We start from the raw sequence: 115,343 nt of genomic DNA, 5'->3' as shown, positions 1-115,343 counted from the left end.
CCGGTCTCATCGCCGGCGGGAGACCCCGCCGACAGGCCGCCCTCGTCATGCAGACGGTCATGTTCGCCTCGCAGGCCCACGGCGTCCCCGCCGACAGCCACGCCCACCCGGTGACCTCCGAGGAGGTCTGGCAGTTCTGCCTGGGCGGCATCTCGGGCGTACCGGCCACGGCGGGCAGGTCCGCCTCCGCGTAGTACCGGCTGGAGCCCTCTGATCCCGTGCGCGGGGAGTCCCATTCTCCTCCTCGGAGAGTATGGTTCCCGTCATTGCGCCGGAGGATCAGAGGGGTTCCCGTGTCGATACGGTCGGGTGCCGGACCTCATTACCGGGTCGTCCAATGGGCCAGCGGCAATATCGGCTCCCGTGCGCTGCGGGCGGTCGTCGAGCACCCGGACCTGATGCCGGCCGGGCTGTACGTCCATACGCCGGACAAGGCGGGACGAGACGCCGGAGAGCTGTACGGCCTCGGCCCGACCGGTGTGATCGCGACCCACGACATCGACGAGATCGTGGCCCTCGGCGCCGACCGCGTCCTCTACATGCCCCGGGCCTGCGACATGGACGAGGTGTGCCGGTTGCCGGCCTCGGGCGCGAACATCGCGACGACCCGGGGCGAGTTCCATCGCGCCGCCGGCCTCGATACCGCGGTGCGCGAGCGAGTCGAGGCCGCGTGCGAGAGCGGCAAGTCCTCGATCCACAGCACCGGAAGCAGCCCCGGATTCATCACGGAGGCACTTCCCCTGGCCCTGAGCTCGATCCAACGGCGGCTCGACGGCCTTAGGACCTGTCCTGGCTCGGGTGCGGTCCTCGGCGTGCGCGGAGCGGACGTACGGCGGGTGACTCGTCGTACGCAGGGAGGACATACCGATCCTTTGGTACTGCGTTCTCAGTAGCCGGGACAGTCGACCGACACATGACGACGAAAGACCCCCTGCTCGTGGAAGCTGGGAAGGGTCCCGGGACCGGATGGGGAGACCTGCGCATCGTGACCACGGTGCCCCTCGTGAAGAACCCGGACCGCTCTCGTTCGCGGTTCGTACGCGATATCGCCCACCATGGTCACAGCACCCGACAGGAAACCCTCCCGATGATCACCAGCCGACAGCGGTTCGCCCAGGACCATCCCCGCGTCATCGACGCGACGGTAGTCCTGCTGCTGTTCGCGGCCGCCGCCCTCGGCAGCGCGTGGAGCAGCGACGAACCCACCGGCCAGCGGATCGCCTGGTGGCCCGGCATGCTTCTCGCGGGCGTCGGCGCCCTCGCCCTGGTGTGCCACCGCAGGTACCCCCGCACGGTGGTCGCGGTGACCGCGGCCGCAGCCAACGGCGCCAGCGCGCTGGGCTACCTGATCACCCCGCTGCTGCTGGCGCCGCTCATGGCCGCGCTGTACTGGCTGGCCGTTTACACCGACCGCAGGACCGCACGCATCGGTCTCTTCGGCACCGCCGCACTGCTGATCACCACCGCGCTGATCTCGGACCCGTACCACCATCCGTTCTCGCTCAAGACGGTCGGCCCCGCCTTCTGGGTGCTGATGCCCATCGCCTGGGGCACCGCGACCCGGCTGCGGAGCGCCTATCTGGAGGCCGTGCAGGCACGCGCCGAGTACGCCGAGCGCACCCGCGAGGAGGAGGCGCGGCAACGGGTCGCCGAGGAGCGGATGCGGATCGCCCGCGAGTTGCACGACGTCGTCGCCCACCACCTCGCGCTGGCCAACGCGCAGGCCGGGACCGCCGCGCACCTCGCGCGCACCCATCCCCAGCAGGTCCAGAAGATCCTCGACGACCTCGCCGGTACCACCGCCTCGGCGCTGCGCGAACTGAAGGCCACCGTCGGGCTGCTGCGCCAGGCCAACGACCCCGACGCACCCCTGGAACCCTCCCCGGGTCTGGACCAGCTCTCGGAACTCACGGCCGCGTTCGCGACCGCCGGACTCAAGGTCGACGTCATCGCCGAAGGCGAACCGTGTCCACTGTCACCGGGAGTGGACCTGACCGCCTTCCGCATCATTCAGGAGGCACTCACCAACGTCGCCAAGCACGCCGCCTCGGACACGGCCCACGTACGGCTCGTCTACTCCCACAACCGGCTGACCATCACGGTCACCGACGACGGAGCGAGCACGGTGCCCACCGCTCCGGCCCCGGGCCATGGTTTCGGTCTGATCGGGATGCGCGAGCGCGCCCTGTCCGTGGGCGGTCGGCTCAAGGCCGATCACCGGGCCGAGGGCGGCTTCGAGGTCACCACCGATCTGCCGCTGCACTCCCCCGCCCCGGAACAGGACCGCACCTCATGACCATCCGCGTGCTGCTCGCCGACGACCAGGCCCTCCTCCGGGCGACCTTCCGGATCCTCATCGACTCCTGCCCCGACCTCGAAGTCGTCGACGAAGCCACCAACGGCAAAGAAGCCATCGACCTCGCCCGCATCCACCAACCCGACATCGTCCTCATGGACATCCGCATGCCCGGCACCGACGGCCTCACCGCCACCGCCGCCATCTGCGCCGAACCCGACCTCGACACCACCCGCGTCCTCATCCTCACCACCTTCGAAATCGACGAATACGTCGCCCAGGCCCTCCGCGCAGGCGCCAGCGGCTTCCTCGGCAAAGACGTCGGCGCCGACGCCCTCCTCGACGCCATCCGCACCGTCGCCGCCGGCGACACCCTCCTCTCCCCCCAAGCCACCCGCGCCCTCATCACCCGCTTCCTCACCACCCCCACCCCCGGCACCCCCCTCGCACCCCCCGAAGCCCTCACCACCCTCACCGCCCGCGAACGCGAAGTCATGGCCCTCGCAGCCGAAGGCCACTCCAACCACGAAATCGCCGACCGACTCACCGTCAGCCCCCTCACCGTCCGCACCCACATCCACCGCGCCATGACCAAACTCGGCGCCCGCGACCGCGCCCAACTCGTCGTCATCGCCTACCAGACCGGCCTCGTCACCCCCACACCACCGGCTGACTGACCGCACGCGCTGCGCATGCCGACCCGCCCCGTGCTGTGATAACCCATGAGGATCACCATCTCTGGGAGAGATGAGCTGCGGCGTCGGGAGAGGACATGGATCTGCGGCAGATGGAGGTCGTGGTCGCGGTGGCAGAGGAGGGCGGGTTCACCGCGGCGGCGCAGCGGCTGCACGTGGTGCAGTCGGCCGTGTCGAGCACGGTACGGGCGCTGGAGCGGGAGCTCGGGACCCCGTTGTTCGACCGCACCACGCACCGAGTGTCGTTGACGACGGCCGGCGAGGCCTTCGTACCGGCCGCGCGGGCGACCTTGCGGGCCGCCGAACAGGCGCGGTCGGCGGTCGACGCCGTCCAGGGGCAGCTGCGGGGACGGGTGACGGTCGGCACGATGCAGGGAGTATGGGCCGATCTGCACCGCCCGCTGGCCGCGCTGCGCGCGGAGCACCCGGGAGTGGTGGTACGGCTGCGCCAGGCGGCGGTGACCGACATCCGGCAGGCGCTGCGCGAGGGCACGGTGGATCTGGCCGTGGTCGCTCTCGACCGTCAGCAGCAGCGCGGGCTGGTGGCCCGGCTGCTCTCCCAGGAGGAGATGGTGCTGGTGTCCGCGCCGGAGCGGGCCCTCTCCGTGTCCGGAGCCGACGGGACGGTCACGCTCGCCGAAGCGGCCCGGCTGCCGCTGGTGGACTTCACGCCCGGCTGGGCGATCCGTCTCGCCGTCGACCGGGCGTTCCGTGCCGCCGCCGTCGAGCGCGAGTCGACCTTCGAGGTCAACGACATCGTCGCGGCATCCGAACTCGTCCGCGCCGACCTGGGCGTCTGCGTCATGCCCACCTCGATCGCCACCCGCTTCCCCGACCTGACCAAACACCGTTTCGACCGGCACGCGCCGAACTGGAAGGTCATGGTGGTCCGACCACACGGCGAAGCACCTCCGGCCGTCGCCGCGCTCCTACGCCACATGACCTGACCAAGCGCGACGACCCCGGCCGCGAAACCGGGGGCCGGGAGGCCCGGAAGCGCGGGGCGGCCAGAGCAGGCCCAGCGCGGCCGGCGCGGGCCGCGGCGGGCCGCGGCGCCGGGGTGGGGCGCCGGGGTGGGGCGCCGGGGTGGGGCGCCGGGCCGGGGCGCCGGGGTGGGGCGGTCATCGTCTCTGGAGATGACTGACATCTCCTATCATCGCCACCACAGGGGAAGCGCGAGGGCTCTCCGGGCGCTGAGGAAACCGTGCGGGCGGCAAAGAGGCCGCTCGTCCACCACTCAGCGTTTCGCCGAACCGCTCAACCGGTTCCCTTCCCGAGAAGGTGCCCGTGTCCAAGTCCCCCGTCCTCAAGCCATCGCCGTCGGGTCAGGCCGCCACCGCCCAGGCCGCGCACGGCGTGCCGGGCTGGCTGGTCGCCCTCTTCGCCGTCGCCTCCGGCATGACGGTCGCCAACCTGTACTACGCCCAGCCCCTGCTGTCCTCGCTGCGTGACGTGTTCCATGTCGGCACGGCCGCCGCCGGCGGACTCATCACCCTCACCCAGGTCGGCTATGTCCTGGGCATGCTCTTCCTGGTCCCGCTCGGCGATCGCCTGGAGAAGCGCGGACTGATCAGCGTGCTCCTGACGGTCACCACGCTCGCCCTGGTCGCCGCAGGTCTCGCCACCAGCTTCCCCATGCTGCTGATCGCCTCCCTGATCAGCGGAGCCACCTCGGTCGTCGCCCAGATCCTGATCCCCTTCGCGGCGAGCCTCGCCCCCGACCACGCCCGTGGCCGGATCGTCGGACGGGTGATGAGCGGTCTGCTCACCGGCATCCTGCTCTCCCGCACCCTCAGCAGCCTGGTCTCCGACGTGGCGGGCTGGCGGGTCGTGTACCTGGGCTCCGCCGTCCTGATGGCGCTGCTGGCCCTGGCCCTGCGCGCGGCCCTGCCGCAGCACGCGCCGACCACGACGATCCCGTACGTCCATGTCCTGCGCTCCACGCTCCAGCTGGTGCGCACACACCCCGCGTTGCTGCGCCGGGGCCTCTACCAGGCCGCGATGTTCGGCGCGTTCAGCGCGTTCTGGACCACGGTGTCGTACGTCCTGACGGGCCCCCACTTCCACTACTCCCCTGTCGGAGTCGGCCTCTTCGCCCTCGTCGGCGCGGCCGGAGCGGCCGTCGCCCCGTTCGCCGGTCGCTGGGCCGACCGGGGGCTCGTCCGCCCCATGACCGGCGTCGCCTTCGCCGTCGCGGCCCTGGCCTTCGTGCTCGCGGGCTTCGGCCAGAACCACGTCACCCTGATCGCCCTCGCCGCGATCCTCGTCGACACGGCCGTACAGACCACCCTGATCCTCGGCCAGCACACCATCTACCAGCTCGACCCGAACGCCCGCGCCCGCCTCAACAGCGCGTTCATCGCGACCTTCTTCGTCGGCGGCGCGCTCGGCTCCCAGCTCGGCTCGATCGCCTACCACGCCGCCGGCTGGGCAGCGGTCAGCGTGCTCGGCGCCGCCCTGCCGGTGCCGGCCTTGCTCTACTGGGCGACGGAACGCCGCGCAGCCTGATCAATGCCCCCGGCCACGGGTCACGACCCCGCTTCCCTCCGCAGGAAGTTGCTCACCTGGCAGGCGAGACTGTCCCTCGCGGAGTCGGAGCGGGTACCGGCGTCGACCGAGCCTTCGTACAGGTCGATACCACCCACCCAGAGGTACCGGTCGGTCCACTCGTCGTCGACCTTCAGCTGGACCTGGATGTCCACCCGGGGCAGGGAGGCGTCCGGGCCCGCGGCGAAGAGGACCGCGGTGGCCCGGCGCAGGGGGTACACGTCGTAGCCCTCGATGAACTGGGAGTTGCGCCAGTCCAGGAAGGCGCTCTCGCCGTCGGCGCCGACACGGATGTCGATCTGGCCGTCCTCGAGGTGGATGCCGAAGTGTTCGCCACCGCGGTTCTCGACCGTCACGCGGCACCGGAAATAGGTCAGTCCCTCGGCGGCGTCGTCGCGTCCCCTCGGCGGCTCCGCCCGCTCCACTCCGTGGACGCGGACACGCAGGCCGGCATGCTCGTCGTACTCCTGCCAGTCCCCGACCACGTTCGGCTCGTGCACGGTCCACCTCTCCACCTCAGAGAGCTGTTTCCTATCTGTGCTCTCAACTGGGTGTCAAATGAGCGGCACGCACCGTGGCCAGGGATTTTGCCCTCCTTGATCGGCGATCAAGCCGTGCCCAGCCAGAACCCGTGTCCCCGCCGCCCGGGGGACATTTCCACGCGTGCTGCACATCACGTTCTCAGGTGCCGCGGCGCAGCGTCCGCATCTGTTCGTCGAGCGGGCCGAGTCCGACGTCGCGGCGCCGCTCGTCGAGGGTCTCGGGCCGGCGGATCGGATACGGACGGAAGGTCGCGGGGTCGACCCGGGTGCCGTAGAACTGCGGCTGGCCGAGTTCGACCGCGCAGTGGTCGGCGATGTAGGCGTGGTGCGGGGCGGGGCAGCGTCCGTCGGCGGTGGCCCGGGCGATCAGATCGCGGCAGCGGAGCTGGAAGTCGAGGTCCGGGGCGTGCAGCAGGATCATCAGGGCCGCGGTCGAGGCGGGCGCGCCGACCAGGTCCGCGGTCGGCCAGCCGTGCCGGCGGACGATCGCCGCGAGGGCGTCGGCGTTGGTCCTGCGGCACTCGACGAGGCCGCGCCGGATCTGTGGGGTGGGGTTCGTGCGCGCCTGCCGCATCAGGTGCCGTTCCTCGTCGGCCCTGCGCGAGAGTTCCCGGGCGATTGCGGCCGCGAGTGCCGGGAGGATGTGCGCCGGTGTGCCGTCCGGCTCCGTCGGCGTACCGTCCGGATCCCTCGGAGCGTCGAGAGCGAGGTGCGGTGGAGGACCCTTCATGGCATACCTCGCAGCGTCAGTGTGAACCACACCTTCTTGCCCGTGGTGCCTGGTTCGGGCGGTGCGATGCCCCAGTCGTCGGTCAGTGCGCCCACGATGGCCAGTCCGCGTCCCGACTCCTCGGCCGCGTCCATGGCCCGCGGCCGCGGCAGGGCGAGCGAGCGGTCGGCGACCGTCACGCGCAGCTGGTGCTCGGTGCACTCGAGGGTGACGGTGATCCAGTCGCCGGGGCCGGGGCTGCCGTGTCTCACCGCGTTGGCGAAGAGTTCGTCCGTCGCGAGGACAGCGTTGTCGAGGTGCTCGGGCAGCCGCAGGTGGGTGAGGCACTCGGCGACCATGGTCCGTACTCCGGCCGCGCGCGACGGGTGGGCGGGGACGGTGGTCCGCACCAGGCGGGGTCGGCGCACGGGCAGCACGGCGGCGTCACCGGGCCGGGTCCGGCCCGTGGGCACGTGGCCGTCCGTCGTGTGGGCGTCGTGCGGCGGTGAGGGCGACGGCCCGCGGCGATGTGCCCTGGATGCCGTCATCGGTCCTCCTTCGTGTGCAGCGCGGGTGGGGGACGTGCTCGGTGGCTGCCCATGCAGCCAACAGGGCCCGGCCATGGGTCGACCAGGGGGTATCGGGGTTGTCCGGTTGCGGGCGCGTAGTGGCATGGGATGTATGTTCGATCGGGTGAGCAACGTCAGCGGGATCCGGACGTCGGCGCCACCGGGCGAGCCCACCGGGTGGTCCGGCGTACGCGGCAAGCGCGTACTGGTCACCGGTGGCACCCGGGGTCTCGGCGAGCAGATCGTGCGGCTGCTCGCCGCCGAAGGGGCCCGGGTGGCGACCTGCGCGCGCACCGCGGGGGACCTGGAGGCGTTGGCGGAGTCGCTGGACGTCCCCTTGTTCACGCGGGCGCTCGATGTCACCGAGCCGGAGCACCTGGAAGACTTTGTCGCAGCCATGGCGAAACGTTTCGGCGGGCTCGATGGGGTGGTGGCCTGTACGGGGGGTTCTCGCGGAGGCCGCTTCGAGGAGGCCGACGCCGGGGACTGGGCGGCGACCTGGGAACTGAACGTCGGCCATACGGCGCGGCTGGTGCGGGCCGCGGTGCCGCATCTGCGGGCGGCGGGCGGCGGCTCGGTCGTGGTGATCTCGTCGATCTCCGGCTGGAAGCCCGGGTCGCCCGTCCAGTACGGGGTCGCCAAGTCCGCGCAGATCCAGCTGGCCGCCTCGCTCGCCCGCGAGCTCGGACCGGACGGGATCCGGGTGAACGCCGTCTCCCCCGGGTCGATGCTGATCCCGGGCAGGCGCTGGGACCGGATGCGCCGGGAGGACCCCGCGGCGTACGCCGACTTCGTGGCGACGGAACTTCCGAGCGGGGAGCCGGTTGCTCCACAGGAGGTCGCCCGGGTGGTGGCGTTCCTGCTGTCGGACTGGTCGAGCGGCATCTCCGGAGCCCATCTCCCCGTCGACCGTGCCCAGAACGCACCCTCCCCGGACGGCTATTGAGTCGCCGAACGGAACCGAGCCACCCCCGGGCGGACTCAGGCCACCGACCGGCGGACCTACGCCACCCCCGGACGGACTCAAGCCGTCCGGCGGAGCGGCCGCTCTTCCCCCGGTCACCTCAGGCTCCCCCGCAGCGCCCGGGACCCGCGCCCAGAACCCCGCCCCATCGGCTCGTACGGCAACCGAGCCGGCGGGCCGTCATGCCACCGCCCCCAGCACGCCCCGGGACCTGCGTTCGAACTCCTGGACCATCGGCTCGTGGCGGCGGGGTTCCAGGCGCCTGCGGAAGTCGCGCAGGGCCTGGATCGAACGTTCGCTGTGCACGGTGCTGAGCGTGTCCAGCGCCTCGGTGGCGGTACCGACGGCCTCGTCGAGGCGGTCCTGCTGGAGATGGGCGGTCGCGAGGACGGAGCGGCTGATGGCCTGGCGCCTGCGCCGGTCGGCGCCCGCGCTCAGCGACTCGCTCGCCGTGCGTTCGGCCTGCGCGGCGAGCCCGAGGTCACGGAAGCACAGGGCGGCCTCTGCCTGCAGATAGTGGTGGTCGAGGTAGCGCACCCAGAGGGACTCCTGCGCGGCTCCCCGACTCACGTCCAGCTGCTGTTCCGCCAGGCGCAGGGCCTCGGAGGCCTCGCCCGGGTGTCCCTGGGCCGCGTGGCCGCGTGCCGCCATGGCGTACAGACGCATGAGTCCGAGCGGGCTGCCCGCACCCTTCGCGGTGGCGACTCCCGCCCGGGCCAGCGCCACCCCCTCGTCGGGGCGGCCGAGGTTGGTGGCCAGATGGGAGAGTCCGGCCAGGATCTGCCCGCCCAGCACCCGGTCACGGCCCTCGGCGCACAGCCGTAACCCCTGGGTCATGTACCGCTGCGCGAGCCCGTACTCCCCCGCGTCGTACGAGCTCCAGCCGGCCATCGCGGCGAGGCGCGCGGCAGCCGCGTACAACTGGCGTTGCAGCTGCGGCGGCGTACCACGCCGCTGCAGCAGGGGGACGACCTCGGTGGACAGGTAGTGCACGATGCTGGTGCGCACCCCGCCGCCGCCGTAGTGGTTGTCCATCTGGTCGAACATGGCGATCATCGCGTGCACCTGCTCGACCGGCCCGCCGTCGGCCACCGGCGACGGACGGAAGCCGTCCTGCTGCTCCAACAGCCAGAGCAGCCATTCGCGTTGAGGGTTCGTCAGCGCGGCGGCGACGAAGGGCACCGAGCCGAGCAGGCTGCGGCGGGAGATGTCGGTGGACCCCAGCTCGGCCAGGGTGTGAAGGGTTTCTGCCACGTCTGCGCCATAGACGAGCGCCCGGACCGCGACCGGGCGCTGCTGATCGGAGTGGAAGCCGAGGTCCGCGGGCGACACCGCGCGGCCGAGCCGCTCGGACAGCACCGCCGCGATCAACTCCGGCGTGGCACCCCGCGGTTGCTGGCCCTGGAGCCAGCGGGTGACCGACGCCTTGTCGTAGTTGGAGTCCACACCCTGGCGGCGGCCCAGTTCGTTGACCCTGAGGGCGAGGGAGGCGTAGGAGCAGCCGGCGTCCTTGAGGGCGGCCGCCAGCGTCGTGTTGGCCCCGCCGGGGCCCTTGCCTGCGCTCCTTGATTGTCCGTCGGTCACGGTGGCCACCCAGGTCTCGCATCACGGTCGCGTACGGCTGCGCCCGTACCTGCCGGTACTTCAATCCCATTGCAGCAGAGCGCAGTTGAGCGTTCGTCGCCTCTGACTGTGCGACAGGTCACTCGATCACTATGGTCGCCGACAGGCTCAACACGCAACCGGCGTTCTGATAATTTCAGAACGATCCGCATCGCCCTGTCTCTGTCAACGACCGCGTGGCACACTGCACGCTGTGATACAGCCGTACCGGGAGGTAGGAAGTGAGTGACAACCGCTCGGGCGGCAGCGCACCCACGGTCCTGCGGATGGTTCTCGGCAAGCGGCTTCGACAACTGCGGGAACGGGCCGGAGTGTCGTTCGAGGACGCGGCACGGGCGATCGAGGTCACGCCCCTGACGGTCCGCCGGATCGAGAAGGCCGAGGTCGGCCTACGGATCCCCTACGTGAGGGAGTTGCTGCACGCCTATGGGGTCCCTGCGACGGAGATCGACGACTTCCTCACCCTGGCCCGCGAGGCCAACCAGCCCGGGTGGTGGTACAAGTACCGCGACGTGCTGCCCGAGTGGTTCAGCGCCTATGTGAGCCTGGAGAGCGAAGCCAGCGTCATCCGTCTCTACGAACCCCACTACGTCCCCGGCCTGTTGCAGACGAACGACTACGCCACCGCGCTCATGCGCGTGGGCTTCCCCAACGAGTCGAAGGAGGACATCGCCCGTCGCGTCGCCCTGCGGACCAAGCGGCAGGACCTGCTCGCCAAACCGGACGCGCCCGCCATCTGGGCCATCCTGGACGAGACGGTGCTGCGCCGCCCGGTGGGCGGGGCCGAGGTGATGCGGGCCCAGATCGACCGGCTGCACGAGGTCCTGGACATGCCGAAGGTCAGGATCCAGGTCATGCGCTTCGGAGTGGGGGCACACCCCGGCGCCTTCGGCCCGTTCCACCACTTCCGCTTCGGTTTCTCCGAACTGCCCGACGTCATCTACACCGAAAGCCTCGCCGGCGCGGTCTATGTCGACCGGCCCGCCGACGTCGTCACCTATCTCGAAGTACTGGACCGGATGTCCGTGCAGGCGGAGCCGGTCGCTCGGACCAGGGCCATCCTGGGTGAACTGCGTAAGGAGTTGTGATCCATGGGATCCAAGGGCCCCATCTACAGCGGCATGCCGGCCGTCGACCTGGGCACCGAGGGCTGGGAGAAACCCTGGAGCGGTACGAACGGCGGGAGTTGCGTCGAGGCCAAGCGACTGCCCGACGGCAGCGTGGCCTTCCGCCAGTCCAAGGACCCGGACGGGCCCGCGCTGGTCTACACCCGGGACGAAATGATCTCGTTCCTCGAAGGCGCCAAGTCGGGTCAGGCCGACTTCCTGATCGCCTGAGGCTCTCCAGCCTGGTGAGCGATACGTAACGAACCCGTAGCAGACCGTCACGCGTACGCCCGGCGCCCAGGCGCCGTCGGACACCCTCCTCGGCCCTGTAGCTGTGCGGGCTGGGCCGACCGGCGTCCGGAGGGACGTGCCACGCGGGCTGACGGCTCCTGCCGTCAGCACCAGGGCACGAAAGCGATGGGCTTGCGGCCGGCAACACATGGGATCACCAAGCCAATCCGAGACGCTCGGACAACCCGCCGCAAGCTCCCGAGCTCCCGAGAACCTCCAGACACTCGGGAGAACCTCCGAAGCCACACCACTACGCCCGCGCAACCGGACAACCCGCGCGCCCACTGCCGCTGTGCGGGTTGTCCGTCCACACTGAGGGAATCGGTCGTCCTGGAGGGAGCGGTATGCGCACCGGTCCTTGTTCCGAGGTGGGTCCGGGTCCTGAAGCGGGCCCTGGTGCCGAGGTGCGGGGATGATCCTCCGCCAGGCCCTCACCCAGTGCCGGACCCTGGTCGTCGAAGGCCCCGACGGGATCAGCAGAAGTGCCCTGATCGCCGAACTGGCCCACCACGGATTCACCGTCCGGCTCTGCCGCGGCCCCCTTCACCATGTGGACCCCACCCAGCCGTACCGCGAACTCCTCTCCGCACCGGGCCGGTTGGCCGTCGACGGCAGTCTCGTCCACGAACTGGTCTACGGACCACTGCGCCGCGGGCGCTCCCGGGTGACATGGATCCAGGCCCTCGACTTCGCCGAAGCGGTGGCGGAACGCGACGGCGCCCTGATCCATGTGACGGGCGAGACGGACGACACCGAGGCGGTCGACGCGTACGAACGGGCACTGCACACCCTCGCCCAGCACGTCCCCGTGGTGACCCTCGACGCCGAGGGCATCGGCCATCCGATCCGCGGCCCCGCCTGCACACACCATCAACTCGAGCAATACAAAGGGCAGTTGACGGTAGGTTACTGACAGACCGCGTGACGCAGGCAGGAGACAATCCCATGACAGACAGCCGGCCCACCCCCGACCAAGAGGCGCTGTCCAAGATCGACACCACGGTGCCGCACTCGGCCCGCATCTGGAACTACTGGATGGGCGGGAAGGACAACTACGAGGTCGACCGGATCGCGGGTGACGCCTATCGCGAGGTGGCGCCGAACATCGAGACGATGGCCCGGGCCTCCCGCGAGTACCTGATCCGGAGCGTTACCTTCGTGGCCGGCGAGCTGGGCATCCGCCAGTTCCTGGACATCGGCACCGGCCTGCCCTCGTACGACAACACCCACCAGGTCGCCCAGCGGGTGGCGCCCGAGTCACGCATCGTCTACGTCGACAACGACCCCCTGGTGCTCCGCCACGCCCAGGCACTGCTGACCAGCACTCCCGAGGGCGTCACCAACTACATCGACGCGGACCTGCACGAGCCCGAGAAGATCATCGAGTCGGCGAGCGGGATCCTGGACTTCGACCAGCCCGTCGCCCTGATGCTCATGGGCATCCTCGGTCACATCCAGGACTACGAGGAAGCCAAGTCGATCGTCCGCACCCTCCAGGCCGCCCTGCCCTCCGGCAGCTACTTCGTGCACTACGACAGCACCGACACCGACGCCGCGCTCAAGCAGGCCCAGCAGGGCTATGACGACACCGGCGCCATCCCGTACGTACTGCGCAGCCCCGAGCAGCTCACCGCGTACTACGAAGGCCTGGAGCTGATCGAACCCGGCATCGTGTCCTGCCCTCTGTGGCGCCCCGAGCCCGGCAGCTCTCCGGAGCCCACGGACGTCCACGGCGGCGTGGCCCTCAAGCCGTGATGCCACCCATCTGACCGGGGTTCGGCAAGGCGGGCGGGCCGGTGTCCCGGGCACGGCCGAGCAGCTTCGCCGGATTGCACCGGTGCCCGGCAGCCGGGTCCCATGGACCGTGGACCCGGTAGCCGTAACGCTGCCCCGGCCCGACACCGGGCAGATAGCAGTGCCACACGAAGCCGTCGGCCTCGGTCATCGTGACCGTGCGCGTGGTGCCGTCGTCATCGAGGAGGACGAGGTCGACGCGTTCGGCGACTTCGGTGAACAGGGCGAAGTCGGTGCCTTCGCCGTCGTATGCCGCGCCCGGTGGAGAGGGGCGCCGGTCCAGATGCGCACGTGATCACCGTACGGCGATCACGGCCTCGGTGTCGTCACGCAGTCCGGCGAAGGCCGGAACCGGCAGCGGTATCTGACGCGGCGTCCGCAGCGCCTCCCGCAGACTGGGCATGGGCCTGGTCGGGACCAACGGGGCGCGCTCGGCGGCACGGGCCCGCCAGGAGAACCAGATGATCTTGCCGCCGGAACCGGTGGCACAGCAGCCCCATCCGTCGCTCAGCGCGGCGATCTGCGCCAGGCAGCCCTGTGGGGCGTTGTGCGGGCGAAGATCCTGATCGTTGTCGGAGACGGCGGTGATGAGGTGCGAACCGTTCCACCACATCTCGATGGTCGTGTTCTTGTCCGCCGCGTGCTCGTCGATCGTATGAAGCAGCGCTTCGGCACAGTGGCAGACGGACTCGACAAGGGTCCCCAGGTTCCAGTACCGGAGGTGGGCCCCCAGAATGCGCCGGATCTGTCCGACCCGTTCCGGGGTGACCTCCACGTCGAGGTGGTAATAGCAGGGCACTGCAGTTTTCATCGTCGTTGGCTCCTCACGGCGAAGCTCCCGCTTTTCCTCGCCCTTGCCGGGCCGGCCCCGAACACGAAGCGTGAGCGCTGAACGCTTCTGAGTCAGTCCCAGAGTGAGAGCACTACTCCGTTCGTGCAACCCGAGAGCCGCCGCCCGCTGTAGTTGAAGACCCAACAAGACGCTTGGTGTCCGCACGGGCACCATGGGTGAGGGTGCCGACCGCTCGTAGCGGGGCGGTTTCCCTCCGCGCACGGCCGTCCGGCACCAGCCGGGTGCCCCGTGCGCGGCCGAGAAAGTGGGAAGGTGACCAGCGCCATGCTGCTGCCTGCCAAAGCCGAGGTCGCCAGGCACCTGGAGCAATACCGGGCCTGGGAACGGCGGCTGCTCTTGGCCCCGGCCGACCACGCGGTGCGGGGCAACTTCGAGAACACGGGGTACACCCTGTGCGTGCTGATGGGGAAGCGCTGCGCGCGGGAGGCGGTGGACGCCGCCGAGCACTATCTGCGGGGCGCTCAGCACTCCCAGGGGTCCCAGGCGTCCCAGGGTTCTCACAGTTCCCAGAGTTTCTGAACCGTAGGCAGGGCGCGAGGACGGCGGAGGCAAAACCCATGGAGGCACACCCGGCAGGCGGCCGTGACCCGATCGACCGCATCCCGATCGTGGACGTCCATCCGGTCGTCGAGTGCGGGCGACGCCCCGCGAAGGCGGTGTGCGGAGAGACCTTCCAGGTCACCGCCACCGTCTTCGGCGAGGGCCAGGACGCGGTCGGAGCGAATGTCGTTCTGCGCGACCCGAACGGCCGGCCCGGTCCCTGGACTCCGATGTGCGAACTCGCCCCCGGCACCGACCGCTGGGGTGCCGAGGTCACGCCGGGACCCGTGGGTCACTGGACGTACCTCGTGGAGGCGTGGAGCGACCCGGTCGCCGCATGGCGCCGCACCGCCGGAATCAAGGTTCCGGCCGGGATCGACACCGGGCTGATCCTGGAGGAGGGCGCCGCGCTGTACGAGCGCGCCGCGGCGGGGGTACCGGATGCGCCCGGCCGAGCGGCGGTGCTGGCCGCGGCGAACGCCCTGCGCGACCGTTCCCTGCCGCCCGCCGCCCGTCTCGCGGCCGCCCTGACCCCGGAAATGGCCGCCGTCCTCGCCGAACACCCGCTGCGCGAGCGGGTCTCCCGCTCGCTGCCGATGCCCCTGCTCGTGGAACGGGAACGGGCGTTGTACGGCGCGTGGTACGAGTTCTTCCCGCGCTCGGAGAGCGGACATCTCGACCCGCCGGTCCACGGCACGTTCCGCACCGCCGCCGAACGCCTCCCCGCCATCGCGGAGATGGGCTTCGACGTCGTGTACCTCCCGCCGATCCACCCCATCGGCACCACCTTCCGCAAGGGCCCCGACAACAGCCTGTCGGCGAGCCGCCGGGATGTCGGCGTGCCCTGGGCGATCGGCTCCCCGGAGGGCGGGCACGACGCCGTACACCCGGATCTCGGCATGATCGACGACTTCGACGCGTTCGTACGCAGAGCCGCTGAGCTGCGCCTCGAAGTCGCCCTCGACTTCGCGCTCCAGTGTTCCCCGGACCACCCGTGGGTGGACAAGCACCCCGAGTGGTTCCACCACCGCGCCGACGGCACGATCGCGTACGCGGAGAACCCGCCGAAAAAGTACCAGGACATCTACCCGATCGCCTTCGACCAGGACATGCCGGGGCTGATCGCCGAGTGCGTACGGTTGCTGCGGTACTGGATGGACCACGGCGTGCGGATCTTCCGGGTCGACAATCCGCACACCAAGCCGGTGGTCTTCTGGGAGCAGGTCATCGCGGAGATCAACCGCACCGACCCGGACGTGATCTTCCTGGCCGAGGCGTTCACGCGGCCCGCGATCATGCACAGGCTCGCGACGGTGGGTTTCCAGCAGTCCTACACGTATTTCACCTGGCGCAACACCAAGCGGGAGCTGACCGACTACCTCACCGAACTGTCGGGCGAGTCGGCCGCCTTCATGCGGCCCAACTTCTTCGTGAACACGCCGGACATCCTGCCCGGCTACCTCCAGCGGGGCGGCCGGCCCGCCTTCGAGGTGCGAGCCGTCCTGGCCGCCACCCTCTCACCGACGTGGGGGGTCTACGCCGGCTACGAGCTGTGCGAGAACACTCCGGTCGGGGTGGACAGCGAGGAGTACCGGAACTCGGAGAAGTACCAACTGCGTCCGCGCGACTGGGAGTCGGCCGCCCGGCAGGGCAGCACCATCGCACCGCTGATCACGCGACTGAACCGGATCAGACGGCGCCACAAGGCCCTGCACGCACTGCGGAACCTCCACTTCCACCAGGCCGACAACGACGCGCTGATCGCGTACGGCAAGTGCTCCGGCGACGACACGGTCCTGGTGGTGGCCAACCTCGACCCGCACCACACCCAGGAGGCGACGGTCTCGTTGGACATGCCGCAACTCGGCCTGGACCGGCACGAGTCCGTGTCCGTACGGGACGAGCTCACCGGCGAGACCTACCGCTGGGGCCAGGCCAACTTCGTGCGACTGGGGCCGGGCGGTGCGCATGTGCTCGCCGTCCTGCGACCGTCCTCACCGTAGATCGGAGGGTCACCCACCACATGATCGTCAACGAGCCCGTCCCGGACACCTTCGGGGACACCCCGGCCAGGGACCGCGATCCCGATTGGTTCAAACGCGCTGTCTTCTACGAAGTCCTGGTCCGCTCCTTCCAGGACAGCGACGGCGACGGCGTCGGCGACCTCAAGGGCCTCACCGCGAGACTCGACTACCTGCAATGGCTGGGCATCGACTGCCTGTGGCTGCCGCCGTTCTTCAAGTCCCCCCTGCGGGACGGCGGCTACGACGTCTCCGACTACACCGCCGTCCTCCCCGAGTTCGGTGACCTCGCCGACTTCGTCGAATTCGTCGACGCCGCCCACCAGCGCGGCATGCGCGTCATCATCGACTTCGTCATGAACCACACCAGCGACCAGCACCCGTGGTTCCAGGAATCCCGCGCCCACCCCGACGGGCCCTACGGCGACTACTACGTCTGGGCCGACGACGACAAACAGTACGAAGACGCGCGGATCATCTTCGTCGACACCGAAACCTCCAACTGGACCTTCGACCCGGTCCGCAAGCAGTACTACTGGCACCGCTTCTTCTCCCACCAACCGGACCTCAACTACGAGAACCCGCGGGTCCAGGAGGAGATCCTCGCGGCCCTCCGATTCTGGCTGGATCTCGGCATCGACGGTTTCCGCCTCGACGCGGTGCCCTACCTCTACCAGGTGGAGGGCACGAACTGCGAGAACCTCCCCGCCACCCATGAATTCCTCAAGCGGGTGCGTAAGGAGATCGACGCCCTGTATCCGGACACCGTCCTCCTCGCCGAGGCAAACCAGTGGCCGGAGGACGTGGTCGACTACTTCGGCGACTTCCCCTCCGGCGGCGACGAGTGTCACATGGCGTTCCATTTCCCGGTCATGCCGCGCATCTTCATGGCGGTGCGGCGGGAATCCCGCTACCCGGTCTCGGAAATCCTGTCCAAGACCCCGGCGATCCCGTCCGGCTGCCAGTGGGGCATCTTCCTGCGCAACCACGACGAGCTGACCCTCGAAATGGTCACCGACGAGGAACGCGACTACATGTACGCGGAGTACGCCAAGGACCCGCGGATGCGCGCCAACATCGGGATCCGCAGGCGGCTGGCGCCTCTCCTGGACAATGACCGCAATCAGATCGAACTGTTCACGGCGTTGCTGCTGTCGCTGCCGGGGTCGCCGATTCTGTACTACGGCGACGAGATCGGGATGGGCGACAACATCTGGCTCGGTGACCGCGACGCGGTGCGCACCCCGATGCAGTGGACGCCCGACCGCAACGCGGGCTTCTCGTCCTCCGACCCCGGCCGGCTGTTCCTGCCCACTATCATGGACCCGGTCTACGGCTATCAGGTGACGAACGTCGAGGCGTCGATGTCCTCGCCCTCGTCGCTGCTGCACTGGACCCGCCGCATGATCGAGATCCGCAAGCAGAACAAGGCCTTCGGCCTCGGCTCCTACACGGAACTCCAGTCCTCGAACCCGGCGGTCATCGCGTTCCTGCGCGAGGCCCCCTCGACCGAGGACGAAGGAGACGACCTGGTGCTCTGCGTCCACAACTTCTCCCGCTTCGCCCAGCCCACCGAACTGGACCTACGGGCCTTCAACGGCCGCCACCCGGTCGAACTCATCGGCGGGGTGCGATTCCCGGCCATCGGCGAACTGCCGTACCTGCTCACCCTCGCGGGCCATGGCTTCTACTGGTTCCGGCTGCGACGCGCTCTCACCCCCGGAGCCGCCAGGCGATCTTGACCGGCGCCCAACGAAGATCGTTCGCCTCGTGAAAGGACGTGTCGCCATGCCGAAGACCGCGTCGCACCGTCCGAGCAGCCACGCCCCCGCCGCGCTGCTCACCTCGCTCGCCGAACTGCTGCGGGAGTGGCTGCCCCGGCAGCGCTGGTTCGCGGGCAAGGGCCACCCCGTCACCGGTCTGAGCGTGGTGTCCTCGACCGAGCTGTACCCGGACTGCCTGCACCTCCTCATACGCACCGAACACCTCAACCACCCCGCCGCCCACGGCGGCCCCGGAACTCCCCCGCCCGAGGACTGCTACCAGCTCCTGATCGGCGCACGGGAGGTCCTGCCACCCCGTCTCGTCCCCGCCCTCATCGGCCGCGCGAACGCGGGCCCACTGGCCGATCTGACCGTGTACGACGCCTTCCACGACCCGAAGGCCGCGGGTCTGCTCCTGGAGCGGCTGCGCACTCCGGGAAGCGCGGGCCCCCTCCTCTTCGAGCGGGACTCCCGGGTGACGGTTCCCGGCGGCCTCCCCTCCCGTCTCCTCGACACCGAGCAGTCGAACTCCTCACTCGTGTACGGGGATTCCTTCATCCTGAAGGTCTTCCGCCGCGTCCAGCCGGGCATCAACCCGGACTTGGAGGTGCCTTGGGCGCTGGCCCGGCTGGGCTGCACCCGCGTACCCGCCCCCGCGGCGTGGTTCGGCACCTCGCAGCCGCGGGAGGCGACGCTCGGAGTGCTCCAGCCGTATCTCCGCGATGCCGCCGACGGCTGGACCCTGGCGCTCCAATCGCTCACCTCGGGGCGGGAGTTCGCCGAGGAGGCGTACGAACTGGGTCGGGCCACCGCCGAAATACATCTGGCGCTGGCGGAGGCGTTTCCCGTGAACGTGCCGAGTCCGGTCCAGCACAGGCGACTTGCGGCCACGATGAGCGAGCGGCTCGACGCCACGGCCCGCTCCGTGCCCGAACTGCGGCCGTACGTGCCCGGGCTGCGGACCGCCTTCGACGCGCTCGCGGCGCTCGATGCGGCGATTCGTCCGGCACAGCGGGTCCACGGCGACCTCCACCTCGGACAGGTGCTGCGGGCCGGGCGGCAGTGGTCCGTCATCGACTTCGAGGGCGAGCCGGCCCGTCCGCTCACCGAGCGCCGGCGCCTCCAGTCCCCCGTACGCGATGTCGCGGGCATGCTGCGCTCCTTCGACTACGCGGCGCGGTCCCGTCACCCATGGCGCCCGGAGTGGGCGCAGCGCTGCCGGGAGGCCTACTGCGCGGGCTACGCCGCCACGGCGGCGTGGGACCCGCGCGAAGAACCCGAACTGCTGCGCGCGTACGAGACGGACAGGGCCGTGTACGAAGTGCTGTACGAGGCAAGACACCGGCCCGACTGGCTGCCTGTTCCGATGGCGGCGGTCGGGCGCCTCGCCGAAGACCCTGTCGACGGCTCGGTCGAAGGCTCCGCCGAGGGCCCTGCCGGCGGCTCCGTCGGCGGGCTTGAGAACCCGTAGTCCGTGATCCGCCCCACCCCTTCCCCTCGAGGAGGCTGAAACCGTGGCAGTTCCCACCAGCGCCGTTGGCGCGAGGCCGGTAGCTCCGTTGGACGCGACGGACCGGGCGCGCCTGCTGTCGGGCGCCCACCACGATCCGCACGCACTCCTCGGTGCTCATCCGGTGCCGGACGGCATCGTGTTCCGCGTGCTGCGTCCGTACGCCGAGGCCGTCGCGGTAGTGGCCGACGGGCTCCACACGGAGCTGCGGGAGACGGATGGCGGCCTCTTCTCGGGGGTACTGCCGCTCGACACGATCCCCGAGTACATGGTGTCGGTGACGTACGCGGGAACCGAGTGCGAGGTGCAGGACCCGTATCGCTTCCTGCCCACGCTGGGCGAGCTCGATCTCCATCTGATCGGCGAGGGCCGCCACGAGGAGCTGTGGCGGGCACTCGGGGCGCACCCCATGACCCACCAGGGCGTGACCGGCACCCGTTTCACGGTCTGGGCGCCGAACGCACAAGGGGTCAGGGTGTGCGGGGACTTCTGCCGCTGGGACGGCACCGCGTACCCCATGCGCTCGCTCGGCTCGACGGGCGTCTGGGAGCTGTTTCTGCCCGGCGTCGGCGAGGGCGAGCTCTACAAGTTCGAGATCACCCGCCCGGACGGCTCCCGTACCCTGCGGGCCGACCCGATGGCCCGGCGCACCGAGGTACCGCCGCGCACGTCGTCCGTCGTGCACTCCTCGCACCACACATGGCGGGACGAGGAGTGGATGGCGCGGCGGGGGGACCGTCCGGTGCACGAGGCGCCGTTCTCGGTGTACGAGGTGCATCTGCCGTCCTGGCGCCCCGGGCTGACGTATCGGCAGTTGGCCGAGCAGCTTCCCGCCTACGTCTGTGACCTGGGCTTCACGCATGTGGAGCTGATGCCGGTGGCCGAGCATCCCTTCGGCGGGTCGTGGGGCTACCAGGTCACCGGCTTCTACGCCCCGACCGCGCGGCTGGGCACCCCCGACGACTTCAAATACCTCGTCGACGCCCTGCACCGGGCCGGGATCGGGGTCCTCATGGACTGGGTGCCGGCCCACTTCCCGCGCGACGACTGGGCGCTGGCGGAGTTCGACGGGCGTCCGCTGTACGAGCACGCCGACCCCCAGCGAGCCGCGCACCCCGACTGGGGCACGCTGGAATTCGACTTCGGGCGCCGCGAGGTACGCAACTTCCTGGTCGCCAACGCGGTGTACTGGTGCCAGGAGTTCCACATCGACGGGCTGCGCGTGGACGCCGTCGCCTCGATGCTCTACCTCGACTACTCACGCGAGCCGGGCCAGTGGACACCCAACGAACACGGCGGCCGGGAGAACCTCGACGCCGTCGCCTTCCTGCAGGAGATGAACGCCACCGTCTACCGCCGCGCGCCGGGTGTGGTGACCATCGCCGAGGAGTCGACGGCCTGGGACGGCGTCACCCGGGCCACCCACCACACCGGTCCCGGTGGCTTCGGCGGGCTGGGCTTCGGGCTGAAGTGGAACATGGGATGGATGCACGACTCGCTGGGATACGTGGCCCACGAGCCGATCCACCGCAAGTACCACCACAACGAGATGACGTTCTCGATGGTGTACGCCTACAGCGAGAACTACGTCCTGCCCATCTCCCACGACGAGGTCGTCCACGGCAAACGCTCCCTGGTGTCGAAAATGCCGGGCGACTGGTGGCAACAACGCGCCACCACCCGCGCCTACCTCGCCTTCATGTGGGCCCACCCCGGCAAACAACTCCTCTTCATGGGACAGGAATTCGCCCAGGGCGCCGAATGGTCCGAGACACACGGCCCGGACTGGTGGCTGCTGGACCCCGCCTACGCAGCCGAACCCGACCACCGGGGTGTACGCGACCTGGTCCGCGACCTCAACACCGTCTACCGCGACGAACCCGCCCTCTGGCAGCGCGACACCGACCCCGCCGGCTTCACCTGGACCGCCGGGGACGCCGCCGACGACAACGTCCTCGCCTTCCTCCGCCACGACGCCGACGGCACACCCCTCCTCGCCGTCTCGCACTTCTCACCCGTGGTCCGGCACGACTACCGGCTCGGTGTCCCCGAGGACATCCCCGCCTGGCACGAAATCCTCAACACCGACGCCGCGCGCTACGGCGGCAGCGACGTCCGCAACCCCCACCCCGTCAAACCCGAACCCCACCCCGCCCACGGCCGCCCCGCCAGCCTGCGGCTGACCCTGCCCCCACTCGCCACCATCTGGCTCCGCCCCGCCTGACCACGCGGCGGAGCCACACCATGCCACAGCCCCGCGCCCCTCGAGACTCCCGGCCCGTCCGGCGTTCGAGGGCGAGGCCGTTCAGGCCGAAGCGGGGTTGAAGGGGCGGAGCCCCCGGGGGATGGGCGTGGAAAGGGGGTCAGGGGGAGGACGGTTTGCCTGGTGTGGCGATCCAGGTGTGGAACAGCACGTCGAGATCCTTGCCGGACAGCTGCTCGGAGAGGCGGATGAACTGGGCGGTGGTGCCGTGGCCCCCACGGTGATCGGTGGCCCAGGTGCGCAGGATCCGGAAGAACGTCTTGTCACCGACGGCCGTACGCAGCTTGTGCAGCGCCATGGCACCACGCGCGTAGACGGGCGTGTCGAAGATGTGCGCTCCGCTCCCGGGATCGGCCGACGGGAACGCCCACAGGCCGTCGCCGGCCGGAGTGGCGTACAGGGAGTCGAAGGTCTGCTGCGCGGTCTTTCCGCCGTGCTGCTCGGCGTAGAGCCACTCGGCGTACGTCGCGAAGCCCTCGTTGAGCCAGATGTCCTTCCAGGCGGTGAGGGTGACGGAGTCGCCGAACCACTGGTGCGCGCTTTCGTGGACGAGGGTGCTCAGGTCCGGCGCCGAGTCGTAGACGGGACGGGTCTGGGTCTCCAGCGCGTATCCGACCTGCGGAGCCCGGTCGACGATGGACCCGGCGGCGCGGAAGGGGTAGGGGCCGAAGAGACCGCTCTCCCATGCCAGGACGGACGGCAGTTTCTTCAGGACGGGCGCCGCGGCGGTCGCCTCGCGGGGGTCGACGGCGTTGTAGACCTTCAGGCCGTCGGCGGTGGTGTACTGCTCGACCTTGAACTTACCGACCGTCGCCGTGGCGAGGTAGGCCGCCATCGGCTCGGACTGCCGCCAGCGGAACGTCGTACGGCCGTGGGTGGTCGTCTGCCCGCGGAGGACTCCGTTGGCCACGGCGGTGTGTCCCTTGGGGACGGTGATGGTGAAGTCGTACGAGGCCTTGTCCTTGGGGTGGCTGTTGGCGGGGAACCACGTCATGGCGCCCTGCGGCTCGCCGGCCACGAACGCGCCGTCGTCGGTGGGGATCCATCCGTCCAGGGAGCCGTCCGGGTCGGTGACCGGTTCGGGCTTGCCCGAGTAGGTGACAGTGACTCGGAATTCCTGATTCCGCTGGACGGCATGACGGGGGGTGATCACCAGTTCCTGGCCGTCGCGGCGGTAGGACGCCTTGACGTGATCGACGGTGACACCGCTGACCTTCAGCCCGCTGAAGTCGAGGTCGAAGCGGGTCAGTCGCTGGGTGGCCCGGGCGGTGATCACCGCCTTGCCGTCGAGATGGCGGCTCTGAGGGTCGTAGCCGAGGGTCAGGTCGTAGTGCCGGACGTCGTAGCCGCCGTTGCCCGAGAGCGGGAAGTACGGGTCCCCCGCGCCGGATGCGCCCACCGTTCCGGCCGCCGCCGGGCCCGCCGCGACGAGCAGGGCCGCGACGGCGACGGGAACCGCGGCGACAACGGCCTCTCGACTGAGGACAGTTGTGCGTCTGACGGCCTGATGCGGGCGTGGCCTCACGTTGACTCCTCCGGTGCGACGGTGATCGGGTGATCGCGCGATCTGATGATCAATGGCCCACAGCCTATGAGCCTGTGGGCCGGAGACCCTCTTGATCCGGTCAAGTCGTCGTCAGGCGCGGTGTGCCGTTCCGCCGGGCCCGGATCACGACCGTTCCCCAGGAGGCGTTGGTGCGATCGGTGGGCCGGAAGACGTAATCGGTGGCGAAGCCCGACTCGGCGAGGATGCGCAGCCATCCCGTGACGCTGTACATCCAGCGGACCGTCCACATCGACCGCGCCGGGCCGGTGCGGACGAGCAGGCGGCGCCGTCCCTCGGGCGTTCCGGCGGAGCGGGCGAGGCAGGACAGGACGAGCCGCCCGCCGGGCTTGAGCCGCTCCGCGATACGGGGCAGCAGCCGGTGCGGGTCGGAGAACCAGGCCGCACCGTAGTTGGAGAACGCGGCGTCGAGCGGTGGCAGGTGAGGGGCGATCGCTACGGCGTCACCGAGCCACCACTCCAGCGTCTCGACGTCGGAGAAGCCGGTGGTGGCGTGGTGGATGCGTACCGGGGAGACATCGATGCCGATACCGCGGGCGATGCCGTGCTTCGCCAGTCCGGCGAGCTGAGTCCCCTGCCCGCAGCCGAGTTCCGCGACGGTCGCGCCGCCGAGCGCACCGAGAAGTTCGGATCCGGGGCCCGGCGCGGTCCGGAACATCCAGTCCATCGCCTCCGGGCGTGCCCGTCGGGGTTGTCCGACGAGGTCCCAGGTGGCGGCGTTGAGCCTGGCGTCGTGGCTGTTCTGATCGAGGACGAGCGGGATGACGGACAAGGGGCTTGGCTCCTCTGCGGTCGGCCGGCGGCAAGTCGGCGGGGTCGCGCCCCGGCCCGTTCCTGTGGAACCGCCCCCGAGTGTCTCCCCGGGAGGACACTGCTCGGCCGGCTCGCCGGCTCGCGGGAGATCGCCGAGGTGATCCTCTTCCTCGGTGATCCTCTTCCTCGCCTCGGACCGCGTCGGTCACCTCACCGGCGCGACGCTCGCGGCGGACGCCGGGCGCACCGCCGTCCAGGTGGGGTCCGTCGAGGACGGGTCCGTCCGGGACGGTCGTCGAGCCGAAGTCAGCGGGCCAGGCGACCCAGCAGTGACGAGGCGGACAGGATGCCGAGGGCCGCGGCCAGGACGAGGACCCCGTAGTCGAGAGCCAGGTGAGCGGGCGTGCCGAGCAGGAGGCCGCGCAGCGCGTCCACCTGGTAGCTCAGCGGGTTGACCTTGCTGATCGCCTGGAGCCAGCCGGGCATGACGGCGACCGGATAGAGGGCGTTGGAGCCGAAGAACAGCGGCATCGTGATGGCCTGGCCGATGCCCATCAGTCGGTCGCGGGTGAGCACGATGCCCGCGATGGTCATGGAGAGACAGGAGAAGAAGGCCGAGCCGAGGACCACGGCCACCGCGACTCCGAGCAGCCGCAGGGGGTTCCAGGTCATCGCCACCCCGAGCAGCGCGGCGATGACGACGACCACGATCGCCTGGATCAGCGCCTTCACCCCGGCGGCGAAGGCCTTGCCGGTGATGAGCGCCGCGCGCGGGGTCGGGGTGACGAGGAGCTTGGTGAGGATCCCCGCGTCCCGCTCCCAGATGATCATGATGCCGTAGAAGATGGCGATGAACATCGCGGACTGGGCGATGATGCCGGGCGCGAGGTAGTCGAGGTAGGGGATGCCGCCGGTGGGTATCGCCCTGATCCGGGTGAAGGTCTCGCCGAAGATCAGCAGCCACAGTGCCGGCTGGACCGCCCGGGTGTACAGCTCGGTGCGGTCGTGGCGGAGCTTCTGCAGTTCGACCGCGCACATCGCGCCGACCCGGGCGGGCAGCACTCGCCAGCCGGTACGGGCGCGCGGCGGGACCACGAGAAGGTCGAGGCCGCCCGGGTGAACGCCGTCGGCCGGCTCAGCCGAGACGGGACGCGGTGCGGCGGGTGCTTCGGACATCGCTGAAGTCTCCTGACTGGTCGTCGAGGCCGCTGCCCGCGATGTCGCGGAAGACGTCCTCCAGCGTGGGCAGTTCACCGTTCTTCCCGGCGCCGCGCCGCTCGCCGAGACCCGTCCGCAGCTCGTCGGGGGTACCGAGGGCGCGAACGCGGCCGCGGTGCATCAGCGCGACCCGGTCGCAGTACTGGTCGGCCTCGTCCATGTAGTGGGTCGTCACGAGGACGGTCATGCCGGTGGCGGCGCGTACGGCGTTGATGCGCTCCCAGACGCTCGTCCGGGCGATCGGGTCGAGGCCGATGGTCGGCTCGTCGAGGATCAGCAGCCGGGGAGCGCTCACCAGTGCCTGGGCGAGTTCGAGTCGGCGGACCATGCCGCCGGAGTAGGTCTTGGCGAGCCGGTCGGCCGCGTCGGTGAGGTCGACCGCCGCGAGTGCCTGCTCGACACGTGCCGCGCGCTCCTTGCGGGAGACATCGAAGACGCGGGCGAAGAGGGCCACGTTCTCCCGGCCGGTGAGCCCGGAGTCGGCCGACAGCTGCTGCGGTACGTAGCCGAGCAGGCGGCGTACCGCCATGCGTTCGCGGGTGGCGTCGTGCCCGAAGACCTGGACCATGCCGGCGGGGACCGGCAGGAGCGTGGTGATGCAGCGGATCGCGGTGGTCTTGCCCGCGCCGTTGGGCCCGAGCAGTCCGAACACCTCGCCGTCGTGGACCGAGAGTTCGAGCCCGTCGACCGCGGTCGTGTCGCCGAAGGCGTATGCGAGCCCGGCGCAGGTGACGGCGTCCGGTCCGGCATCCGCCGCTGCCCTCTCCAAGGCGGGGTCTCCCCCACCGGTCGTGTTCCGCGTCATGTCTCCTCGGCCTCCTCGTGCAGGTTCACCGCCAGCTTGCGGAGGGCCGGTAGGGCCGCCTCCAGGGCCGCGCGGTCGGCCTCGTCCAGGCAGGCGACCTGGCGGCGTACGAGGGCAGCGCGCCGCTGCCGCCAGTCGATCAGCCGTGCCTGAGCGGCCGGCGTGGGCAGCAGGCGCGCGGCCCGCCGGTCGGCCGGGTCCGTCTCACGGATCAGATAGCCGTCTCGCGCCAGTTGGTTGACCAGCGTCGAGACCGAATTACCAGCCAGGTAGAGCTCTTTGGCGGCCTCCGACACACCGATGCCCGGACGCGCCACGACCAGCCGCAACAGCTCGACCTCGGCGCCGCGCAGCCGCGGGGCGGCCATACCGCTGCGCAGCCGCCGCCGGATCAGCCGCTGCACTCCGGCCAGGGTGTCGGCCAGTTCCTCGGGAAAGCTCTCCGACTCCACGTTTTCGAGAATAGCTCTGTAGCAGAGGTAATACGGGAAAGAGAGGGTCAAGGCCCGGCGAAGCCGCCACCACATGCCGCTCGAAGCCCGTACCCCCTGGTAGAGACCAGTGCCCTCGTGATGGAGTTGCCCCACCAGGCACCAGGCAAAAGGAGACCTCCGTGACCGCGACCGGCACCTCGCTTCCGTGGCACCGTTCCTGCGCGGCGCTCAGGAACGGACTGCATCTGCAGACGCTGATGGCTCAAGCCGTGGAGAGCTGACTCCTCCTCCCGCTGAACGCGTCAGGCCGTGTACCGCCGCAGGGCGGGCGTCGCCGTGGCCAGGGCCACCGTGGCGACGATCACCAGGAGGCCGCCGCCCACCACTGCGGTGCGGGCGCCCAGGACGGACCCGGCCGTTCCGTGCAGGACGTCGGCCAGTCGCGGGCCGCCCGCGACCACCACGGTGAACACGCCCTGCATCCGGCCGCGCATCTCGTCCGTGGCGGCCGACAGCAGGATCGCGCCGCGGAAGACCATGGAGACCATGTCGGCGAATCCGGCGGCGGCGAGGAACGCCACGGCCACCCAGAGGCTGCTGCTCAGGCCGAACCCGGTGATGGCCGCTCCCCAGGCCATGACCGCGGCGATCACCATGAGCCCGTGCCGGTGCGCGCGGGAGAACGTGCCCGACATCAGGCCGCCGATCACCGCGCCGATCGGAATCGCCGCGAACAGCAGACCGAGCGCGAGGCCTTCGCCGTAGGGCGCGTACGTCTGGGCGGCGAGCTGCGGGAACAGCGCCCGGGGCATGCCGAGGACCATGGCGATGATGTCGGCGAGGAAGGACAGCAGCAGCACCTTGTGCAGCGCGATGTAGCGGAATCCGGCGGCGACCTCGCGCCACCCCGCCCGTTTGGCCGACGGTCCCGTCAGCGGCGGCAGGGAGGGCAGCCGTACCACCGCCCACACGGTGACGCACAGCGCCAGGGCGTCGATCAGATAGAGCTCGCCCAGGCCGATGACGGGAATCAGGGCGCCGGCGAGCAGCGGTCCGGCCACCAGGCCGGTCTGCATGACGGTCGAGCCGAGCGCGTTCGCCGCGGGCAGTTCGTGCTCGGGGACGAGTCGGGCGATGGAGGCGTTGCGGGCCGGGGAGTTGAGGCCGAAGAAGGCCTGCTGGAGTGCGAGCAGGATCATCAGGACGAGTACGGAGTCGAGTCCGGTGACGGCCTGTATCCAGAAGAGCAGTGAGGTGACGGCTATGCCGGTGTTGGTGATGAGGAGCAGCTTGCGCCGGTCCATGCTGTCGGCGACCGCTCCGCCCCACAGCGCGAAGACGACGAGCGGCACCAGACCGGCGAGGCTCGCGTAGCCGACCCAGGCGGAGGACCCGGTGATGTCGTAGATCTGCTTGGGCACGGCGACGGCGGTGAGCTGACTGCCCACCGCAGTGACGATGGTCGAGGACCAGAGTCTGCGGTACGCGGGGCGCCGCAGCGGGCGGGTGTCCATCGTCCAGCGGCGCCAGCCGCGCCGGTCCGCCCGCCCCGGTCCCGCCGCCCGGTCGCGTTCCGCCGGCTCGGCCGCCGACCCGTTGTCCGTCCCGTCTGTACTGCTCTTGCTGGTGTCCACGACCGTCCTGGCTGCTCGATACATCTTTCGGTGTCAGGGTTCACTATCGCGGAACGGGGGCGCGGGGGAGCCCCGTGGACCCCGCTCGTCCGCCCTGACGCGCCAGGCGTACGCCGTCTAGAGACGCTGAGTGCGACTGCATACGGCTGTGTGAACCCGAGCACAACGGAGAGCGACCAAGGCGACTGAGGCGTCGAGGTGCGGGCGGGTACCGGTGAGGCGCATTCTTGCTGTGGTACCCCCTGACGGCGGGCGGACGAGGGCAGACCGATGACTGGGAGCGCCGAGTGTGAGGACCAGGCGCTGGACAGCCTGGCCGCCCTGCTCAGCGGGGCCGTGGCGGACGCGATCCGGGCCGCCCGCGGCTTCGCGGGCGGCGTGTATCTGCGTTCGAGCGCGCCCGGAGTGCTCCGGCTGGCCGTCCTCGCGGGGTTGCCCGGTCATCTGTTCCGTTTCTGGCGGCGCCTGCCCCTGGACCGGCCGTTCCCGGCCGCCGACTCGCACCGACTGGGCATGGAGGTGCTGCTCGCCGACGCCACGGAGACGATGCGCCGATATCCGCAGCTCGCGGCCGGGCTGCCGTTCCAGTTCGGTTCGTTGTACGTCCCCGTCGTGGGAGCCTCGACGTCCTTCGGGGTCCTGACCGTTCTGCGCCCTGCCGCCTCGGACGCCACCGAGGTGCTGCCGGACCGTGACCGGATGACTGCGGTGGCGGAGAATCTGGGGGCCGCGCTGTCGGCGCTGGAGAAGGACGGTGCCGATGTCGTCTGGGACGGGGAGCCGTTGTGTGTGCGGCCGCCCGCCGGCGGCCCGGCGCCGCGGTGTCTGGGGCGGTTCACCTGGGACCCGGCCGGGGGCGGGGTCACCGGGGACGACGCGCTGTGCGCCCTGCTCGGCACCGGCCCCCCGCCTTCCCCTGGACGCCGCAGGCGCTCACCCACGCGCTGGCCCTCGACGACCCGCACGTACTGCTGGCCGCGCTGCACGAGACCGCGGCCGGGCGACCGCCGGCCCATCCGCTGCCCGTGCACACGGTGCACGGTGGTGTACGGCTGCTGGAGTTGTGGACCTCGGGCAACGCGCTGGTCCCGCCGTACACGGTCAACGGCGCGGTCGTCGATCCGGGCCCGGCACCGGCCGCGGACAGTGCGGCGGACCTGCTCCCGGAGGGCGTGTTCGCGCTGGACCGGCTCGGGCTGATCACCTACGTGAATCCACGCGCCGCCGAGCTCCTCGGCCGGCCGCGGACGCAGCTGCTGGGGCGTTCGCTGTGGCAGGCCGTGCCCTGGCTGGACCAGCCGTCCTACGAGGATCATCTGCGGGGGGCGCTGCTGTCGCCGGAGCCGGTGCACTTCCAGGTCGCGCGCCCGCGCGGGAACCGCCGGGTACCGGCGCCGGGCGAGGGCGACACCTGGCTGACGCTGTCCGTCTACCCCGGCCCCAACAGTCTGACGTGCAAGCTGATCCCGATGGGGCGGGTCGCGGACACCACGGAGGCCCCGGAGCTGGCGGAGGCCCCAAAGACGGCGGAGTTCGCGGAGGCCGCGCCGGTCGCCGCGCGGTCGGCGCAGGCCGGGCCGTCCGGCCTCGCCGAGCCCGCGGCCGGGGTCACCACGATCGCGCTGTACCGGCCCATAGTCCTCGCCATCGCGCTGACCGAGGCCGTGACGGCCCGGCAGGTGTCCGAGGTGGTGATGCGGGAGCTGCTGCCCGCGTTCGGCGGACGGCGGCTCGCGATCTATCTGTTGCAGGACCGGCGCCTGTACCTGGCCTGGGAGACCGGCTTCCCGCAGGGATTCCTCGCCCCCTTCGACGGGGTCGGACTGGACGCCAAGCTGCCCGGCGTCGAGACGCTCACCAGCGGCCGCCCCCTGTTCTTCGAGTCGATGCCCCAACTGTCGGCCGCCTATCCCGGCCTCGCGCTCGACTCCAAGCACGGAGCCCGGGCCTTCCTGCCGCTGATCGCCTCGGGACGCCCGGTCGGTTCCTGCATCCTCGGCTTCGACCGTCCGCACAGCTTCACCACCGAGGAACGCTCCGTACTGACGGCGCTCGCCGGACTCATCGCGCAGGCCCTGGAGCGGGCGCGGCGCTACGACTCCGAGGCCGCCCTCGCCCGTGGCCTGCAGGAGGCGCTGCTCCCGCACCGGCTGTCGGCGCACCCGCAGGTGGAGACCGCCGGGCGCTATCTGTCCGGCACCAAGGGCTTGGACGTGGGCGGCGACTGGTACGACGTCGTGGAGGCCGGCGACGGACTGGCCCTGGTCATCGGCGACGTCCAGGGCCACGGGGTCCAGGCCGCGGCCACCATGGGCCAACTGCGCAGCGCGGTCAGGGCGTTCGCACTCGGCGATCACACTCCCGACGAGGTGATGAGCCACACCAACCGGCTGCTCATCGACCTTGACCCGGGTCAGTTCGCGAGTTGCTGCTACATCAGGCTGGACCCGGTGACCGGCGTCGCCCGGGCCGCGCGCGCCGGGCATCCGCAGCCCCTATTGCGCCACCCCGACGGCCGCGCCGAGGTCCTGAACCTGCCCGGCGGGGTGGTGCTCGGCGTGGACCCGCAGGCCCACTACCCGGTGGCGGACCTGCTGCTGGAACCCGACGCCGTGCTGGCCCTCTACACGGACGGCCTGGTCGAGTGCCCCGGGGCCGACATCGACGACGGGATCGAGAGACTCCGCGCGACACTGGCCCGCGCGGGCACCCCGCACGCCCGGCCCGGCGCCTCCTCCCTGTCCCGCGCGGCCGACCTGCTGACCGAGGAGGCCCGGCAGGCCACCGAGCGCCCCGACGACATCGCGCTCCTGCTCACCACCCGCCGGTCCACGCGCGAGGGCCGCCACTGACGCGACGGCCCTCGCCCGCGAACCCCCTCAGTGGGCCGCGTCCAGGCGTTCCCGCTGCTCCGGCGTCAGCTCCAGGTCCACGGCCGCCAGGTTCTCCTCCAACTGCGCCACGGACGACATGCCGACCAAGGGGATCACCGGCAGCGCGCCGCCCAGTTGCCAGGCGAGCACCACCTGGTTCGGGCTCGCTCCCGTCTCCCGCGCCACCGCCCGCAGCGCGGCGAGCCGGGGCGGGGTGCCCGGGTGGTCGTAGTCCGCGGACAGCGGCTTGTCCTCCCGTACGTAGGCGCCGCGCAGCAGCGGCGAGTACGCGACCAGGGTCAGGGCGGGCTCGGCACGGAGATAACTGAGGAGTTCCGCGGTCGTGCCGCCGAGGCTGCCGTCCGGGAAGAGCGCGTCGGGTATGTCGGTGCGGGGCCGCAGCAGACTGTGCTGGTACTGCAGGACCTCGTAGCCGGGCAGTCCGGCCGCCGCGGCGAGGGCGCGGGCCCGCTCCACCCGCCAGATGGCGTGGTTGCTCGCCCCGAGCAGTCCGACGGTCCCCTCCGCCACGAGTTCCCCGAACCCCTCCATGGTTTCCCGTGGGTCGACGGTGCGGTCCTCGATGTGGGCGTACAGCAGGTCGATCCGGTCCAGGCCGAGGCGTTCCCGGCTGCGCTCGGCCGCCTCACGTATGACCTTCGCCGACAGTCCTTCCGGGTTGTCGGTGTAGCCGGTGCCGGGGGCCAGCGGGCGGGCGCCGAGCTTGGTCGCGAAGACGATCTCGTCGCCGATTCCCCGGCTGCGCCGCCACCGGCCGAGCAGTTCCTCGCTCTGCCCGCCCTGGCTGCCGTCGGTCCAGAAGGCGTAGTTGTCGGACGTGTCGACGAAGTTCCCGCCCGCCTCGACATAGCGGTCCAGTACGGCGAAGGAGGTCTTCTCGTCCGTCACCGAGCCGAACAGCATCGCGCCGAGAGCGAGCACGCTCACCTCACGGCGGGCCTTCGGATCGGTGCCGATGGTCCGGTACTTCATGGTGGTCCCTCCTGTTCGGGCCCGACCGTCCGGGGGGCCTGAACAGGAGTCTGGAACTTGAAGAGCACTTCAACGCAAGGCCTTGAACGGTCCTTCCAGAGCCGCCCACTGCAACAGCATGATCGTCTTGGCGTCAGCGATCTCCCCGGAGCGGATCATGGCCAGGGCCCTGCGGAAGGGCAGTTCGACGGTCTCGATGTCCTCACCCTCCTCGTCCAGGCCGCCGCCCTCGTGGGTCCGGGTGGAGGGGCCGTAGGAGGCGGCGTAGAAGCTCACCCGCTCGGTGACCGAACCGGGGCTCATGTAGACGTCGAAGACGTGCTGGACCTCGCCGACGGTGTGCCCGGTCTCCTCGATGACCTCACGCCGTACAGCGACTTCGGGGTGCTCGTCCGCCTCGTCGAGCAGCCCGCCCGGTGTCTCGACCAGCATGCCGGACGGATGGCCGTTGGTGTACACGGGGTAGCGGAACTGCCTGGTCAGGAGCACGGTTTCGCGCTCGGCGTCGTACAGCAGGAGGGTGGCTCCGTTGCCGCGGTCGTGCGTCTCGCGCTCCTGGGTGCTCCAGGTGCCGTCGGCGTGCTGGAAGTCGAAGGTGGTGGTGCGCTCCACGTACCAGTGGCTGGACAGGAGGGTCACGTCGCGGACCTTGACCCGGGGGTTGCCGGTCAGATCGCGGCCGACGCGGTCGAGTCCGGTGCGGCCCCGGCGGTCGGGGGTGTCGATTCCTGCGGTCATCGTGCGCCGGCCGCGCGGGCGCGGGAGAAGTCGTTCATGGCCACTGTCTACCATCCCTGCCCGAACATCGAGGCCACAGCGGCGCTTCACCCGTCTAGGCTCACGGCATGGAACAGACGGAGATCATCCTGCGCGCCATCGGCGTGCTCACCGAGACCAACGCGATGGTGCGCAGGATCGCCCAGGACGAGGACGCCGAGGTCGAGTCGACCGAGACCCAGCTGGGCGCGCTCGTGACGGAGGTGTTCCCCAGGGTCGAGGTGCCGGGCGACGCCGGTCCCGCGGAGGCCGGACAGGCCGTCGCGGACGCCTACCTGCCCGCCACCATCTCGCTCGTGGGCGCCTTCGCTTTCCTGTTCTCCGAACTCGCCGACATCCACGACTCCGGACGCACCGACATCAAGACGGCCGATCTCCTCCAGAACCTCGCCCTGCGCATGTCCAGGGCCGACAACACCTGAGGGGACTCCGTCAGGTCGCTCCCGATCTCGGGAGTCAGGACGGCACGGGGACTTCCGGGCCCAGGCGTTCCTCGCTGAGGAACGCCTGGGCGCCGGTCACGACGGACCAGGCCCGGTCACCTCTTCTGCTCGACGCGCACCCAGTCGACCTCGGCCTGCACTCCCCCGGCCGCGACCTGGTCGACACTGGACTGTGGCAGCCCCCAGTACGGAGCGGTGACCTTGTTCCATCCCGCGGGGTAGGCGCCGCCCAGGGCGAGGTTGAGAATGACGTACTGGTTGTGGTCGAAGACCCATTGGCCACGGGTCGATTCCAGCTTGTTGCGCGTCGTCTCCTGGACCAGGGCGTCGTCGACATAGAAGCGCATGGCTGTCGGTGTCCACTCCACGGCGTACGTGTGCCACTGGTCGGCGCGGCCCCCCGCGGGGTAGGTCTGGCGGGCACCGATGTTGCCGTCGGCCGAGTAGCCGGGGCCGTGCAGGGCCGTGCTGGTCCAGTCCCCGTAGCCGATGTTCTCCATGATGTCCGTCTCGCCGGACGCCGGCCACGAGACCGACGGGTCGTCGACGTTGCTGCCCAGCAACCAGAAGGCGGGCCAGAAGCCGTCCCCGACCGGCAGCTTCATCCGGGCGCTGACCCGCCCGTAGGTGAAGTCGAACTTGGTGTTGGTGTCGATCCGCCCGGAGGTGAAGTCGTAGGTCCCGCCCCCGGCCTGGGTGCAGCCCTTGCAGTACTTGGCCTTCAGGAGGAGGTTACCGTTCTGGGTGGTGATGTTGTCGGTGGAGTCGACGTACGCCTGGGACTCGCCGTTGACCGGGCCCATCTCCTGCCCGGTTCTGACGACGCGCCACTTGGAGCGGTCGAGACTCGCGCCCGTGAAGTCGTCGAAGAACGTCGTCTGATAGGTGCCCGGCTGCTCCGCGGGCAGTGCGGGATACGCGGCGGCGGCGCTGCCTCCCGTGCCCCAGACCTGGAACTCGTAGAGAGAGTAGCCGAACTGGGCCGTCGCGGGCGCCGGGTTGTAGAAGGACCGGCGTTCCTTGCCGAGCATCCGCACATAACGGCCGGTCGTGGGCTGCGGCAGGGTGACGGAGTCGTGGCGGCCCACCGCGTCCGCGGGGGATTTCACGTCGGCGCGGCGGGCGGCGACCTCGGCGGCGGACGGCTGGTAGACGGTGCGCCAGGTTCTGTTGTCGTCGGAGACCTGGAGTTGGTAGTCGACCGCGTAGGCCGCCTCCCAGTACAGGTCGACGGTGTCGATGGTCGAGGTCGCGCCCAGGTCGACGGAGATCCAGCGGTCGGCGTTCCAGTCGCTGGACCAGCGGGTCGAGTCGGCCTTGAGGTCGGCCGGCCAGCCTCCGTCGGTGGCGAAGGCGGGTGAATTGCCCGCGTGCTGGTAGAGGTTGGAGTAGGCCGGGTGGTTCAGCGCGAGGTTGGTGCGGGTGGTCGAGGCCGGGGCCGGTTCGCCGCCGTAGACCTTGAAGGCGTACAACGAGTAGCCGTACGGAGTGGCCCGTTCGATACCACGCATCCGTACGTAGCGGCCGGTGACCTCCTGCGGGTAGGTATGGGCGGTGACCGACCCTCCTGAGCCGGCGGTCTCGGTGTAGAACGGCGTCCAGTCGGTGCCGTTCCTGGATGCCTCCAGGACGTATCGCTTGCCGTAGGCGGCCTCCCAGTCCAGGACGACCTGGTCGATGCGCAGGGTGGCACCCAGGTCGATACGGATCCAGGCGTCGTCCGCGAACTGACTCGACCAGCGTGTCGAGGCGTCGCCGTCGAAGGCGAGGCCCGGCGTGGTGCCGGTGTTCTCGCTGCCCGAGGCGGTCACGGCGCCGGGGTTCGCGGTGTAGGCGGCCGCGGCCCGGTCGGTGTCCCAGGTGGCGCCGGCGGCCGCCGCGACACGCTCGGGCGCCGGGACGGCGAAGGCCGGTGCCGGCCAGAGCAGCGACAGGGTGGCGAGGGCGATCATCAGCGTGCGGTGGATGCGGGATGGCATACGGCTCTCCTGAGGGAGGTTGGGGGTGCCGGTTCCGTGCTGATGTGCGGGGTGGTCACGTGGTGACGCCGAGGTGCTCCGGCGCCGATCGAGCGCCGCTTCCTGAAGCGGCCTTGATCCAAGAACGGGCCCTAGGACAGGCTCTGGAGCGCCGGGGTCGACCGGCGCGCGATCACGTGCGTGGGCAGGACGACGGGGGCGGTCGGCGACTCCTGGCCCGCGAGGCGGGCCAGCAGGATGCGGGCGGCCGTCTCCCCCATCTCCCGCATGGGTTGGCGGACGGTACTCAGCGAGGGCTCGGTGTGCCGGGCCACCGGGATGTCGTCGAAGCCGATCACCGCGATGTCGTCGGGCACACGGATCCCGGCGTCCCGCAGGGCGCCCAGAGCGCCCACCGCCGCGAGGTCGTTGTGCGCGAAGACCGCGTCGAACTCCCAGCCCTCGGCGAGCAGTCGGCGCACCGTCTCGCGCCCGTCGGCCTCGGTGAAGTCGCCCTCGACGACCAGTTCGAGCCCCACGCCGTGTTCGGCACAGGCGGCTCTGAACCCCGCGAGCCGGTCGCGTACACAGCCGAACCGCGCGGGCCCGGTGAGTACCAGCGGTCTGCGCCGGCCCCCTGCCAGCAGGTGGCGGGCAGCCGCCGCTCCGCCCTCGGTGTTGGCGGCCGTGACGGACGGGAACTCCGGGTGGTGTCCCCGGTCGTCGACGAGGACAACGGGCAGGCCGTCGCGGTGCAGCGCCGTCAGCATCTCGAGGGTGTTCTCGGGCTCCACCACGAGCAGCCCGTCGAACGCGCGCGCCGACACCTGGCTGGTGAAACGAGCCACGGATTCGGCGCCCCGGTTGCAGGTGAACAGCAGCAGCCCGAAGCCGGCGGCTTCCACCGTGTCGACGACGCCCTGCAGCACCTCGCCCATCCACGGCCAGGTCAGCGAGGGCACCAGCATGCCCACCGTCCGGCTGCTGCCCCGGGCCAGCCCGACGGCACCCGAACTGGGTACATAGCCCATGCGGTCGATGACCTCGCGGACACGGGCAGCGGTCGATGCCTCGACCTCGCCACGGGTGTTCAGCACCCGCGACACGGTCGTCTTGCTCACGCCGGCCGCCTGGGCCACATCGGCGATGGTCACGGCCACAACTGCCTCCCGGCACACGGGGATCGCGGCTTCACGCGCCGTCGGCGGAACCGGTACCGGGAGCGGTACCGGAACCGGTTCCGGCGCTGGGCGGGGAGTCAACCGGACTGGCATGGTGCCGTCAATACTTCACGCCGAGATTGCCTGGGCCGAACCTCAACGCCTGCCTTTCCTTCGGAACGTGAACGCACCCGAAGGCGCCTCCCGTGCCGGCGCGGGGTCAGCCCGTACCCCCACCTCAGGAGTGCGGAACCACCGCCACCGGGCAGGGCGCGTGGTGCATCACCGCATGGGCCACCGAACCGATCCGCGGCCCCACCGCCGAGTGCTGGGCGCGGCGACCGACGACCATCAGCTGGGCCCGCTCCGCCAGCGACAGCAGTACCTGCCCGGCGCTGCCCATCTCGACGTGCTGTGTGACGGGCACGTCGGGGAAGCGCTCCCGCCACGGCTGGAGCGCCTCGGCGAGCGCCTTCTTCTCGTACGGCTCCAGCCCCCCGGCCTCGTCCAGCAGCTTCAGCGAGCCGGGGCTGTAGGCGAACACCGGCGGCAGGCTCCACGCCCGTACGGCGCGCACCGCGGCGCCCCGTGCCGCCGCGGTCTCGAACGCGAACCGCAGGCCGGCCGCGCTGTCGTCCGGACCGCCCTGCTGGCCCACGACGATCTCCCGGCCGCCCACTTCGGACGCCGCGCGGTCGTCGGCCCGCACCAGGACGACCGGGCACGGGGCCTCGGCGATCACCTGCTGGCCGACGGAACCGAGCAGGAAGCCGACCACCGTACCGTGACCGCGGGATCCGAGGACCAGCGTCCCAGCCGCCGCGGCCTCGGCCAGCAGGGAGTCGACGGCGCCGCCGTCCAGGACCTCGGCCGTCACCGGCAGGTCCGTGTGCCGGTCGGCGACGGTGCGGCCCGCTTCCTCGACCATGTCCCTTGCCCAACGGGCCTGTTCGTTCCGGTCTCCGCCGCCGAACAGTTCGTGGTGGGACCACTGCCAGGCGTACACCACGCGCAGCGGCAGCCCGCGGCGGACGGCTTCTCTGCCCGCCCAGGCCAGCGCGGCCCGGCTCTCGGGGGATCCGTCCACGCCCACGGTGATCCGGTCGGTCATGCGCCTGCCTCTCCGTCGCCGGCTCGCCCGCCCTGCCGGTCCCTCAACCCTGCTGACCGGTCCAGTGTCCGTCACCGTCACCGCCGAGTCGCGCGGGGCCCGGGGCTCCGCCTACGCCGACTGGCGCACCACGAGTTCCGGATCGAAGATCACCGAGGTGGGCTCGGTGCGCGCCCCGGAGGTGCTCGTCGAGGAGCCGGGCCATCACCGAGGCCATCCTCGACGGGCTGCCGCACGGTGGCCGGCGGTGGACGGCAGGCCGTCGCCGCGCCGGAGTCGTCGAAGCCGATGACCGCGACGTCGTCGGGCACCCGTCTGCCCCGCTCCCGCAGCACTTGGCACGCGCCCTGCGCCATCAGGTCGTCGGCCGCGAACACCCCGTCGACGTCGGGGTGTTCGGCCGGCAGTCCGGACATCGCGGCAATGACCCCGCTCCGCCGGGTGCGCCGAGGAACGGAACCAGGGATGCGCCCGCCGTCGTGTGCGCACCTCTTGAAGACAATCACCCGCCGCCCGACGCACTCGGCAGTGCCCAGACATCACTGAACTACCGCAAAACATATGCTTGTTGAGGTCTTATCGAGCAACAATCCGAGGCACTCGTGTGACAAGTCTTGACGCTGCGTTCACACGGATGAAGCATGCATCGGCAAGAGAGCGCTCCCCGCACCTCCCACCGTTCACTTTCTGAACAAGGAGAGTCGCCCCCCATGCCCCACATCCCCATGGATTCCCCGGACTCCGGCCGGTCCCTGCCGGCCAGACGGTCCGTCCTCGGAGCGATGGCCGCCACCGCGGCCGCGCCCACGCTGCTCGGTCTGTCCTCGCCGGCGTCCGCCGCGCCCGTCAGGCAGCCGCAAGCCCTGCCGGGCGGCGGCGATCTCGGCCCGAACGTCATCGTGTTCGACCCCTCGACCTCCGGCATCCAGGCCAAACTGGACGAGGTGTTCCGACAGCAGGAGTCGGCCCAGTTCGGCACGGGCCGCTACGCGCTGCTGTTCAAGCCGGGCACCTACAACGGACTCAACGCCCAACTCGGCTTCTACACCTCGATCGCGGGCCTCGGCCTGTCCCCCGACGACACGACGATCAACGGCGATGTGACCGTCGACGCGGGCTGGTTCAACGGCAACGCCACCCAGAACTTCTGGCGTTCGGCGGAGAATCTCGCCCTCACCCCGGTCAGCGGCACCAACCGGTGGGCGGTCGCCCAGGCCGCGCCGTTCCGGCGGATGCACGTCAAGGGCGGTCTCAACCTCGCCCCCACCGGCTACGGCTGGGCCAGCGGCGGCTACATCGCCGACAGCCGCATCGACGGGTCGGTCGGACCGTACTCGCAGCAGCAGTGGTACACCCGCGACAGTTCGGTGGGCGGCTGGGCCAACGCCGTCTGGAACATGGTCTTCTCCGGTGTCCAGGGCGCACCCGCGCAGTCCTTCCCGAGCCCGCCGTACACCACGCTCGACACCACGCCGGTGTCGAGGGAGAAGCCGTTCCTGTACCTCAACGGCAGCGAGTACCGCGTCTTCCTGCCGGAGCAGCGCACCAACGCGCGCGGCACCACCTGGGGCAGCGGCACCCCGCGCGGCACATCGCTGCCGCTCACCCAGTTCTACGTGGCCAAGCCCGGCGTCACCGCCGCCACCCTGAACGCCGCGCTCACGCAGGGACTCCATCTACTGCTGACTCCGGGGATCTACCACCTCGACCAGCCGATCCAGGTCAACCGCGCGGGCACCGTGGTCCTCGGGCTCGGTTACGCCACCCTGACCCCGGACAACGGCGTCACCGCGCTGAAGACAGCCGACGTCGACGGGGTGCGGCTCGCGGGATTCCTCATCGACGCCGGACCGGTGAACTCGTCGACGCTGCTGGAGGTGGGCCCCACGGGGGCTTCCGCGAACCACTCCGCCAACCCGACCACCGTCCAGGACGTCTTCGTCCGCATCGGCGGCGCGGGCGCCGGCAAGGCCACCACCAGCATGGTGATCAACAGCCGCAACACGATCATCGACCACACCTGGGTCTGGCGCGCCGACCATGGCACCGGCGTCGGCTGGGAGACCAACCGGGCCGACTACGGCATCCGCGTCAACGGCGACGACGTCCTGGCCACCGGTCTGTTCGTCGAGCACTTCAACAAGTACGACGTCCAGTGGTACGGCCAGCGCGGGCGCACCATCTTCTTCCAGAACGAGAAGGCGTACGACGCGCCGAACCAGGCCGCCATCCAGAACGGCAGCGTCAAGGGGTACGCGGCCTACAAGGTCGCCGACTCCGTGACCACGCACGAGGGATGGGGCCTGGGCAGCTACTGCTACTACAACGTCGATCCGACGATCGTCCAGCACAACGGATTCGCCGCGCCGAACACACCCGGCGTGAAGTTCCACGACCTGCTGGTCATCTCGCTGGGCGGCCAGGGTCAGTACGAGCACGTCGTCAACGAGACCGGCGCACCCACGTCGGGCACCTCGACGGTGCCGTCCACCGTGGTCTCGTACCCCTGACCGCCCCGCGCGGAGCCTGACGTCAGCAGGACGTCAGGCTCCCGAGGTCCACCGCGTCGGCCATCGCCTGCATCCCCTTGTCGTTGGGGTGCAGGTGATCGCCGCCGTCGAAGAACGGAAGGATCAGCTGCGGCTCGTACGGATTGCGCGTGATCCTGTCGAAGTCCGTCACGGCGTCGAGCGCGCCGCTGTTCCTGATCCAGTCGTTGACGCCCTGGCGTACGGCCTCGGCAGCGGCGTCGTACTCGGACCAGCCCTTGAACGGCATCACGGTCGCTCCGACGACACACTTGCCCGCCGCGTGGGCCCGGTCGATGATCTGCCGATAGCCGGCGATCATGTCGTCCACCGTGACGCCGGAATGGGCCTTGATGTCGTTGATGCCTTCGAAGAGGAAGACCGTGCGGACCCCGGGCTGGGAGAGGACGTCACGCTGGAGTCTGTTCAGGGCGGCCTGCCCGGCGCCGTCCGCGAGCACCTTGTTTCCCGAGATCCCCTCGTTCGCCACTCCCTTCACGGTGAGCCCGGACGCGGCCTGGAGCCGCCGGGACAGATAGTCGGGCCAGCGGCGGTTCTCGTCCGTCGTCGAGGCCCAGCCGTCGGTGATGGAGTCGCCTAGCGTCACCACCGAGCCGACCGCAGCGGACATCTCCACGTCGACGGCGTCCAGCCAGTACCAGGAGCCCATCGGATCGGTCCAGTTGGCCGCGCCCTCTTCGGCTGCGTGGTTGCCCGCGGTCGCGTAGTTGGTCTGCATGGCCATGCCGTGACCGGTCGTCGGTCCCTGGGCACCGGTCACGTACAGGCTGATGACCAGGTTGCTCTGGGCGGCCAGTTTTCCGGGCAGCGGATCGCTGAGCACGGTCTCGCCGGCCGGGACGGTGACGGACGCGGCCCCGCCGAAGGACAGCTGCCGGTTGGAGCCGTGGACCAGTTCCGCACCCTGCTTCCGCAGTCCGGCGTACGCGCTCGCGAAGGTCACCGGGTGCTCACCGAAGGCGTTGGACAGCCGGATCCGCATGTTCGTGCCGCCGACGCTGGTGCGCACGATCAGCCGGTAGCTGCGGTCGGCGGGTCCCGCGCCCTGCCGGTCGGCGCTGGCGCCCCAGGTGACCACGGAGTGCTTCGCCTGCGACGCGGCGGCGGGCGTCACCGGCATGCCCGCCGAGGCCCCCGGCTGCGCCGCCGCCGAGGCGGTCAGGGGTCCGCAGACCGCGAGGAGCAGCGCCGATACGACGCCCACGGCGCGGCGGCGGAACCGGGCGCCGCTCATCCGAGGCCCCTCAGGGTGACGGACTCACCGGGCTTGAGGCTGACCTTGCGCGAGGCGCTGCCCACGACGACGGTCGTCTCGCGGCCGCCGACGCTCTTCAGCGTGGCCCGGGTCACCTTGCCGTTCTTCCAGCTGAGGTCGGCGACGAAGCCGCCGCGGACGCCCACGCCGGACACCGAGCCGGATGCCGCCCAGGCGGCGGGCAGGGCGGGCAGCAGCTCGATGTGTCCGGGCCGTGAGTAGACCAGCATCTCGACGATCGCCGCGGGGGTGCCGAAGTTCGCCTCGATCTGGAAGATGCCGCGGCCCGTCTCCACCTCGTAGATGTCGAAGAGGTTCATCGCGCTGCCGTTGCTGCCGTTGACCGACGGCTTCAGGTTGTTGACGACCAGCTGGTAGGCCTTCTCCGCGTTCTTCAGCCGCGCCCAGCACAGGCTGCGCCAGGCGTTGGCCCAGCCGAAGCTGTTCATGCCGCGCGCGGTGAGCAGGGCGGTCGCGCCGTCGAGGATGTCCTTCGGGGTGGAGCCGTCCGGACGGATCCGGTCACCGGGGAACAGGCCGATGAGCGGGGAGAGGTGCCGGTGGGTGGTCTCGCCGAGGTTGTCGGGCGACATCCACTCCTCCAGCCAGCCGGTCTTGGGGCTGACCACGGGCAGGTAGAGGCGCGCCCGCAGACCGTCGATGGTCTTGCGGTAGGCGGCGTCCTGGGCGAGCACCTCGGTCGCGGTGTGGTAGTTGCCGAAGAGGTTCCACACCAGTTCCTGGGCGTACGTGATGCCCTTGGCGTCGAGCGGGCCCTGTTCGGGCGACCAGTCGCTGTCGGCGATCAGGACCTCGCGCTCGGTCCCGGACGCGTCGGTGACGGTCGTGGTGATGAGGCGGGCCTCCCAGAACTGCACGGCGCCCTTGAGGAGGGGGTAGATCTTCTTGAGGTAGGCGCGGTCCTGCGTGTACTCGTAGTGCTCGAACAGGCTCTGGCAGATCCAGGCGTTGCCGGCCGGGTGCCACCACCAGCCGCCCCCGCCATAGGGGTTGGTGGAGATCGCCACGGTCCAGCCGGCGATCTTTCCGCTGGAGTTGCGGTACCTGTTGGTGGGGTCGTTGAACAGCCGCTGGGTGACCTCCGTCCAGTCGGGCAGTTGTACGAGGCAGTAGTCGGTGAAGGCGTCGAAGCAGTCGGACAGGCCCGCCCGGTCGGCCATCCAGTAGTTCATCTGGAGGTTGATGTCGGTGTGGTAGTCGGCCATCCAGTCCGGGTCGTTGCCGTCCAGCCAGGGGCCCTGGAGGCCCATCGGCAGGCTGCCCCGGGATCCGGAGATCATGAGGTAGCGGCCGAACTGCAGGTAGGCGGCCTCGAGTTCCGGGTCGGGGATGTCGTCCCGGTGGCGCGCCCGCAGCCGCTCCAAGGTGTCCAGTTCGCGCTGCGCGGCGGAGGACGTGCCGAGGTTGATGTCCAGCTGTCCGAACACGGCCAGGAAGTCGGCGACATGCGTGTGCAGCAGGGTGCTCGCCGAGTGGCCGGCCGCGTTCAGGACCTTGGTCCTGGCGAGGCGCTCCGGGGCCAGGGACGGGTCGCGGAACTTCGTCGCCGCGTCGGGCACGTAGTTGGTACCACCGCTGACGACGACGGTGAGGTCCTTGCAGCCGCTGAACGCGATCGACGTACCGTCGACGCGGACCCTGCCCGTGCCGCTGTACGCGGTGACGGCGGCGCCGTACTTCAGGCCGTTGGCCAAAGAGGCGCCGAACGACGCGTAACGGCCCGCGCTGTTGGCGGTGGTGGACTCGCCGTGGGTGCCCGCGAGGGAGACGGTACCGGTGTAGGAGCCGCCGCCCTGCTGGGAGAAGTACAGGACGATGGCGTCGTCGGGGCGGCTGGCGAAGATCTGCCGCCGGTAGGTGACGCCGGAGATGTCGTACGAGGTGCTGATCAGGCCCTGGGCCAGGTCGAGGGAGCGACGGTAGTTGTTGACGTTGCCCAGGTCGTGGTCGGGGAGGGCGACGGTGAGCTCGGCCAGCATCGTCAGGGAGCCGAAGTCGTCGCGGCCGTACGGGAACTGACCGTCACTCTGCAGCTTGTCGTTGAGACCGCCGGTCCACAGGGTGGCGTCGGTGATCATCAGGAGTTCGCCGGCGGGGTCGTTGCTCGCGAGCACGCCGAGGCGCCCGTTCCCGAGCGGCAGCCCCTGCTCGATCATCGACTTGGCGGAACCGGGAGCCCCCCACCACAGCTGGTTCTTCGCGGCGTCGGCCGCGGACAGCATGGGCGATGCGGTGGGGCGCAGGGGGGCCGCCGAGGCGGTGAAGGCGGGCAGACCGCCCAGTGCGGTGACCGCGCCGGCTGCGGCGGCGAGGGCGAGGAAGCCTCGGCGGCTGGGGGTGTTGTCGTGTGATGCGGTGTGCTGGATGTCCACGGTTGTGCACTCCATATCCGGGAGCGGCTCGTGCGGGAACGACGGCTGCGGACACCGTCGGCGTGGGGCAGGTTCCCGCGGGGCCCGGGTCGTGTCACCGGGCCCCGCGGGAAGCAGGTCGGGCGGTCTGCGGAACGCGGACCGACCACGGAAATCGAACCGACTTCGAACTCAGACCGACTGCGGAACCACGATCTTGTCGATGTCGGGCGCGTATCCGCTGCCGCTGTCGAAGGTGATCGTGTTGGAACCGGCCTTCAGCGCCAGCTGGACGCTGACCGTCTCGGCTGTGTTCCAGTCGCCCGTGGAGGGGAACTTCTCGCTGGTGCCGTTGCCGCTGTTGGAGAACACGGTCACCGAGCGGGGGTCGCCGCTGACGTAGGCGACCTTGACGGTGTAGATGCCGTCCTTCTGCACCGTGACGTCGTTGAACCGCAGCTTGCCGCCGGTGTAGAGGTTGCCGACCTTCTTGCCGCCGGAACAGGCGTCGCAGCCGGCGATGGAAGCGTTGCCCGACAGGGTGTTGGCGGCGGCCTCGGCCTCGTAGCTCGTGGTGGTCAGCGTGCTGCCGCCGGGCTTGACGGTGAACAGCCGCGAGCCGTGCGCGGGCAGCGCCTCGGTGATCTTGTCCTTGTGTGTTCCGAGGTTCGCCTTGTTCCACAGGTCGCGCACGGAGGCGTTCCCGGTGAGTCCGAGGGAGGCCCAGTGGGCGGTGACGGAGGCCGGCGAGTCGGCGAGGTTGAACAGGGCGACGGTGTAACTGCCGTCGGCGTTCTTGGTGCCCCAGACCTGCTGGTTGCCGACCGGGGTGAGGGGACGCGCGACGGGCGAGTCGTTCTGGTCGACGGCGATGACTTCCTTGTTGGTCAGCAGGGAGACGCCGTAGCTGTCCAGCTTGGTGAGGTCGTCACCGGTGAACAGCGGCGACTTGTTGATGGCCCACAGGGTCATGTAGCTCTGCCGCTCGGCCTTGGTGAGGCCGTCCATCTCGGCGTTGCCGACGTCGAGGCTGTCCAGGTCGTTCCAGCCGCCCGGGCCCGCCTTGCGGCTCCACGCGGGGGCGTCGTCCCACCGGTCGTTGACCGAGTTCTCCCAGGTGACGAGGGTGTTGCAGTAGCACTCGACGTCGGTGTCGATGCGCCAGCCGTTGGAGTACTTCTTCCAGTCGGCGGCGTGGCCGATGTCGAGCGACCAGGAGAGTTCGAGGTGGATCGGGCGCCCGGTGGCGGAGATGGCCTTCTGCCAGGCGGCGGCGTCGGGGACGTTGTCGTAGTTGTCACCGGACTTGGAGGAGCCCGGGCCCACACCGTCCAGCTTGAGGAAGTCGTAGCCCCAGTCGGCGAACTGCTGCGCCTGCGAGTCGATGTACTTCTGCGCGCAGGGGTTGTCGAAGTTCAGCTTGTACGCGTTGTCCCAGCCGTTGGTGGTGCGCAGGTCCGAGTAGACGACGTCGGCGGTGGTGCAGCCGGGGGCGTTCCAGATCGGCGTCTTGCCCTCGCCGTACGCCCCCTTCTCCAGGCCGACGGGCAGGTAGATGCCGGCCTTGAGACCCTTGGAGTGGATGTGGTCGGCGACCGACTTCATGCCGTGGGGGAAACGGACCGGATCAGGCGTCTCGCGACCGTACTTGTCGAAGCCCGTCTTCCAGGTCTTGTCCATCCACCAGCCGGCGTCGATGTTGACATGGTCGTAGCCGTAGTTCTTCAGCTTGGCGGCGAGGGCGTCCGTCTGCTTCAGGACGTTCGCCTCGGTGAGATAGCTGTAGTCGCCGTCCGGGTTGAGGCCCGGGTACTTCGACGACTGCATGCTCCAACTCGACCAGCCCATGTACGGCTTGGCGGCGAGGGGGGTGGCGGTGGTCTCGCGCGGCACGGGGGTCTTGGCCTGTGCCGCCGGGACGGTCGTCGCGAGGCCTGCCGTGAGGGCGAACACCACCACGGCTCTCAGGGTGCGTATGGGCAGGACGGGGTACGAGGATGACCGCATGGGTCGTGCCTCCAGTGGGTTCAGGGTTGGGGCGGCTCAGCCCTTGCCCGAGCCGATGGTGAGTCCGCTGATGAACTGGCGCTGGAGCGCGAAGTACACCAGGAGGGTGGGGATCGCGGTCATCAAGGCACCGGCCGCGATGAGGTTGGGATTGGTGAAGTACGCGCCTTGGAGGTTGGCCAGGGCGGAGGTGATCGGGCGCTTGTCGCCGGACTCGATGAGTGCGAGCGGCCAGAAGAAGTCGTTGTAGATCCAGATCGATTCGAGGGTGGCGAGGGCTGCGAAGGCGGGGCGGCACAGCGGCAGGATGATCTGGAAGAACTGGCGCCAGACGGGGGCTCCGTCCACGAGCGCCGCCTCGGAGATCTCCTTCGGGATCGTCTTCATGTAGTTGCTGAGGACGAAGGTGCAGAAGCCGGACTGGTAGGCGATGTGGATGGCGATGATGCCCCAGGCCGAGTTGTAGAGGAGGAGCGAGTCGCTCATCCACCCGGGCAGCGGGATGAGGAGGTAGAGGCGGTACAGGGGTGTGATGAGGACCTGCGCCGGGAGCAGGTTGCCCGCGGTGAACAGCATCAGCAGGACGATGTTCCAGCGGAAGTCGAAGCGGGAGACGAAGAAGGCGACCGCCGCCGAGAACAGCAGGGTGCACAGTACGGCCGGCACCGTGATGAGGACGGAGTTCCAGAAGAAGTGCGGCATCCCGGACTGGTTCCAGGCGTCGCTGAAGTTGCCGAGGCTGATGCTGTGGGGCCAGGAGAGATAGCCGTGCTTCGCGGTGTCCGAGTAGGGCCGCAGCGAGGTGTACATGGCCCACAGCAGCGGAACGAGCCACAGCAGGGCGATGCCGCTCAGCATCAGATGACGGCCGGTCTGGCGCCGTGGCCCCGAAGAGGTCTTCGGCGTCTGCGGCTCGCGCCGGGTCCGCGGTCGGGAGGCCGGGCGCGGCACGGTCGTGGTCACTGGTCCTCCTTGCGGAAGTTCTGGACGAGGAAGGTCCCGATGGCGGCCAGGGAGACCACGAGCAGGACGACCGCGAGGGCGGACCCGTAACCGATGTGACTGGACTCGCCGATGATGTTGTCGGTGATGAGGAGGGACAGGAGCTCCATGCCCGGTTTGCTTCCGACCCCGCCGCCGAGGACGTAGACGACGTCGAAGGACCGCAGGGACTCCATGACCGTGATGACCAGGATGATGACGTTGACCGGTTTCAGGGCCGGGAAGACCACCCGCAGGAAGGTCTGGCGTCCGTTGGCGCCGTCGAGCGCGGCGGCCTCCTTGAGCGCCGGGTCGAAGCCCTTCAGGCCGGCCAGGTAGAGGATCATGATGTATCCCGTGTGCCGCCAGCTGGAGGCGACCAGGACGGCCCACAGGTTGAGGTCGGGGTTGCCGAGCCAGTCGATGTGGTGGCTGGAGCCGGCGGCGCTCAGGATGCCGTTGAGGAGCCCGGTGTCGGGGTTGTAGATGATCTCCCAGATGAAGCCGACGACGGCGAGGGAGAGCACCATCGGCAGGAAGATGGCCGTCTGGTAGATCCTCGTGAAGCGGATCTTCCGGTCGAGCTGGTAGGCGAGGAAAATGCCGAACGGGGTCGGCAGCAGGGCCGTGAACAGCAGCCAGATCACGTTGTGCCGCACCGCGGGCCAGAACGGCGGGTAGTTGGTGAAGATCTCCTTGTAGTTGTCCAGGCCGATCCAGTGGATGTCGGCCAGGTCGATGCCGTCCCAGGTGGTGAAGGACAGCCCCAGGGAGGCCAGTGCGGGCAGCCAGACGAAGAAGAGCAGGGCCGCCAGCGGGATGCCGATGATGACGGTGAGGAAGATCCGGTCGCCGGTGCCGAGGCGGCGTGGGCGGGCGCCCCGCGAGGTGGGGGGCGTGGTGCGCGCGGAGGACACGGTGCGTGAGACCTTTCCGGTCCTGGTCAGGCCGTGAAGAAGCGCGAACGCTGGGACTCGATCTTCTGCAGCGTTCCCGAGCCGTCGTCGGGGTGGCCTAGCCACTGCGTCAGGCCGGGGAGTACGACGGTGGAGATGAAGCCGGGGTCGCTGTCGCGGTCCGCGAACTGGCTGATGTGCTTGGCGGAGGCGATGAGCGCGGCGGACTTCTTCTGCAGCGCGTTGTACGAGCCGGTCTTCGCCTGCTGGTTGACGGCGAGGTTGCTCGGGTCGACGCCCATGTACAGCTCCTCGGCGTGGGCGCCGCCGAGGAACTCCAGGAACTTCTTGGCGCCCGCCTCGTTCTTGGGCCGCCGGCTGAGCATGAAGCCGTCGGTGGGGGCCTCGACGGCGTCCTGGCCGTGGGCGGCGTCGATCTCGGGGAAAGGGAAGAAGTCGATGTCGGCGCGTATCTTCTCGTCGGTGATCTGCTGTCCGAGGAAGAGGCCGATGACGGCCATCCCGGACTTCTTGTCGACAAGGGACTGGGCGGCGTCCTGCCAGGAGCGGCCGGCGGCGCCCTGCTGGTAGTAGGGGGCGAGTTCGCGCCAGTGGTCGAGGGTGGCGAGGGCACGCTTGTCGGTCCAGGGGACCTTGCCGCGCATCAAGGACATGTGGAAGTCGTAGCCGTTGGTCCGCAGATTGAGGTAGTCGAAGGCGCCGAGGATGCTCCAGCTGTCGCCGCCGCCGTAGCCGGAGGCGATCGGCGAGAGCCCGTCCTTCTTCATCTGCTTCGTGAGCGCGATGAACTCGCCCCACTTCTGCGGGACTTGGTAGCCGCGCTCCGTGAAGAGGCTCTTGCGGTAGAAGACGGCCCACGGGTAGTTGTACAGCGGGACGAAGTAGTACTTGCCGTCCTCGCCGCGGGAGAGCTGCTTGGTGGCGTCGCTGAAGCCGGCGCCTATCGAGTCCCACACATCGTCGAGCGGGCTGCACAGCTTCTTCTTGGCGAAGTACTGCATGCGGTAGCCGGCGAACCAGGTGAAGACGTCGTCCGGGGTGCCCTGCAGATAGGTGGAGATGCTCTTCTGGAAGGTGTCGTGGTCGACGGTGTTCGTCTTCACCGTCAGACCGCTGTCCTTGGCGAACGCCTCGGTGACGGAGGTGTAGGCCTTCTTGGGGGTGGCGTCGGCGCCGTTGGATCCGAAGGTGACCGTCTTCGGGTCGGCCCCCGCTCCCCCGCCGCAAGCGGTCAGAACAGGCGCGGCCAGTGCGGCGGCGCCGAGTCCGAGCAGTCCGCCGACGACTCTGCGGCGGCCCGGGTCACGCGCAGCCAGGGGATTGCGGCTCTGCTGCGTCATTGTTGCTCCTCATGCATGTCAGTACGTGTCTGATCGGCAGTGCAGGTCTGATGGGCGGTGCGGGGCTGATGAGCGGTGCGGGGCTGATGGGCGGTACGGGTCTGGTCTTCAGCGCGCGTCCGAGGTGATGAAGGACTGGATGGCGGTGGCCGCCGCCCCGCGCGCCCACTCCTCGAAGGGCAGCGGACGGGTCTGTACGTCGCAGTCCGCGGCCGAGCCGAAGGCGGCCGCGGCGAACGCGTCACGGATCTGCTCGGCGAACAGGTCGTAGGCGGCCAGGCCCTCGCCGGAGATGATCACGCGCTCGGGGCCCAGGAGGTTGGCCACGGTCGCGATGCCCCGGCCGATCGCCGCTCCCGCCCGGGCGTACACCTCCCGGGCGCCGGGGTCGCCGTCGTGCGCGAGGGCCAGGGCCGCGGTGGCGTCGGCGACGCTCGCGCCGGTGACCTCCCGGATCTGGCCGACGATCGCGGGGTCCGAGGCGATCGCCTCGACGCAGCCGCGGTTGCCGCAGTGGCAGCGGGGACCGGCCGGGTCGATCGCCACGTGCCCGATCTCACCGGCCACGCCGTGCGCTCCCGCCACCACCTGTCCGTGCACCACCAGACCGCAGCCGATGCCCGCGCCGACGGTCACCAGCGCGAAGTCGGACAGCCCCACCCCGGCCCCGAACCACTGCTCGGCCACCGTCAGCGCCCGAACGTCGTTGTCGAGGGTGACCGGCAGTCCGGTCGTGGTCGCGGCCAGTTCGGCGAGGGGAACGTCGCGCCACTCCAGGAACGGCGAGTAACGCACCACCCCGGCCGCCCGGTCCACGTCACCGGACACGGCGATGCCGAGCCCCCGGACCTGCACCCCGAAGCCGTCCGCCTCCGTCAGCAGTTCCTGTACGAGCCCCGCGACGGAGGTCAGTACCGCCTTGGGTTCGCGGGAGGTGAGCGGAACGCGCCGGGCGACCCGGATGCGGCAGCACAGGTCGGTGAGCACGGCGATGAGTTCGTCGCCCGTCACCTTGATCCCCATGAACAGGGCCCTCCCGCCGTCGACCCGCACCGGGTTGGCGGGCCGCCCGAGGACGGGCTGCGGTGCGTCCTCGGCGATGTCCTCCACGAGGTAGCCGGCCTCGATCAGCGGCCGGACCGCCTTGGTGACCGCGGCCGCCGACAGCCGGGTCCGCCCCGCTATCTCCGACCGCGTGAGCGGGCCGTGGGACAGCACGGTGGTGAAGATCTGGGAAGCGGCCGGCGTATGGGCCGGGAACGCCTCGGTGGGAGAGGTCGAGCGCATGGCCGGAACCTAAGGCTCTTATTTTCTGCTGTCAATGAAAGAAACAGGAATCTCTTGAGGATGCTCCATGAGGTACCTGTGACCTACGAATTCCAGTATCCGATCAGGCATTGACACGTGATCCAAGGTCGGGGTTGGCTTTTCCTTGTCTCGTACGTGAGCACCACCTGAACGCGAGGATCCATGTCGCCGATCTCCTTCGCCCCGGACACCGGGGTCTGGCTGCTGTCCACACCGCGCACCTCGTACGCGCTGCGGATCGACGAGACCGGAGCGCCCTGCCATGTCGCGTGGGGCCCACGACTGACGCCGGCAGAGGCCGGGGAACTCGCCGTCCCGCCCGCGCCCGAGGCCAGCAGTTTCGAGGGCAGGCCGCCCGTCGGGGAGGAGCTGCCCGTCGACGGCGGCACGCGCTACGGACCGCCGTCCCTGCGGGTCCTGTTCGCGGACGGCTCCCGCGCCTTCGAGTGGCAGCCGACCGGCCACCACGTCGAAGAAGGCGAGCTGACGCTGTCCTTCCGCGACCGCCGTTACCCCTTGGAGGTGGCGCTCCACTACCGGGTGCACGAGGACACGGACGTCGTCGAGCGCTGGACCGTCGTCCGCAACGCGGGCGAGGAGCCGGTCACCCTGCTGCGCGCCGACTCGGCCGCCTGGACCCTGCCTCCGCTGCGGGACTACCGGCTCAGCCATGTCACGGGCCAGTGGTCCGCCGAGAGCCAGCTGCGCCGCGACCGACTGCCGTACGGCGAAACCGTGTTGACCAGCCGCCGCGGAATCACCAGCCACCACGCGAACCCGTGGCTGATGCTCGACGCGGGTGAGGCGACGGAGGAGCACGGGCGGGTGTGGAGCGCCGCCCTCGCGTGGAGCGGGAGCTGGCGCGTCACCGTGCAGCGCACCCCCGACGGGCGGGCCGGATTCACCGGCGGCCCCGGCCAGGACGGCACGACCGTGCCGCTCGCGCCGGGCGAGGAGTTCGCCACTCCCCCGTTCGCGGGACTGTGCACCGACGGCGGCTTCGGCGCGGCCAGCCGCGCCTGGCACGCGTACGTCCTGAAGCATGTGCTGCCGCACCCGGACGAGGCCGCGCCGGTGCTCTACAACTCCTGGGAGGCGACCGGCTTCGACGTCGACGAGGCCGGACAGAAGGCGCTCGCCGAGCGGGCGGCCGCGCTCGGCGTGGAGCTGTACGTGGTCGACGACGGCTGGTTCGGGGCGCGCCGCAGCGACCGCGCGGGTCTCGGCGACTGGGCACCGGCACCCGACCGCTTCCCGGACGGGCTCGCACCGCTGGTCCGCGCGGTGCACGGGCTCGGGATGCGCTTCGGCCTCTGGGTGGAGCCCGAGATGGTCAACCCGGACAGCGACCTGTACCGCGAGCACCCCGACTGGGTGCTGCACTTCCCCGGCCGCCCCCGCTCCGAGCTGCGCAACCAGCTGGTCCTCAACTTCGCCCGCCGCGAGGTCGCCGACTGGGCCTACGGCTGGCTGACCCGGCTGGTCGGCGAGCACGGCATCGACTTCCTCAAATGGGACATGAACCGCGCGTTCAGCGAGGCCGGCTGGCCCGACCAGCAGGACGGCGCCGACCGTCTCGGCCCCCAGTACGTGCGCAATCTCTACGACGTCGTCGACCGTCTGCGCGCGGACCATCCGGCGCTGCGGATCGAATCGTGCAGCGGTGGCGGCGGCCGGGTCGACCTGGGCATTCTCGCCCGTACGGACCAGGCGTGGGCGTCGGACAACACCGACGCCGCCGACCGGATGGGGATCCAGCACGGCTACGGCCAGGTCTACCCGGCGCGCACGATGGGCGCGTGGGTGACGGACGTACCCAACCAGCTCACCGGCCGTACGGTCCCGCTGCGCTTCCGCTTCCACATCGCGATGGCCGGGGCGCTGGGCGTCGGGGGCGATCTCACCCACTGGTCCGAGGAGGAACTGCGGGAGGGCGCCGCCCTGGTCGCCGAGTACAAGAAGGTGCGCCATCTGGTGCAGCACGGCAGGCTGGACCGGCTGTCGCCGCCCGCCGAGGACTCGGTCTCCGCGGTGCAGTACACCGCGGCGGACGGCTCGGAAACCCTGCTGCTCGCGGCGCGGCGCGTCTCCCGCCACGGCGCCCCGCGACTGCCGGTCCGGCTGCGCGGCCTGACCCCCGAGAGCCGCTACCGCGACGCCCGCACCGGCGCCGTGCACCACTCCACCGTGCTCGGCGAGTACGGCCTCGACCTCGACCTGCCGGTGGGCGACTGGTCGAGCACGGCGGTGCACCTCGTCCGGGAGGACTGACGCTCCCTCAATGCACCAAGGCCCCTGGCGGGACTCTGACCAGCTCGAACGGGCTCCCGTCGGATGGGGCGGCTGCTGCAACACCGAGCGCCTGCACTCCGCCCTCGAAGCCTGTCCCAGACCGGCCCCTCCCACCATCATCAGCGTGGCCGGGCAAGCCCCCCGTCCCCGCCTGGAGGAACTCGACGCCGCCTTCACCGACCTCGCCCTCACCCAGGCGGCCCTGGGCAAGAGCCCTGTGGCGCCGACCGCACCGGAGTCGTTCCGAACCAGAGCCCGGTCGGGGGTCGCCACCTCGGTGGCGACCCCTGGCCCTGCCCAAAACGGGGCTCATAGTCGCTGAGAGTATTCAGCCACGTTTTCCGTAAGGCCCTCTCGGGCCTCAGCCGGCGGCCCGGGCCGCCGCGATGATCGTGTCGGCGACGGTGTCGGCACGGGTGATCAGGGACAGGTGGCCCGCGGCGACCTCGACGACGTGCGCGTCGGCCCGCTTCGCCATGAAGAGCTGCTCAGCCGCGGGGATGACGTGGTCCTCGGTGCCGACGACCGCCCAGGACGGGAGCGACTTCCATGCGGGCGTTCCGGAGGGCTGCGAGCCCGCGCTGACGGCGAAGGGCCGCTGTCCCGCGGCCAGCAGTCTGGCCTGCGCAGCGGGGACGCCGTTGGCGAAGCAGCCGGTGAAGCCCTGGTAGCTGCCGTTGGGGGCGTACTTGAGGTAGGCGTCGACGTCGCCGGCCGGGGCGCCCGGGTACGGCACGAGGTTGAGGAAGGTCGCCGGGTCCGCGGTGACGCACGACCCGGGCTGGGCGGCGTTGATCTGGAACACGGTCTCCCCCTCGTCGGGGATGTAGGCGTCGTCGTAGACCAGGGCGCGCACGTTCGAGCTGCCGGTGGCCGCGTTGGTGATGACCATCCCACCGTAGGAGTGGCCTACCAGCACGACCGGGCCCGGGATCGAGGCGACGAAGTCACGGATCGCCTCCGCGTCGGCGCTGACTCCGCGCAGCGGGTTCGGCGGCGCGTAGACGGTGTAGCCCGCCTGCAGCAGACGGGACATGACGGCGTTCCAGCTCGACGCGTCGGCCCAGGCGCCGTGCACGAGCACGATCGTGGGCTTGGCCTGCGCCTCGGTGTGCTGGGTGGCGGCCGGGGCCGCTGCGGTCTTCGAGCTCGCAGCCGTGACGGGCGCCGAGAAGGCCAGGGCACCGGCGACGGCTGCCGTGCAGCTGAGGACGAGTCCCCGGCGGGCCGAGGTGAGAATACGCATGAGTTCTCCTGTGATGCACCCCGAACAGCGGACGGGGTGAGGTGGTTTGCCAAGAGGTGGAGTTGAGGCCTTCAGCCGGCGTTGCGGTCGGCCTCGGTGAGGCCTCCCCACACGCCGTAGGTCTGGGCGGTCCGCAGCGCGAAGTCGGCGCAGGGCCGTTGGACCGGGCAGGAGCGGCAGATGGCCTGGGCCCGCAGTTCACGCTGCCATCGCCTGCTGCCGCGTTCGTGGGGCGAGGAGAAGAAGACGGAGCTGTCCATGCCGCGGCAGGACGCCACACTCTGCCAGTCCCACTCGCTGAGGAGCGGCTTCGCACCGAGCGGCTTCATCGCGCTGCCCCGCCGCGAATGACCTGTGAGACGAGCAGTTCCTGCGTCCCGTAGTCTCCGAGCTCAGCCGTGCGGGCGGCCGCGTCGCGGGCGTCGCCGAGGATGGTCTCGTGCGCTTCGAGGAGCCGGGACACCATCGCGGGGACCTCCTCAACTCCCTCCGGGGGACGCGGGACGGCGGTGATCTCGGCGGAGTGCCGAGAGTCGCCCACGGCGAGGCCGCCCAGGCTCTCCGCGCGCTCGGCGATGTCGTCGACCAGGGCGAGCTGCTGCCCGGCGTGCTCGTCCAGCAGGAGGTGCAGCGAAGAGAAAGTGGCGCCGCGCATCAGCTGTCGTCAGTCCGTGTGCAGGGCGGTGCGCAGGGTCTGGACCGCGAGGGTGATGGCGCCCTGGGCGGCCTGGGTGGAGCGCAGGGTGTTGAGCATCACGAAGTCGTGAATGATGGCCAGGAAGCGGACGGCGGTGACCGGGACGCCGGCCTCGCGGAGCTTGGCGGCGTAGGCCTCGCCCTCGTCGCGCAGCACGTCGGCCTCGCCCGTGATGACCAGGGCCGGGGGCAGGCCGGTGAGCTGGTCGGTGGTGGCGCGCAGCGGGGAGGCGGTGATCTGCGCCCGCTCGCTCTCGTCGGTCGTGTACTGGTCCCAGAACCACCGCACGCCGTCGCGGCGCAGGAAGTAGCCGGTGGCGAACTGGTGGTAGGAGCCGGTGTCGAAGTTCGCGTCGGTCACCGGGTAGAACAGCACCTGCTGGACCAGCGGGACATCGCCGCGCTCCTTGGCCATCAGGGTCAGCGCGGCGGTCATGTTGCCGCCGACCGAGTCGCCTGCCACGGCGAGACGGGTCGCGTCGAGCTGCTTGGCGGCGCCGTCGGTGACGATCCAGCGCGCGACGGTGTAGTTCTCCTCGATGGCGACGGGGTAGCGCACCTCGGGCGAGAGCGAGTACTCGGGGAAGACCACGGCGGCCTGCGCGCCGACGGCCAGTTCGCCGACCAGTCGGTCGTGGGTGTGCGCGTTGCCGAACACCCATCCGGCGCCGTGGATGTAGAGGATCACCGGGAGGACGCCGGTCGCTCCGGCGGGCCGGACGATGCGGGCCCGGACGCCGCCGGTGGGACCGCCCTCGACGTTGATCCATTCCTCGTCGACCGCCGGCTTCTCGATGTCCCCGGACTGGACCTCGTCGACCGCCTTGCGGCCCTCTGCCGGGGGCAGGTCGAAGAGGTAGGGCGGGTTGGCGGTGGCCTCCACGAAGGCCTGCGCCTCCGGCTCCAGCACGGGGGTGGGATCTGCCGTGTCGTCAGACATGCCCTGCTCCTTGGATGTTGTGACTGACATCGATCTCCAGGCTAGGAATCGGTGGCGCGGAGGCTTGTCCGCCCGTGCACGGCCTCCGGGCCACCAGCGCACCGCGCCACCCGCGACGATCGTCGCCACTGGACCGGTGACATGCCGTAGGCCTCGCGGAAGACCCGGCTGAAGTGCGCGGGGCTGGCGAAGCCCCAGCGCGCCGCGACGGCGGCGACCGCGCGCCGGGCTGCGTCGGGCCGGGCCAGTTCCTCGCGGGCGGACTCCAGGCGGCTGGCCCGCACCCAGGAGTTGACGGTGGTCCCCTGTCGCTGGAAGAGCTGGTGCAGGTAGCGCAGGGAGATGCCGTGGCGGTCGGCGATGTCCTGCGGGGAGAGTCCCGGATCGCCCAGGCGGGTCTCGACATAGGTCTTGATCCGGTCCAGCAGCGCTGCCCCGGGTCGCCGCTCCTCCGCCGCCGGACCCCCCGCCTGGTGCAGGGCCAGGACCGCGACCAGGTCCGCCGTCGCGCGGGCGAGCCGCTCGCGCTGGGCCGGGGCGGCGGTGAGGGTCTCCTCGGCCAGACCGGACAGCAATGGCAGCAGCAGCGCGGCCGGGGCGTCCTCGGCGCCGTCCAGGACCGTCGCGGTGAGGAGGCGCAGCCGCGCCTCCTCCAGCCGGAGCAGCGCCCGCGGCAGCATCAGGATCCGGGCGCGCTGGTCGGAGGTGATGACGAGCTTGAACGGTCGGCTCGCGTCGTGGAAGGCCAGGCCGCCCGGGCCCAGCCGCGTCGCCCGGCCGTCCTGCAGCAACAGGGCGGAGCCGTGGAGCTGTTGCCGGAGCAGCACAGGGGACCGTTTGTCGGCGGCCGCGGCGGTCGAGGTGCGCACGATCGTCACCGGGGCGCCGGTCTCCTCGGTGACGATCCGCAGAGCTCCGAACCGCTCGGCGCGCAGTGTCCCCGTCCAGGGGTCGGTGCCGGGCACCGGCGACACCTCGACGTCGACGAGGACGCGGGAGAGCGCCGCCTGCCAGGCGGCCGTACGGTCCTCGGGGGCGAGCTCCCGGGTCGAGAGCGCGAACGCTTCGGCTCTTCCGGTCAGTTGGGGTTCAGCCACGACTGCTCCCCACGTCCGCGCTGGGCGTGCTCGCCTCGGAGCCAGTCCGTCGGGGAGAGGCCGAGGGAGGAGCGGAAGACCCGTCCCAGGTGGGCGGAACCGCTGAACCCCCAGCGACGGGCGACCCGCCCCAGGTCGGCAGTTCCGGCGGCCGCCGTGGTGAGGTCGACGCAGCACTCCTGAAGCCGCAGGTCGCGGATCCACTGGCACACGGTGGTGCCCTCGTCCTTGAACAGCTGGTGCAGGTAGCGGACGGAGATGCCGTGGGCGCGGGCCACGACCTGCGGGGTCAGGTCGGGGTCGGACAGGTGCCAGCGGATGAAGCTCTGCACGCGCAGCAGCAGCACCCCCTCCGCGCCCGGGAGCTCACGGGTCTCCCCGCCCACGCACTGGGCCGCGGTGGCCGCCATCAGGTCGACGACGTTGGCCGCGAGCCGTTCGCCGACGGGGGCGCTGTAGGAGTCGGACGCGTCGGCCAGCCGGGACAGGAACGGGGAGAGCAGCGCCGGGAGTCCCCCGGTGGGGCGCAGCGACCGCGCGGTGATGTCGCGCAGGTCCGCCTCCCCCCGGCCGAGCAGGGTGCGCGGAACCGCGAAGATCTTCAGCTGGAACCGCTCGGGGAAGCGGGTGCGGAACGGGCGGATCGTCTCGAAGAACCCGATGTCGCCCGGCCGCAACTCAGTGGTACGGCCGTCCTGTTCCACCTGCGCGACCCCACTGGCCTGGACCGCCACGAAGACCTGGCTGCCGTCGCCGGCGGCGATGAAACGGGGGGTCCGGTGGACCTCGCCGGGCTCGCACTCGACGGTGGTGATCTGGAGCTCGGCGAGGTGGTCCGTGCGCATGGTGGCGTCGTAGGTCCGCCCGTCGGTGCTGATGTCCATGCCGACCAGGGTGGCGAGCACGGCGTCGTGCCAGAACTCCAGACTCTCGTGGGGCGGTACCGAGCGGGTGGACAGCACCCGGGCCGGCGGCTTCGCGGCGATCCCGTGTCGCCCGCTTCCCTGCTCGGCGGGGCCGGTCAATGCTGACATGGGACCAGCCTGCTGCGAGGGCGGACGCGACTGAATACGTCAGCCGACTGGTTGCCGTCTGAGTCATTGACCGGCTCGGGTCGAGCCGATCGGCTTCAGCCCAGCTTCGCGCGCAGGAAATCGCAGCCCTGCCGCACCGCGGCACGGGTGGGCGGGCTGTCCCGCAGGGCGTTCAGCGAGACGAAGTCGTGGACGGTGCCAAGGACGCGCACGGCCGCCGCCTCGACCCCCGCAGCGCGCAGCCGTCGTGCATACTGCTCCCCTTCGTCCCTGGCCACATCGGCCTCCGCGGTGACCACCAACGCGGGCGGGAGTCCCGCCAGGTCCGCACGGGTGGCCCGCAGCGGGGACGCGGTGGGCTCGGCCAGCTGCCGCGGGTCCGGCGCGTACTGCTTCCAGTACGCGCGCAGGGCCTGACGGGTGAGCAGGTAGCCGGTGGCGAAACGCTGTTGGGAGTCACTGTCACAGTGGGAGTCGATGAGCGGGTAGTAGAGCAGCTGGGCCCGGATCGCCGGCCCGCCGCGCGCTCGCGCCACCATGGTGAGCGCGGTGGCGAGGGTGGCCCCGGCGCAGTCCCCGGCCACGGCCAGCCGGTCGGGGTCCAGCTCCAGTTCCCCGGCGTGCTCGACGGTCCAGGACAGGAGGTCGTAGCACTCCTCCAGCGCCATGGGGTACTGGGCCTCGGGAGTGCGGCTGTACTCGGGGACGATGGCGGTGACTCCCAGGTCCCGGACGAACTCGCTGATCAGGCGGGCATGCGTCTGGGCGTCCCCGAGCATCCAGCGGCCACCGTGGACGTAGAACAGCGTCGGCAGCGACCCGGTCACGCCGACAGGGCGGAAGACCCAGTATCCGACGAGTCCGGAGGGGCCGACCGGGGCCACCCGGAAGGCGGCGTCCATCTCGAAGTCGTCGATGCGGTCGGCCTGCGACTCGCTCAGCGCCCGGCGACCGAGCACCGGGCCCAGTTCGTCCAGGAAGGGCGGCGTGGCCGAGGCTGCCACCAGCCGTTCCACCGCCGGGTCGAGCACGACCACGGACGGGGGAGGCCCGGCTGCGCCGTCGCAGGAGTCCGACTGCATTCCGCTCTCACCTCTCTCGGCCCCTGGAGGCTCTCTCCGTCGCTCCAGCAGCCGGGAGATGACGGAACACCGGCACCTGCACCGAACCGCTGATACCTCGTCAGTCGGTGCCGGTCTCACCTGCGGACAACAGATCGCGCAATTGGTGGCGCCGGCTCACGCCGAGCTTGGGATAGACGTTGTACAGATGCGTGCCGACAGTACGCGGTGACAGAAACAGCCGCTCGCCGATCTCACGATTCGACAGGCCGCCGGCCGCCAGCCGGACGATCTGCCACTGCTGGGCAGTCAGCTCGGCCGGCGCGACATCGGGATCGGCGGCACCGGCCGCACCGCTGGCGCGCAACTCGGCCCGGACTGTCTCGGCCAGCGGGGCCGCGCCGAGCCCTTCGGCCATCTCCAGGGCCGCGGTCAGCTGTTCCCGCGCCTCCAGCGGACGGCGGCAACGCCGGAGCCAGACCGCGTAGCTGAGGCGGGCCTGGGCGCGTTCCCACGGCCAGCGCTCACTCTCGGGGTTGACCACCGCGAGCTGGAAGTGCTGCTCGGGGTCGCCCTCCGGGTCCACCACAGCCGCCGCGTGGTGGAGCAGCAGCGTCATCCGCGTGGTCGGCCGCTCGCCCTGCTGCGAGCGGACCTGGGCCAGGATCCGCGCCGCCTCTTCCCCCCGCCCCGTCCGCTGGGCAGCGACGGCGAGTTCGGCGACGGTACGCGGCGACAGGAACGGGTGCAGCGGCGAACCGTCCGCGTCGAACAGTGCCCGCCACTTGCGGAAGGCTCGGGCCCAGTCGCCCTGGGCGGCTGCCGCCAAGGCCCGGGCCCGCAGGATACGAGCCTGGGTCGCGCGGTTCCCCTCCAGGTCGAGGACGCGCCAGTGCGCCTCGGCCGCGGACGGGTCCGGCATGGTCCCGCCGCGCAGCGCGGACAGGGTCAGGGCGAGCGCGTCGAGATCTGCCTGGACGCGGGACTGGCCCAGGACGGCGGCACCGCCGCTCCCCTCCCCCAGCAGCGCCTCCGCCTCCGTCCACCAACCCGTCGCCAGGAGCGTGTCCGCCATCGGCGCCAGGGACCAGGCGCGCAGCCCCAGGGCCTTGCGGGTGCGCAGCTGCGCGTCGGCCTTGCGGTACTGCCGCAGGCAGGCGTCGGCCTCGTCCGCCTGGTAGGCGACCCAGGCGACGGCGAGCCGCTGGGCCAGCCGCTCCGGACTGTCCGGAAGGGCGCCGAGGCGCGGCTGTTCGAGTCGGCGCAGGACTCGGGCGGCGGAGCCGTGGGGTGTCGCCGCCACGGACACGAATGCGCGGAGTGCCGACCCCACCTCGGCGTCGTCGAGCCGCGACAGCGACCCGGTGACGTCCGAGGCGGCCTGGGACCTGCCCTCGGTCCGCGCGAGCAGTGCGGCCAGTCTGCTGCGGTGCTGTGGCAGTGCGGACTGGTCGGTGACGGCCGCGGCCACCGAGGCCAACCCGAGCGCAAACGGGCCCTCGCCGGGGAGCATGCGCTCGCAGACGTCCAACAGCAGGTCGAAAGCCTCCTCCTGGAAGGAGGACAGCGAGAGGGCGGCGCCCATGGCGGCGGCGGCGAGGCAGGTCGGCTCGGCGTCCGCACCGATCTGGGCGAACTCCTGGTACAGGTCCCTCACCCAGTCCGGGTTTCCGACGAGGTGGGCGGCGGCCAGGGCCTCGGCCAGCCGTCGGGCGCGGTCGCGCGGGCCGGGGCTGAGCCGGGCGGCCTGTTCCAGGGCGGCCGCCGCGGTGAAGGCGTCCTGCATGTCCCAGGCGGTCGCTTCGAGTGCGGCGGCGATCGACTCGTCGGGTCCGAGTGCGGCCGCCGCCCGGTACCGGGCGCGGGACGCCCCCGGGCCGGCCGCCTCGGCCAGGGCCAGGTGGGCCATGCGGCGCAGCTGGGCGGGGTGCCGCGCGCCTGCGGCGCGGCGCACCAGTGGGTGCCGGAACGAGATCCGCCCGTCGGCCACGGTGACGATGCCGGCCGCCTCTGCCGGGGCCCAGACACCGAGGTCCGGCGCGTCCAGGGCGGTCATGACCGTGCACAGGTCCTCGCCGGGGTCCGCGAGGGCCGCGTACAGCAGCGCGTGCTGCGTCACGGCGGGCAGGACGGCGAGCCGGGACTCGAACTCGTCCTGCGCGAAACGAAGTTGGGGCAGCTTCCCGCCGGGCAGGGTCCGGTCGGCAGCCGACCGCTCCAGTCGGCACAGCTCCAGCAGTGCCTGCGGATTGCCTCGGGCCTCCCCCAGCAGTTCCAGTCTGCGGCGGCCCCGGGGTGCGCCGGGCTGCTCGTCCAGGAGCGCGGCGGCGGCCCGCGGCGTCAGCGGCGCCAGGTGCAGCACGCCCAGTTCCGTCGGCAACCCGGCCGTGGCCGCCTCGCCGCGCGCCGCGAGGAGCACCGACACACCGCGGCCGCTCAGGTGGCGGAGCACCGAGCCGATCACATCCAGAGAGGCGTGGTCGCAGTCCTGGATGTCGTCCACCGTCAGCAGCACCGGTGCTGAGGCTGCGAGGCACTCCAGCAGCGCCGGCACCGCCACCTGAACCAGCGGGGCGTCGGCGGGGGACGGCCCTGGCAGCGCGGCGAGAGCCGTGGCCAGAGCCCGACGCTGGGGCTCTGGCAGGCCCCCGGTCCCACCGAGGACGGAGCTGAGCAGCTGCCGCAGGCAGGCGTAGGGGTGGTCGCGCTCCACGGCCCAGCCGTGCGCCGACAACACCAGCGCACCCTCGCAGGCGGCCTGCTCCCGGGCGGCGCGCAACAGCCGGGTCCTGCCGATGCCTTCCTCGCCGAGCAGGAGCAGACCGCGGGACGACGTGCCCGGCCCTGGCCTGGCGCCCCGCAGGATCCGCTCGAGTTCGGCCTCCCGGCCGACCAGTCCGGTGCCCGCCGCCTCCCGGTCATCTGGGCCGACAGCTGCACCCGTGTCGGCCCTGCCTGCTGTCTCGATCGTCATTCGTGTACCCCGAACACTGCACTGCACGTCTCTGCGAACCCCCACCCCGATGCGACGATCCTCAAGGTTCCGGGGGCGGCGCACATCTGTCAGATGACCAGTCATCGATCGCAACACCGTCCGGCTGGCAGAATCCACCCCACAGGATCAGGCGACAGAGACGAGGACCGCGGTGCACGCCCCTGCCCAGCCCGAGCCCGGTCCGGAGATCATGGGCAGGGATCGGGAGCTGTCCGGTCTGGCCCGGCTCCTCGACGCCGCGGACGGCGAGGGCCCGAAGGTCCTGGTGCTCACCGGCGAGCCGGGCGCGGGCAAGAGCACCCTGGTCGAGTGGGCCGCCGTCCAAGCCTCGTCGCGCCGTCTGCGGACGCTCCGCGTACGGGGCAGCGAGGGCGAGTCCGGCCTGTGTCTGGCGGGGGCGCACCAGTTGCTGCGCCCCCTGCTGGGGGCCGTGGACGAGCTGCCGGAGCGGCAGCGCGACGCGCTGTGCGCCGCGTTCGGCCTCGGCGACGCGGACGGCGCAGAGTCGGTGGATCCACTGCCGCTGCGCCTGGGCGCGCTGACCCTGCTCTCCGATGCCGCCGCCCGGCAGCCGTTGCTGCTGCTCGTGGACGACGCCCAGTGGCTGGACCTCGGCTCGCTCGACCTCCTGGCCTTCCTCGCGCGCCGCCTCGACGCCGAGCGGGCCGTGCTGCTGCTCGCCTCGCGGGAGGAGGCGGTTCCGGCACGCTTCGACCGCGACTTCCCCCATCTGGTCGTCGGCCCGCTGGAACGCGCGGCGGCCGTCCGGCTGCTGGACGCCCAGCCCTTCCCGCCGCAGGGCCGGGCGCGCACCGAGATCCTCCAGCTGGCCGCGGGCAACCCGCTGGCCCTGATCGAGCTGAGCCGCGCGCTCGCCAGGGACGGCAGCACCGCCGCCGACAGCCGGTCCCTTCCGCTCACCAGCCGTCTGGAACGCCTCTTCGCCGCCGACCTGCCCACGCTTCCCCCTCAGGCGCGGCGCGCCCTGCTGCTCGTCGCCGCCGCAGGCACCGCCCGACTGTCGGACGTCCTGCTCGCCGCCCCCGACCTCGACGCGACGAAGGCGCTGCTCCCCGCCGAGGAGGCAGGCCTGGTACGGGTCGAGGGCGGGCAGGTGCTGCTCCGGCACCCGCTGGTGCGCTCCGCCGTCCTCCAGGCTGCCCCGTTCGCCGAACGACGCGAGGCGCACCTGGCGCTGGCCGCCGCGCTGGCGCACGAACCCGACCGCCGGGCCTGGCACCTGGCCGCTGCCGCGCTCGGACCGGACCAGGAGGTGGCCGACGCCCTGGCCGAGACCGCCGAACGCTCCCGCGCCCGAGGCGGACACGCCGCCGCGGCAGCGGCACTGGAACGCGCCGCCGAACTGACCCCCGATCCGGCGCGGCACGCCGAGCGGCTGCTGGCGGCGGCGCAGTCCGCCATGTACGCGGGGCATCCGCAATGGGTCGGCGAGCTCACCGACCGCGTTCCCGGGCTTACCGAGGACCCCGGGCTCCGCGCCCAGGCCGCGTTCCTGGGCGGCTGGGCCCTGGGCGTCACCCTGCGCCACGACGACGCGCTGGCGGTCCTGCTCCCGGCGGCCGAGTCCATGGCCGACCCAGCACCAATGCTGGCCCTCGGCGCGCTGAGGACCGCCGCCACCTCCGCCTACAACTCCGGAGACCCCTTCTACCAGGGCGAGTTCGACCGCATCTGCGCACTGGCCGCAACCGCGGACGGACCCGTCGAACAGGCATGGATTCATGCCGCGCTCCATCCGCACACCCGGCGAGCCGACGCGCTCGCCCGGCTGGAACGTGCGCTGGCCGCCAGGCCGGACGACTCCGTCGCGGTCCTCGGTGCCCTGGGCGCCACCGCCTGGATCCTGGACGAGAGCGAACTCGCGGTCCGCCTGCTCGGCCAGGCCATGGACCAGCTGCAGCGGGCCGCGACCGCCGGCGCGAACGCCACCGTCGGACAGGCCCTCGCACTCGCCCTCTACGAGACCGGCGCCTGGGCTGCCGCCCAGTCCACCGCCGAGGACGCTTTCCGGGCAGCCGCGGAAGCGGGCGCCGACAATGTCACCGTCGGCTCGCCCTTGCTCCAGGCCACCCTGCACGCCCTGCGCGGCGACCACCAGGCCGCCCGCGCCCAGGCGCAGGAGGCGGTGCGCGGCCTCGACCTGCGCAAGTCCCGCAGCCTGCATGTGCGTTACCGGCACGCCCTGGGCCTTGCCGCCTTCGTGGCGGGCGACCACGACAACGCCTACGACCTGCTGCGCGCCACCTTCACCCGCGACTTCACGCCGCTGCCCGTGCATTACCACGCGTCCGTGTACTACCTGGGCGACCTCGCCGCCGCAGCCGTCCGCGCGGGCCGGGCGGACGATGCCCGCTCCGTGCTGGAAGCCGCCGACCACAGCCTCGGTGCCACCCGGTCCCCCCGCGTCCACGCCGTCGTCCGGCGTGCCACCGCCCTGCTCAGCGACTCCGAGGACGCGGAGCGGCACTTCGTCTCCGCCCTGGCCGATCCGGCCTGCGCCCGCTGGCCCTTCGAACTCGCCCTCACCCGGCTGGACTTCGGCGAGTGGCTACGCCGCCGACGACGTGCCGCGGAGGCACGCCCGATGCTGGGCGGGGCGCTGGAGATCTTCCAACGCCTGGGCGCGCAGCCCTGGGCCGAGCGCGCGGCGGCGGAGCTCCGGGCCGCCGGTGCCCCGGTGTCCCTGCCGACGGCGAGCCCTGCGGCGGAACTCACCTCGCAGGAGCGGCAGATCGCGGAGTTGGCCGCGCAGGGCCTGACCAACCGCGACATCGCCGCCCTGCTCCACCTGTCGCCCCGAACCGTCGGCTATCACCTGCACAAGGTCTTCCCCAAGCTCGGCATCCGGTCCAGGGGCCAGCTCCGGGACGCCCTCTCCCCCGACGCCGGGCAACCTCCTCGGTGAACGCCTGCCGCCGCACGGGCGCCCGGTCGGTGACTCGCCCGCGCGGCCGTTCGTCGCGACCGCTTTCGCCGACTGCCCGTCGGATCCGCCGTGGGCATCACCATGTGACGCCACCCCGGGCCCAGTTGGACCAGACCAATCCTGTCCGGATCGTTGACATGTACGGCACCCGCCGCAATTCTGAGAGCGCTCTCAACGAGAACCGGACGGCTCCACTCCGCCGGAATCCACCTCGTTGGAATCCCCCCGCCCAAGGAGAGAGCGAGTGTCCAGAAGGCTCAGGAGTCTCAAATGGCACGCCCTGGCGGTGGCTGCGGCCACCGCCACCACGGCGCTTCTCACGTTCGGGGCCCCCTCCGACGCGAACGCGGCCGTCCCGACGACGATCCCACTGAAGTTCACGAACATCCCCAGCAGATTGAGTGTCTCCGCAGGTCAGGCGACCACACAGCTCTCGGGGTCAGTAAAAGGTCAGCATCGTGACCGGAGGACTCCTCAGGAAGCATCACGCCGCACGCCAACCCTGCTTCTCACCCGGCCAGTCCCATGTCCAGCAGCTTGGCGGCCTTGCCTATCGAGCCAGGCATGAGGTGACGATAGGTCTTGAACGTCACGTCGATGCTGCTGTGCCCCATCCACTCGGCAACATCGGTGATGGGGATGCCGTTAGATAGACAGTTCGACGCAAAGAAGTGGCGAAAACCGTAGATTACCGGGTCTTCGAATTTAGTGGGGGTGCGCCTCCCGTCGGCTCCGCCGAGTGGTTGCACAGCGTGAGCGCAGGCGTTGGTTCTCTCGGTTCCTGAAGCCGAAGGCGTTGCGCGCTTCGAGCTTGATGAGGCGGTTGTTGCCTTCGGAGGCGGCGTTGGTGATCCCGGTGGTCAGGTAGGTCTCGATGCCGTCCCACCACTGCTCGACGGTCTCGGCAAGGGTGACGAGTTCGGGCAGGTGGGCGTGGTCGGCGACGCGGGAGAGGAAGCGGTGGCGGGCGGCGGAGATCGCGGAGCGGTCGGGGGCGTGGTGGGTGCGGCTGACGGCCAGGTGGAGGAGGTCGCGCAGCAGTTCCTTGGCCTGCCAGGCCGCGTAGATCTGCCGGCCGTAGGTGCCCATGTGGTCCAACTCGGCCTTGAGTAGAGCGAGTTGGTCCTCGCTGAGGTCCTCTTTGTTGCGGCGCAGGAGTTTGCGGACGGTGTAGATGCCGTCGCCCTTGCGGGCTCGGCGGCCGTGTTGCTTCCAGGTGAGGCGTCGGCGCAGGTCGGCGAGGTGGCGCTGGGCGAGTTGCACGATGTGGAAGCAGTCCACGACCACGGTCGCGTGCGGCAGGGCACGCTGGACGGCGGCGCGGAAGGTGGAGCACAGGTCGATGGCGACGTAGCGGACCTGCTCGCGCCAGGTCGCGGGCTGGGAGGTGAGCCAGTCAGCGACCGACGCCGCGTTGCGGCCCTCGACCTGGCCGAACAGGCCGCGTCCGCCGATCGCGTCGACGAAGCCGATGTGCCAGGCGTCCGCGAGGAGTTCCCACTTCCCGCTGGCCGGGTTCTGCTTCCACGCCGGCTTGCCCCGCCGGGTCTCGTCGATCCCGATCGCCGAGGTCGCGGGCGGGGTCTCGGGCAGGGCTTTCGCAGCGTGGTTCTCGAAGCAGTGCTGCACGATCGGCCAGCTCAGGTGCAGGTCGCGGCCGGCCTGCACGACGGTGCGAGAGCCGTCGCAGACCGCGGCCCCCGCCGCCCGGCGCAGGGTTGTGGTGGTGCGCATCCCGGCGGGGACCGCGCGGATCGCCTCGGTGAACGAGCCGCGTGGGCAGGCGGGTTCGGTGCAGCGCCAGCGCGCTTTGCGCCACCGGATACTCACCGGGCGCCCACCACAGGGCAGGTGCCTGGGTCGGGTGGTGCGGTAATCCTTCAGCCGGGTGGCGAAGACCCCGCACGAGGGGCAGGCCCGGGCGGAGTCCTCGGCCGTGACGACGTACACCGTCGAACCACCCGATCCATCGTCCTTGACCTTGATCACACTCACCCCCTCCAGCCCCAGAAGTCGCGTGGCCGCCTCGTTGGTCCCGGTATCGTCGATGTTCAAGCCCGTGGGGTTTCATGATCGGTTGCGTAGAGAACAACCATGATCACGAAGACCCGCGGGCTCCTTGCGTCCGGGGTACCGCCACCCCAACTACCTCACGCAGAGTGACCGGCGAGCCCGCCCGTCACCGCCGCACCCCCATCAAGTTCGAAGACCCACAATAGGAGCCCGGTGACGGGAGACTGTCACGCCGGGATCTGTGGGAGCCCGGGGGCGAAATTCCCCCGGGCCACCCGACCGACCGCCTTCTTCGCGAAGGAGAGCGACCGGTGAGCGAGATATGCCGGTTCATCCACGCGGAGAAGGCGAACTACACGGTCGTGCTGCTATGCAAGGTGATGAAGACGGCCCGCTCCACGTACTACTGATCTTTGACCGGACGGTTGCTGACCGGGTCAAGTGCGGCATAACAGCTGTATGGGGGTTCGAAGTCTCAAGCCGGCAGACGTAGTTGATCTGGAGCGTCGGCGCCTCATGGCGGCCGATCTATTCGAACAGGGGATGCGGCCCTCGCAGGTTGCGCGGGTGCTGGGGGGTGACCCGGCAGGCGGCCGACCAGTGGCGGCGCCGGTGGCGCGAGGGCGACCGGGACGCGCTGCTGTCGCGGGGCATGGGCGGCCGTTCGTATCTGAGCGCCGAGCAGGTGGCGGAGCTGGACGGGCTGCTGAAGCAGGGTCCGACGGCGCACGGCTGGGACGACCAGCGCTGGACGTTGGCGAGGGTCGGCCGCCTGATCGAGGAGCGCTTCGGCGTGGTGTACGAGATCTCCGGCATCTGGCGGCTGCTGGACCGCCTCGGCTGGTCCTGGCAGGTCCCGGCGCGACGGGCCGTCGAGCGCGACGAGGAGGCGATCGCCGCTTGGTGCACGGAGACGTGGCCGGCGGTCTCCCATCCGCGCAGGCCAGGGACGCCGGAGGATGGATCTGCTTCGAGGACGAAGCCGGAGCATGGCTGAACGGACCGGTCCGCCGGACCTGGGGCAAGAAGGGACACACCCCGGTGCTCCGACTGTCCGGGAAGCACAACGACAAGATCAGCATGGTCGCCTGGATCTGCTTCAGACACGGTGAGGAACCGAGGCTGATCTACGCGGTCAAGCCCGCGGGCGGGTACACGAAGAAGGACTTCCCGCGCTTCCTGGCCCTGCTCCACCGCCGCCTGGACGGCCCGGTGACCATCGTGTGGGACAACTACTCCAGCCACATCAGCAAGCACGTGAAACAGTACGCGCAGCAGCACGACTGGCTCACCGTCGTCCAGTTGCCCTCGTACGCCCCGGAGTTGAACCCCGTCGAACTGCTCTGGGCCCACGCGAAGGAGCGGCTCGCGAACCGGGCCTTCCGTTCGATTACCGAGCTGCACGAGGCAGCCCGAGCGGCACTGCGCTACATCCAGAGACACCCCGACCTCCTCACCGCATTCCTCGCCGGAACCGGCCTCGAACTCACCCCACCAGCGTCAAGCCCGTAGTCAAAGATCAGTACGCGTGGGTGGCCGGAGCCGAAGCCCGCGAGGCGAGGCGGCGGGCCGATGAGGCCCTGGCGCACGAGATCACGGTGATCCACATCGCATCCCGGCGGAACTACGGCGTCCCGCGCGTCACCGCCGAACTGCGCCGGCAGGGCCGACCGGTCAACCGCAAGCGGGTGGCACGGGTCATGCGAGAACACGGCATCGCCGGGAACAGCCGGCGCACCGGCCGCCGCAGCCTGACCAAGGCCGACACCAAGGCCGCCCCGTCGCCGGACCTCATCGGCCGGGACTTCACCGCCACCCGCCCCGGAACGAAGATCGTCGGGGACATCACCTACATCCCCACGGCCGAGGGCTGGCTCTATCTCGCCTCGTGGCTGGACCTGGCCACGCGCGAGATCATCGGGTACTCGATGGCCGACCACCATCGCGCTGAACTCGTCGTCGACGCCCTGGACATGGCCGTCGCACTGGGTCGCCTGGAACCCGGCTGCGTGATCCACAGCGACCGCGGAGACGAGGGGTCTGCACGAGATGATCGGCTCTAGCCTGCGCGTTTCATTGGCGGCGGTGTCCGAGCCTTGATCGGAGTAGCGAAAGTGCCTCCTGAACTGCCTGAACTGGGAAGATGAGGCTTGTCGAGGGTCTCTGTCATCACAGCAGGAAGGCACTTTCTGCGTGCGCCCTACCCGGTCGCGTCCCAAGCTCGTCGTGTCGGCCGACGGTCACGGGGTGGTCAGCCACGCCGGATCCCGCCTGCTGGCCGATCTCGCCGATGTCACTGGCCTGACCAGCCCGCGGCCGTGGTGCGACTGACCTGGAAACGTTCCGCCGTTCGTCGCAACGGGCTGCTCGCGTACGACGTCACCTGGCGCGGGCTGACCACAATGCCGGAGTTGCGGCGTGGATCGGATCCCTGCAGGCTGTATCTGGCAAGCGACCTTGATGACGTAAAGAGGTGATCAGGTTGCAGGACCATTCGCGCCCGGTCAGCCCTCCGAAACGTTGGTGTGGGTGACGCGTGCCGCCTCGTGGGCCAGTGTCCCGGTGAGTCCAGTCGCAGTTCTCCAACGACCGGCCCCCAGCCCAGGAGTAAGTCAGACGGGAACCGGCCTCGCAGTCCCCGTCGTACTCCGGAGCAGGTGTCCGGAGTACTTCTTTGCCCACGTGCTGCGGACTCCCCGCTCGATCCGTGGTGCCCGCTGACCGTGTGGTCCGCAGTGGCTGGCCCAGATGGGCGACATGCATGACCACCAGTTGCCACAGCCCGCCACCAGCGACAAGGAGCCACAGAACATGGGTGGAAAGCAGAAGACACTCGCCATACTTGCCGGAACCGCGCTGGCAGCCGGACTCACCAGCCCGGCCTTCGGGTCCACCACCGCTCACTCGCCGGCCCTGCGCACCGCCGCGACGGGGTCGGGGATGTCGGTCGTGGAGTGGAACCGCGAGCTCATCACCATCCTCGGCGATCCGAAGGCGCAGCCGTCCACCGTCCAGCCCACGCGCAGCTTCGCGCTTCTCCAGGCCGCCGAGTACGACGCCGTGGTATCGATCACCCGGGCCGGCCCCGCCTACGTGTTCTCGGTGTCGGCGCCAGGAGGCGCTCGTGCGGATGCCGCAGCGGACCAGGCAGCCCACAATGTGCTGGTCGCCCTGTACCCGGCCAAGCGCGCAGGCGTGGACCAGCTGCTGAGCAGCCAGTTGTCCGCGATTCCGGGCGGCCCGGGCAAGCAGGCGGGCATTGGTGTGGGAGCCGCGGTCGCCCGCCGACTGATCAGCCTGCGGTCCCACGACGGGTCCTCAGCCGAGCCGCCGCGGTTCCGCCCCGGCAACAAGGCCGGTGACTACCGGCCCACCCCTCCCAACTTCCCGGCACCGGTGTTCACCAACTGGGGCTCGGTCAAGCCGTTCGTGCTGGCCAGCGGACGCCAGTTCCGCCCGGCACCGCCGCCGGCCGTGAGCGGCGCCGCCTACGCCACCGCCTTGAACGAGGTCAAGAGCCTGGGGAGCAAGACCAGTACCACCCGCACCCCCGATCAGACGGCAGCCGCGAAGTTCTGGGCGGCGGCACCCGTCTGGAACGTCTGGAACCAGGTCGCGCAGGGCCTTGTCACCTCCCAGAACGCGAGCCTGGAGAAGGCGGTGAAGGTCTTCGCCCGGCTCGACCTGTCCCTCGCCGACACCACAATCGCGATGTACGACGCCAAGTACGCCTACCGCGTATGGCGGCCCGTGACCGCCATCCGGCTCGGCGGTACGCACTACAACCCGAGCATCGTCGGCGATCCCAACTGGACCCCCCTGCTGCCGACCGCACCGGATCCGTCCTATCCCGGCGCTCACGGCGCTCTCAGCCAGGCTGCGGCAACGACGCTCGCCGGGTTCTACGGTGCGCGGCATCATCTCGCGGTGACATCGAAGGGCGTCACCCGAACCTTCGCCGGCTTCCAGGACGCCGCCACCGAAGCGTGGCTCAGCCGGATCTGGTCCGGCCAGCACACCTCCCTCGACAACCGCGCAGGCCAGCAACTCGGCACCCAGGTGGCCGATTTCGTGGCACGTCATCTCTGACCGCCCCCACCGCGCGACAACCATGCACAGCATGGCAGTGGCCAGAAGCCAGTGGTCCCGGCGCATCGGGTACCACTGGCTCGGACAACGACCGCCTCGCCGACGCCCACCACAAGCAGGCGTTCTCCGCCCTGAACACCTCGCCCGGCGCCCGCCGCTACTACGACAAACAGCGCGCCCGCGACGCCGGCTACAACCCCGCCCTGCGCCAGCTCGGTAACCGACTCGTGGGCATCCTCCACGGATGCCTCAAGGCCCGCACCCTCTACTACGAGGCCACCGCATGGTCACACCACGCAACCCTCGCCACTACCGCTTGACATCTCAACGCCATGGGATGTCTGACGAGCCAAAGTCAGGTAAACGGGGACCTCGCCAATGGAGCAGCGACTGCCCAGGCGGACCAGTTGGAGTGGACAGGACCCGAGCACCCGGGGCCAACTGGGAGAAGAGGTCCGCCGGGGTCGTTTCCCGCGGCTGCCTGGATGCGCCGTCCGACACCATGGAGCGCTCATGAAAGGAATGGCCGCGGCGGCGGTACCGGAGGATTCCGCCGTGCCGCTTGCTGCTGCAAGCGGCTGTCCCAGCCGGACGATCTCGTCCGCCTGCGCCAGGCCCACATCTGGAGCGCTGTCAGCGGACATCCCCGTATACATCGGCTCGGCCGCACCCGGCAGCGCGGCCGCCGCCACTGGCACGGCCACGGTGCACTCCAGCAAGCTCGGCCCCATCCTGGATGACGCCAAGGGGCGCACGCTCTACCTCCCCAAGGCCGCCAAGTCGACTACGCCGACCGGCGGCGGAGCATGCGCGTTTGCCTGGCCGCCGCCGCTCACCTCCGGCACGCCCAAGGCGGCCCCCTTTGCCAGGAGCAACCTGATCAGCACCTCGAAACGCTCCAACGGCATCACTCAAGTGACCTACACCGGGCACCCGCTGCACTGCTTCGCGGGTGACACGACGGCCGGTGACACCAACGGCGAGGAAACCAGCGCCTCCGGCGCCACAGTGGTACGTCGTAAACGCATCCGGCAGCAAGGTCGAACCCGATTGATGGGGGACTGATGACCGGGCACACGGGCGCGCGGATGCGGCGTCCCGCACGAACGGTGGCGCGCTTTTTGGCTGCTTTGCTGCCGGTCGCGGTCGCGGTGGGGGTGTATGCGTTCGGCCGCACGCACACACCCGACTACACCAGCGGCCTGTTCGGGCGGCACGGCGTCGGCGTCATCGATCTCAAGGCGCGCCTGGGTAGCGCTCTGATGGCACTCGCGGTCGTCCAACTGCTGCTCGGGCTGTGGATGTACCGGCGCTTACCGGGAGCGGGGGCCGCACCGCACCGGGTGCACCCCACACACCGGCTCATCGGCCTCCTTGCCTTTCTGCTCTCGCTGCCCATCTCCTACCACTGCATCACCGCCTACGGAGTCGATTTGACGAACAGCCGAGTGGCGGTGCACTCCATCACGGGCTGCGTCCTGTACGGCGCGTTCGTCGCCAAGGTGCTGGTGGTACACAGCCGCCGACTGCCCGGTTGGGCGCTTCCGGCCGCCGGCGGCGCCCTGGTCACCGCTATCGCACTGATGTGGTACACAGCCGCCTTGTGGTTCTTCGTCGGCTCCGCCCCCGGCTTCTGACCGTGCTATCACCGAGGCTCGCCATGGCATGCACGGCAGCCCTGTTGCAGATCGGACATCGCGTTGCTCCGCGCCATCGCCTCTCTCTGCCGCATTGGCCGCCTGCACGGCCGCGGGCGTCACCTTGGCACCTGGGACGAGCCGGCCGCGAAGCTCGCAGCCGGCCTGCACGACCGGTGGCGACCACATGGAGAGGTAGGACCGAGATGATGGCAAACCCACCGCCACGTCTGCGGGGCACAGCCGCTGTCTGGAGCGGCCCTCGACCCGATGGACTCAGTACGAAGGCTGGGGGCGATCGGCAGGAACACGCCGACAACATTGGCTGCGTTCATTGACCAGCGACGAGTTCACTGAGGTACGAGATCACTACGGCGATCTCGGCGTCGGTCCGTTTGGCGTTGAGCTGTCTGATCTGGTCGATCTTGCCGCTGTAGTGCTGCCCGATCTCGGCCGCCTTCGCCTCGACCACCTCGACGGTGGTCTTGCGGCGGTCGTTGGGGACGCCGCCACGGACGATGTACCCGCCCTTCTCCAGTCGGTCCAGCACCCGGGTGACGCTGCTGGCCGGCAGGCCCGTTCGTGCCGCCACTTCGGTGGGCGTCATCGGACCGGCGCTGCGGGAGATGACACCGAATGTCCTGGAGATGAAGCCTTGCCTTTCATGCGAAATCGCTATCCTCACAGCTACCCCGGGAAGCCGACCGTTGCGCTGTCTCCTAGGCTTCCTCTCAACCGGCGTGCGCTGGCCGTCGGGCCGGCGCTTCAGCGCTTGGCTCCCTCACAAAGCCGTTCTCGTGACGAACGTTACGCGGTCGACTTCGAGGAGTGGCTGACAGCCGGGGCATAGATCTGGATCGTGCCGTCGAGTTCGCGCACGGGGAGCCGCGGTAGCGCGGGCAGGGGCTCGCCGGATTGGTGCGGACGCGTCAGGTTCACGCCGGCGAGGCTGAAGGTCGCTCCGTGGCACGGGCAGGCGAGTCTGTCGTGTGCGCTGTCGAGGTCGAGTCGACAGCCTTGATGGGTGCAGTTGCCCGAGACGGCACGGATGCGCCCGTCGGTACGGCGGACGAATCCGGTCACCGTGCCCAGGTCGAAGGCGACGACGGCCCCCTCGGGAACCTCGGTGGTTTGGGCGACCGGCTGCCAGCTGCCGGTGACGGGGACGAGTTCTGCGGACGGGCCGGGCTGCTGTGCCTGCGCGCCCTCGTCGCGCCGTTGGAGGAACTGGTCCGCGGCCACGCCGGCCAGCGCGCCGGTGGCGGTGAGCGCGCCCGCAGCCAGGAGTCGACGGCGTGGCGGGGTGCGCCACGCCGGCTGTGGTGTGGGCGTGGCCGCCTGTGCCTGCTCGTGTTCGCGCAACTGGTGGCGCAGCCGGTCGACGAACGCGGGGGCGGGGCCCTGGGCGTCCGGTCCGGCGGCCGCCAGGTCGATGGCGGTGCGCACGAGGGCCAGTTCGTCCTCGGTGGCCGCGAACGGCTTGGGGTGGCGTCGGCCGAGCAGCCGTTCCACGTAGCGGTCTACTGCCTGCCGTCTCATGGCGCTTCCCCTTCCTTGTCGGCCTTGTTCTCCACGCGGGCGGCCGCGCGCAAGGCGCGGTGCTGGAGGACCTTCGCGTTCGTGACCGTGACCCCGAGTTCCGTTGCGGCCTGCCGAATGGTGTACCCGCGCAGGAATCTCAGGACAAGAATCTGCCGGTACCGTTCCGGTAGCGCCTCCAGGATGCGCTGGGCATGCGCGTCGGCACCGGCGTTGTCGGCCTCCCCGGCGCCGGGTGCCTGATCGGCGAGGTCGATGTCGTCGGGGTCGATCTCGGTGACCTGGTGGCCGAGCGTGCGCCGCCAGTGCTCGGCGAGCACGGTACGCGCGGTTGCCGTCAGGTAGGCGCGTACCTGGCCGATCTCGGCGCCGGGGCGCAACGGCCCGAGCGCGGCCGTGAACACCTGCGAGGTCAGGTCTTCGGCGTCCGGACGGTTGCCGACCTTCGCGAACATCAACCGGTAGATCCGCCCCACGTTGTCAGCGTAGATCGCCTCCCAGTCGGGATACGCCGCCCACGGCAGTATCGAGGGGCGGGACGCCGGCACCGCGGTGTCAGCCCGCGAGATCATGCCTCGGCCGACCTGTCTGAGCGCTGCGAACCTCCGGCGACCGGCCACGGCTCATGGTAGAGCGCGGCGTGCACCCGATCTGTTCTCTCGGCATCGATTGACCCTCCGTCGATTCTCCCCGCCTAGAGATACGGGCGGGGGTTACAGCCGTACGCGATGCCGGTGTAACCCCTGCCCGTATCCCCCTTGCGACGGCGACGGGCCGCGGCAGATGCGCCTCGCCGCCATACGCCGAAATCCAGATCGAGGTCTTCATCCGCGCCCGTCCGGGGCCGATCAGAAAGCTGAACCAATGAACAACTCCCTTCCCATGCGCCGGGCCAGCGCCGTGGCCGCGCTGCTCGCGGCGGCCGGGCTGACCCTGGCCTCATGCGCCAGCCCCGCGCACAGCACCGCGTCGACCACGGCCACCGCCATCACCCCCGGCTCCAGCGAGTCGAGCCTGGCCGGGATGCCCGGCGCCACCGCAACCGGCGCCGCGCAGCCATCCGCACCCGCTTCCATGCCCACGATGACGATGCCGACGCCGACGAGCACCGGCGCGCGGACACCGGCCGGGGCACCGGTTGTCACCGACAGCGTGGCCATCAAGAACTTCGCCTTCGCGCCCGCCTCCATCACGGTGAAGGTCGGCACCAAGGTGACCTGGACCAACCAGGACACCGACGCGCACACCGTCACCGGCCAGAACAACGCCGGACCGCTGAACTCGCAGCCGCTGAACACCGGGCAGAGCTACTCGTACACGTTCACCACCCCGGGCACCTACAGCTACCTGTGCACCATCCACCCGTTCATGACGGCCACGGTGACGGTGACCCGGTGACCGCCCCTATGACCCGACGCCAGTTCGCACGCCATGCGGGCTGGTTCGGCGCCGCCGTGGTGCTGAGCGTCACCGGCGGAGAGGTCGTCAGCCACATCGCCGACTCGCGCGACAGCATCGCCGCCGCGACGAACGGCGATGCCGGCGCCCTGCGCTTCGTGCAGGTCTCCGACAGCCACATCGGCTTCACCGGGCCCGCCAACACGGACGTCACGGGCTCCTTCGCCCGCGCCATCGACCAGGTCAATAATCTGGGATTCCGACCGGACTTCGTCATGCACACCGGCGACCTGACCCACCTGTCCACCCGGGCACAGTTCGACCAGGTCAAGCAGATGATGAGCGCACTGCGCACCGACCGCGTGTTCACGGTCCCCGGCGAGCACGACTCCGTGGACGACCACGGCCGCGCCTACCGGCAGACCTTCGCCCGCGGCACCGAGGGCGACGGCTGGTACAGCTTCGACACACACGGCGTGCACTTCATCGCGCTCGTCAACACCCTCAGCCTGGAGAAGCTCGGACACCTCGGCACCGATCAGATCGACTTCGTGCGCCGCGACGTCGCCGGCCTGTCCTCCGACACCCCGATCGTCGTGTTCAGCCACATCCCGCTGTTCGCCATGTACCCGCAATGGGGCTGGTCCACCGACGACGCGCTGCAGGTCCTCAACCTCCTCAAGCGATTCTCCTCCGTCACCGCACTCAACGGGCACGTCCACCAGTTGTTCAGCCGAGTGGAAGGCAACGTCACCTTCCACTCCGCCACCACGACCGCCTACCCGCTGCCCAAGCCCGGCCAGGCCCCCGCTCCGACCCCGCAGGTGCTCCCGGCCCGCCAACTGCACACCGCCCTCGGCATCCGCACCGTCGAATACCGACAGGGCACCACCCCGCTGGAGATCACCGATCGGGAGCTGGCATGAACGACGCCCCCGCGCTCGCATCCAGGCCCACCCCCGCGCGGACCGGAGCCCGCCCGCCCGCAGCGGCGAGACTGCTCACCGCCGCTGCCGGCGCGACGCTCGCCACCAGCGGCGCAGTCCACGCCCAGCTCTACCTCGACGGCTACCGCTACCTGCACGCTGTCGGCGTCCTGTTCCTGCTCCAAGCCGCGGCCTCCTTCGGCCTCGGAGCGCTCCTTGTGGCAGGAGTGCTCCTCCGCCCCCCTGCGGTCATCCACCTTGCCGCAGCGGGCACGGCCCTCGGCGCGCTCACCGGCTTCGCCGCCTCACGCACCATAGGCGTCTTCGGATTCATCGAACACGGCCTGCAACCCGCGCCGCAGGCGCTCATCAGCATCGTCACCGAATGCGTAACCGTGCTGGCGCTGCTGGCGGCCGGATATCTCACCGTCCGGCACCAACAGGCACCCGTGTCCCGTCCGCCGAGCCTGCCCTGAAGACAGACGACGCCTCCGGCGACTCGTCGACCACGCGCATGAAATCGCCGCGGTGACCGGGTTCGACCCCATGAAGGCCAGCGGGCCGGCCGACGCCGGACGCATCGAGGCACCCGGCGGCGACCCGCACCAGTTCGGCCTCAACGGCGAAGCCGTTGAGGCCGACCAGCCCTGCGCCGCGCTAGGTGGCCGGTGTTAAACGGGAAAATCTCAGATAGCGATACAGCTGATTTTGGGGCGAGCTACCTGATTTCGAGTCGAACATCGTCTCGCAATCTGGGATCCGACTCGAAAAACACCAGCCACCTAGCCCTTCAGTTGTAGTTCAGGGCGAGTTCGCGAGTCCGGCGTCTGCGATGGTGCTCGTTGGCGTCGGCCTGGTGATGTCGTCGCCAGCGTGACCACCACAGTCCGTGGGCGGCCGACCGTGCTCGGGTGGGGGCGGCGGGTGGATGAGCGTAAGGAGCTTGCGGATCTCGGCCGCGGTGTAGGGGATGAGCTGTTCGGGGCTGATGATGTCCTCGTGCTCCCCCCTTTGGGCTCCTCATCAGGCTCGTCACCGCTGAGGGCTTCCCGGAGCGGTGCGGGGGCGTCGGCGTCGTCTGTGGCGGCCTGTACCGCCAGGAATGCGGCGGCCAGCATCGACAGGGTGATGTGCCGGTACCAGCCGTGCCAGTGGCGCACCTCGTAGTCGGCCAGCCCGCACTGATGCTTGCCGAGTTTGATCGCGTCTTCCACCCGCCAGCGCGCGCCGGCGACGTGGGCCAGGTGTTCCGGCGGGGTGCCGGCCGGGCCCCAAGCCAGGTAGTAGTCGAGGTCGTCGGGCGTTTCGGGGCGGCGTCGGGCGATCATCCATCGGCTCGGCCAGGGCTGCCCCCGCACCGCGCTGCCCACGGGCTCCTCCGGGTCGGCAATCCGGCGGACCCACCACTGCCACCAGCGGGAGCCGGTCTGGCTCGGGTCGGCTTCGATCAGCTGCCACTCGCTGTCGTCCGCGGCGGCGGCCAGCTTGTCGATACGCCGCCAGCCCGGTCGGGGCAGCACTGTTTGGGCGCTGGAGACGTTGACCACGTACGGCAGTTGGCGGCTCTCGGCGAAGGAGCGGAAGCCGCCGTCACGACCGTAGACCTCGTCGGCGGCCAGCCAGGTGTTCTCCGGAAGCCCGGGGAGAATCCGGTCGATCATCTTCTCGGCGAGGCGGGGTTTGGTGGCGAAGCCGACGGTCTCGGGCACCTGCGCAGCCGCGCACCGCTCGCGATCGCCTGTCCAGACTTGCGGCAGGTAGATCTCCCGGTCGACCAGGGTTGCCCCGCGAGTGGTGGCCCACGCGGCGAACACCCCGATCTGGCAAGGAAAGACGCCGCCGAGTGAGCCGGTGAACTGCCGGGCCACGCCAACGGAAGTCTTGCCCTTCTTGGCGAACCCGGTCTCATCGATGACCAGCACCCCGCCCGCGCTGTCGGCCAGCCCGTCCAGCGCATACCGGCGGACGCGGTCGCGCAGCTCATCGACGTCCCACTTCGCCCGGTCCAGTAAGTGCTGCTGCCCATCGGGGCGCCGCCAGCCGGCGTACTCGGCCAGCTGCCAGCCATTCTTGCGGGAGACCGGGCCCAACAGCCCGCGCACACACGCCTTCGCCCGCCGCCGCAGATCCGCCCGGGGGAAGACGTCGCCGACCTGCCGCAGCAACTCCTCCAACTCAGCATCCCACTCAGCTACTTGTGCCACATCGCCGGACCAGTCGTCCATAACAGGGAGTTACCCTGTGAACCTGATCGCCGAACTACAACTGAAGGGCTGGTGACCGCAGTTGTCGATCGTGACCGGGGAGCCGGCGGCAGAGGTCTTCTCCGGCTTCGGGGCGTCGCCGTCGGCGGAGCCGCAGGCGGTGAGCAGCAGGATGGGCGTGAGGAGAAGAGCGGGGTGCGGAGCACAGGTATGCGTCGGGGGTCGGGGGTCGGAGCTCATGCGCGGAGCCTGACCTACGGATGTCCTCCGCGCCGGGGTGCGGAGGTGCCGGCAGGTCTTCGGACTCAACCTCTGTTGTCACGCCCGCAGAGCGGTGGACCCACACCGGAGTCACCGAATCCGAGGGCCCGGTAGAAGTCCGTCCGGCCTTCCTGGCCGAGGCATACGCACGGCTGGAACAGGTGGACGCGGGAGGAGCACCTCCGTACGCCGGGAGAAGGCGCACGGCAATTCTCGGTACGTAGGAAAATAAGCCCAGCGCATCGTCCGGGAAGTATGCATACTGCAATCAATGTTGATCGGGAAGATCAAGAGCACTCACATGAGTGAAATCAGCCGAGACCATTTGGCCTCGATGGACATGACTCGACTACCGTAGTGGAAGAGCGAGTTCCGGAACCCATGAATGAGGAATTCAACCCGGTAGGGGAATCACGAATTCTGAAAATCGGTGCTTCCGCCCGCCCAGCTGTGTGCTGCTTCGGTGTTCGCAGTGCCCGGGGTCCCTGTCATACGTATCCGTAGCGAGGATGGAACATCATGCCGCCCGTAGTACCGCCCTTCCTGATCGGCCTCATCGCCGCGCCACTGGCCAAGCGTCTCCTCAAGCCGCTGATGCGCGGCGTCGTCAAGACGTCCGTCGGTCTCGCCCTTGAGGTGCGGAAGGCGACCCTTGAGGCCGGAGAGAACATCCACGACCTTGCGGCCGAGGTGGCCGCCGAGATGGTGGCCGCGCAGCTCGCCGCCGGTGACGACGAAGCCCGTTCGGGTGACGGTCAGCAAGCCGCCGAGAGCAGCACTGCGAAGCGCGAGCAGGACGAGGCCGCCGCCCGGGCCGACGCCGAGGCGAGGGCTCCGAAGATCCGCGCGACCGCTGCCGCCGCCAAGGCACGCTGACGGTTTTTCCAGCGGCCCGGGCCGTCACGCGGGCTCGGATAAATGCGCCCGAGTGGCGGTCGGCCGCGCACCTGCCGACCGCATCGCATTCCCCAGACTTTCCGCTCTGTCGCGTTAATCCGTCGCACTCGTCACGGTTTTTGCGACCTCCACAAAGGTGATCGTTCACATGCCATCTCTGCTGGGTGCCGCAGCCGGATATCGCTCCGTGGATTTGGACGTACGCCTGCGTTCGGTCATTCCGGGCCGCCAGCGCTGGGACGTCAAACTGGTTCTCGGGCGGCCTCAGGCGGCCGTGGTCCTCGCCGCGACCCTGCGACGCCTTCCCGGGATCACCGAGGTGCAGGCCAGCCCGGTCACCGGCGGGGTCCTCGTCCGGCACGACGCGTGGGTGAAGGCCGCGGACGTCGGCCGGCTCGTCCGCAAAGCCGTCACCCTGGTTGTGGAGGGCTCGGCCGGAGCGGGGCGTACGTCCCCGGCACGGCCCGCCGCCGAGCCGGCCCCGCGCGCGGATCTCGGCGTTGTACGCCCCGTGCTCGCCGTCGGGGGTGGGGTGGCGGCCGGCATCGCCCTGGTCCGCGGGTCGGCGCTGAGCAAGCAGCTGGTAGCGCTGGGCGGAGTGGCGGCGGCGACCGCGGCCGTCGTCCGGAAGGCCTGGCACAGAACGGTCGACGCGACCCAGGACCTGCCCGGAACGGGAACGGAACGACACCCCCTGCTGGAGATCGTCGGGCCGCACCGCCGGCGTCTCTACCGCGCCTCCGCCCTGTCGGTCGCCTGCCAGGTCTCGGAGATGGCGCTCGGCACCTTCCTCGGCTGGTCCGCGCTGGTCCTCATCAAGGGCGAGGCCGCTCCGCTCGTCCGCTTCGGTCTGACCACCGCGTCCGCTCAACTCTGGGGACTGGCAGTGCTGGTGGCTGTCGCCTGTACCGCCGTGGCGGGCCTCTCGTACTCCTCGAACCTCCAGTGGCGCCGGCTCGGCCAGGACATCGAGCACGACTGGCGCAACCGGACGTACGCCCATGTGCAGCACCTCGAACTGCGGCACCTGGAAGGCGAGCGGACCACCCGGATCGCCGGCGCGCTCACCGACGACGTCCGCCAGCTGGGCACCTTCTTCGCCACCTCGGCCAACGACCTGCTGCAACTGGGCACCAGCGTGGCCCTCCTGGTGCCGCTGTTCCTGCTGCTGGCACCGCAGATCGCCTGGGTCGCGTTCCTGCCCATCCCGGTCATCGCCTGGCTGTCGGTCCACTACCAGGACAGGGTCACGGCCGACTACGCCGTCTCCGGCGAACACCGCGCCAGGCTGCACAGCCAGCTGGTGAACACGCTGGAGGCCGGCACCACCGTCAAGAGCTTCTGCACCGAGGACTACGAGGCCGAGCGCATCGACCGGCTGAGCGGGGAGGCTCAGGAGAGCAACGAGCAGACCGACCGGAGCACGATCCGCCACGCCGAGATCGTGCGGATCTGCACGACCGGCTCGATGGCCGGAACCCTGCTGATCGGCGGCCGGTCGGTGCTCAACGGCAGCCTGCCGTTCGAGGTGTTCAGCCCGCTGATCGGGCTGCCCCAGATGGTGCTGCTGCGGATGAACCGGCTCGGCGGCATCGTCGACCAGTACCAGCGCACGATCACCGCCTACGACCGGGTCCAGCGGCTGCGCGCCCTACCCGCCGAGACCGACGGCACCGGCGGACCGCTCGACGTCGAGGAGGTGCGCGGGGAGCTCGTCCTCAACGACGTGACCTTCGCCTACCCCGGTCGGCCGCCGGCGCTGGAGGACCTCTCGCTGACCATCTCCGCCGGGCAGGTCACCGCCCTGGTCGGGGCCACCGGCTCCGGCAAGACGACGATCGCCAAGCTGCTGATGCGATTCCATGACGCGGAGCTCGGCAGCGTGCTGCTCGACGGGCGGGACGTGAGCGACCTGCCGCGGCACGATCTGCGCCACGCGATCGGGTTCGTCGCCCAGGACCCCTTCCTCTTCGACGGCACCATCGCCGACAACATCCGCTACGGCAGCTTCGGCGCCTCGGACGAGGCCGTGGTCGAGGCGGCCATGAAGGCCGAGGCACACACCTTCGTCGCGACACTGCCGGACGACTACGACACGGTGATCGGCGAACGCGGCGCCGCCCTCTCGGGCGGCCAGCGGCAGCGGATCGCGCTGGCGCGCGCGATCCTCAAGGACGCGCCGGTCGTGATCCTCGACGAAGCCACCTCCGCCGTGGACAACGAGACCGAGGCGGCCATCCAGCGCACGCTCCGCGTCTTCGCGGCCGACCGGACCATGGTGATCATCGCCCACCGGCTCTCCACGGTCCGCCACGCCGACCGGATCTACGTCATGGACAAGGGCGGAGTCGTGGCCGAGCAGGGCACCCACGACGAACTCCTGGCCCAGCACGGACTCTACGCATCCCTCTGGCGACTCCAGTCCGGCGAACTCGCCGCCTGACCGCAGCTGCCGCGCCACCCCACCGCCGACCGCGTGACACCACCGCGGTCGGCGGGTCCCGGCGCGCCCTGCGACCACGCCTGCCCACACTTCCGGAGGTACCCCCATGTCCCGTCGCGACGGCGATGCCCTTCCCCTGACGGCGGCCCAGCGTGAGATCTGGCTCGCCGAGCAGCGCGCGCGGACCGCGCTCGACGCCTACCGCATCGGCGACTATCTGGAGGTCCACAGCCCGGTCGACGCGGAGCTCTTCGAGACCGCGCTGCGCCGGGTGGTCGACGAGATCGACGCGCTGCACGTGAGTTTCGTGGACGACGGGCAGGAGCCGCGGCAGGTGGTCCGCGAGGCATGGGACTGGGAACCCCAGCTGCTCGACCTGAGCGCGGAGCCCGACCCACGAGCGGCAGGCCTCGCGTGGATGGCCCGGGACCGGATGCGTGCGCTGGACCTCTCACGTGATCCGCTCTTCAGCTTCGCGCTGATCAGCCTGTCGCCGACCCACCACCTCGTGTACCAGAACTACCACCACCTGGTGATGGACGGTTTCGGCCTCTCCCTCGTCCGGCGGCGGCTGACGCGGATGTACACGGCGCTGGCCGCGGGCGGTCCGGTCCCGCCGTCGCCGTTGCGTTCGTTGGACGAGCTGATCCGCGGTGACGCCGGCTACCGCGCCTCGGAGCAGTTCACCTCCGATCAGTCGTACTGGACAGAGCGGCTCGCCGACCGGCCGGAACCCGCTCGGCTCACCGGCCGGGCGCCGCGTACCGGGAGCGGTCCGCGCACCGCCGTGGAACCGGCGGTGCTCCACGTGGACGCGCTGCGAGCGGGGGCGGCACGGACCGAAGTCCACTGGTCCCGCCCGCTGATCGCGGCGGCGGCTCTCTACGCACACCGGCTCACCGGGGACCGGGACGTGCTGATCGGCCTTCCCGTCACCGGGCGCGAGGGAGCCGAACGCGCCCTGCTGTCCACGCCCGGCACGGTGGCGAACGTGGCGCCCCTGCGCCTGCAGATGCGTCCGGACATGCGGTGGCACGACCTCGTCACCGAGGTGGCACGGGAAGCCGACGCGGCCCTCTTGCACCAGCGCTACCGCAGCGAGGACCTGTTCCGGGACCTCGGCATCCCCGGTTCCCCCGGGGCGGCGTTCCCGCTCGTCGTCAACATCATGGTCTTCGACTCCGCGCCGAGTTTCGCCGGGCACCCCACCACGCTGCACTACCTGTTGCCGGAACCGACCACCGGGCTGGCCCTCTGGGTCACGGGCCGGCGGGGATCCGATGAACTCCGGGTCGAACTCAAGGGCGCACCCCAGACCTGGAGCGAGGACGAACTCGCCGTCCACCAACGGCGGCTGATCGCGCTGCTGGACACCGCCGCGGGCTGCGACCCGCAGGAGCCGGTCTGCCGGATCGGCCTGCTCGCCGCGGACGAGGAGCGTGAGCTGCTGACGCTGGGCGCCGGTCCGGTGACGCAGGCCCCCGCCGAGAGCCTGCCGGAGGTATTCCGGGCGCAGGTGCGGGCGACGCCGGACGCGGTCGCGGTGGTGGGGCCGGACGCGTCCCTGACGTATGCGGAGCTGGACGCACGGGCGAACCGGCTGGCGCATGCCCTGATCGCCCGTGGGGTGGGGCCGGAGCGGCTGGTCGCGGTGGCCCTGCCGCGCTCGGCGGAACTGGTGGTGGCGATCCTCGCGGTGCTCAAGGCCGGAGCCGTCTACGTCCCGGTCGACCCGGAGTACCCCGCCGCCCGGATCGGGTACATGCTCGACGACGCCCGGCCGGTCCTGGTGGTGACCGACCTCCGTGTCCTGGAGCGGCTGCCCGAGGCCGGTCCCGCCGAGCGGCTGGTGGTCGACGAACCGGAGACGGCCGCGACGGTGGCGGGTTGCCCGGCAGTGGACCCGGAAGTGGCTGTCGATCCGGAGCATCCGGCGTACGTCATCTACACCTCCGGTTCCACCGGACGGCCCAAGGGCGTGGTGTCGACGCACGGCGGCCTGCTCAACCTGTTCGCCGACCAGCAGCGGACCTTGTTCCCGCCCCTGCTCGTGGACCGGCGGCGCCTGCGGGTGGCCCTGACCACGTCGGTCTCGTTCGACGCGGCCTGGAACCAGTTGCTCAGCCTGTTCGCGGGCCACGAGCTGCACGTCCTGGACCGGGCGACCTGGACCGACCCGGACGCCTTCGTCGACTACGCCAGGCGCTGCAGACTCGACTTCGTCGAGGCGACCCCGTCGTACCTCCACGTTCTGGTCGCACAGGGGATGCTGGACGATCCGCAGTGGCGTCCCGCGATGGTCGCGGCGGGCGGGGAGGCCGTCCCGGAGCAACTGTGGGAGCGCCTGCGCTCGGCCGACGGGGTGTCCTGCCTGAACTTCTACGGTCCGTCCGAGTGCACGGTGAACTCGGTCGTCGCGCCGCTGGAGTCGAGCCGGCGTCCGGTGATCGGCCGGCCGGTCGGCAACACCCGGCTGTACGTGCTGGACGGCGCGTTGCAGCCGATGCCCACGGGTGTGACGGGTGAGCTGTACATCGCCGGCGCGAGCCTGGCCCGCGGCTACCTGGGCCGGCCTGGTCTGACCGCCGGGCGTTTCGTGGCCGACCCGTTCGGGTCGGCCGGTGCGCGGATGTACCGCACCGGCGACCTGGTGCGGTGGGGCCCGGACGGCAACCTGGAGTTCCTCGGCCGTACCGACGACCAGGTCAAGGTCCGGGGCTTCCGGATCGAACTCGGCGAGATCGAGGCCGTGCTCGTCGCGCACCCGCAGGTCGCACAGGCCGCCGTTCTGGTGCGTACCGAAGGGGACACCCGGCTGGTCGCCTACTTCGTACCGGTACCCGGTGCCACGGTGGCCGTGCCCGCGCTGCGCGAGCACCTGCGCGAGCGGCTGCCGGAGTACATGGTGCCGGCCGCGTTCGTGATGCTGGACGCACTGCCGCTGACGCCGAACCGGAAGCTCGACCGGCGGGCCCTTCCGGCTCCCGAGCAGGCCGCGGCCGCCCCGGGCCGCGCTCCGCGCACCGCGACCGAACACGTGCTGGCCGGGCTGTTCGCCGAGGTGCTGGGGGTGGCCGAGGCCGGGCCGGACGACAGCTTCTTCGACCTCGGCGGGCATTCGCTGCTGGCCACCCGGTTGGTCGCCAGGGCACGGTCGGCGCTGGGCGTGGAGCTGACGCTGGGTGACCTGTTCGACGCGCCGACGGTGGCGGAACTGGCGGCGGCGGTGGACCGCGCGGACCGGGCACGGCCGGCACTGGGGCGGCGCGAGCGGCCCGAGGCGGTCCCGCTGTCCTTCGCGCAGCGCCGGTTGTGGTTCCTGCACCGCATGGAGGGCCCGGGCGCCACGTACAACATCCCGTTGGCGCTGCGGCTGTCCGGCAACCTCGACGAGCGGGCCCTGGAAGCCGCGCTGGCGGACGTGGCAGAGCGCCACGAGAGCCTGCGCACCGTCTTCCCGGTGGTCGACGGCGTGCCGTGCCAGCGGGTGCTGGACCTCGGCGAGGCACGGCCGCGACTGCGGGTGACCGAGGTCGACGAGGGCGACCTGCCGGATCGGCTGGCGGAGGCGGCACGGCACGGCTTCGAGCTCTCCGAGGAGCCGCCACTGCACGCCGAACTGTTCCGGCTGGGAGCCGACGAGCACGTGCTGCTGGTGGTGGTGCATCACATCGCCGGCGACGGCTGGTCGATGGGGCCGCTCTCGCGGGACCTGACCACCGCCTACGCGGCCCGCTCCGAAGGGGCGAAGCCGGAGTGGACTCCGCTGCCGGTCCAGTACGCCGACTACGCCCTCTGGCAACGCGAGCTGCTCGGTGAGGGCTCTGACCAGGACAGCCTGCTGAGCGGTCAACTGCTCTACTGGAAGGAGCAGCTGGCGGACCTGCCCGAGCAGGTCGAGCTGCCGTTCGACCGGCCCAGGCCGACGGTGTTCTCCCACCGGGGCGCCCTCCTGCCGGTGCGGATCGACGCCGAACTGCACCAGGGTCTGCGCGCCCTCGCCCGTGACGGCGGGGCCAGCCTCTTCATGGTGCTCCAGGCCGGGCTGGCCGCCCTGCTGGGCAAGCTCGGCGCGGGCACCGACGTCCCGATCGGCACGCCGATCGCCGGACGCACCGACGAAGCCGTGGACGACCTGGTCGGCTTCTTCGTCAACACCCTGGTGCTGCGTACCGACCTCTCCGGCGACCCGTCGTTCACCGACCTGCTGGGCCGGGTGCGCGCCGACGCGCTGGCCGCGTACGCGCATCAGGACGTGCCGTTCGAGCACCTCGTGGAGGCACTGAACCCGACCCGGTCGCTGGCACACCACCCCCTGTTCCAGACCATGCTCGCGTTGCAGAACGCGCCGCTCGGCACGTTCGACCTGCCGCGGCTGCGCGTGGCGACCGACCTGGTCCACACCGGGACGGCCAAGTGCGACCTGACGTTCATGCTGACCGAACAGCCCGGCGGGCACGGGCTGTCGGGGCTGGTGGAGTACAGCACCGACCTGTTCGACGCGGCCACCGTGGAGGGGATCGTCGACCGGTGGCTGCGGCTGCTCCGCGCCGTGGTGGCCGACCCCGGCCGGCGGATCGGCCAGGTGGACGTGCTGTCGGCCGACGAGCTCCGCGCGCTGCTGCCGGCCGTCGTCGGCCGGGGTGGGGAGTCGCCGGAGAGCAGCATCACCGCGCTCTTCGAGCGGCAGGTACGGGCGAACCCCGCGGCGGTCGCCGTGGTGAGCGGCGACGTCACGCTGACCTACGGTGAGTTGAACGCCCGGGCCAACCGGCTTGCGCACGCCCTGATCGCCCGGGGCGTGGGGCCGGAGCAGCTGGTGGCGCTGGCCCTGCCGCGCTCGGCCGAGCTCGTGGTGGCGGTCCTCGCGGTCCTCAAGGCAGGGGCCGCCTACGTTCCGGTGGACCCGCAGTACCCCGCCGCCCGGATCGCCTACCTGCTTCGGGACGCCCGGCCGACGCTGCTCGTGACGACGGGCCGGACCGGCGAACTGCCGGAGGCGGACCCGGTGGACCGGCTCCTGTTGGACACCGCCGACCTGGACGGGCTGCCGGACACCGACCCGGAGATCCCCCTCGATCCGGGCCACCCCGCCTACGTCATCTACACCTCCGGATCCACCGGCGACCCCAAGGGCGTGGTGGTCCCGCACCGGAACGTGGTGCGGCTGTTCGGCACCGCCGAGGAGCTGTTCGGCTTCTCCGCCGAGGACGTCTGGACCCTCTTCCACTCCTACGCCTTCGACTTCTCGGTGTGGGAGCTGTGGGGCCCGCTGCTGTACGGCGGCCGCCTGGTGGTCGTGGACCACGAGACCAGCCGCTCGCCGCACCGGTTCCTGGAGCTCCTCGCCCGTGCACGGGTGACGGTGCTCAACCAGACGCCGTCCGCCTTCTACCAGCTGATGCAGGCGGACGAGGAGGCACCGGAGACCAGCCGTGCGCTCGCGCTGCGCACCGTGGTGTTCGGCGGCGAGGCGCTGGAGCACGCCCGGCTGGCGAGCTGGTACGAGCGGCACCCGGACGACGCGCCGCTGCTGGTCAACATGTACGGCATCACCGAGACCACCGTGCACGTGACCCACGCCGCGCTCGACCGGTCCGACACCGCCGCCGGCCGGATCGGCGCGGCCCTCCCCGACCTGCGCACATACGTGCTGGACGCCCACCTGCGACCGGTGCCCCCGGGCGTACCCGGCGAGCTGTACGTCGCGGGCGCCGGGCTGGCGCGCGGATACCTCAACCGGCCCGGTCTGACCGCCGGGCGCTTCATGGCCGACCCGTTCGGGCCGGCCGGTGCGCGCATGTACCGCAGCGGTGACGTCGTGCGCCGGTGTGCGGACGGCAGTCTGCGGTTCGTGGGCCGTGCCGACGACCAGGTGAAGGTGCGCGGCTTCCGGATCGAACTCGGCGAGGTCGAGGCGGCGCTCGCCGCCCACCCGTCCGTCGTACAGGTCGCCGTCCTGGCGCGGCAGGACCGGGCGGACGACACCCGGCTGGTCGCGTACCTGGTGCCTGCCCCGGGTGCCGCCCCGCGCTCGGGCGAACTGCGCGAGCATCTGCGGGAGCTACTGCCGGAGTACATGGTGCCGGCCGCGTTCGTCACCCTCGACGCCCTGCCGTTGACCGCCAACGGCAAACTGGACCGACGGGCGCTGCCCGCACCCGACCTCGCCCCGGCGAACACCGGCCGCGCGCCGCGGACGCCGCAGGAGCAGGTCCTGTGCGAGCTGTTCGCCGAGGTCCTCGGGGTGGCCGAGGCCGGCGTCGAGGACAGCTTCTTCGACCTCGGCGGGCACTCGCTGCTGGCGACCCGCCTGGCCGCCCGGGTCCGGGCGACCCTGGGGGTGGAGCTGGAACTGCGCACCCTGTTCGAGACCCCGACCCCGGCCGGCGTGGCCGCCGCCCTCGCGGGAGCCCGCGAGGCGCAGTCGGCACTGGTGGCCCACGCGCGGCCGGAGCGGATCCCGCTGTCGTTCGCGCAGCGGCGGCTCTGGTTCCTGCACCAGTTGGAGGGTGCCGGCGCGAACTACCACATCTCCCTGGCGTGGCGGCTGTCCGGACACCTGGACCGGCGGGCCCTGCAGGGCGCCCTGGCGGACGCGGTGGCCCGGCACGAGACCCTGCGCACCGTGTTCCCGGTGGTGGACGGCGTGCCGTACCAGCAGGTGCTGGACGTGGTGGCGGCCCGCCCGCGGCTGGCCGTGGGCCGGACCACCGAGGCCGGGCTGCCGGGCGTGCTGGCGGCCGCGAAGGATCGTCCGTTCGACCTGGCGGCCGATCTGCCGCTGCGCGTCGAGCTGTTCGAGCTGGCGCCGGACGAGCACGTGCTCCAGGTGGTGCTCCACCACATCGCGGGTGACGGCTGGTCCCTTGGCCCGCTCGCGCAGGACCTGACCGCCGCCTACGCGGCGCGCTGCCGCGGCGAGGAGCCGCGGTGGGCGGCACTGCCGGTCCAGTACGCCGACTACACCCTCTGGCAGCACGAGCTGCTCGGCGACGCCACCGACCGGGACAGTCTGTTCGCCCGCCAGGCGGCCTACTGGACCCGGCAGTTGGCCGATCTGCCGGAGCAGATCCAGCTGCCCGGTGACCGGCCCCGCCCGGCGATCGCCTCGCACCGGGGCGGCTTCGTGCGCGCCGGGCTGGACGCGGAGCTGCACCGCGGTCTGCGTGAGCTCGCCCGCGCGCACGGGACCAGTCTGTTCATGGTGCTTCAGGCCGGGCTGGCGGCGCTGCTGAGCAAGCTCGGTGCGGGCGACGACATCCCGGTCGGCAGCCCGATCGCCGGCCGGACCGACCAGGCACTCGACGGCCTGGTCGGATACTTCGTCAACACCCTGGTGCTGCGGACGGACACCTCGGGCGATCCGACGTTCGCCGAGTTGCTCGGCCGGGTGCGGGACACCGCACTGGCCGGGTACGCCCACCAGGACCTGCCGTTCGAGTACCTGGTCGAGGCCCTCAACCCGGTGCGGTCGCTGGCACATCACCCGCTGTTCCAGGTCATGCTGGTGCTGCAGAACGCGCCCCGGGCCGACTTCGCCCCGCCAGGGCTGCGCGTCGGCGAGGTGGAGCTGACCACGACCACGTCCAAGTTCGACCTGGTCTTCTCGCTGTCCGAGCGGCACTCCGGGGACGGTTCCCCGGACGGGGTCGACGCGCTCGTCCAGTTCGCGAGCGATCTGTACGATCCGGCCACCGTCGAGACGATGGTCGCGCGCTGGGTGCGGCTGCTGAGGGCAGCTGTCGCCGATCCGGAGCGGCGGCTCGGCCGCGTCGATCTGCTGTCCGCCGAGGAGCGCCGCGAGCTGCTGCCCGCCGTCGAGGGCGGGGCGGTCACCGCGAGCCTGCCGGAGATGTTCGCGGCACAGGTGGCGGCTACGCCTGAGGGTCTTGCTCTGGTCTCCGCGGGCACGGAGTTGACGTACCGTCAGCTGAACGCGTGGGCGAACCGGTTCGCGCATGCGCTGATCGCGCGGGGTGTGGGTCCGGAGCAGATCGTGGCGGTGGCCTTGCCGCGCTCGGTGGAGTTCGTGGTGGCCGTCCTGGGTGTCCTGAAGACAGGAGCCGCCTATCTGCCGGTGGATCCGGCGTATCCGGAGTCGCGGATCGCGTTCATGCTGGAGGACGCACGTCCGGCCGTGGTGGTCGACGACCCGGCGACGGTGGTCGACGTGTCCGGGTGGCCGGACACCGATCCTGCCGTCGCGGTGGACGCCCGGCACTCTGCGTACGTGATCTACACGTCCGGCTCGACCGGACGCCCCAAGGGCGTGGTGGTCAGTCATGCGGGCCTGCGGGGCATGGTGGCCGAGCAGGTCGAGCGGCTCGGCATCGACGCGGCCAGCCGGGTGCTCCAGTTCTCCTCGCCGAGCTTCGACGTCTCGCTGTGGGACCTGTGCGGCGCCCTGCTCACCGGTGCCGCCCTGCTGCCGGCACCCGCGGCCGAGCCGGTCTCCGCGCTGACCGACCCGAGCCTTGCTCTCACCCATGCGACGGTGCCGCCGTCCGTGCTGGCGGCGCTGTCGCCGGACGCGGTGGCCGTGCCGACGCTGGCGGTTGCGGGCGAGGCATGCCCGTCGGAGCTGGTTGCGCGCTGGGCGCCGGGGCGGCGGATGATCAACGCGTACGGTCCGACCGAGACGACGGTGTGCGCGACGATGAGCGACCCGCTGTCGCCGGGACCGGGCGTGCCGCCGATCGGCCGTGGCATCGCCGGGTTCCGGACGTACGTGCTGGACCGGCGGCTGGGCCTGGTGCCGCCGGGCGTGACCGGGGAGCTGTACCTCGCCGGCCCGGGCCTCGCCCGCGGCTACCTGAACCGGCCCGGGCTCTCCGCCGGGCGTTTCGTGGCCTGCCCGTTCGGCGCGGCAGGTGAGCGGATGTACCGCACCGGGGACCTGGTGCGCCGACGTGCCGACGGGCAGTTGGAATACCTCGGCCGTGCCGACGACCAGGTGAAGGTGCGCGGTTTCCGGATCGAACTCGGCGAGATCGAGACGGCGCTGGCCGAACACCCGCAGGTCGGCCAGGTCGCGGTGATCGCCCGGCAGGACCAGGCGGAGGACATCCGCCTGGTCGCCTACCTGGTGCCCGCCACCGGCGCCGAGTTCCGGCCGGAGGAACTGCGCACCCATCTCCGCGAGTGGCTGCCGGACTACATGGTGCCCGCCGCGTTCGTCGCCCTCGACGCCCTGCCGTTGACCGCCAACGGCAAGCTCGACCGGCGCGCCCTGCCCGAGCCCGAGTTCGCCGGATCACGGGTCGGCAGGACGCCGCACACCCCGCAGGAGCAGGTGCTGGCCGGGCTGTTCGCCGAGGTACTGGGCCTGACGCAGGTCGGCGTCGACGACAGCTTCTTCGACCTGGGTGGACACTCCCTGCTGGCCACCCGGCTGGTGGCCCGGGTCCGGGCGACCCTGGGCGTCGAGCTGGCGCTGCACACCCTGTTCCGGACCCCGACGGTGGCCGGGCTGGCCGCCGTTCTGGGCGGCGCCGACCGGGCCAGGCTCGCCCTGGGGCGGGCGGAGCGGCCCGAGCGGGTACCGCTGTCGTCCGCGCAGCGGCGGCTCTGGTTCCTGCACCAGCTGGAGGGTGCCGCACCGATCTACAACATGCCGCTGGCGTGGCGGCTCTCCGGACCGCTGGACCGGGTGGCCCTGGAGAAGGCGCTCGCCGACGTCGTCGACCGGCACGAGAGCCTGCGCACGGTCTTCCCGGCGGCGGACGGCGTGCCGGTCCAGCAGGTCCTGGCCCCCGGGACGGTGCGCCCGAAGCTCACGGCCGCCCCGGCCGACGAGAGGGACCTGACGGAGCTGCTGGCCGCGGCCGCGGCGCGTGGCTTCGATCTCGCCACCGAACCACCACTGCGTGCCGAGCTGTTCGAGGTGGGACCGGACGAGCACGTGCTGCTGGTGGTGGTCCACCACATCGCCGGTGACGGCTGGTCGCTGGGCCCGTTGTCGGCCGACCTGGCCACCGCGTACGCGGCGCGCTGCCGGGGCGAGGAACCGCAGTGGGCGCCGCTGCCCGTCCAGTACGCCGACTACACCCTGTGGCAGCAGCAGCTGCTCGGCGACGCGGCCGACCAGGACAGCCTGCTCGCCCGCCAGACGGCCTACTGGACCCGGACGTTGGCGGACCTGCCGGAGCAGATCCGGCTTCCCGCCGACCGCCACCGCCCCTCCGTTCCCTCCCATTGCGGCGGCCACCTCGCGGTCGAGCTGGACGCCGAGCTGCACGCCGGGCTGATCCGCCTGGGCCGGGAGCACGGGGCCAGCGCCTACATGGTGTTGCAGGCCGCGCTGGCGGCGCTGCTGGACAAGCTCGGCGCGGGAACGGACATCCCGGTCGGCAGCCTGATCGCCGGCCGGACCGACCAGGCCCTGGACGATCTGGTCGGGTTCTTCGTCAACACCCTGGTGCTGCGGACCGACACCTCGGGCGACCCGACCTTCGTCGAGCTGCTTGGCCGGGTCCGGGAGCACGCGCTGGCCGCGTACGCGCACCAGGACCTGCCGTTCGACCACCTCGTAGAGGCCCTCAACCCGGCCCGGTCGCTCGCCCGTCAGCCCCTGTTCCAGGTGCTGCTCGCACTGCAGAACGTGCCCCGCACCGAGTTCGCCCTGCCCGGCCTGAGCACCGAGACCGTACTGGTGCGGACGCCCACGGCGATGTTCGACCTCTCCGTCCATCTCCTGGAGCGCGGCGGCACCGGCGGGCCGGCCGAGGGCATCATCGGGCGGGTCGAGTACAGCACCGACCTGTTCGACCACGCCACGGTGGCGGCGCTGGTCGCCCGGTGGCTGCGCCTGCTGGCGGCGGTGGTCGCCGAGCCGGACCGGCCGCTGAGCCGGATCGACGTCCTCGCCGCGGAGGAGCGGCACGAACTGCTGGTCGTACGCAACGACACCGCGTGCCCGGCTCCTGTCACCGGCCTGCCGTCCCTGTTCGAGGCCCAGGTCCGGGCGACCCCCGAGGCCCCGGCGGTGGTGTTCGAGGACACCGCGCTGACCTACCGCGAGCTGAACCGCAGGGCCAACCGCCTGGCGCACGCGCTGATCGCGCGCGGGGTGGGGCCGGAACAGGTCGTCGCCCTGCGACTGCCGCGCTCCGCCGAGCTGGTGGTCGCCGTCCTGGCGGTCCTCAAGACGGGTGCCGCGTACCTGCCGGTCGACCCGGACTACCCGGCCGCCCGCATCGCGTACATGCTGGAGGACGCGCGCCCGGCCGTGGTGCTCGACGACCTCGCGGCCGTCACACCGGCCGAGGAGCAGCCGGAGCACGATCCGGCCGTCGCCGCGGACCCGCGGCACCCGGCCTACGTCATCTACACCTCGGGCTCCACCGGCCGGCCCAAGGCCGTGGTGATGCCCGCCGCCGGGCTGCTGAACCTGCTGGCGTGGCATCACCGGGCTGTCGGTGGCGAACCCGGCACGCGCACCGCGCAGTTCACCGCGATCAGCTTCGACGTCTCGGTGCAGGAGATGCTCTCGGCGCTGCTGTACGGCAAGACCCTCGTGGTGCCGACCGAGGAACAGCGGCGCAGCGCCGAGCTGTTCGCCCACTGGCTGGACCGGCACGGGGTCGAGGAGCTGTTCGCGCCCAATCTGGTGGTCGAGGCACTGGCCGAGGCCGCCGAGGAAGCCGAACTGGAGCTGCCGAACCTGCGGCTGATCGCGCAGGCCGGCGAGGCGATGCGGCTGGGCGGTGCCGTGCGCCGCTTCCAGACCCGGGTGCCGGGCCGGATGCTGCACAACCACTACGGCCCAGCCGAAACCCACGTGATCACCGCCTACCCGCTGCCGGGCGACCCCGCAGACTGCCCGCTGCCGGTGCCGATCGGCCGCCCGATCGCCAACTGCCAGGCGTATGTGCTGGATTCGGCCCTGCGACCGGTCGCCCCCGGCGTGCCGGGCGAGCTGTACCTCGCCGGGACGGGACTCGCCCGCGGCTACCTGAACCGGCCCGGGCTCACCGCCACGCGGTTCGTCGCCAACCCGTACGGTCCGGCCGGCGCGCTGATGTACCGCACCGGTGACCTGGTCCGCTGGCGCGCCGACGGCGAGCTGGAGTTCGGCGGCCGGACGGACCACCAGGTGAAGGTCCGCGGCTTCCGGGTCGAACCGGGCGAGATCGAGGCCGAGTTGGCCGCGCACCCGGGTGTCGCCCAGGTCGCGGTACTCCCCCGGGTGGACCAGCCGGGCGAGACCCGGATCATCGCGTACGTGGTGCCCACGACCGGGTCCGAGGCGACGGCTGCGGCGCTGGCGGCGTACCTGCGCGACCGGGTGCCGGACTACCTGGTGCCGTCGGCGTTCGTCCTGCTGGATGTGCTGCCGCTGACGCCGAACGGGAAGCTGGACCGGGCGGCGCTGCCCGCGCCCGAGCCGGGTACGGCCGGGAGCAGCCGTGCGCCGCGCACGCCGCAGGAGCAGATCCTGTGCGCGTTGTTCGCCGAGGTGCTGGGCCTGCCCCGGGTCGGGATCGACGACGACTTCTTCGACCTGGGCGGGCACTCCCTGCTCGCCACCCGGCTGGTCTCGCGGGTCCGGGCGACCCTCGGCGTCGAGCTGGAACTGCGCAGCCTGTTCCGGACGCCGACGCCCGCCGGGCTCGCTGCCGGGCTGGGCAACGCCGGCACCGCGCGGCAGGCCCTGGTCCCCCAGCCCCGCCGCGAGCCCATGCCGCTGTCGTTCGCGCAGCGCCGACTCTGGTTCCTCCAGCAGTTCGGGACGCCGAGCGCCACCTACCACATGCCGCTCGCCCTGCGGCTGTCCGGCGACCTCGACCGGGCCGCGCTGAGTGCCGCGCTCGCCGACGTGGTGGCCCGGCACGAGACCTTGCGCACGGTCTTCCCGCACACCGCCGGCGTTCCGCACCAGCGGGTGCTGGACGCCGCCGAGGCCGCCGTACCGCTGGCCGTGCGCGCGGTCGGCGAGGCGGAGGTTCCGGCCCTGCTGCGCGAGGCGGCGGTACGGGCCTTCGACCTGACGTCGGAACTGCCGCTGCGGGCCGAGCTGTTCGAGGTCGCGCCGCAGGAGCACGTGCTGCTGCTGGTGATGCACCACATCGCCGGTGACGGCTGGTCCATGGACCCGCTGGCCCGTGACCTCGCCGCGGCCTACGCCACCCGGCGGAGCGGTGCGGCGCCCGCATGGCCGCCGCTGCCGGTGACCTACCGCGACTACACCCTGTGGCAGCACGAGATCCTCGGCGACGAGCACGACGCGGACAGTGCGTTCGCGCGCCAGGTCGCCTACTGGACCGAGGCGCTGGCCGGACTGCCCGACCAGCTGCAACTGCCGGTCGACCGGCCGCGTCCGGCCGCCATGACGTACCGCGGCGACCTGCTGGACGTCCGGATCGACGCTGAACTTCACGCTGCCCTGGTGGAGTTGGCGCGGCGTACCGGGACCAGTCTGTTCATGGTGCTCCAGGCGGGCCTCGCCGCGCTGTACACGCGGCTGGGCGCGGGAACGGACATCCCGATCGGGAGCCCGATCGCGGGCCGTACGGACGAGGCGCTGGACGATCTGGTCGGGTTCTTCGTGAACACGCTGGTGCTGCGCACCGACACGAGCGGCGATCCGACGTTCGCCGAACTGCTGGGGCGGGTGCGGGAGACGGCACTCTCTGCGTACGCGTACCAGGACGTGCCCTTCGAGCACCTGGTGGAGGTGGTCAACCCGTCCCGGTCCCTGTCCCACCACCCGCTGTTCCAGACCGGGCTGGTCGTACAGAACGCGCCGGGCGGTGACTTCGAGCTGCCCGGCCTGAGGGCCACCGGGATGACCGTGCCCACCGGCACCTCCCGGCTCGACCTGACCTTCGGCCTGGCGGAGCGGCACGGGCCCGATGGCGCGCCGGCCGGTCTGAGCGGAGCGGTCGAGTTCAGCGCCGACCTGTTCGACCGCTCGACGGTGGAGGCCCTCTTCACCCGGTGGACCAGGCTGCTGACCGCGGTCGCGGCCGCTCCGGACCGGTCGATCGGCGGGATCGACCTGCTGTCCGACAAGGAGCGCCGCGAACTGCTGCCCGCGGCCGAGAGCGGGACTGCCGCCGCGAGCCTTCCGGAGATGCTCGCGGCGCAGGTGGCGGCGACGCCGGATGCGGTCGCACTGGTCAACGGCGACGAGGAGTTGACGTATCGTCAGCTGAATGCGCGGGCGAACCGGTTCGCGCACGCGCTGATCGCGCAGGGCGTGGGCCCAGAGCGGATCGTCGCGGTGGCCTTGCCGCGGTCGCCGGAGTCCGTCGTGGCCGTCCTGGGTGTACTGAAGGCCGGAGCCGCCTTCCTCCCGGTGGATCCCTCGTACCCCCAGGCGCGGATCGCGTTCATGCTGGACGACGCCCGCCCCACGGCGGTCATCGACGACCCGGCGACGGTCACCCACGGAAACTGGCCGGACACCGACCCGGAGACCGCGCTCGATGTCCGGCACCCGGCCTACGTGATCTACACCTCGGGCTCCACCGGCCGCCCCAAGGGCGTCATGGTGAGCCACACCGGGGTGGCGGGCCTGGTGGCGACGCAGGTCGAGCGGCTCGGCGTGGCGCCGGGCAGTCGGGTGCTCCAGTTCGCCTCGCCCAGCTTCGACGCGTCGTTCTGGGACCTGTGCAGCGCCCTGCTCACCGGTGCCGCGCTCGTCCTGGCCCCGTCCGAGGCACCGCTGGAGGCCCTGACGGACCGTCGGCTCGACGTCACCCATGTGACGCTGCCGCCCTCGGCCCTGGCGGCGCTCGACGGCACCGACGTCACGGCCGCCACCCTGGTGGTGGCCGGTGAAGCGTGTGCGCCGGAGCTGGTGGCCCGGTGGGCGCCCGGGCGCCGGATGATCAACGCGTACGGTCCGACGGAGACGACGGTGTGCGCGACGATGAGCAACCCCCTCTCGCCGGGGTCGGGCGTGCCGCCGATCGGCCGAGCGGTCGCTGGTTTCCGGGTGTACGTCCTGGACGAGCGGATGCGGCCGGTACCGCCGGGCGTGGCAGGTGAGTTGTACGTCGCGGGCCCGGGCCTGGCACGCGGGTACCTGAACCGGCCGGCCGTGACCGCCGGACGGTTCGTCGCCTGCCCGTTCGGCACCGACGGCGAACGCATGTACCGCACCGGCGACCTGGTCCGCCGACGCGCCGACGGTGAGCTGGAGTACGTCGGCCGCACCGACCAGCAGGTGAAGGTACGCGGCTTCCGCATCGAACTCGGCGAGATCGAGGCAGCCCTCGCCGAACACCCCGCCGTCGCACAGACCGCCGTCCTCGCACAGGACGACCGGCTCGTCGGCTATGTGGCAGCGCGTCCCGACGCGGTCGTACGCCCGGCGGAGCTGACGGCGTATCTGCGCGACCGCCTGCCCGACTATCTGGTGCCGTCGGCGTTCGTCCTGCTGGACGTGCTGCCGCTGACGCCGAACGGGAAGCTGGACCGGACGGCGCTGCCCGCGCCCGAGTCGGTGGCCTCGGCACCGGGCCGGGCGCCGCGTACGCCGCAGGAGCAGATCCTGTGCGAGCTGTTCGCCGAGGTGCTGGGCGCGCCACGGGTCGGGGTCGACGACGACTTCTTCGACCTGGGCGGGCACTCCCTGCTCGCCACCCGGCTGGTCGCACGGATCCGCTCGGTGCTCGGCGTGGAGCTGGGGTTGCGCGCGCTCTTCCAGGCGCCCACCGCGGCGGGCTTGGCCGGGGCGTTGGCCGAGGCCGGTCGCGCCCGCCCGGCGCTGACGGCGCACGTGCGGCCGGAAGCGGTACCGCTCTCCTTCGCCCAGCGCCGGCTCTGGTTCCTGCACCGCATGGACAGCACCACCGCGACATACCACATCCCGCTGGCGCTCCGGCTGACCGGCACGCTCGACGCAGCGGCGCTGGACGAGGCACTCTCTGACGTGGTGGCCCGGCATGAGAGCCTGCGGACGGTGTTCCCAGAGGTCGACGGCGTTCCGTGCCAGCGCGTCCTGGACCCTGCTGCGGCCCGGCCCCGGGTGCGGTCGACCGGGTCGTCGGAGGCCGAACTACCGGAACAGCTTGCCGAGTTCGCCCGGCGGCCCTTCGACCTCGCGCTGGAACCGCCGTTGCGGGCGGAGCTGTTCGAGGTCGCGCCGCAGGAGCACGTGCTGCTGCTGGTGATGCACCACATCGCCGGTGACGGCTGGTCCACCGGCCCGCTGGCCCGCGACCTGGCCGAGGCGTACGCCGCCCGGTGCGAGGGTCGCACACCGAGTCGGCCGGTCCTGCCGGTGCAATACGCCGACTACACGCTGTGGCAGCGGGACCTGCTCGGCGAAGCCGCCGACCCGGAGAGCCGGTTCGCCGAACAACTCGGCTACTGGAAACGGCAGTTGTCCGACCTGCCGGAGCTGCTCCAGCTGCCCACCGACCGGTCGCGGCCAGCTGTCGCCCGCTGGCACGGTGGCCAGGTCGGTCTGGAGTTGAGTCCCGAACTTCACGCCGCCCTGCTGGAGTTGGCGCGGCGAGCCGGGACCAGTCTGTTCATGGTGCTCCAGGCGGGCCTCGCCGCGCTGTACACGCGGCTGGGCGCGGGAACGGACATCCCGATCGGCAGCCCGATCGCGGGCCGCACGGACGAGGCGCTGGACGACCTGGTCGGGTTCTTCGTCAACACCCTGGTCCTGCGCACCGACACCAGCGGCGACCCGACATTCGCCGAACTCCTGGGACGGGTACGGGAAACGGCACTGACGGCGTACGCGCACCAGGACGTGCCCTTCGAGCACCTGGTGGAGGCACTCAACCCGTCCCGGTCCCTGTCCCACCACCCCCTGTTCCAGACCATCCTGGCCGTGCAGAACGCGCCGATGGGCCGTTTCTCGCTGCCCGGCCTGGAGGTCAGCACCTACGCGGTGGCCACCGGAACCGCCAAGTTCGACCTCGGTGTGAACCTCGCCGAGCAGTTCGGGCCGGACGGAAGCCCGGCCGGGATCGTCGGCGTGGTGGAGTACGCCACCGACCTGTTCGACCGGGACACGGTCACCGCCCTCGCCCGGCGCTGGACACTCCTGCTGGAGGCGGTCACCGCCGACCCTGAGCAGCCGATCGGACTGGTCGACCTCCTCGACGCCGACGAGCGGCACCTGCTGCTGGAGCGCGGCAACGCGACCGCCCGTGAGGTGGACGCCGTACCGGTGCCGGCGGCGTTCGCGGCACAGGTGGCGGCGACGCCGGATGCGATCGCACTCGTCTGTGGTGATGCCGAGTTGACGTATCGCCAGCTGAATGCGCGGGCGAACCGGTTCGCACATGCGCTTCTCGCGCAGGACGTGGGCCCGGAGCAGACCGTGGCCGTGGCACTGCCGCGGTCACTGGAGTCCGTCGTGGCGATCCTGGGTGTCCTGAAGGCCGGGGCCGCCTACCTGCCGGTCGACCCGTCGTACCCCCACTCACGGATCGCGTTCATGCTGGACGACGCCCACCCCACGGTGGTCATCGACGACCCGGCGACGGTCACCGAAGGAGACTGGCCGGACACCGACCCCGAGATCGCGCTCGACGTCCGGCACCCGGCCTACGTGATCTACACCTCGGGCTCCACCGGCCGCCCCAAGGGCGTCGTGGTCGGCCACGGCGGGGTGGCGAGTCTGGTGGCCGGCCAGATCGAGCGGTTCGCGATCGAACCCGGCAGCCGGGTGCTGCAGTTCGCCTCGCCCAGCTTCGACGCTTCGGTGTCGGAGGTCTTCACCGCCCTGCTGCGCGGCGCGGCCCTGGTGCTGCCCCCCGCGGCGGACCCGGTCGCCGCGCTGACCGACCCGGACCTCGCGGTCACCCACGTGACCGTGCCCCCGTCCGTCCTGGCCACCGTGGCGCAGGACGCGCTGACCGTGTCGACGCTGGTGGTGGCGGGTGAGGCCTGCCCACCGGAGCTGGTGGCACGCTGGGCGCCGGGCCGTCGGATGATCAACGCGTACGGTCCGACCGAGACGACGGTGTGCGCGACGATGAGCGACCCGCTGTCCCCGGGGTCGGGCGTGCCGCCGATCGGCCGTCCGATCGCCAACTCCCGGGTGTACGTCCTGGACGAGCGGATGCGGCTGGTACCGCCGGGCGTGGCAGGTGAGTTGTACGTCGCGGGGGCGGGTCTGGCGCGCGGGTACCTGAACCGGCCGGGGCTGACCGCCGGACGGTTCGTCGCCTGCCCGTTCGGCACGGACGGCGAACGCATGTACCGCACCGGCGACCTGGTGCGCCGACGCGCCGACGGTGAGCTGGAGTACGTCGGCCGCACCGACCAGCAGGTGAAGGTACGCGGCTTCCGCATCGAACTCGGCGAGATCGAGGCAGCCCTGGCCGAGCATCCCGCCGTCGCACAGACCGCCGTCCTCGCACAGGACGACCGGCTCGTCGGCTACGTCGTTCCGCGCCAGGAGTCGACCCGGGACAGCGGTCTCGAAGCGGACCACGTGGGCGAGTGGCGGGACATCTACGATGCCCTGCCCATCGTTCCCGAGGAGGCCGCCTTCGGCCAGAACTTCGTCGGCTGGAACAGCAGTTACGACGCAAGCCCGATCCCGGTCGAGCAGATGCGGGAGTGGCGGGACGCCACCGTGGCGCGCATCCTTGCCCTGCGCCCCCGCCGGGTGCTGGAGGTCGGCGTCGGTACCGGCCTGCTCCTCTCGCAGATCGCACCGCACTGCGAGGCGTACTGGGCTACCGACTTCTCCGCCACCGCGATCGATGCGCTGGCCGCCCAAGTGGCGCGGGAGGAGCGGCTGGCCGAGCGTGTGGTGTTGCAGACCCGCCCGGCGCACGACACCGACGGGCTGCCGGTCGGGGGGTTCGACACCATCGTGCTGAACTCGGTGGTGCAGTACTTCCCGTCCGCCGACTACCTCGCGGACGTGATCGACCGGCTGATGCGGCTGCTCGCCCCCGGTGGCGCGCTCTTCATCGGCGACGTCCGCAACCTGCGGCTGCTGCGCCCGCTGGCCACGGCCGTCCAGCTCCACCGGGCCGACGAGGACGCCGACCTGCCCTCGGTGCGCCGTGCCGTGGAGCAGGCCCTTCTGGTGGAGAAGGAACTCCTGGTCGACCCGGACTTCTTCGCCGTCCTGCGCGACCGCGGCACCGTCGGGGCCGTGACCGTGGAGGTCAAGGGCGGCCGGCACCACAACGAGCTCACTCGCTACCGCTACGACGTCACGCTGCACGAGCGATCGGCCGTCCCGACGGCACCGGCCGCGCCGCAGGAGCTGACGTGGGGCCGAGAGGTCGCCGACCTCGCGGAAGTGCGCGAGCTGCTCGCCCGGCGAGGCGCGGACCCGGTGCGCATCACCGGGGTGCCGAACCGGCGCGTCGCCCGCGAGGCGGCACTGTCCCGGGCGGTGCAGAACGGGGACGGCACGCTCGCCGAACTGCTGGACCGGCTGCACGGCCCGGACAGCGGCGGCCTGCCCGACCCGGAGGACTTCCGTGAGCTCGGTGACGAACTCGGCCGCCGGGTGGACGTCACCTGGTCGGCCGGCGCGCCCGACGCCCTGGACGTCGCCATCGGCGGCGTGCCGGGAGACGCCCCCGTCGATGTCTACCGGCCGCTGCGGCCGGCCGGCACCGCGCTGTCCTCGCTCACCAACCGTCCGACCGGAAGCCGCGCCACGGGCGCCCTGGTCGGCGCACTCCGCGACCGGCTGCGCGACCGGCTGCCCCACTACCTCGTGCCGTCGGCCATCGTCGTCCTGGACGCACTGCCGCTGACCGCCAGCGGCAAGGTCGACCGCCGTGCCCTGCCCGCCCCCGACCTGGGGACGGGCACGACCGGGCGGGCGCCGCGCACCCCGCAGGAACAGCTGCTCGCCGATCTCTTCGCCGACGTGCTCGGGCTGCCCGCGGTCGGCGTCGAGGACAGCTTCTTCGACCTCGGCGGGCATTCCCTGCTGGCGACCCGCCTGGCCTCCCGGGTCCGGGCGACCTTCGGTGCGGAACTGGAGGTCCGCTCGCTCTTCGAGCACCCGACCGTGGCCGCCCTGGCGGCCCGCCTCGACGGCTCGGTCACGGAGCGGCCCGCGCTGACCGCGCGTCCGCGCCCCGAGCGGATCCCGCTGTCCTTCGCCCAGCAACGCCTCTGGTTCCTGCACCGCCTGGACGGGCCGAGCGCCACCTACAACATGCCGCTCGCGCTGCGCCTGGACGGCGAACTCGACCGGGCGGCGCTGCATGCCGCGCTCGCCGACGTGATCGCCCGGCACGAGAGCCTGCGGACGGTCCTGCGCGAGGCGGACGGCGTGCCGTACCAGCTCGTGCTGAGCGCGGACGAGGCCCGCCCCGAACTGCCGGTCGTCGAGCTCGACGACGTACGGCTGTCCGGCCGGCTGGCGGAGGGGGCCCAGCGCGGCTTCGACCTGGCCGCCGAGCCGCCGATCCGCGCGGAGCTCTACGCGCTCGCCCCCGACCGGCATGTGCTGCTGCTCGTGGTGCACCACATCGCGGCCGACGGCTGGTCGATGGGCCCGCTCTCCCGCGACCTGGCGACGGCCTACGCGTCCCGCTGCCGGGGCGAGGAACCGCAGTGGTCCCCGCTGCCGGTGCAGTACGCCGACTACACCCGGTGGCAACGCGATCTGCTCGGCGACGCCGCCGACCCGGACAGCCTGTTCGCCCGGCAACTCGCCTACTGGAGCGAGGAGCTGACCGCGCTGCCGCAACGGCTGCAACTGCCCGCGGACCGGCCCCGGCCGGCGGTGGCCTCCCAGCGGGGCGGCCGGCTCGCCGTCCGGCTGGACGCCGAACTGCACCAGGCACTGCGGGACCTGGCCACCGCGCGCGGCGCCAGCATGTTCATGGTGCTCCAGGCCGGTCTCGCCGCGCTGCTCACCCGGCTCGGCGCCGGCACCGACATCCCGATCGGCAGCCCCATCGCCGGGCGCACCGACCAGGCCCTGGACGATCTCGTCGGGTTCATGGTCAACACCCTGGTGCTGCGCACGGACACGAGCGGCGACCCCGGCTTCGCCGAACTGCTCGGCCGGGTACGGCAGAAGGCGCTGTCCGCGTACGCCCACCAGGACGTGCCGTTCGAGTACCTGGTCGAGGTCGTCAACCCGGCCCGGTCGCTGTCGCACCACCCGCTGTTCCAGACCATGCTGGCCCTGCAGAACGCACCGTTGAGCGACTTCACGCTGCCGGGGCTGTCGACCGGGTACCTGGACGCACCGACCGGCACCGCGCGGGTCGACCTGACGTTCAGTCTGGCCGAGCAGTACCGGCCGGACGGCAGCCTCGACGGCATGGCCGGTGCGGTGGAGTACGCCACCGACCTGTTCGACCCGGCCACCGTGGAGCTGCTGTTCGCCCGCTGGGCGCGGTTGCTGCGCGCGGTGGTCGCCGACCCCGACCGGCCGATCAGCCGCATCGACATCATGTCCGGCGAGGAGCGCCACCGGTTGCTGTCCGAGTGGAACGACACCGCCGCCGAGCTGCCCGAGGCCGCGCTGCCGGAACTGTTCGCCCGCCGGGTGCGCGCCACCCCGGATGCGGTGGCCGTCGTGGCGAGCGGCACCGAGCTGACCTATCGGGAACTCGACCTGCGGGCCAACCGCCTGGCGCGGGCGCTGATCCGCGAGGGCGTGGTGGCGGAGACGCCGGTCGCGGTACTGCTGGAGCGCTCGGCGGATCTGGTCGTGGCGGTCCTGGCGATCATCAAGGCGGGCGGCGCCTACGTGCCCCTCGACTCGCGGTTCCCGCAGTCCCGCATCGACCTGATCCTCCAGGAGGCCGGGGCCAGGGTAGTCCTCACCGAGGATGTGCTGACCGCACTGATCCAGGCGGAGTCCGACTCCTCCGACCCCGAAGTCACCTGCGACCCACGGCAGTTGGCATACGTGATGTACACCTCCGGCTCGACCGGACGGCCGAAGGGCGTGGCTGTCACCCACCGCGACGTGGTGGCCCACGCCCTGACCCCCTGCTGGCGCGACGGCGGACACGAGCGGGTGCTGCTGCACTCCCCCACCGCGTTCGACCTCTCCACGTACGAGCACTGGGTGCCGCTGCTCGGCGGCGGCCGGATCGTGGTCGCACCGCCCGGGCGGCTCGATCTCGACCTGCTGGATCAAGCGATCAACGAGCATCAGGTGACCGGACTGTGGCTGACGGCCGGCCTGTTCCGCCTGGTCGCCGAGGAGCGGCCGGGCCTGCTCGCAGGGGTCCGCGAGGTGTGGACCGGCGGTGACGTGGTGTCCCCGGCCGCCGTCGTCCGGGTGCTGGCAGCCTGTCCCGGTATCACGGTGGTCAACGGCTACGGGCCCACCGAGGCCACGACCCTGGCCACCTGCCACCCGGTGCACACCCTCGCCGAGCACGCCGCGACCGTGCCGATCGGCCGGCCGATGACGAACATGCGCGCCTACGTGCTCGACGCCGCGCTGCGGCCGGTGCCGCCGGGCGTGGTCGGCGAGCTGTACCTCGCGGGGGTGGGCGTGGCCCGGGGCTACGTCGGCCGGCCCGGCCTGACCGTGCAGCGGTTCACCGCCGATCCGTACGGGCCCGCCGGGAGCCGGATGTACCGCACGGGCGACCTGGCGTGGTGGCTGGCCGACGGCACGCTGGACTTCGCCGGGCGGGCCGACCACCAGGTCAAGCTGCGCGGCTTCAGGATCGAGCCCGGCGAGATCGAGGCGGTGCTCGCGAGTTGCCCGGGCGTCGGCCAGGCGGCCGTCGTCGTCCGCGAGGACCAGCCGGACGACAAGCGGCTCGTCGCCTACCTGGTACCTGCTCCCGAGGGTGCGCCCGAGTCGGGCGAGCTGTCCGACCGGCTGCGCCGCGAACTGCCCGAGTACATGGTGCCGTCGGCGTTCGTCACCCTGGACGTGCTGCCGTTGACCGCCAACGGCAAGCTGGACCGGGCCGCCCTGCCGGCCCCCGACTACGGTGCGCCGGGCGCCGGGCGCGGCCCCCGGACGCCGCAGGAACAGCTGCTGTGCGACCTCTTCGCCCAGGTCCTCGGCCGGGAACAGGTGCACATCGACGACAGCTTCTTCGACCTGGGCGGGCACTCGCTGCTCGCCGCCCGCCTGGTCTCCCGCGTCCGCGAGACCCTCGGTGTCGAGGTGGGCCTGCGCACGCTGTTCGAAGCGCCGACCGTGGCCGGACTCACGGAACGCCTGGTCATGAACGATCCCGACGACGCGCTGGACGTGCTGCTGCCGCTGCGCACGACGGGAAGCCGGACACCGCTGTTCTGCATCCACCCCGGCGGCGGTATCAGCTGGTCGTACAGCGGGCTCCTGAACCACATCGGTTCGGAATACCCCGTCTATGCGATCCAGGCGCGCGGCCTCGGCCGCCCCGAACCCCGGCCGACGTCCTTCGAGGAGATGGCGGCCGACTACGCCAACCAGATCCGCAAGATCCAGCCCGAGGGCCCGTACCTGCTGCTCGGCTGGTCCGCCGGCGGGCTGATCGCCCACGCGATCGCCTGCGAGCTGCAGGCACGCGGCGAGCGGACCGCGCTGCTGGCGATCCTCGACGCCTACCCGGTGAAGGACGTGGCGTTCGAGGAGGTGCCCGTGCCCACCGAGCGGGACGTGCTGGTCGGCGTGCTCGACTGCGGCCTGGACGAGCTGGGCGACCGGCCGCTGACCTATGGCGAGGTCGCCGAGATCCTGCGCGAGCGGGGCAGCGCGCTGGCCGGCCTGACGGGACAGCAGATCGAGGTCGTCGTCCAAATCATGATCAACAACGCGAAACTGGCGGTCGACTTCGTCCCGGGCAGGTTCGACGGAGACCTGCTGCTGTTCAACTCCACGATCGACCGGGACAAGGACGACGCCGGGCCCGGGACCTGGCGCCCGTACATCACCGGCCGGATCGAATCGCACGAGATCACCACCCGGCACGACCGGATGACCCAGGCCGGCTCGCTGGCCCAGATCGGACCGGTGCTGGCCACCAGGCTCGCCGAGGCCACCCGGTGACACCCCAACCCGCAACCAGGAGGACTGATGTCCATGACCAACCCGTTCGAGGACGAGGCCGGCACCTTCCTTGTGCTCGTCAACCAGGAGAACCAGCACTCGCTGTGGCCGCAGTTCGCGGACGTCCCCGCCGGCTGGACCGTCGCGCACGGCCCCGACACCCATGCCGCGTGCCTGGAGTACGTCGAGCGGACCTGGACCGACATGCGGCCCAAGAGCCTCGTCGACGCCATGGACGCCCAGCGGTAGCGCGGCCGACGTGACCTCCACCGATACCCTGGACGAGGCCCGCGGTGCCGCGGGCCTCGTCCGGCCCGGCGATCTCGCCGCGGCGCTGCAGACGCCCGAGGCCCGCCGGAACCCGTACCCGTTCTACGCCCGCATGCGGCGGGAGAGCCCGGTCCACCGCAGCGCCCAGGGCATCTGGTATCTCACCCGGTACGCCGATGTCGAGGCGGCCCTGGGAGACCTGCGGCTGTCCAACGACCGGGACCGGATGACCCGCGCCTACGGTGCGCTCGGCGGCGACCTGAAGGCCTTCAGCAGGCTCACCGACCGGCTCGGCCGGGTGATGACCAACACCGACCCGCCGGACCACGCCCGGCTGCGCAAGCTGGCCAACCGCGCCTTCACCGCGCGGCGGGTCGAAGCCCTGCGCGACGGCATCCAGCGGATCGTCGACCGGCTCGTCGACGAGGCGGCCGCGGCGGGGTCGTCCATGGATCTGATCGAGGCGGTCGCCTCCCCGCTGCCGCTGTCCGTCGTCTGCGAGTTGTTCGGCATCCCGCCCGAGGACCGCCCGCAGGTCAAGAGCTGGTTCCGCCGCTTCGGCCGGCTCTCCGAGGACATCGACAAGTCCGAGGCCGCGATCGAGCAGTACGAGGAGTACCTCGCCCGGCTCGTCCGCCGACGCCGGGCCGACCCGGGCGACGACCTGGTCAGCGCCCTGGTCGCGACGCAGGCGCAGGACGACCGGCTCACCGACTCCGAACTGCTGTCCACCTGCTTCGTCCTGATCACCGCGGGCGACGAGACCACCACCCACCTGGTCGGCAACGGCATGCTCGCCCTGCTGCGCCACCCCGACGAGCTGGCCCGGCTGCGCGAGGACCCGGCGCTGATCCGCACGGCCGTCGACGAACTCGCCCGCTACGACACGCCGACCCAGGCGATCGTCCGGGTGGTGGCCGAGGACGTCGAGATCGGCGGGCAGACGCTGCGCGAGGGCGAGTTGGCGTACCTGTTCCTTGCCTCGACCAACCGTGATCCCGAACGCTTCGAGAAGCCCGACCGGCTCGACCTGTCACGCCCCGGCAACCGGCACCTGAGCTTCGGCAACGGCCCGCACTTTTGCCTCGGCGGTCCGCTGGCCAAGCTCCAGGCAGAGGTGGCCGTCAGCACGCTGGTCCGCCGGCTCCCGCACCTGCGGCTGGCCGACGGGGCGGCCCTCGAATGGCGGCCCAACCCACTGCAACGGCGGCTGAACGCCCTCCCGATCACCCACTGACGCATGAACGACGACGAAGGAGAACTGACCATGGCCCGAGAGTTCGAGGTCCGCCGGGAGCAGGACCTGCCCGCCACACCCGAGCAGGTCTGGCACGCGGTCGCCACCGGCGCCGGCAACCTCGGCTGGCTGTACCCCATGGAGGTCGAGCCGCACGTCGGCGGAAAGGTCACCCGGGCCGACGGCACCGTCGTGGCGTGGGAACCGCCGCACCACTTCGCCGTGCGCGTGGCCCTGGACGACGGGTTCTCCAACACCCTCACCTACCGGATCGAGCCGCTCGACGACGGAACCAGCCACCTGCGGATGGGCATCCACTGGGTGCACACGGGAGTCGTCGACGACTACTGGGACACCAAGGCGGACGCGGCCGAGAAGCACGTCGACTTCTACCAGCACGGCCTCGCCGAGTACCTGAGGCACTTCGCCGGCCGTCCCGCCGTCTACGTCAAGGCCGGCCGCGACGAGCGCACCGACGACCCGGCCGACTTCGCCGCCCTGCGCCGACGCCTCGGCCTCGCCGACGACACGGCCGTCGGCGACCGGCTGTCGCTCGACCTCCCGGGTACGAACGGCGGCTCGCAGGAGGTGGTCGTGGACTGGCTCAACCCCGACTTCGTCGGCCTGCGCGGCCGGGACGCGCTGTACCGGTTCTTCAACGGCAGCTCCTGGAACTGGCCGATCTGGCTGGGCCACCACCTGTTCGCCGAGGACGTGGACGAACAGCAGGCCACCAAGGCGTGGACCGCCTGGCTCAACGGCGCCTGACCCCTCGCCCGCCACAACTGAAGGACCGCTGGTGGAAACACTGCTCTACGCCGCCGAACTCATCCAGGAAGACGGCACCTACAAGCTCGTCGTGCAGGACGTGGTGCGGGACACGGTCCAGGTCACCCCTGTCCCCAAATCCGCGGTCGACAGGCTCCCGACCTTCCTGTCCGTGCTGACTTCCAAGCTCGGCTCCGCACCCGCACGCGGCCGCTGGTAGACCTCTCCCGACGTCACAAGGCCGGTTCACAAGGCCGGTGCCGTCCGGCGCGGCAACTCCCGGACGGCACCGGCCCCGCCGCGCCACGGGTCAGCCCATGACGGTTCGGGAGGCGGCCCCCTCGGCTAGGGGCCGTTTGCGGGAGAACGCACCGAGGTTGACGACGATGCCGGTGTGTTCGCCGGTGTACCGCAGCGGATCGCGGTCGTGGTCGTGGCCGGCCTCGACGCGGTCGACCAGGGTGGCGAGGAATCGGCCCGCCAGAGGAGCGTTCTTGAACTGGTTGCCGCTCGTGCCCATCGCGACGTAGAAGCCAGGCAGATCGGTGCGGTCGTAGAGGGGGGCCCAGTCGTCGGCGGCGTCGTAGACGCCGGCGATGCCGGTCGGCCGGTTCGGAACGCGCAGGAGCGGAAATCGGCGTGCGGCCCTGGTCACTTGGGTGTCGAACCCGGTGGGCGTCGGGTGCGGGTTGCACAGGTCGGGGTCGTCGAGCCATTCCATCGGATCGCAGGCGGGCAGCGTGCTGCCGATGAGGAGGTGTCCGCCGCGGGGGCGCAGGTACGTCCCGAGGTCGGCATCGGCCACGATCGGGCCGGGTGTGGTCGCGGCGCCGCCCGGGCCCGACGAGGTGGTGTCGCCCTGGCAGACCGGTGCGGCCACCTGGTGGACTTCCTGGCGCAGTGGGCGCACCCCGACCGTGAACTCGGCCCCGACCCCGGCCAGCCGGTTGAACGCTCCCGACCAGGGCCCGGCGGCGTTGATCAACACCGGTGCCGTGATCGCGGTGCCGTCAGCGAGCCGGAGGCCCGCCACCCGGTCCTCGCGACGCAGGACACCGACGACCGTGCGATGGAAGAGGAAACGCGCTCCGAGGCGGGCCGCCGCGTCCGCGAGATTCTGTGCCGCGAGCTGTGGATCGTCGACGAAGCCCGCGTCGGGTGTGAACAGCGCGCCGAGTTCACCTTCGGGGCCGGAGAAGAACGCCTCGTCCCGCAGGGGCCTGGGAGGGCCGTAGCGTCCCGCGTCGATGCCGGGGATCCGGCTGCGCAGCGTCGCGGCATCCCAGCGCTCGTACGGCACGCCGGCACGCTCGAACAGTGCGATGACCTCCGGCGTCCCGGAGTCCGGCGCGTCGAGGAGGACCGCTCCGGTCCGCCGGAACGCCGCCAGACCCGGGCCGCGCCCGGTACCCAGGTGCTCCGCCCATCGTGCCCAGCAGTGCCGGGATTCCCAGGCGGTGGCGACACCGTCCCAGGTCGAGTAGTTGAAACGGATGATCGCGCTGGAGGCGCTGGTGGATCCGTGACCGACGCCGCCGGCCTTGTCGACGACCACGACGCGCCGGCCGGTGCGCGCCAGTTCCAGTGCCACCGCGGCACCGATCACACCGGCCCCCACGACGACCGCGTCCGCGCCGGACGGAAGCATGTCCGGTTCCCTGGCCGTCATGACGGCAGATCCCCGGGGGTTCGCGAAGCCCGGTCACCGTGCGCGTCCTGGTGCACGCTGCCGGCGTACGGCGGGCAGTCGGCGGCGGGATACGGGAAGTGGCACGCGGCGCGGTGCGGCTGTCCGGCCGCCTCCTGCTGAGGGTCCCGTGCGGCGCAGACGTCCCGTCCGGGGCGCCGGTTCGGCCCGACGGGGCAGCGCGGATGAAAGCGGCATCCGGTCGGTGGCGACGCGGGGTCGGGCACCTCTTCGGGCAGGAGCGCTTCCCCGACCGGTCGTCGTCCGGGATGCAGGCTCGGCACGGCGGACAGCAGCGTCCGGGTGTAAGGATGCCGTGGGCCGCGCAGCAGGTTCTCGGTGGCGGCGGTCTCGACGATCCGGCCGAGGTACATCACGGCGACGACGTCCGACACATGGCGGACTGCGGCGAGGTCATGGCTGATGAACAGCATGGCGAAGCCCATGCGTCGCTGCAGGTCCCGGAGCGTGGTCAGGAGCGCCGCCCGGACCGACACGTCGAGAGCCGAGGTGACCTCGTCGGCGATGAGTACCGCCGGATCGACGGCGAGCGCGCGGGCGACGGCCACGCGTTGGCGCTGGCCGCCCGAGAGCTGTCGCGGCACACGGTCGGCGCAGCCGGCGTCGAGACCGACCAGTTCCAGCAGTCCGCCGATGCGCTGTTCGCGGCTACGGCGGTCCAGCCGGACGAAGGCCCCGGCCGCTTCGGCAAGCGACTGACGGACTGTCATACGGGGGTCCAGCGCCGTGTCCGGGTCCTGGAACACCAGCTGGACCTGTTGGCCCAGCCGACGCCGATCGGCCGCCCGACGCCCTCGGTACTCCCGTCCGCCGACCGTGATCCGCCCGGCGCACGGGCTGTCCAGCCCGACGACCGCACGCGCCAGCGTGGACTTTCCCGAACCGGACTCGCCGACCAGGCCGACCGTCGTGCCCCGGGGAACCTCCAGAGACACTCCGTCCACCGCCGTGACCGGCCCGAACGGCCCGTGGTGGCGGACGGTGACGTCGCACAGCGCCAGCCCTGCCTCTTCCCTCACTGCTCCGCCTCTTCGGTCTCACGCTGTCCGCAGAGCAGGGCCCGGGGCAGCGGCTGCCAGCAGGCGACCTCGTGCTCCGGGTCGAGCGGGGACAACACGGGGCTCTCCACGGCGCACCGGTCCACTCGATGCGGGCACCGGTCATGGAACGGGCAGCCCGGGGCCGTACCGTACGGATCGGGCGGCCCTCCCTCGATGGTGTGCAGGGGGTGGTCGCGATCCGCGGCCAGGTCCGGGACCGAGGCGACGAGCATCCGCGTGTACGGATGCCGTGCGCCGGTCGCCAGCTCATGGGCCGGAAGGTTCTCCACGATCGTTCCCCCGTACATGACCAGAACCCGGTCGCAGGCGTCGGCCACCAGGGCGATGTCGTGGCTGATGAAGAGGATCGCAGTGGCGTCGTCGCGCCGGATACGGCGAAGCAGGTCCATGATCTGCCGCTGCACGGTGACGTCCAGGGCTGTCGTCGGCTCGTCCGCGACGATGAGGTCGGGTCGCATCATCGAAGCGGCAGCGATCGCCACTCGCTGGCGCTGACCGCCGGACAGCTGGAAGGGCCGGGAGCGCAGCAAGCGGCGCCCGCCGGGCAGCGCGACCCGCTGAAGCTGGGCCAGCGCCTGCTCGACGGCCTGGGCACGAGGGGTGGCGTGGTGTGCGCGCACGGCCTCCGTCATCTGCGTTCCGATGCGGAGCGACGGGTTGAAGGCCGAGGCCGGGTTCTGGAAGATCATCGCCAAGCCGGTCGCCAGCTGCCTGCGTCGCTCTTTGCGTGACAACGACTCGGCATCCACGCCGAGAAACCGGTGGGTGCCCCAGGTCGCGCAGGCGCCGTCGGACAGCAGGTCGGCGATGGCGAGCGCCGTCAGCGACTTGCCGGAGCCGGACTCGCCGACCAGGCCGACCATCTCACCGCGCCGCAGGGTGAGGTTGACACCGCGGACGGGCCGGACCACCCCCTCCGCCGTGGGCAGGGCCACCCGCAGATCCTCCACCTCCAGCACGTGGTCCGCGGCTCCCGGAACGCCCGTGCGCGCCGGGTGCGGCGCGGGTTCTTCCGGCTGCCGTGGGCGGGCGCGTCGCGCGGCGGCTCCGGCCAGCATCTCGCCGAGCAGCTGGAAGGCCACGGCGGCGTAGACGATGGCGATGCCGGGTGCCACGGCGGGCAGCGGTTCGGTGTAGATACGGTCCAGACCCTGGCTGAGCAGGAGCCCCCAGTCGTACGAGGGCGGCTGCACCCCCAGTCCGAGGAAGCTCAGTCCCGACAGGGCCACGAGTGCCGAGCCCGTGGCGACCGCGGTGTTGAGCATCAGCGGCTCGGCGATGTGGGGCAGGACATGGCGCAGGAGGAGCCGGTGGCGGCGCAGGCCCAGCACGCGCGCGGCCGCCATGAAGTCGGTCCCGGCCACTTTGGCGGCGAGGGTCTGCGTGATCCGGGCGAAGCCCGGTGCACAGGCGACGGCGAGTGCGAACACCGCCCCACCCGCCCCCACGCCGAAGAGGGCCGCGAAGAACATCGCGACGAGGAGCGCGGGGAAGGCCAGCAGGAGGTTGATCAGGGCGCCCAGCAGGCGGCGGGCGCGTCCGCCCACTACGGCGGTGAGCGCCCCGAGTGTGATCCCGGCCGCCGCGCCGAGGAGCGTGGCCGCGACGGCCAGCAGCAGGGAGAGCCAGGTCGCCGAGAGCAGCCGGGCGAGCAGATCGCGCCCGAGATGGTCCGTACCGAGGAGGTGACCCGCGGTGGGTGCCCGCAGCACCGCCGAGGGGTCCGGACGGTCGGCGGCCTGCCCCCACAGCACCGCCCCCGCGACGGCCAGTACGGCGAGCGATCCGAGCATGGCCAGGGTGATCACGCCCATCGGTGTGGACCAGCCCGACCGGGTCGCACGAGACCGGCCGGCGGTGGCACGCGGCGTGAGCGGGGAAGCGGAGGACAACGCCATCGGATCACGTCTCCCGGATGACCGATCGGGGGTCGAGCAGCGCGAGGGCCAGATCGACCAGGAAGTTCACCACGAGGACGGCCGAGCCCAGCACCAGAACCGACGCCTCGACGACCGCGTAGTCCTGCGCGGCCACGGACTGCGCCATCGCCGACCCGATGCCCGGCCAGGCGAACACCTTCTCGACCAGTACGGTCCCCGCGATCAGGGCCGGCAGGAGGTTCCCGGCGACCGTCAGCGACGCGGTCAGCGTGTTCGGTGCCACGTGGCGCAGGTAGAGCGGGACGGAGGGCAGCCGTTTCGCGTGGGCGGCACGCAGATAGTCCGTCTCGAGAACCTTGAGCGTCTCCACCCGTACGATCCGCAGGAGAACCGCGGTCGGAGCGAGGGCCAGCGCGAGCACGGGCAGCACGTAGGACTCGGGACCGAGGTCCCCGGCCACCGGAAAGATGCGCAGGGCGACCGCCAGTCCCGCGGTGAGACCCGCCGCGAGCACGAAGTCCGGCACGCCCGCCATGACGGAGGTGGTGGCGGTGAACGCCAGCTCCGCCCCGGGCCGCCGCCCGCCGCGTGTCAACACCGCCGCGAGCAGCCCCCCGGGAAGGGCGACGACGAGCACGCAGACGAAGGCCAGGACAGCCAGCAGCAAGGTAGCCGGCAGACGTGCCCTGATCAGGTCGGCCACCGGCTCGCCGGTCACCAGGGAGACCCCGAGGTCCCCGTGGGCCAGGTGCCGCAGATACCGCCAGTACTGTGCCGACAGGCCGTGATCCAGGCCGAGTTCGTGTCGTTTAGCCGCTACCAGGTCCGGCGGGGCGTCCACGCCCAGCGCGGCCCGGACGGGGTCACCGGGTACCAGCCGGATCATCGCGAAGGAAGCGGTGACGACGACGAAGAGGGAGACCGTCAGCCGCACCGCACGCTGGCAGCAGAACATTACCCACGGGTGGCGCCGGGCCAGGGCACCGAGCCGTGCGGACACGGTCGTCATGGGAGACCTCCTCGACTGGTGGTGGTCGGCCGTGTGCGGCGTCCGCCGCCGCTATCTGTGCAGGCGAATGCTGGTCGGTACGATCTGGCCGCCGGGCGCGACGGCGAAGGTCGTCCGGTAGCCGTACACCGTGCCCGTGCCGTCGGCGACGGGCAGCGCGTCGGCCGAGCGGAACAGCGCCGCGGCGGCCCTGTTCCAGTCCGCGCAGCTGGCCGTGCCCGGCGCGCGCAGCGCGAGGGCGACGAAGCGGTCGTAGGCGCGGTTGGCGACGTGTGCGAAATTCAGGCCCCGCGAGGGCGGCGGACCGGAGAAGTACGGGACGAGCTGCGCGGGCAGCGGCGGACCCGGCGAGCTGCCGACCACGACGTCGAAGTCCCCACTCTGGTACATGGCCTGTACCACCGCGTTGCGGCTCTCGCTGACGACGTCGACGTCCGCGCCCAACGCCTGCCAGGTGACGGCCATCAGTTCGGCGACCGACGGAAGGGTGGAGCCGAAGTCGGCGCTGCTGAGCAGCCGCAGCCGCAGCGGCCGGCCCTGCTTGACCAGCCTGCCCCGTGCGTTCTTCGTCCAGCCCGCGGCGCCCAAGGGTCCCACGGCACTGTGCGAAGGCAGGTTCCGGGCGGCCACATCGGTATGACAGACGGAGTTCACGGCGGTCAGGTGACTCGCGGGCGTTCCGTCGCCGCCGATCGCCACATTGGCCAGGCCCTTGCGGTCCAGGGCCCCCACCAGTGCCTGACGCAGCACGGGATCGCTCAAGGGGCGGCCGGACCGTTCGTTGAAGAAGGTCAGCCCCACCACGGTCGGCACCTGAGCGGTGGCCAGGCCATGGCCGGTCAGCCGCGCGCGGTCGGGGCCGCTCAGCGTCGCGATGTTCACGCCGCCTGTAAGCAGCAGGTTGGCCACTGTGGACTCCTGCGGCACCACCGACACCACGATCCGCTCAGGCTGGCCCGCAACCGCGTTCGTCGCTCCGCGCGGACCCCACGCATACCCCTTGCGTCGTGTGAAGAGGTACGGGCCGCCCGAGGTGTACCCGCTCAGCACGTACGGCCCGGTGCCCTGTGTGCTCCTGTCCAGCGCGCCGGGATCCACCAGCCCGGCGGGGCAGACGACGGGCAGCAGACCGATCGTCCGCACGATGAAGCTGTACGGCGACGCCATCCGCACCGACACCGTCCGGGCCGCGTCGTCGGCCGACACCGTGAACGGCACACCGGGCAGTGCCGCCCGG

At 71.1% G+C, this 115,343-nt stretch carries 78 protein-coding genes and 5 pseudogenes (2 of these 83 cut by a window edge); 38 read left to right on the top strand and 45 right to left on the bottom strand.

The genetic code is table 11. From position 1 onward, the window contains the following. The 6 genes from OG747_RS45215 to OG747_RS45190 form a co-directional block, all read left to right on the top strand. A protein-coding gene (locus tag OG747_RS45215) for a TetR/AcrR family transcriptional regulator (protein ID WP_405885181.1) crosses the window boundary here: on the top strand, positions 1 to 194 show its end. Its footprint begins 487 nt before the window's first position; 194 of the gene's 681 nt are visible here — the last part of the coding sequence; its start codon lies off the left edge, out of view; it ends in the stop codon at positions 192 to 194. 99 nt (positions 195 to 293) lie between these two features. Next, a complete protein-coding gene (locus OG747_RS45210) occupies positions 294 to 893 on the top strand; it encodes a hypothetical protein (RefSeq protein WP_405885180.1) in 600 nt (199 codons plus the stop codon). A 194-nt stretch (positions 894 to 1,087) separates the two neighbouring features. Next, positions 1,088 to 2,296, top strand: a complete 1,209-nt coding sequence (locus OG747_RS45205; RefSeq protein WP_405886038.1) for a sensor histidine kinase — start codon at positions 1,088 to 1,090, stop codon at positions 2,294 to 2,296. Next, positions 2,293 to 2,973 carry a response regulator gene (locus tag OG747_RS45200; RefSeq protein WP_405885179.1) on the top strand — a complete coding sequence of 227 codons (681 nt, stop codon included), beginning with the start codon at positions 2,293 to 2,295 and terminating at the stop codon, positions 2,971 to 2,973. Before OG747_RS45205 ends, OG747_RS45200 begins: the two co-directional genes overlap by 4 nt. A 95-nt stretch (positions 2,974 to 3,068) precedes the next feature. Next, a complete protein-coding gene (locus tag OG747_RS45195) occupies positions 3,069 to 3,938 on the top strand; it encodes a LysR family transcriptional regulator (RefSeq protein ID WP_405885178.1) in 870 nt (289 codons plus the stop codon). Between the two features lie 409 nt (positions 3,939 to 4,347). Further along, on the top strand, positions 4,348 to 5,499 hold the full coding sequence (locus tag OG747_RS45190) for an MFS transporter (RefSeq protein ID WP_405886036.1): 1,152 nt from the start codon (positions 4,348 to 4,350) through the stop codon (positions 5,497 to 5,499). Between the two features lie 20 nt (positions 5,500 to 5,519). Here OG747_RS45190 and OG747_RS45185 read toward each other — a convergent pair whose 3' ends face one another. The 3 genes from OG747_RS45185 to OG747_RS45175 form a co-directional block, all read right to left on the bottom strand. After that, positions 5,520 to 6,038, bottom strand: a complete 519-nt coding sequence (locus tag OG747_RS45185; protein ID WP_405885177.1) for a hypothetical protein — start codon at positions 6,036 to 6,038, stop codon at positions 5,520 to 5,522. Positions 6,039 to 6,219: 181 nt separating this feature from the next. Beyond that, the gene (locus OG747_RS45180; RefSeq protein WP_405885176.1) at positions 6,220 to 6,810 is read right to left on the bottom strand and encodes a DUF6624 domain-containing protein; all 591 of its coding nucleotides are present in this window, start codon (positions 6,808 to 6,810) and stop codon (positions 6,220 to 6,222) included. Beyond that, a complete protein-coding gene (locus OG747_RS45175) occupies positions 6,807 to 7,337 on the bottom strand; it encodes an ATP-binding protein (RefSeq protein ID WP_405885175.1) in 531 nt (176 codons plus the stop codon). Before OG747_RS45175 ends, OG747_RS45180 begins: the two co-directional genes overlap by 4 nt. A 145-nt stretch (positions 7,338 to 7,482) precedes the next feature. Here OG747_RS45175 and OG747_RS45170 point away from each other — a divergent pair, with 145 nt between their 5' ends. Next, positions 7,483 to 8,304, top strand: a complete 822-nt coding sequence (locus OG747_RS45170; RefSeq protein ID WP_405885174.1) for an SDR family NAD(P)-dependent oxidoreductase — start codon at positions 7,483 to 7,485, stop codon at positions 8,302 to 8,304. 198 nt (positions 8,305 to 8,502) lie between these two features. On the opposite strand, the gene OG747_RS45165 is transcribed toward OG747_RS45170, so the two are convergent. Further along, a complete protein-coding gene (locus tag OG747_RS45165) occupies positions 8,503 to 9,915 on the bottom strand; it encodes a hypothetical protein (protein WP_405885173.1) in 1,413 nt (470 codons plus the stop codon). A 296-nt stretch (positions 9,916 to 10,211) separates the two neighbouring features. On the opposite strand from OG747_RS45165, the gene OG747_RS45160 reads away from it, so the two are divergent. The 4 genes from OG747_RS45160 to OG747_RS45145 all read left to right on the top strand — a co-directional run bounded on the left by OG747_RS45160 (position 10,212) and on the right by OG747_RS45145 (position 13,097). After that, a complete protein-coding gene (locus tag OG747_RS45160) occupies positions 10,212 to 11,033 on the top strand; it encodes a helix-turn-helix domain-containing protein (protein ID WP_405886035.1) in 822 nt (273 codons plus the stop codon). A 3-nt stretch (positions 11,034 to 11,036) separates the two neighbouring features. Then, entirely contained in the window at positions 11,037 to 11,282 is a 246-nt protein-coding gene (locus OG747_RS45155) for a DUF397 domain-containing protein (protein WP_405885172.1), read from the top strand. Between the two features lie 472 nt (positions 11,283 to 11,754). Continuing rightward, entirely contained in the window at positions 11,755 to 12,255 is a 501-nt protein-coding gene (locus tag OG747_RS45150) for a hypothetical protein (protein ID WP_405885171.1), read from the top strand. Between the two features lie 32 nt (positions 12,256 to 12,287). Beyond that, positions 12,288 to 13,097 (top strand): SAM-dependent methyltransferase, encoded by an 810-nt coding sequence (locus OG747_RS45145; RefSeq protein ID WP_405885170.1) that lies wholly within the window; start codon positions 12,288 to 12,290, stop codon positions 13,095 to 13,097. 58 nt (positions 13,098 to 13,155) lie between these two features. On the opposite strand, the pseudogene OG747_RS45140 reads toward OG747_RS45145, so the two are convergent. Both OG747_RS45140 and OG747_RS45135 read right to left on the bottom strand, forming a co-directional pair. After that, positions 13,156 to 13,419: pseudogene (locus tag OG747_RS45140) on the bottom strand (glycogen debranching enzyme); the annotation flags it as partial. A gap of 12 nt (positions 13,420 to 13,431) precedes the next feature. After that, positions 13,432 to 13,947: a pep a2 gene (locus OG747_RS45135; RefSeq protein WP_405885169.1), complete on the bottom strand. Its 516-nt coding sequence runs from the start codon at positions 13,945 to 13,947 to the stop codon at positions 13,432 to 13,434. 306 nt (positions 13,948 to 14,253) lie between these two features. Between OG747_RS45135 and OG747_RS45130 the strand changes: the two genes are divergently transcribed. The 5 genes from OG747_RS45130 to glgB are packed head-to-tail and all read left to right on the top strand — an operon-like array spanning position 14,254 to position 22,047. After that, positions 14,254 to 14,508 carry a DUF5133 domain-containing protein gene (locus OG747_RS45130; RefSeq protein WP_405886033.1) on the top strand — a complete coding sequence of 85 codons (255 nt, stop codon included), beginning with the start codon at positions 14,254 to 14,256 and terminating at the stop codon, positions 14,506 to 14,508. Between the two features lie 38 nt (positions 14,509 to 14,546). Then, positions 14,547 to 16,532 carry an alpha-1,4-glucan--maltose-1-phosphate maltosyltransferase gene (locus OG747_RS45125; RefSeq protein ID WP_405885168.1) on the top strand — a complete coding sequence of 662 codons (1,986 nt, stop codon included), beginning with the start codon at positions 14,547 to 14,549 and terminating at the stop codon, positions 16,530 to 16,532. A gap of 20 nt (positions 16,533 to 16,552) precedes the next feature. Continuing rightward, a complete protein-coding gene (gene treS, locus OG747_RS45120; RefSeq protein WP_405885167.1) occupies positions 16,553 to 18,292 on the top strand; it encodes a maltose alpha-D-glucosyltransferase in 1,740 nt (579 codons plus the stop codon). A 46-nt stretch (positions 18,293 to 18,338) separates the two neighbouring features. Further along, positions 18,339 to 19,784 carry a maltokinase N-terminal cap-like domain-containing protein gene (locus tag OG747_RS45115; RefSeq protein WP_405885166.1) on the top strand — a complete coding sequence of 482 codons (1,446 nt, stop codon included), beginning with the start codon at positions 18,339 to 18,341 and terminating at the stop codon, positions 19,782 to 19,784. Positions 19,785 to 19,827: 43 nt separating this feature from the next. After that, positions 19,828 to 22,047: a 1,4-alpha-glucan branching enzyme gene (gene glgB / locus OG747_RS45110; protein WP_405885165.1), complete on the top strand. Its 2,220-nt coding sequence runs from the start codon at positions 19,828 to 19,830 to the stop codon at positions 22,045 to 22,047. Between the two features lie 139 nt (positions 22,048 to 22,186). On the opposite strand, the gene OG747_RS45105 is transcribed toward glgB, so the two are convergent. The 6 genes from OG747_RS45105 to OG747_RS45080 all read right to left on the bottom strand — a co-directional run bounded on the left by OG747_RS45105 (position 22,187) and on the right by OG747_RS45080 (position 28,494). Further along, positions 22,187 to 23,611 carry a M1 family metallopeptidase gene (locus tag OG747_RS45105; RefSeq protein ID WP_405885164.1) on the bottom strand — a complete coding sequence of 475 codons (1,425 nt, stop codon included), beginning with the start codon at positions 23,609 to 23,611 and terminating at the stop codon, positions 22,187 to 22,189. A 100-nt stretch (positions 23,612 to 23,711) separates the two neighbouring features. Then, complete coding sequence (locus OG747_RS45100; protein ID WP_405885163.1) at positions 23,712 to 24,422, bottom strand: class I SAM-dependent methyltransferase; 711 nt, start codon at positions 24,420 to 24,422, stop codon at positions 23,712 to 23,714. A gap of 287 nt (positions 24,423 to 24,709) precedes the next feature. Further along, positions 24,710 to 25,579: an ABC transporter permease gene (locus OG747_RS45095; protein ID WP_405885162.1), complete on the bottom strand. Its 870-nt coding sequence runs from the start codon at positions 25,577 to 25,579 to the stop codon at positions 24,710 to 24,712. After that, positions 25,539 to 26,426, bottom strand: coding sequence for an ATP-binding cassette domain-containing protein (locus OG747_RS45090; RefSeq protein WP_405885161.1), 888 nt, complete (start codon positions 26,424 to 26,426; stop codon positions 25,539 to 25,541). The genes OG747_RS45095 and OG747_RS45090 overlap by 41 nt, the downstream gene beginning before the upstream one ends. Further along, entirely contained in the window at positions 26,423 to 26,878 is a 456-nt protein-coding gene (locus OG747_RS45085) for a MarR family winged helix-turn-helix transcriptional regulator (protein ID WP_405885160.1), read from the bottom strand. Before OG747_RS45085 ends, OG747_RS45090 begins: the two co-directional genes overlap by 4 nt. 284 nt (positions 26,879 to 27,162) lie before the next feature. Further along, entirely contained in the window at positions 27,163 to 28,494 is a 1,332-nt protein-coding gene (locus tag OG747_RS45080) for an MFS transporter (protein WP_405885159.1), read from the bottom strand. Between the two features lie 270 nt (positions 28,495 to 28,764). Here OG747_RS45080 and OG747_RS45075 point away from each other — a divergent pair. Continuing rightward, positions 28,765 to 31,346 (top strand): annotated as a pseudogene (locus OG747_RS45075) (SpoIIE family protein phosphatase). 27 nt (positions 31,347 to 31,373) lie between these two features. Here the strand turns inward: OG747_RS45075 and OG747_RS45070 are convergent. Together OG747_RS45070 and OG747_RS45065 are read right to left on the bottom strand one after the other, a co-directional pair. Then, on the bottom strand, positions 31,374 to 32,360 hold the full coding sequence (locus tag OG747_RS45070) for an aldo/keto reductase (RefSeq protein WP_405885158.1): 987 nt from the start codon (positions 32,358 to 32,360) through the stop codon (positions 31,374 to 31,376). A gap of 69 nt (positions 32,361 to 32,429) precedes the next feature. Beyond that, positions 32,430 to 33,098 (bottom strand): NUDIX domain-containing protein, encoded by a 669-nt coding sequence (locus OG747_RS45065; protein ID WP_405885157.1) that lies wholly within the window; start codon positions 33,096 to 33,098, stop codon positions 32,430 to 32,432. Between the two features lie 107 nt (positions 33,099 to 33,205). Between OG747_RS45065 and OG747_RS45060 the strand changes: the two genes are divergently transcribed. Beyond that, entirely contained in the window at positions 33,206 to 33,559 is a 354-nt protein-coding gene (locus tag OG747_RS45060) for a hypothetical protein (RefSeq protein ID WP_405885156.1), read from the top strand. 116 nt (positions 33,560 to 33,675) lie between these two features. Here the strand turns inward: OG747_RS45060 and OG747_RS45055 are convergent, their stop codons facing one another. The 4 genes and pseudogenes from OG747_RS45055 to OG747_RS45040 form a co-directional block, all read right to left on the bottom strand. After that, complete coding sequence (locus OG747_RS45055; protein WP_405885155.1) at positions 33,676 to 35,559, bottom strand: discoidin domain-containing protein; 1,884 nt, start codon at positions 35,557 to 35,559, stop codon at positions 33,676 to 33,678. A gap of 131 nt (positions 35,560 to 35,690) precedes the next feature. After that, the gene (locus OG747_RS45050; RefSeq protein WP_405885154.1) at positions 35,691 to 36,698 is read right to left on the bottom strand and encodes a LacI family DNA-binding transcriptional regulator; all 1,008 of its coding nucleotides are present in this window, start codon (positions 36,696 to 36,698) and stop codon (positions 35,691 to 35,693) included. 238 nt (positions 36,699 to 36,936) lie between these two features. Continuing rightward, positions 36,937 to 37,809, bottom strand: coding sequence for a universal stress protein (locus tag OG747_RS45045; RefSeq protein WP_405885153.1), 873 nt, complete (start codon positions 37,807 to 37,809; stop codon positions 36,937 to 36,939). Between the two features lie 111 nt (positions 37,810 to 37,920). Continuing rightward, a pseudogene (locus OG747_RS45040) lies at positions 37,921 to 38,252 on the bottom strand (substrate-binding domain-containing protein); the annotation flags it as partial. Between the two features lie 267 nt (positions 38,253 to 38,519). Between OG747_RS45040 and OG747_RS45035 the strand changes: the two are divergent. Beyond that, complete coding sequence (locus tag OG747_RS45035; protein ID WP_405885152.1) at positions 38,520 to 40,319, top strand: coagulation factor 5/8 type domain-containing protein; 1,800 nt, start codon at positions 38,520 to 38,522, stop codon at positions 40,317 to 40,319. 22 nt (positions 40,320 to 40,341) lie between these two features. On the opposite strand, the gene OG747_RS45030 is transcribed toward OG747_RS45035, so the two are convergent. The 7 genes from OG747_RS45030 to OG747_RS45000 all read right to left on the bottom strand — a co-directional run bounded on the left by OG747_RS45030 (position 40,342) and on the right by OG747_RS45000 (position 50,517). Continuing rightward, positions 40,342 to 41,592 carry an SGNH/GDSL hydrolase family protein gene (locus tag OG747_RS45030; RefSeq protein WP_405885151.1) on the bottom strand — a complete coding sequence of 417 codons (1,251 nt, stop codon included), beginning with the start codon at positions 41,590 to 41,592 and terminating at the stop codon, positions 40,342 to 40,344. Next, complete coding sequence (locus OG747_RS45025; protein WP_405885150.1) at positions 41,589 to 44,021, bottom strand: glycosyl hydrolase family 95 catalytic domain-containing protein; 2,433 nt, start codon at positions 44,019 to 44,021, stop codon at positions 41,589 to 41,591. Before OG747_RS45025 ends, OG747_RS45030 begins: the two co-directional genes overlap by 4 nt. 156 nt (positions 44,022 to 44,177) lie before the next feature. Then, positions 44,178 to 45,992 carry an alpha-galactosidase D gene (locus tag OG747_RS45020; RefSeq protein ID WP_405885149.1) on the bottom strand — a complete coding sequence of 605 codons (1,815 nt, stop codon included), beginning with the start codon at positions 45,990 to 45,992 and terminating at the stop codon, positions 44,178 to 44,180. Between the two features lie 36 nt (positions 45,993 to 46,028). Next, the gene (locus tag OG747_RS45015) at positions 46,029 to 46,955 is read right to left on the bottom strand and encodes a carbohydrate ABC transporter permease (protein WP_405885148.1); all 927 of its coding nucleotides are present in this window, start codon (positions 46,953 to 46,955) and stop codon (positions 46,029 to 46,031) included. Continuing rightward, complete coding sequence (locus OG747_RS45010; RefSeq protein WP_405885147.1) at positions 46,952 to 47,890, bottom strand: carbohydrate ABC transporter permease; 939 nt, start codon at positions 47,888 to 47,890, stop codon at positions 46,952 to 46,954. The genes OG747_RS45015 and OG747_RS45010 overlap by 4 nt, the downstream gene beginning before the upstream one ends. A gap of 26 nt (positions 47,891 to 47,916) precedes the next feature. Continuing rightward, positions 47,917 to 49,230 carry an ABC transporter substrate-binding protein gene (locus OG747_RS45005; RefSeq protein ID WP_405885146.1) on the bottom strand — a complete coding sequence of 438 codons (1,314 nt, stop codon included), beginning with the start codon at positions 49,228 to 49,230 and terminating at the stop codon, positions 47,917 to 47,919. Between the two features lie 108 nt (positions 49,231 to 49,338). Further along, the gene (locus OG747_RS45000; protein ID WP_405885145.1) at positions 49,339 to 50,517 is read right to left on the bottom strand and encodes an ROK family protein; all 1,179 of its coding nucleotides are present in this window, start codon (positions 50,515 to 50,517) and stop codon (positions 49,339 to 49,341) included. Between the two features lie 183 nt (positions 50,518 to 50,700). Here OG747_RS45000 and OG747_RS44995 point away from each other — a divergent pair, with 183 nt between their 5' ends. Both OG747_RS44995 and OG747_RS44990 read left to right on the top strand, forming a co-directional pair. Next, positions 50,701 to 52,809: an alpha-galactosidase gene (locus tag OG747_RS44995; protein ID WP_405885144.1), complete on the top strand. Its 2,109-nt coding sequence runs from the start codon at positions 50,701 to 50,703 to the stop codon at positions 52,807 to 52,809. A gap of 145 nt (positions 52,810 to 52,954) precedes the next feature. Further along, the gene (locus tag OG747_RS44990; RefSeq protein ID WP_405885143.1) at positions 52,955 to 53,152 is read left to right on the top strand and encodes a hypothetical protein; all 198 of its coding nucleotides are present in this window, start codon (positions 52,955 to 52,957) and stop codon (positions 53,150 to 53,152) included. 39 nt (positions 53,153 to 53,191) lie between these two features. On the opposite strand, the gene OG747_RS44985 is transcribed toward OG747_RS44990, so the two are convergent. The 8 genes and pseudogenes from OG747_RS44985 to OG747_RS44950 form a co-directional block, all read right to left on the bottom strand. Next, entirely contained in the window at positions 53,192 to 54,076 is an 885-nt protein-coding gene (locus OG747_RS44985) for an alpha/beta fold hydrolase (protein ID WP_405885142.1), read from the bottom strand. Positions 54,077 to 54,147: 71 nt separating this feature from the next. Further along, positions 54,148 to 54,405: a WhiB family transcriptional regulator gene (locus OG747_RS44980; RefSeq protein ID WP_405885141.1), complete on the bottom strand. Its 258-nt coding sequence runs from the start codon at positions 54,403 to 54,405 to the stop codon at positions 54,148 to 54,150. Beyond that, a pseudogene (locus tag OG747_RS44975) lies at positions 54,402 to 54,734 on the bottom strand (Dps family protein); the annotation flags it as partial. The gene OG747_RS44980 and the pseudogene OG747_RS44975, both read right to left, overlap by 4 nt. A 6-nt stretch (positions 54,735 to 54,740) precedes the next feature. Continuing rightward, positions 54,741 to 55,712, bottom strand: a complete 972-nt coding sequence (locus OG747_RS44970; RefSeq protein ID WP_405885140.1) for an alpha/beta hydrolase — start codon at positions 55,710 to 55,712, stop codon at positions 54,741 to 54,743. A 41-nt stretch (positions 55,713 to 55,753) separates the two neighbouring features. Continuing rightward, complete coding sequence (locus OG747_RS44965) at positions 55,754 to 56,809, bottom strand: helix-turn-helix domain-containing protein (protein WP_405885139.1); 1,056 nt, start codon at positions 56,807 to 56,809, stop codon at positions 55,754 to 55,756. After that, entirely contained in the window at positions 56,791 to 57,843 is a 1,053-nt protein-coding gene (locus tag OG747_RS44960) for a helix-turn-helix domain-containing protein (RefSeq protein WP_405885138.1), read from the bottom strand. Before OG747_RS44960 ends, OG747_RS44965 begins: the two co-directional genes overlap by 19 nt. Before the next feature lie 95 nt (positions 57,844 to 57,938). Further along, positions 57,939 to 58,925, bottom strand: coding sequence for an alpha/beta hydrolase (locus tag OG747_RS44955; protein WP_405885137.1), 987 nt, complete (start codon positions 58,923 to 58,925; stop codon positions 57,939 to 57,941). Between the two features lie 100 nt (positions 58,926 to 59,025). Next, complete coding sequence (locus tag OG747_RS44950) at positions 59,026 to 61,878, bottom strand: AAA family ATPase (RefSeq protein ID WP_405885136.1); 2,853 nt, start codon at positions 61,876 to 61,878, stop codon at positions 59,026 to 59,028. A 172-nt stretch (positions 61,879 to 62,050) separates the two neighbouring features. On the opposite strand from OG747_RS44950, the gene OG747_RS44945 reads away from it, so the two are divergent. After that, on the top strand, positions 62,051 to 64,825 hold the full coding sequence (locus OG747_RS44945; RefSeq protein ID WP_405885135.1) for an ATP-binding protein: 2,775 nt from the start codon (positions 62,051 to 62,053) through the stop codon (positions 64,823 to 64,825). A 530-nt stretch (positions 64,826 to 65,355) separates the two neighbouring features. Here the strand turns inward: OG747_RS44945 and OG747_RS44940 are convergent. Further along, a pseudogene (locus tag OG747_RS44940) lies at positions 65,356 to 65,538 on the bottom strand (tyrosine-type recombinase/integrase); the annotation flags it as partial. Positions 65,539 to 65,551: 13 nt separating this feature from the next. After that, positions 65,552 to 66,901, bottom strand: coding sequence for an ISL3 family transposase (locus OG747_RS44935; RefSeq protein ID WP_405885134.1), 1,350 nt, complete (start codon positions 66,899 to 66,901; stop codon positions 65,552 to 65,554). Between the two features lie 535 nt (positions 66,902 to 67,436). Between OG747_RS44935 and OG747_RS44930 the strand changes: the two genes are divergently transcribed. The 6 genes from OG747_RS44930 (at position 67,437) to OG747_RS44905 (ending at position 72,585) form a co-directional block, all read left to right on the top strand. Next, positions 67,437 to 67,856 carry a winged helix-turn-helix domain-containing protein gene (locus OG747_RS44930; RefSeq protein WP_405885133.1) on the top strand — a complete coding sequence of 140 codons (420 nt, stop codon included), beginning with the start codon at positions 67,437 to 67,439 and terminating at the stop codon, positions 67,854 to 67,856. Then, positions 67,763 to 68,371 (top strand): IS630 family transposase, encoded by a 609-nt coding sequence (locus OG747_RS44925; protein ID WP_405885561.1) that lies wholly within the window; start codon positions 67,763 to 67,765, stop codon positions 68,369 to 68,371. The genes OG747_RS44930 and OG747_RS44925 overlap by 94 nt, the downstream gene beginning before the upstream one ends. A gap of 20 nt (positions 68,372 to 68,391) precedes the next feature. Beyond that, positions 68,392 to 68,922, top strand: a complete 531-nt coding sequence (locus OG747_RS44920; RefSeq protein WP_405885132.1) for an IS3 family transposase — start codon at positions 68,392 to 68,394, stop codon at positions 68,920 to 68,922. 748 nt (positions 68,923 to 69,670) lie between these two features. After that, complete coding sequence (locus OG747_RS44915; RefSeq protein ID WP_405885131.1) at positions 69,671 to 70,948, top strand: vanadium-dependent haloperoxidase; 1,278 nt, start codon at positions 69,671 to 69,673, stop codon at positions 70,946 to 70,948. 513 nt (positions 70,949 to 71,461) lie between these two features. Further along, complete coding sequence (locus tag OG747_RS44910; protein WP_405885130.1) at positions 71,462 to 72,013, top strand: hypothetical protein; 552 nt, start codon at positions 71,462 to 71,464, stop codon at positions 72,011 to 72,013. After that, positions 72,013 to 72,585 (top strand): DUF6529 family protein, encoded by a 573-nt coding sequence (locus tag OG747_RS44905; protein ID WP_405885129.1) that lies wholly within the window; start codon positions 72,013 to 72,015, stop codon positions 72,583 to 72,585. The genes OG747_RS44910 and OG747_RS44905 overlap by 1 nt, the downstream gene beginning before the upstream one ends. Before the next feature lie 331 nt (positions 72,586 to 72,916). Here OG747_RS44905 and OG747_RS44900 read toward each other — a convergent pair whose 3' ends face one another. The 4 genes from OG747_RS44900 to OG747_RS44885 all read right to left on the bottom strand — a co-directional run bounded on the left by OG747_RS44900 (position 72,917) and on the right by OG747_RS44885 (position 75,284). Then, entirely contained in the window at positions 72,917 to 73,270 is a 354-nt protein-coding gene (locus OG747_RS44900; RefSeq protein ID WP_405885128.1) for a MarR family winged helix-turn-helix transcriptional regulator, read from the bottom strand. Between the two features lie 122 nt (positions 73,271 to 73,392). Then, on the bottom strand, positions 73,393 to 74,124 hold the full coding sequence (locus OG747_RS44895; RefSeq protein ID WP_405885127.1) for a Rieske (2Fe-2S) protein: 732 nt from the start codon (positions 74,122 to 74,124) through the stop codon (positions 73,393 to 73,395). Next, positions 74,121 to 74,696, bottom strand: a complete 576-nt coding sequence (locus tag OG747_RS44890) for an RNA polymerase sigma factor (protein WP_405885126.1) — start codon at positions 74,694 to 74,696, stop codon at positions 74,121 to 74,123. The genes OG747_RS44895 and OG747_RS44890 overlap by 4 nt, the downstream gene beginning before the upstream one ends. Positions 74,697 to 74,972: 276 nt before the next feature. Then, positions 74,973 to 75,284 (bottom strand): hypothetical protein, encoded by a 312-nt coding sequence (locus tag OG747_RS44885; protein ID WP_405885125.1) that lies wholly within the window; start codon positions 75,282 to 75,284, stop codon positions 74,973 to 74,975. On the opposite strand from OG747_RS44885, the gene OG747_RS44880 reads away from it, so the two are divergent. The 3 genes from OG747_RS44880 to OG747_RS44870 are packed head-to-tail and all read left to right on the top strand — an operon-like array spanning position 75,277 to position 76,924. Then, positions 75,277 to 75,522, top strand: a complete 246-nt coding sequence (locus OG747_RS44880; protein ID WP_405885124.1) for a plastocyanin/azurin family copper-binding protein — start codon at positions 75,277 to 75,279, stop codon at positions 75,520 to 75,522. The two genes, OG747_RS44885 and OG747_RS44880, sit on opposite strands and share 8 nt — an antisense overlap. Beyond that, positions 75,519 to 76,448: a metallophosphoesterase family protein gene (locus tag OG747_RS44875; RefSeq protein ID WP_405885123.1), complete on the top strand. Its 930-nt coding sequence runs from the start codon at positions 75,519 to 75,521 to the stop codon at positions 76,446 to 76,448. Before OG747_RS44880 ends, OG747_RS44875 begins: the two co-directional genes overlap by 4 nt. Next, entirely contained in the window at positions 76,445 to 76,924 is a 480-nt protein-coding gene (locus OG747_RS44870; protein WP_405885122.1) for a hypothetical protein, read from the top strand. Before OG747_RS44875 ends, OG747_RS44870 begins: the two co-directional genes overlap by 4 nt. A gap of 306 nt (positions 76,925 to 77,230) precedes the next feature. Here OG747_RS44870 and OG747_RS44865 read toward each other — a convergent pair whose 3' ends face one another. Then, the gene (locus tag OG747_RS44865; protein WP_405885121.1) at positions 77,231 to 78,673 is read right to left on the bottom strand and encodes an IS701 family transposase; all 1,443 of its coding nucleotides are present in this window, start codon (positions 78,671 to 78,673) and stop codon (positions 77,231 to 77,233) included. Between the two features lie 759 nt (positions 78,674 to 79,432). Here OG747_RS44865 and OG747_RS44860 point away from each other — a divergent pair. From OG747_RS44860 to OG747_RS44830, 7 genes are all read left to right on the top strand, one after another. After that, the gene (locus OG747_RS44860) at positions 79,433 to 79,789 is read left to right on the top strand and encodes a DUF5132 domain-containing protein (protein ID WP_405885120.1); all 357 of its coding nucleotides are present in this window, start codon (positions 79,433 to 79,435) and stop codon (positions 79,787 to 79,789) included. A gap of 169 nt (positions 79,790 to 79,958) precedes the next feature. Further along, positions 79,959 to 82,253 carry an ATP-binding cassette domain-containing protein gene (locus OG747_RS44855; RefSeq protein ID WP_405885119.1) on the top strand — a complete coding sequence of 765 codons (2,295 nt, stop codon included), beginning with the start codon at positions 79,959 to 79,961 and terminating at the stop codon, positions 82,251 to 82,253. Positions 82,254 to 82,359: 106 nt separating this feature from the next. Further along, the gene (locus OG747_RS44850; protein ID WP_405885118.1) at positions 82,360 to 106,173 is read left to right on the top strand and encodes a non-ribosomal peptide synthase/polyketide synthase; all 23,814 of its coding nucleotides are present in this window, start codon (positions 82,360 to 82,362) and stop codon (positions 106,171 to 106,173) included. Positions 106,174 to 106,206: 33 nt separating this feature from the next. Beyond that, on the top strand, positions 106,207 to 106,422 hold the full coding sequence (locus OG747_RS44845; RefSeq protein ID WP_405886031.1) for an MbtH family protein: 216 nt from the start codon (positions 106,207 to 106,209) through the stop codon (positions 106,420 to 106,422). Positions 106,423 to 106,432: 10 nt separating this feature from the next. Next, a complete protein-coding gene (locus OG747_RS44840; protein ID WP_405885117.1) occupies positions 106,433 to 107,680 on the top strand; it encodes a cytochrome P450 in 1,248 nt (415 codons plus the stop codon). A gap of 3 nt (positions 107,681 to 107,683) precedes the next feature. Then, complete coding sequence (locus OG747_RS44835) at positions 107,684 to 108,448, top strand: SRPBCC domain-containing protein (protein WP_405885116.1); 765 nt, start codon at positions 107,684 to 107,686, stop codon at positions 108,446 to 108,448. A 31-nt stretch (positions 108,449 to 108,479) separates the two neighbouring features. Next, entirely contained in the window at positions 108,480 to 108,668 is a 189-nt protein-coding gene (locus OG747_RS44830) for a hypothetical protein (protein ID WP_405885115.1), read from the top strand. A gap of 90 nt (positions 108,669 to 108,758) precedes the next feature. Here the strand turns inward: OG747_RS44830 and OG747_RS44825 are convergent, their stop codons facing one another. The 5 genes from OG747_RS44825 to OG747_RS44805 form a co-directional block, all read right to left on the bottom strand. After that, positions 108,759 to 110,117 carry an NAD(P)/FAD-dependent oxidoreductase gene (locus OG747_RS44825; RefSeq protein WP_405885114.1) on the bottom strand — a complete coding sequence of 453 codons (1,359 nt, stop codon included), beginning with the start codon at positions 110,115 to 110,117 and terminating at the stop codon, positions 108,759 to 108,761. Then, positions 110,114 to 111,175: an oligopeptide/dipeptide ABC transporter ATP-binding protein gene (locus OG747_RS44820; protein ID WP_405885113.1), complete on the bottom strand. Its 1,062-nt coding sequence runs from the start codon at positions 111,173 to 111,175 to the stop codon at positions 110,114 to 110,116. The genes OG747_RS44825 and OG747_RS44820 overlap by 4 nt, the downstream gene beginning before the upstream one ends. Next, on the bottom strand, positions 111,172 to 113,025 hold the full coding sequence (locus OG747_RS44815) for a dipeptide/oligopeptide/nickel ABC transporter permease/ATP-binding protein (protein WP_405885112.1): 1,854 nt from the start codon (positions 113,023 to 113,025) through the stop codon (positions 111,172 to 111,174). The genes OG747_RS44820 and OG747_RS44815 overlap by 4 nt, the downstream gene beginning before the upstream one ends. 94 nt (positions 113,026 to 113,119) lie before the next feature. Then, positions 113,120 to 114,106 carry an ABC transporter permease gene (locus OG747_RS44810; RefSeq protein ID WP_405885111.1) on the bottom strand — a complete coding sequence of 329 codons (987 nt, stop codon included), beginning with the start codon at positions 114,104 to 114,106 and terminating at the stop codon, positions 113,120 to 113,122. Positions 114,107 to 114,157: 51 nt separating this feature from the next. Further along, positions 114,158 to 115,343, bottom strand: partial view of an ABC transporter substrate-binding protein gene (locus tag OG747_RS44805; RefSeq protein WP_405885110.1) — the 3' portion only. 413 nt of this gene lie beyond the right edge of the window; 1,186 of the gene's 1,599 nt are visible here — the last part of the coding sequence; the start codon falls outside the window, past its right edge; the stop codon is at positions 114,158 to 114,160.

This window comes from Streptomyces sp. NBC_01384 (assembly GCF_045040035.1).
Lineage (GTDB): Bacteria > Actinomycetota > Actinomycetes > Streptomycetales > Streptomycetaceae > Streptomyces.
Note: the sequence above shows the minus strand (reverse complement) of the source record. Positions and strands in the feature narration are given on the sequence as shown.

Bases quoted from the DNA above. Each gene is read 5' to 3' on its own strand.
- OG747_RS45205 (WP_405886038.1), top strand. From the start codon at position 1,088: ATGATCACCAGCCGACAGCGGTTCGCCCAGGACCATCCCCGCGTCATC.
- OG747_RS45200 (WP_405885179.1), top strand. From the start codon at position 2,293: ATGACCATCCGCGTGCTGCTCGCCGACGACCAGGCCCTCCTCCGGGCG.
- OG747_RS45195 (WP_405885178.1), top strand. From the start codon at position 3,069: ATGGATCTGCGGCAGATGGAGGTCGTGGTCGCGGTGGCAGAGGAGGGC.
- OG747_RS45180 (WP_405885176.1), bottom strand. From the start codon at position 6,810: ATGAAGGGTCCTCCACCGCACCTCGCTCTCGACGCTCCGAGGGATCCG.
- OG747_RS45175 (WP_405885175.1), bottom strand. From the start codon at position 7,337: ATGACGGCATCCAGGGCACATCGCCGCGGGCCGTCGCCCTCACCGCCG.
- OG747_RS45160 (WP_405886035.1), top strand. From the start codon at position 10,212: ATGGTTCTCGGCAAGCGGCTTCGACAACTGCGGGAACGGGCCGGAGTG.
- OG747_RS45155 (WP_405885172.1), top strand. From the start codon at position 11,037: ATGGGATCCAAGGGCCCCATCTACAGCGGCATGCCGGCCGTCGACCTG.
- OG747_RS45150 (WP_405885171.1), top strand. From the start codon at position 11,755: ATGATCCTCCGCCAGGCCCTCACCCAGTGCCGGACCCTGGTCGTCGAA.
- OG747_RS45145 (WP_405885170.1), top strand. From the start codon at position 12,288: ATGACAGACAGCCGGCCCACCCCCGACCAAGAGGCGCTGTCCAAGATC.
- OG747_RS45135 (WP_405885169.1), bottom strand. From the start codon at position 13,947: ATGAAAACTGCAGTGCCCTGCTATTACCACCTCGACGTGGAGGTCACC.
- OG747_RS45130 (WP_405886033.1), top strand. From the start codon at position 14,254: ATGCTGCTGCCTGCCAAAGCCGAGGTCGCCAGGCACCTGGAGCAATAC.
- OG747_RS45125 (WP_405885168.1), top strand. From the start codon at position 14,547: ATGGAGGCACACCCGGCAGGCGGCCGTGACCCGATCGACCGCATCCCG.
- treS (WP_405885167.1), top strand. From the start codon at position 16,553: ATGATCGTCAACGAGCCCGTCCCGGACACCTTCGGGGACACCCCGGCC.
- OG747_RS45115 (WP_405885166.1), top strand. From the start codon at position 18,339: ATGCCGAAGACCGCGTCGCACCGTCCGAGCAGCCACGCCCCCGCCGCG.
- OG747_RS45095 (WP_405885162.1), bottom strand. From the start codon at position 25,579: ATGTCCGAAGCACCCGCCGCACCGCGTCCCGTCTCGGCTGAGCCGGCC.
- OG747_RS45090 (WP_405885161.1), bottom strand. From the start codon at position 26,426: ATGACGCGGAACACGACCGGTGGGGGAGACCCCGCCTTGGAGAGGGCA.
- OG747_RS45070 (WP_405885158.1), bottom strand. From the start codon at position 32,360: ATGAAGTACCGGACCATCGGCACCGATCCGAAGGCCCGCCGTGAGGTG.
- OG747_RS45065 (WP_405885157.1), bottom strand. From the start codon at position 33,098: ATGACCGCAGGAATCGACACCCCCGACCGCCGGGGCCGCACCGGACTC.
- OG747_RS45060 (WP_405885156.1), top strand. From the start codon at position 33,206: ATGGAACAGACGGAGATCATCCTGCGCGCCATCGGCGTGCTCACCGAG.
- OG747_RS45055 (WP_405885155.1), bottom strand. From the start codon at position 35,559: ATGCCATCCCGCATCCACCGCACGCTGATGATCGCCCTCGCCACCCTG.
- OG747_RS45045 (WP_405885153.1), bottom strand. From the start codon at position 37,809: ATGACCGACCGGATCACCGTGGGCGTGGACGGATCCCCCGAGAGCCGG.
- OG747_RS45035 (WP_405885152.1), top strand. From the start codon at position 38,520: ATGCCCCACATCCCCATGGATTCCCCGGACTCCGGCCGGTCCCTGCCG.
- OG747_RS45030 (WP_405885151.1), bottom strand. From the start codon at position 41,592: ATGAGCGGCGCCCGGTTCCGCCGCCGCGCCGTGGGCGTCGTATCGGCG.
- OG747_RS45025 (WP_405885150.1), bottom strand. From the start codon at position 44,021: ATGGAGTGCACAACCGTGGACATCCAGCACACCGCATCACACGACAAC.
- OG747_RS45020 (WP_405885149.1), bottom strand. From the start codon at position 45,992: ATGCGGTCATCCTCGTACCCCGTCCTGCCCATACGCACCCTGAGAGCC.
- OG747_RS45005 (WP_405885146.1), bottom strand. From the start codon at position 49,230: ATGACGCAGCAGAGCCGCAATCCCCTGGCTGCGCGTGACCCGGGCCGC.
- OG747_RS45000 (WP_405885145.1), bottom strand. From the start codon at position 50,517: ATGCGCTCGACCTCTCCCACCGAGGCGTTCCCGGCCCATACGCCGGCC.
- OG747_RS44995 (WP_405885144.1), top strand. From the start codon at position 50,701: ATGTCGCCGATCTCCTTCGCCCCGGACACCGGGGTCTGGCTGCTGTCC.
- OG747_RS44985 (WP_405885142.1), bottom strand. From the start codon at position 54,076: ATGCGTATTCTCACCTCGGCCCGCCGGGGACTCGTCCTCAGCTGCACG.
- OG747_RS44980 (WP_405885141.1), bottom strand. From the start codon at position 54,405: ATGAAGCCGCTCGGTGCGAAGCCGCTCCTCAGCGAGTGGGACTGGCAG.
- OG747_RS44970 (WP_405885140.1), bottom strand. From the start codon at position 55,712: ATGTCTGACGACACGGCAGATCCCACCCCCGTGCTGGAGCCGGAGGCG.
- OG747_RS44960 (WP_405885138.1), bottom strand. From the start codon at position 57,843: ATGTCAGCATTGACCGGCCCCGCCGAGCAGGGAAGCGGGCGACACGGG.
- OG747_RS44955 (WP_405885137.1), bottom strand. From the start codon at position 58,925: ATGCAGTCGGACTCCTGCGACGGCGCAGCCGGGCCTCCCCCGTCCGTG.
- OG747_RS44950 (WP_405885136.1), bottom strand. From the start codon at position 61,878: ATGACGATCGAGACAGCAGGCAGGGCCGACACGGGTGCAGCTGTCGGC.
- OG747_RS44915 (WP_405885131.1), top strand. From the start codon at position 69,671: ATGGGTGGAAAGCAGAAGACACTCGCCATACTTGCCGGAACCGCGCTG.
- OG747_RS44910 (WP_405885130.1), top strand. From the start codon at position 71,462: ATGAAAGGAATGGCCGCGGCGGCGGTACCGGAGGATTCCGCCGTGCCG.
- OG747_RS44905 (WP_405885129.1), top strand. From the start codon at position 72,013: ATGACCGGGCACACGGGCGCGCGGATGCGGCGTCCCGCACGAACGGTG.
- OG747_RS44895 (WP_405885127.1), bottom strand. From the start codon at position 74,124: ATGAGACGGCAGGCAGTAGACCGCTACGTGGAACGGCTGCTCGGCCGA.
- OG747_RS44890 (WP_405885126.1), bottom strand. From the start codon at position 74,696: ATGATCTCGCGGGCTGACACCGCGGTGCCGGCGTCCCGCCCCTCGATA.
- OG747_RS44885 (WP_405885125.1), bottom strand. From the start codon at position 75,284: ATGGCCACGCTGTCGGTGACAACCGGTGCCCCGGCCGGTGTCCGCGCG.
- OG747_RS44870 (WP_405885122.1), top strand. From the start codon at position 76,445: ATGAACGACGCCCCCGCGCTCGCATCCAGGCCCACCCCCGCGCGGACC.
- OG747_RS44865 (WP_405885121.1), bottom strand. From the start codon at position 78,673: ATGGACGACTGGTCCGGCGATGTGGCACAAGTAGCTGAGTGGGATGCT.
- OG747_RS44860 (WP_405885120.1), top strand. From the start codon at position 79,433: ATGCCGCCCGTAGTACCGCCCTTCCTGATCGGCCTCATCGCCGCGCCA.
- OG747_RS44855 (WP_405885119.1), top strand. From the start codon at position 79,959: ATGCCATCTCTGCTGGGTGCCGCAGCCGGATATCGCTCCGTGGATTTG.
- OG747_RS44850 (WP_405885118.1), top strand. From the start codon at position 82,360: ATGTCCCGTCGCGACGGCGATGCCCTTCCCCTGACGGCGGCCCAGCGT.
- OG747_RS44845 (WP_405886031.1), top strand. From the start codon at position 106,207: ATGACCAACCCGTTCGAGGACGAGGCCGGCACCTTCCTTGTGCTCGTC.
- OG747_RS44835 (WP_405885116.1), top strand. From the start codon at position 107,684: ATGAACGACGACGAAGGAGAACTGACCATGGCCCGAGAGTTCGAGGTC.
- OG747_RS44825 (WP_405885114.1), bottom strand. From the start codon at position 110,117: ATGACGGCCAGGGAACCGGACATGCTTCCGTCCGGCGCGGACGCGGTC.
- OG747_RS44810 (WP_405885111.1), bottom strand. From the start codon at position 114,106: ATGACGACCGTGTCCGCACGGCTCGGTGCCCTGGCCCGGCGCCACCCG.